This is a genomic window from Micromonospora zamorensis (assembly GCF_900090275.1).
Lineage (GTDB): Bacteria > Actinomycetota > Actinomycetes > Mycobacteriales > Micromonosporaceae > Micromonospora > Micromonospora zamorensis.
This window is the reverse complement of sequence record NZ_LT607755.1, coordinates 6934362-7045385: the sequence shown is the minus strand read 5'-3', so window position 1 is coordinate 7045385 and position 111024 is coordinate 6934362. Positions and strand designations below refer to the sequence as shown.

Below are 111024 nucleotides of genomic sequence, written 5' to 3'. Positions count from 1 at the left end.
GCCGCTGGTCCTCACCGACCGGCACCGCGTTGGCCTGGTAGAGCAGGATGTCGGCGGCCTGCAGGATCGGGTAGGTGAACAGCCCGACGCTGGACCTGTCGTTGCCGTGCTTCTGCGACTTGTCCTTGAACTGGGTCATCCGACTGGCCTCACCGAAGCCGGTGATGCAGCCGAGCACCCAGGCCAGCTGCGGGTGCTCGGGCACCTGCGACTGCACGAACAGGGTGCTGCGATCCGGGTCGAGCCCGACCGCGAAGAGCTGGGCGGCGGCCACCCGGGTCCGTTGGCGCAGCAGCGCCGGGTCGTGCCCCGCGGTGATGGCGTGCAGGTCCACCACGCAGTAGAACGCGTCGTGGGTCTCCTGGAGAGCCACCCAGTGCCGTACCGCGCCCAGGTAGTTGCCGAGGTGGAACGAGTCGGCCGTCGGCTGGATACCGGAGAAGACGCGGGGGCGGGCGGGAACGTCGGACATGGCGATAATTCTGTCAGCAACCAACCGGGTCCGTCATGACGGGCCGGCGGGTCGGCCGCGGCCCGCCGATGTCGGGCTGCTGACCTCGCGTGGTTCGCCCGCGCCGACCCGGCGCGTCGGCCCGACCGCGACCCGGCGCTGCTGTCCGCCCACGGCCTCCCGCGCCGGCCCGGAGCCGCCGCCCCGAGCCGCCACGCTGTCCGGCTCGTGGCGCTGCCCGGCGCCCGTCTGGTGGCGTTGCCCGCTGTCGGGCTCTTGGCGTTGCTCGGCTGGGTGGACGGCGGAGACCGCGAGCCGGGCCACCCTGCGGCCGTCCAACGCGAGCACCCGCAGCAGGCAGCCGCCCGTCGTGCCAACCGGGTCGGGCGCGTCGCCCTCGTCGGGTTCACCGGGCACCGGGACCTCGTCGCCGTCCACCGGAAGCCGGCCCAACGCGGCCATCACGAACCCACCAACCGTCTCGTACGGGCCGGCGGGCAGTGCCACCCCGGTCCGTTCGGCGAAGTCGGCGAGGTTGAGACGGCCGTCCACCACGGCGGGCAGGCCGGCGCGCACCGGGTCCGGCGTGGCGTCGTACTCGTCGTGGATCTCGCCGATCAGCTCCTCGATGAGGTCCTCCAGGGTGACGATCCCGGCGGTGCCGCCGTACTCGTCGACCACCACGGCCAGGTGCTGGCCCTCTCGACGCATCTCGGTCAGTGCGGGCAGTACCCGCTTGCTGCCGGGGAGCCGCTTCACCTCCCGGGCCAGCTGACCGACGGTGACGCACGGGTCGGCGTCCGGGCGCAGCAGCACGTCACGGAGGTGCACGAAGCCGACCACGTCGTCGTGGGTGCCGTCGGTGACCGGGTAACGGGTGTGCGTCTCGGCGCGGACCAACCGGGCGGCCTCGGCGATGGTCAGCCGCGCCGGGAGGAAGACCACCTCGGTGCGCGGCATCATCACCTCGCGGATCAGGCTGGCACCGGCGACCAGGACCTCGTCGATGATGTGCCGCTCGTCCGGGTCGAGCACCGTGTTCGCAGCGACCAGGTCCCGCAGTTCGGCTTCGGAGATGCGCTCCCGGCCGGCTGCCGGGCCCGCCCCGAGCAGATCGGTGACGAGTCGGGTGGCACCATCGGCGGCGCGGACCAGCACCCGGGCGACGGCCCGGGCGAGCGGCCCGGGGTCGCGGCGGGGCGGCACCCGCACGCGTCGCCGGAGCCCGGTACGGGCCGCTTCCCGCATGACAGAGATGGTAGACACCGTTGGCCCGTCGCACCGGGGGATCACGCGGCGCGGACCACAGATGTTCGGCTCTGTTTAATCGTGAGAGATTATGATGGGATGGGGATGAGGACGGCGTCGGCGACGGTGCCGGCCGTCGTCTTAGGGTGATCACGAAGGGCCACGTCCCGGGCGGGCCAGGCAGGAGGCAACGACGTGAAACTGCTCGTCACCGGGGGCGCCGGCTTCATCGGCAGCGTGGTGACCCGGATGCTGCTCGACGCGGGCCACCAGGTCGTCGTCCTGGACGACCTGCGCACCGGTTACCGCGAGGCGCTCGCGCCGGACGCTACCCACGTGCAGGCGTCCATCCACGACGCCGCCCGCATCGTCACCCCGGACGCCGGCTTCGACGGGGTGCTGCACTTCGCCGCCCTGATCGCGGCCGGGGAGTCGATGGTCAAGCCGGAGCTGTACTGGCAGAACAACACCGTCGGCACGCTCGCCCTGATCGACGCGGTCCGGGCCGCCGGGGTGCCCCGGATGGTCTTCTCCTCCACCGCCGCCGTCTACGGCAACCCCACCGAGCTGCCCATCGGCGAAACCGCGGTCAAGGCGCCCACCAACACGTACGGCGCCACCAAGCTCGCCGCCGACATGGCGCTCACCTCGGAGGCCGTCGCACACGGGCTGGCCGCCGTCTCGCTGCGCTACTTCAACGTGGCCGGCGCCCACCTCGACGGTGACGTCTCGCTCGGCGAGCGGCACGACCCGGAGACACACCTCATTCCGATCGCGTTGGAGGTTGCCGCCGGCCGGCGGGAGAAGCTCCAGCTCTTCGGCGACGACTACCCCACCGTCGACGGCACCTGCGTCCGCGACTACATCCACGTCGCCGACCTCGCCCGGGCACACCTGTTGGCGTTGGGCGCCGCCACAGCGAGCCAGCACCGCATCTACAACCTCGGCAACGGCAACGGCTTCAGCAACCGCCAGGTGGTCGACGTGGTCCGCGAGGTCACCGGGCAACCCGTACCGGTCGAGGTCGCGCCGCGCCGCGAGGGCGACCCCGCCGAGCTGGTCGCCTCCTCCGCGCTGGCCCGCGACGAGCTGGGCTGGGTGCCCGAGAAGCCGACCCTGCACGACATGGTCGGCGACGCCTGGGCGTTCTACCGCGCGCACGTCCTGGAGCAGTCATGACCAACCCCACCGGCGACGTCGCCGAGCGGGCCTCCGAGGGTTTCACCAAGCAGTACGGCGGCAAGGCCACCGGCCGCTGGGCGGCTCCCGGTCGGGTCAACCTGATCGGCGAGCACACCGACTACAACGAAGGGTTCGTGCTGCCCTTCGCGCTGCCGCTGCGGACGGTGGTCGCCGCCGACCGACAGGACGGCGACCAGTGGACGGTCTGGTCCGAGCTGTCCGGCGAGACGATCACCTTTGGCGCGGACGACATCGCCGAGCCGGGTCGGGTGACCGGCTGGGGCGCGTACGTCGCCGGGGTGGTCTGGGCGCTCCGCGAGGCCGGCCACCCGGTGCCGGGTGCCCGGCTGGCGATCGCCTCGGACGTGCCGCTGGGCTCCGGTCTCTCCTCCTCGGCCGCGCTGGAGTCGGCCGTGCTGGCCGCGCTGCTCGACCTCGGCGGGCTGGAGCTCTCCCCCGAGCTGCAACCCCGGCTGGCGCAGCGGGCGGAGAACGTCTACGTGGGCGCGCCGACCGGCATCATGGACCAGTCTGCGGTGATCCGCTGCCGCGCCGGGCACGCCCTCTTCCTGGACTGCCGAGACGAGTCGGTCGAGCAGATTCCCTTCGACCTGGACGCGGCCGGGCTGGCGGTGCTGGTCATCGACAGTCGCGCGCCGCACCGGCACGCCGACGGTGAGTACGCTGCCCGCCGCCGCTCCTGCGAGGCGGGGGCCAGCGCACTCGGGGTCACCGCGCTGCGGGACGTGGGCGTCGACCAGCTCGACACCGCGCTGGCCCAACTCGACGACGAGGAGACCCGGCGACGGGTCCGACACGTGGTCACCGAGGACCAGCGCGTACTGGACACGGTGGCGCTGCTCCGCGCCGCCCGGGTCCGCGACATCGGCCCGCTGCTCACGGCGTCGCACGTCTCGATGCGCGACGACTTCGAGATCACCGTGCCGGAGATCGACACCGCGGTCGAGGCGGCGTTGGCGGCCGGCGCGTTGGGTGCCCGGATGACCGGCGGCGGCTTCGGCGGCTGCGTTCTCGCCCTGGTCGAGGCCGACCGAGCCGACGAGGTCGCCGCAGCCGTCACGGCCGCGTACGCCGAGCGCGGTTTCACCGCCCCCGGCACCCTGACGGTCGTCCCCGCCCCCGGAGCAACCCGCCTCCCCTAACCACCCCACCCCCACCCCACCCCACCCCCACCCCACCCCACTCCCACCCACCCCGCCGGGGTTGATCAAGAGGTTTGCGTCAGTCCGAGCCCGGATTCTGACGCAAACCTCTTGATCACCGGACGGGGTGGACAGGGGGTGGGGTGGAGTGGGGTCGGGTCGGGTCGGGTCGGGGTTCGGTTAGCTGGCTTCGACGATCATGGCGGCGCCCACCGTGCGGTTGGTCGTCTCGTCGATGATGACGAAGCCCCCGGTGGTGCGGTTACGCCGGTATTCGTCGGCCAGCAGCGGCACCGTCGTCCGCAGCCGCACCCGACCGATCTCGTTGAGCCGCAGCTCGTCGGCCGACTCGTCACGGTGCAGCGAGTTGATGTCCAACCGGTAGTGCAGCCCGCGCACGATCGCCCGCGCCGACCGGGTGGTGTGCTTGATCGCGTACCGGGCGCCGACCCGCAGCGGTGCCGTCTCGTCCATCCAGCAGACCATCGCCTCGATGTCCTGGGCCACCGCCGGCGCGTTGTTCGGGCGGCAGATCAGGTCACCCCGCGAGATGTCGATCTCGTCGGCCAGTCGTACCGTCACCGACATCGGCGGGAATGCCTCCGCGACCGGCCCGTCGGCGGTCTCCACCGCGGCGATCCGGCTGGTGAAGCCGGACGGCAGCACCATCACCTCGTCACCCGGCTTGAGCACGCCGGAGGCGACCTGACCGGCGTAACCGCGGTAGTCGGTGACAGTTGTCGACTGCGGGCGGATCACGTACTGCACGGGGAACCGGACGTCGACCAGGTTGCGGTCGCTCGCGATGTGCACCCGCTCAAGGTGGTGCAGCAGCGACGGGCCTTCGTACCAGGGCATGTTCTCCGAGCGGGCGACGATGTTGTCGCCGCGCAACGCGGAGATCGGCACCACTGTCAGGTCCGGCGCGTCGAGCTTCGCGGCGAACGCGGTGAACTCGTCGGCGATCCGCTCGTAGACCTCCTGCGACCAGTCCACCAGGTCCATCTTGTTGACACAGAGGACCAGGTGCGGCACCCGCAGCAGCGAGCACAGGAACGCGTGCCGGCGGGACTGCTCGACCAGGCCCTTGCGCGCGTCCACCAGGATCAACGCCAGGTCGGCGGTGGACGCCCCGGTGACCATGTTGCGGGTGTACTGGATGTGCCCCGGGGTGTCGGCGATGATGAACTTGCGGCGCGGGGTGGCGAAGTACCGGTATGCCACGTCGATCGTGATGCCCTGCTCCCGCTCGGCGCGCAGACCGTCGGTGAGCAGGGCCAGGTTGGTGTATTCGTCGCCACGGGCCGCGCTGACCGCCTCGACCGCCGCCAGCTGGTCGGTGAAGAGCGACTTGGTGTCGTAGAGGAGCCGGCCGATCAGGGTCGACTTCCCGTCGTCCACGCTGCCGGCGGTGGCGAACCGCAGCAGGTCCATAGCCCGGGCCTCCGGCACGGGCCCGGTAACAGCCCGGGTCTCCGCATTCGCGGACGCCACGATCTCGGTGCTCATCAGAAGTAGCCCTCCCGCTTGCGGTCCTCCATGGCGGCCTCGCTCACCCGGTCGTCACCACGGGTCGCGCCGCGCTCGGTGATCCGGGTGGCCGCCACCTCCTCGATGACCTTCTCCACGGTGTCCGCGTCGGATCGGACCGCGGCGGTGCAGGAGGCGTCGCCCACGGTGCGATAGCGCACCTGCGCCTTGAACCGCTCCTCGCCCGCCCGGGGCCGGAAGAACTCGTTGACCGCGTAGAACATGCCGTCCCGCTCGATCACCTCACGCTCGTGCGCGTAGTAGATCGAGGGCAGTGGGATGCGTTCCCGGGCGATGTAGTGCCAGACGTCCAGCTCGGTCCAGTTGGACAGCGGGAAGATCCGAATCGACTCGCCGGGGTGGTGGCGGCCGTTGTACAGCGACCACAACTCCGGTCGCTGGTTCTTCGGGTCCCACTGGCCGAACTCGTCGCGGAAGCTGAAGACCCGCTCCTTCGCCCGGGCCTTCTCCTCGTCGCGGCGGGCGCCACCGAACAGGGCGTCGAAGCGGTGCTTCTCCACCGCGTCGAGCAGCACCGGTGTCTGGATCCGGTTGCGCATGCCGTCGCCGGACTCGCGGACCATGCCGCTCGCCAGGGCCTCCGGCACGCTCGCAATTACGAGCTGCAACCCCAGCTCGGCGACCCGCTGGTCGCGGTATTCGAGGACCTCGGGGAAGTTGTGCCCGGTGTCGACGTGCATGACGGGGAAGGGGATGTTGGCCGGGGCGAACGCCTTCTGCGCCAAGCGCAGCATGACGATCGAGTCCTTGCCGCCGGAGAAGAGCAGCACCGGGCGTTCCATCTCGGCCACGACCTCGCGCATCACGAAGATGCTCTCCGCCTCCAGGGCGTCCAGGTGGGAGACCCGGTACGCCGCGGGGGTGGTCATGACTCCGGCTCGATTCGCTCGCTCATCCGATTTCCAGACCTTTCCGGTCGGGCATGTCAAGAAAGTGCGCTCAGGCTACCCGGAATGTTTCTGCAGCGCTGCAAGCAACCGGGTGGCGAGATCCTTGCGGCAGACCAGGAGGTCCGGCAGGCGCGGATCCGCCTCGTTGTATCTCAGCGCAGATCCGTCGATCCGGGAAGCGTGCAGTCCGGTGGCCGTCGCCACAGCCACCGGGGCAGCCGAGTCCCACTCGTACTGCCCACCGGCGTGGATGTACGCGTCCACCTCGCCGGTGACGACGGCGGCGATCTTCGCTCCGGCCGAACCCATCGGCACCAGGTGCGCCCCGACGTCCTCGGCCAGGTCGGTGAGGAAGACCGGCGGCCGGCTCCGGCTCGCCGCGAGGCGGATCTTCCGCTCGCCGGCCGTCGCGGCCTCCACCGTCATCGGCGGGTACGCCGGCGGGTAGTCAGTGCCCAGCACCCGGTGCTGCGCCGGCAGCCCCACGGCCCCGGCGACCAGCCCGTGCGGGCTCGGCGCGCGACGCGCCCAGAGCGCCACGTGCACCGCCCAGTCCGAGCGGCCCTCCTCGGAGAACTCCCGGGTGCCGTCCAACGGGTCGATGATCCACACCCGGTCCGCGGTCAACCGCGACACCGCTCCGGTGTTCACCTCCGCCGCCCAGGCCAACCGCGAGCCCTCGTCCTCCTCGGAGAGCACCGCGTCACCCGGCCGCCACTTCGCCAACTCCGTGCGGATCAGGTCGTGCGACACCTTGTCCCCGGCCGACTTCAGCGCACCGGCGTCGGCGAAACCCATCTCCGTCCGCAGGTCGAGCAACGCCTGCCCGGCCCGGGACGCCAACCATCGGGCGAACGCGCCATCGATCATCGGAGGACTCGTCATCTGTCCGCTCCCGTCGCCTCGCCGCGACCCGTGCCCGCACGGACCGATTCGCCGCGACCCGCGTCGCCGGTCGCGGCACGCCGAAAGGCGCAGACTACCGGCCCGCCGTTTCCGATCCGGTACGCCCCGCCCGGCCAGAGACCGTCGGGAAGTCTCTAACTGCCGTGGTAGAGGTTCTGCGTCGGCTCCACGCCCTTGACGATCACCGACTCCACCACGTCGGCGGCCCGGTCCACCAGGAAATCCACTTCCTTGCGCTCTGCCGCGCCAAAATCCGACAGTACGTAATCCGCCGGATCCTGCCGCCCCGGCGGTCGACCGACGCCGAACCGCACCCGGACGTAGTCCTTCGTGCCCAACGACTTCGACATCGAACGCAGGCCGTTGTGCCCGCCCTCACCGCCGCCGAACTTGATCCGCACCTGACCGAACTCGATGTCCAGCTCGTCGTGCACCGCGATCACCTGCGTCGTCGGCACCTTGTAGAACTGGGCCAGAGCCGCCACCGGCCCACCCGACAGGTTCATGTATGTCAGTGGCTTGACCAGCACCAGCTTCGGTCCACCGAACCCCAGCCGCGCCTCGGCCACCTCGGCCACCGCCCGCTTGTGCCGCCCGAACCGCGCGCCGACCCGCCCGGCCAGCAGGTCAGCCACCATGAACCCGACGTTGTGCCGGTTCCCGGCGTACTCCCGACCGGGGTTGCCCAGGCCGACCACCAACCACGGCCACGCCTCGTCCGTCACGACCCTGTCCCTCCCGACGTCCATCCCACCGACTCCCGATACGCCGACAGGCGCCCCCGAACATCCGGGGACGCCTGCCGCACAGTACGAACCGATCAGGCCTCGGTGCGCGCCTCGGTGGTCTCGGAGCCCTCGGCAGCGGTGTCCGCGCCCTCGGAGCCCTCGGTGGTCTCGCCGACCTCGGCCTCGGCCTCGTCGGTGGCAACCTCGACCTCGGGCAGCGTCGCCTCGAGCTGCTCGGCGGTGGGGGCGGCGGTGATCGACGCGACGGTCAGGTCCGAGTCGACGGCCAGCTCGACGCCGGTCGGCAGCTTGACGTCACCGGCGGTCACCAGGGTGCCCGCCTCCAGGCCGTCGATCGACGCCTCGAGGTGATCCGGAACCTTGGTGGCGTCGGCGGTCACCGAGAGGGTGTCGTGGTCGTGCACGATCAGGGTGTCCCGTGCGGCCTCGCCGGTCAGCTGGACCGGAACGTCGACGGTGACCTGCTCGCCCCGGCGAACCAGGATCAGGTCGACGTGCTCGAAGGTGTCACGGATCGGGTCCCGCTGGATCGCCTTCGGCAGCGCGAGCACCTGGGTGCCGTCGGTGATGTCGATCGCGAAGAGCTGGTTGGCACCGCCCTTGCGGATCGCGGCGGCGAACTCCCGGGACGGCAGCGCGATGTGCTTGGGCTTCTCGCCGTGGCCGTACAGCACGGCGGGCACCTTGCCGGCCCGGCGGGTACGGCGGGCACCACCCTTGCCGAACTCGGTGCGGGGCTCGGCGCTGATCTTTACCTCGGACACGGGGAAACTCCTGATGCTTTTCGCTGCGGCGGCTTGTCGTCTTGCGGTGCTGGGGCGAGGGGCTCGCTGGGGCTCATGCGTCATGAACGACTGCCCGGAGCACCGCGTCGATGACGGTGCCTCCGTGCGGCGCTTTTCAGCGGCCCGCCGGGCACCCTCGCCGTGGCAACCGCACCAGTCTACCCGAGCTGTTTCCAGGGTTTCCGGCAGTCCCCGTTCACGGCTCCAGACCGGCGCGCCGGTGGTGCTCCCACCAGCGCGCCGGCCCCGTTTCCACCAGTTTGACAGCCCCGCCCCCACCGGCGCGGCGAGTGGCGGAAACGGGGCTCACCGACGCGCGATGCTCAGCTCAGGCCGCCGAAGAGGGTCGTCACCGAGCCGTCGTCGAAGACCTCCCGGATCGCCCGCGCCAGCAGGGGCGCGATCGACAGCACGGTCAGCTTGTCCAACTGCTTCTCCGGAGGAAGCGGCAGGGTGTTGGTCACCACGATCTCGCTGATCGAGCTGTTCTTCAGCCGCTCCGTGGCCGGGTCGGACAGCAGCGCGTGGGTGGACGCGACCACGATCTCCGCCGCCCCCGACTCCTTCAGGATGTCGGCGGCCTTGGCGATCGTGCCACCGGTGTCGATCATGTCGTCGACGATCAGGCAGACTCGGCCCTCGACCTCGCCGACCACCCGGTTCGCCACGACCTGGTTCGGCTTCATCGGGTCACGGGTCTTGTGGATGAACGCCAGCGGGCAACCGCCCAACCGGTCGGTCCAGCGCTCGGCCACCCGCACCCGGCCCGAGTCCGGGGCCACCACGGTCATCGGCCGGCCGGCGTACTTGTGCTCCACGTACTCGGCCAGGATGTCCATGGCGAAGAGGTGGTCCACCGGGCCGTCGAAGAAGCCCTGGATCTGCGCGGTGTGCAGGTCGACGGTGAGGATGCGGTTCGCGCCCGCGGTCTTCAGCAGGTCCGCCACCAGCCGGGCCGAGATCGGCTCCCGACCCCGGTGCTTCTTGTCCTGCCGCGCGTACGGGTAGAACGGCAGCACCACGGTGATCCGCTTGGCCGACCCCCGCTTCAGCGCGTCCACCATGATCAGGGTTTCCATGACCCAGGTGTTCACCCCGTGCGTGACGGACTGCACCACGAAGGCGTCCGAACCACGCACCGAGTCCTTGAACCGTACGAAGATCTCGCCGTTGGCGAACTCGTACGCGTCGGCCGGGGTCGGCGCGACGCCGAGCACCTCGCCGATCTCCTTGGCCAACTCCGGAAAGCCACGTCCGGAAAAGAGCATCAGGCTTTTGCGGTTTTCGGCGACGATGCTGCCCATGGGCCCGTCTGCTCCCGTTTTGTCGGCGGTACCCGACCCGGTGGTGGTGGGTCGGGGACTATTCGGTTGCAGTATCTCCCGTGCCGGATGCGCCGCCCACCGTCTCGGTCACCCCGTGGATTGCCTCACTGTCGCTTGCGGTGCCGGGTGTCACGACGCACCCTTCCCGTCGCCGTTCGGCTGCGGACCCTTCGCGTCCTGGGCGCGCTGCGCCGCCTCGGCCGCAGCCGTGCCGGCGCGGCGCTTCACGACCCAGCCCTCGATGTTGCGCTGACGTGCGCGCGCCACACCCATCGCGCCCGCCGGGACGTCGTCGACGATCACCGAGCCGGCGGCGGTGTACGCCCCGTCACCGACCTCGACCGGCGCCACGAACATGTTGTCCGCACCGGTGCGCGCGTGGCTGCCGATCACGGTCCGGTACTTGTTGACGCCGTCGTAGTTCACGAAGACCGACGCGGCGCCGATGTTGGTCTGCTCGCCGATCGTCGCGTCGCCCACGTAGGTCAGGTGCGGCACCTTCGAGCCGGCGCCGATCTGCGAGTTCTTCACCTCGACGAACGTGCCGACCTTCGCCTTCTCGGCCAGCCGGGCCGCCGGCCGCAGGTACGCGTACGGCCCGACGCTCGCGCCCGCGCCGATCTCGGCGCCGACGGCGTGGCTGCGGACCACCGACGCGTCGGGGCCCACGATCGTGTCGACCAGCGTGACGTCCGGCCCGATCAATGCGCCCTCGCCGACCACGGTGCCGCCGCGCAGCTGGGTGTTCTGGTCGACCACCGCGTCGCGGTCCAGAGCCACCGTCACGTCGATCCAGGTGGTCGCCGGGTCGAGCAGGCTCACCCCGGTACGCATCCACGCCTCGTTGACCCGGTCGCGCAGCAGCCGGCGCAGCGTCGCCAGCTCCACCCGGTCGTTGCAGCCCAACGTCTCGACGTGGTCGTCGGCCACGTGCACCGCGACGGGCTCACCGACCGAGCGGAGCAGGCCGAAGACGTCGGTTAGGTATTCCTCGCCCTGGTCATTGTCGGTGGAGAGTTTGCTCAGCGCGTCGCGCAGCCGTACTGCGTCGAACGCGTAGATGCCGGCGTTGATCTCCCGGATCGCACGCTGCGTCGCGTCGGCGTCGCGCTCCTCGACGATCTGCTCCAGGCGGCCGTCGGCGTCCCGGACGATCCGACCGAGCCCGGTCGGGTCGGGCACCTCGGCGGCCAGCACTGTGGCTGCCGCGGCGGCCTGCTCGTGCGCGGTCACCAGCGCGCCCACCGTCTCGGGTCGCAGCAGTGGCACGTCCCCGTTGATCACCACGACGGTGCCGGCGCCGTCCGGGACGGCGTCCAGGGCGATCCGCACGGCGTGCCCGGTGCCGAGTTGCTCGGCCTGGAGCACCGGCGTGGCGTCCGGGGCGACCTCGCCCAGGTGGGCCCGGACCTGGTCGGCGCCGTGCCCCACCACGACGACGGTGCGGTCCGCGGCCAGCGGCGCGGCGGCGCTCAGCACGTGACCGAGCAGCGTCCGACCGAGCAGCGGGTGCAGCACCTTGGGCAGTGTCGACTTCATCCGCTTGCCCTCACCGGCGGCGAGAACGACGACGGTACGAAGGTGGGGCTGGGGCACGACGTGGCTCCCGTCGGGACGGCGGACACTCTCGCGGTCATGCTAACCGCGAGGCCCGGCCTGTCTTCCTCTTACCCCCACCGGCCCTTGAACAGGACGTAGATGGGCAGCTCGGCCGCCAGGGTTCGAACCTGAAATACGGGTACCAAAGACCCGGGTGTTGCCAATTACACCACGGCCGATCAGCGACGCGAGCAGGTCGCATCAGGGGGATGAACATCCCGCCGCTACACCTTAGCGTCCCTGCCGTCGGACGCCATCGCTCATCCCGCCGCAGAGCGGGAGCGACGCGGGAGCGCGGGGCGAGAGCCTGCGACGGGGGCCCGCTGATCAACCCGGTTCCCAGGATGTCGGGGATTCGCGGGTGCCGGGACAGCGCACGTCGAGTCGCGTCAGTGGACGACGCTGCCCCCACTTGCGCCGACGGCACCTGACCTGCGGCTTTCGACGGCCATGTGAGGAGCTTTCGAACTTCCTCGTGCGATCTACGGTGCCGTAAGTTACGGTGACGTAGGCGTAGCTTTGTGATCGTAACCATCCCCCTGCGAGGTCCCATGTCCACTGCTCTGCTCGATCCCAACACCGCCGGATCCGGCCCCAAGCCACTCACCGACGGCAGCCAGTCCACCGGCATCCTGGCCGCCCTCTGGGCTTTCGTGGTGATCCCCTTCGTCGCCCTGCTGGTCGCCGTGCCGGTGGCCTGGGGCGGTTGGCTGGGCTGGACCGACGTGGTCATCGGCCTGGTCTGGTATGTCGTCTCCGGGCTCGGCATCACCGTCGGCTTCCACCGCTACTTCACCCACGGCTCGTTCAAGGCCAAGCGGTGGCTGCGGGTGTCGCTGGCGGTCGCCGGTTCCCTGGCGGTGCAGGGCGAGATCATCCAGTGGGTCGCCGACCACCGCCGACACCACGCGTTCTCCGACATGGAGGGCGACCCGCACTCGCCGTGGCGCTTCGGCACCAGCTTCTGGGCGCTGACCCGAGGCCTGTTCCACGCACACGTGGGCTGGCTGTTCCGCCGGGAGCTGTCCAACCGTGCACGCTTCGCTCCGGACCTCATCGCCGACCGCGACATCAGCCGGGTCGACAAGCTCTTCCCTGCGCTGGTGGCCGTCTCGCTGCTCGGCCCCGCGCTGATCGGCGGCCTGGTGACCTGGTCGTGGCAGGGCGCGCTGACCGCGTTCTTCTGGGCCGGGCTGGTCCGGATCGGTCTGCTGCACCACGTCACGTGGGCGATCAACTCGGTCTGCCACGTCTACGGCGAGCGCCCGTTCGCGATGCGCCAGGGCGACCGCGCATCCAACTTCTGGCCGCTGGCGATCCTGTCGTTCGGCGAGAGCTGGCACAACCTGCACCACGCCGACCCGACCAGCGCCCGGCACGGTGTCCTGCGGGGCCAGGTGGACATCTCCGCCCGGGTGATCTGGCTGTTCGAGAAGGTCGGCGCCGCGACGCAGGTGCGCTGGCCAAAGCCGGAGCGCCTCGCCGCGAAGCTGGTGAAGCCGGTCGCACCCCACTAAAACCGGGCGGTGCTCCGACATGCCGCCTGGCAGGATGGCCGGGTGACCGAGCCACGCGGGGGGACCGGACGGCTCGGCAGACGGGGAGCCGGGCCCGATCCGGGTACGGTCGGACGGCGCGGCAGGGCGGTCGCACCGCCCGACAGTGAGGCGACGACGTGAACGGGCACAGCGGAGGCACCATTCCACGGCAGGGCGTCACCGAGCGCCAGCGAGGCGGCGACATGCCCGAGGTCAGTGACGGCGATGCCGGTGCCGGCGGCCGACGGGTGACGCCGCCGGCCCCGGCCGCGGCACCCAAGGCCAAACCCGCCTCCCGGGTCCGCATGTCGGCGGCCCAGCGGCGGGAGCAGTTGATCGCGACCGGCCGGCAGCTCTTCGCCGAGCGCGGGTTCGACGCCACCTCGATCGAGGAGGTGGCGGCCCGCGCCAAGGTCTCCAAGCCGGTGGTATACGAGCACTTCGGCGGCAAGGAAGGCCTCTACGCGGTCGTGGTGGACCGCGAGGTCCGCGCCCTGCTGGACCGGATCACCACGGCGTTGACCGCCGGGCACCCCCGAGAGCTCCTGGAGCAGGCGGCGTTGGCCCTGCTGGGCTACATCGAGGAGGACGCCAGCGGCTTCCGGGTGCTGGTCCGCGAGTCGCCGCTGATGGCCGGCACTGCCAACTTCAGCAGCGTGATGAACGACGTGGCCCACCAGGTCGAGCACATCCTGGGCGCCGAGTTCAAGAGCCGGGGGTACGACCCGAAGCTCGCCGAGCTGTACTCGCAGGCGCTGGTCGGCATGGTGGCACTGACCGGGCGCTGGTGGCTGGAGGTCCGCAAGCCGCGCAAGGAGACAGTGGCGGCGCACCTGGTCAACCTGGCCTGGAACGGGTTGTCGCACCTGGAGGCGAAGCCGACGCTGATCACCAGCCGGCGCCCCTCAGCCCGATGAACGGCCGGCGCCGTTGAGCCCGATGAACGGCCGGCGCCGTTGAGCCCGATCAGCGGCGGTGCGCGTCGGCCACCGGGTGTTTGCGGCGCTCCAGCTCCGCCTCCGCGTGCTCCGGTGGGCCGATCTTGTCGTACAGGCCGGTGCCGAGCAGGATCAGGCCGAACAGCATCGACACCACCACTGTCGACATCGAGAAGTTGAGGAAGTTCGCCTCGGTCTGGAGCACGGACATCATCAGGATGCTGGTCACCAGGAACACGACACCGGCGATGAGGTTCATGTAGTGGCCGAGGTTGCTGCGCCGCGACGCCCCGATGATCAGGACGACACCGAAGATCACCGAGGCGAGCGAGAAGGCCAGGTTGGTCCGGAGTCCGAGGGCCCAGGTGCTGGTCCGGGCGAAGAGCGGGTCACCGATCGTCTCCGCGACGCCCCAGACGCCGAAGACCAGGATGTAGACGCCGATCAGACCGGACAGGACCCGGTAGAGCGGCCGTGCCGGATGGTTCACCGGAAAGTGCGGCATACCGAGACCCCCTGAATCAACCGTTTCAGGAGGATTGTCGCCCAGGCAGAGCCGACTGTCCGGAAAACCACAATGGCGGAGGTCCGCCGACAGGCAGGACCAGGTCAGGTTTTCGCCGGAGCCCGAGCTGCGCAGGGATCAAGCCTGACCGCCCGGAGCAGCTCGGGCTCCGGCGAAAACCACCACCGCAACCAACCAAACAGCTCAGAGAACGAGACGAGCCTTCTGGAACGCCTCCGCCTCATCCTCGGACCCGACCTTGCCGTACATGCCGACCATCAGCAGCACCAGGGACGCCGCCAGCACCACGACCACGGTGGTGATGCTGAAGTTGAAGATGTTGGCGTCGGTCCGGATGAACGCGAGACCAGCCAGGCCGATCACCATCAGGGCGTACGCCAGCCACTGGTTGATCGCCACGTCGATGTTGCGGCCGAGGGCCGTGCCGACCAGCACGATGATCCCGAGCAGCACGCTGAGCAGCGAGAAGCCGAGGTTGGTGCCCTGACCGAGGACCCGGGTGTCGTCCTGGGCGAGGATCTCGTCGCCCATGCTCGCGATGATGCCGAGCACACCGAAGACCACCAGGTACAGACCGGTCAGCCCGCCGATCGCCCGGTAGATCGGCCGCGCGGGGTGGTTGACGGGGGTGTGTGCCATGTCTGTGTCTCCAACGCCGTGGGGTAGGTGTCACCGACGATTGTCTCGCATGTGGCGGTGTGACGCCGCACACGGTCCTCGCCCGGCGTGCCCGGCCCGGTCAGCTCTCCGGCAGGTCCTCGGCGAGGGTCATCCAGCTCTCCTCGATCCGCTCCCGCTCGGCGCGCAGATCCTTGAGCTGTGTGTCCAACTCGGCCACCCGGGCATAGTCGGTGGCGTCCGCCGCGAGCTGACCGAGCAGCGTCGTCTCGCGCTGGTCGAGTTTGCCGAGCTGCCGTTCCAGCCGGCTCAGCTCCTTGCGGGCCTGGCGGACCTCGGCAGCGGACATGCCACCCGCGCTCGGGCCGGTGGGCGCGGCGGTCGGGTTCACGCCGACCCGGGGGGCGGAGCCGGCCCGCTCGGCCGTCCGGGCAAGGTACTCGTCCACCCCGCCCGGCAGGTGCACCAGGCGACCGTCGCCGAACATCCCGTACGCCGTGTCGGTGACCCGCTCGATCAGGTAGCGGTCGTGGCTCGCCACGATGATCGTGCCAGGCCACGAGTCGAGCAGGTCCTCCAGCGAGGCGAGGGTGTCGGTGTCGAGGTCGTTGGTGGGCTCGTCGAAGAGCAGCACGTTGGGCTCGCCGGCGAGCAGCCGCAGCATCTGCAACCGGCGGCGTTCCCCACCGGAGAGGTCACTGACCGGGGTCCAGAGTCGGCGGTCGTCGAAGCCGAACACCTCGGCGAGCTGCGCGGCGGAGACCTCCCGGTCACCGAGCTGGACCCGGCGGGCGACCTCCTCGACGGCTTCCAGCACCCGCAGGTGCCCGGGCAGCTCGGTGAGCTCCTGGGAGAGGAACGCGGGCCGCACGGTGGAGCCGGTCCCGAGGCGGCCACCGTCGGGACGGGTGATGCCGGCGAGCATCCGCAACAGCGTGGTCTTGCCGGCGCCGTTGGCACCGAGGATGGCGATCCGGTCACCGGGGCCGACCAGCCAGGTGACGTCGCGCAGGATCTCCTTGGGGCCAGCGTGCAGCTCGACGTTCTCCAGGTCGTACACCTGCTTGCCGAGCCGCGAGGTGGCCATGCGCTGCAGGGACATGGTGTCCCGCGCCGGCGGCACGTCGGCGATCAACGCGTTCGCGGCGTCGATGCGGAACTGGGGCTTGGACGTCCGGGCCGGCGGGCCACGGCGCAGCCAGGCGATCTCCTTGCGGAGCAGGTTCTGCCGGCGGGCCTCGGTGGCGGCGGCGACGCGCTCGCGCTCGGCGCGGGCGAGGGTCCAGGCGGCGAATCCGCCCTCGTAGGCGCGAACGGTCTGGTCGGCGACCTCCCAGGTGGTGGTGCAGACCGCGTCCAGGAACCACCGGTCGTGGGTGACCACGACCAGGGCGCCCTTGCGGCCGACCAGGTGCCGGGCCAGCCAGTCGACACCGCCGACGTCGAGGTGGTTGGTGGGCTCGTCGAGGATGAGCAGGTCGGAGTCGCGGACGAGCAGCGCGGCGAGCGCCACCCGGCGGCGTTCGCCACCGGACATCGGGCCGACCGGCTGGTCGAGGCCGAGGTGCGGCATGCCGAGGCCGTCGAGGATGCCGCGGACGCCGGCGTCGCCGGCCCACTCGTGCTCGGCGCCCATGCCCTCGTTGAGCCAGGCGGTGCCGAGCACGACGTCCCGGACGGTGGCGTCGGGGGCGAGCGTGAGCTGCTGCGGCAGCCAGAGCGCGCGCAGGTCGCGGCGGTGGGTCACCCGGCCGTCGTCGGGGTCCTCCTGCTTGGTGAGCAGCCGCAGCAGGGTGGACTTGCCGGCGCCGTTGAGGCCGACCACGCCGATCCGGTCGGCGTCGTCCAGACCGAGCGAGACGTCCGTGAGCAGCCGCCCGGCGGCGCCGTACCCCTTGGACACCCGGTCCAGATTGACGATGTTCGCCACGTTCCACCCTTCATGATCAAGGCGTCCCGGTGCCGGCGGGCACCTGGACGCCTGTCTCAAGGGTACGCGGACGCCCCGGACACCCGCGCCGCGCGCCCGCAGGCCGGGTGGGACGACCCGTCAGCCGACGCGGGCGCCGACGACCGGGCCGTGCGCGACCCGCGCCTCCCGGCACACACCAGCGGCGTTCAGCTCGGCGGCGATCCGCTCCGCGTCGGCCGCGTCGGCGGTGAGGAACACACAGGTCGGGCCGGAGCCGGAGACGATCCCGGTGAGCGCGCCGGCCGCCTCGCCGGCCTTGAGGGTGTCGGCCAGCGCCGGGCGCATGGCCAGCGCGGCGTCCTGAAGATCGTTGCCGAGCGTCCGGGCGAGCACCCGGGGGTCGCGCTGACGCAGCGCGCCCAGCAACGCGTCGGTGGAGCCCAGTGGGGTGCCGGCGGCGCCGGAGTCGCGCAGCCGGTCCAACTCGCGGTACGCGGCCGGAGTGGAGAGGCCCCCGTCGGCGATCGCCACCACCCAGTGCCAGGAGGTCGGGCGGGCCAGCACGGGGCTGATCGCCTCGCCCCGGCCGGTGCCCAACGCGGTGCCACCGTAGATCAGGAATGGCACGTCGGAGCCGAGGTCGGCGGCGATCCCGGCCAGCTCGTCGCGGGACAGCCCGGTGCCCCAGAGCGCGTCGCAGGCCACCAGAGCGGCGGCGGCGTCGGCGCTGCCGCCGGCCAGCCCACCGGCGAGCGGGATCTGCTTGCGCAGGTGCAGCCGGGCGTGTGGCAGCACGCCCGCGTACCCGGCGAGGGCGTGCGCCGCGCGGATCACCAGGTTGGTGTCGTCCAGGGCCAGCTCGCCGGTGCCCTCACCCTCCATGGTCAGGGCGAGGGTGTCACCCCGACGGGCCGTCAGCTCGTCGTAGATCGAGATGGCGTGGTAGATCGTGTTGAGCTCGTGGTAGCCGTCGCGGCGCAACGGGCCCACCCCGAGGTGCAGATTGACCTTCGCGGGCACCCGGACCTTCACCGGCCCGACGGACCCGCGTCGCTCGTCCTCGCCGTCCGGTCGCCAGGCCTCGGTCACGGGGTGAGGTCCCGTACGCGCAGGCGGATGTCGAAGGGGTTGGCCACAATCTGCTCCTCGGCGTCCTCGGCGGGCACGGGCGTCAGCCTACTTCGCGGCCGGCGTACCGACCGGAGCCGACGCGGCGATGGCGGCGAACTGCTCGACGGTCAGTGACTCCCCCCGGGCGCCGGGGTCGACGCCGGCCGCGGTGAGCGCGGCGGCGGCCCGGTCCGCGCTACCGGCCCAACCCGCGAGCGCGGCGCGCAGCGTCTTGCGCCGCTGCGCGAACGCCGCGTCGACCACGGCGAAAACCCGTTCCCGGGGTACGTCGGTTCGGGGCGGTTCGTGGCAGGTGAAGGCGACCAGACCGGAGTCGACGTTGGGCACCGGCCAGAACACGTTCGGAGGCACCTTGCCGGCGCCCCGGGCGTGGGCGTACCAGGCGAGCTTGACCGACGGAATGCCGTACACCTTGGAGCCGGGACCGGCGACCAGCCGGTCGGCGACCTCCTTCTGCACCATGACCAGGCCGTGCCGCAGGGTGGGCAGCACGGCGAGCAGGTGCAGCACCACGGGCACTGCCACGTTGTAGGGCAGGTTCGCGACCAGCGCGGTCGGCGGTGGATCGGCCAGCTCGGCGGAGTGGATGCGCAGGGCGTCCGCGCGGTGCACGGTGAGCCGGTCGGCGTCCGCCCCGGCGTGCCGCGCGGCGGTCTCCGGCAGCGCCCCGGCGAGCACCGGGTCGATCTCCACGGCGTGCACGTGCCCGGCGACCGGCAGCAGCCCCAGGGTCAGCGAGCCGAGGCCGGGGCCCACCTCCAGGGCCACGTCGTCGGGGGTCAGCCCGGCGGCGGTGACGATCCGGCGCACGGTGTTCGGGTCGTGCACGAAGTTCTGGCCCAGCTTCTTGGTGGGCGCGACGCCCAGCCGGGCGGCGAGTTCCCGGATCTCCGCCGGGCCGAGGAGACCGGTCATGCCTGGCAGCGTAGCGGCGACGTCGGGGCCGACCGCCGGCCCGGGCTCACCACGGCCCGAAGGCACGGTCGCCGGTGGCGGAGATGGCCGCGCACAGCTCGTCCAGGTCACTGCCGGTGGTCGCGGCGAGCGCGCGGACGGTCAGCGGGATCAGGTACGAGGCGTTCGGCCGGCCGCGGTGCGGCGTCGGGGTGAGGTACGGGGCGTCGGTCTCCACCAGGATCTGGTCGACCGGGGTGAGTGCTGCGGCTTCGCGCAGCGCGGTGGCGCTGCCGAAGGTGACGGTGCCGGCGAAGCTGAGCAGGTAGCCCCGGCGGACGCACTCGCGGGCGAAGTCGGCGTCACCGGAGAAGCAGTGCAGCACCACCCGGTCGGGAGCGCCCTCGTCGTCGAGGATCCGCAGCACGTCCGCGTGCGCGTCCCGGTCGTGGATGACCAGCGCCTTGCCGTACCGCTTGGCGATGGCGATGTGCGCCCGGAAGCTGTGCTCCTGCGCAGCACGCCCGTCGTCGCCGGTCCGGAAGAAGTCCATCCCGGTCTCGCCGATCCCCCGGACCCGGTCGCGGGCGGCCAGCGACTCGATCTGCCGCAGCGCCTCGTCGAGGTCGGTGAGGCGGGGCGCCTCGTTGGGGTGCAGCGCGACGGTGGCCAGCACCGCGGGGTACCGGTCGGCGGCGTCCGCGCCCCACCGTGAGGAGGCGACGTCCACGCCCACCTGGACCAGCCGGTCCACGCCGACCTTGGTGGCCAGCGCGATCGCCGTGCCCACCGGGTCGTCGGATGGCCCGCCGCCGGGCACGCCGGCCTCGCTGACGGTGATGTCCAGGTGGGTGTGGCTGTCCAGCACCGGCCGGGGCAGCGGCTCGGGGGCGGGCGGAAACTCTCCGGCCCGCCGGGCGGCACGCTCTCGGCGGGATTCAGTGGGCTCGCTCATCAGCGACAGCATCACACACCGGGCCTGGCCATCTGCCCGCCACCCGACGTTCACCTCGACTACGCCGCGCGACTCTACCGTCGCCGGGTGAGCGAGCGCAGCGAGCGAACCCTGAGGCACAGCAGCGAGGCGTCTCACGCCGCTGCCGAGCGCAGCGAGGCGGCGACGTGAGCGAGCGCAGCGAGCGAACCCTGAGGCACAGCAGCGTGGCGTCTCATGCCGCTGCCGAGCGGAGCGAGGCCGTGGCGTGAGCGTCACACCTCACGCGAGCGGCGCGGCCGGCGAACGTACCGGGCTGCGCGTGGCGTTCGGCGGCGGCGTGTACCCGGCCGAGGAGATCGCCCGGGGCGCCGCGTACGAGCTGTTCAGCGCCGAGGAGGTGGCCGGCTTCGAGCGGGCGCCCCGACCGGGCAGCGCCCTGCCGTGGCGCCGGTTCGTGCACGTCACCGAGGCGAGCGCGGTGCACGGGGCGGTCGAGCCGGCCGAGGAGCCGGAGACGCCGCTGATGATGCCGGCGCACCGGGAACGCGGTTGGACGCACGTACACCAGCTCAGCCAGCAGCCGTCCGCGGCGGGCGACCCCGTCCTGACCGCGGTGCGTGCCTCGGCGGTGGTGCGGAGGGGCACCCGGATGGTGAAGGTGCTCTCCGCCCGGCAGCTCGCCGGGTACGTGCGGGGCTGGCTGCCGCACGGCTTCTGCTTCCGCGAGCACGACGTGGCGCACCTGCGTACGCCGACCGCGACCACGGTGCTGCGCACCGACGGTGACGCCGGGCGGGAAGGCTCGGACGTCGCGTACGCGCTGCGTTGGCGGGCCGCGGACCCGGGCGACTACGACGTGCCGGTCGGCGAGACGCACCGCGGTCTGACCGCGCTGGCCGCCCGGGACCGGCTGGGCCCACCGGTGCTGGGCACCGGCTTCGTGCCGAGCAACGGTCAGCTCATCCCCGAGTTCATCACCCGGGACTTCGCCGACCTGCCGATGCCGGCGAACGCCACCCTGCTCGCCTACCCCGCCGAGGGGGTGGAGGTCGTGCTCTACACGTACCAGGCGGAGCAGCGCGGTTGGCTGCGGATGGTGGGTCCGCAGTGGCGGCACCTGCTCGCCGCGGTGCCGGGCCTCTCCCCCGACCAGGAGTACGTGCCGACCGGCGACGCTCTGCGCTCCACACAGTTGGTGGGCCTCTACGGCGACACCGAGTACGAGGCGGTGGCCGACCTGCCCGGCGGGTTCCGGGTGTTGGCGATGACCCGGGCGGCCCGCTACCCGGTGGACGCGGTGGCCCGACGGCTCCGGTTCGCCCAGTGGCGGGGCGTGCCGTGCCTGGTGCTGCGCGAGGAAGCCGGCTGGCTGCGGCTGCGGCTGCGCTTCCCGGACCCGGACACCGTGGTCGCCACCGGCGCGCAGTGTCACGACCGCGGCATCTACGAGACCTGGGCACCGGGCGCCGAGGTGAGCGACGACCAGGTGATGGACACCCGGTACGTGATGTGACGTCCCCCGGCGGCCGGATGCCCTGCCGCCGGGGGGCGTCGTGCGCTCAGTCGGCCAGTCGGGCCAGCTCCTCGTCGACGATCGACGGGTCGAGCTTGCGGAACACCGGCTTCGGCGCTGCCAGCGGCCGGCCCGCCTCGATCGACACCGACTCCCAGCGCGCGCCGACGGTGTAGTCCCCGGTGAGCACCGGGTACGACGGCCCGCCGTCCAGGTCGTCGACCTGCTCGATGACGGGCATCGGGGCGTGCACACCGGTGCCGCCGAGCAGCTCGTGCACCTGCTGAGCCGAGTGCGGCAGGAACGGGGTGAGCAGCGTGTTCGCGTCGCTGATCACCTGGAGGGCGACGTGCAGGATGGTGCCCATCCGGGGCTTCTCCGCCTCGCCCTTGAGCTTCCACGGGGCCTGCTCGGAGAGGTATCTGTTGGCCTCGGCGACCACCCTCATGGCCTCACCGATGGCCTGCTTCTGCCGGTGCCGGCCGATCAGGTCGCCCACTGTGGCGAAGCCGGCCCGAGAGGTCGCGAGCAGCGCCTCGTCGGCCTCGGTGAGCCCGGCCGGGTCGACCGGCGGGATCTCGCCGAAGTTCTTCGCCGCCATCGAGACGCACCGGTTGACCAGGTTGCCCCAGCCGGCGACCAGCTCGTCGTTGTTGCGGCGGAGGAACTCGGCCCAGGTGAAGTCGGTGTCGTTGCTCTCCGGGCCGGCGGCGGCGATGAAGTATCGCAGCGCGTCGGCGTCGTAGCGCTCCAGGAAGTCACGAACGTAGATGACCACCTTGCGCGACGAGGAGAACTTGCGCCCCTCCATGGTCAGGTATTCGCTCGACACCACCTCGGTGGGCAGGTTGAGCCGACCCAGCTCGCCCGGCGCACCGTCGCGGGAGCCCTCGCCGGAGTATCCGGAGAGCAGCGCCGGCCAGATGACCGAGTGGAAGACGATGTTGTCCTTGCCCATGAAGTAGTAGGACTGGGAGTCCTTACCGGCACCGTCGGCGGACCAGTACTGCCGCCACGCCTCCGGGTCGCCGGAGCGGCGGGCCCACTCGATCGAGGCGGACAGGTAGCCGATCACCGCGTCGAACCAGACGTAGATCCGCTTGTCCGGCCGGTCCCGCCAGCCGTCCAGCGGGATCGGAACGCCCCACTCCAGGTCACGGGTGATCGCCCGGGGCTGGAGGTCGTCGAGCAGGTTGCGGGAGAACCGCAGCACGTTGGGCCGCCACCCCTCCCGGGTGTCCAGCCACTGCCGCAGCACCTCGGCCAGCGCGGGCAGGTCCAGGAAGAAGTGTTCGGTCTCGACGAACTTCGGGGTCTCCCCGTTGATCCGTGACTTCGGGTCGATCAGGTCAATCGGGTCGAGCTGGTTGCCGCAGTTGTCGCACTGGTCGCCCCGGGCGCTGTCGTACCCGCAGATCGGGCAGGTGCCCTCGATGTAACGGTCGGGCAGGGTGCGGCCGGTGGACGGGGAGATCGCGCCCATGGTGGTCTTCGGCACGATGTAGCCGTTGCGGTACATCCCCTCGAACAACTCCTGCACCACCGCGTAGTGGTTACGGGTGGTGGTGCGGGTGAACAGGTCGTAGGAGAGACCCAGGCCGTGCAGGTCCTCGACGATCACCCTGTTGTACCGGTCGGCCAGCTCGCGCGGGGTCACCCCGTCGGCGTCGGCCTGCACCTGGATCGGGGTGCCGTGCTCGTCGGTGCCGGAGACCATGAGCACGTCGTGGCCGGCCATCCGCATGTACCGGGCGAAGACGTCGGAGGGAACGCCGAAACCGGAGACGTGGCCGATGTGGCGGGGGCCGTTGGCGTACGGCCAGGCCACTGCCGCGAGAACGTGACTCATGAGCAGCAAGCCTAGTGACCCGCCAGGGGCGACCGCGAACCAATGGGGGGTGCCGGGCCGGCGGACCGGCCGGACCACCTCCACCATTGGTCCGATTTGTCGCCGACACGCGGTCGAGCTGCCCGTTCCGCCTCCCGGACCGGTGTGCAATGAACGTCGTGACTGGCAGACGAGCGGCACGGGACCACGAGGACCCTCGCACCGGCCCGACGGTCGGCGACGACCCTGGCCCCGACCCCGCCTCGCCCCGGAGTGCCGGGGTAGCACCCCAGCCCCGGTTGGTGCCCGGAGCCGACGCGGGTTCCGCGTCGCGCCCCAGTCCCAGCCCGCGACCGAGCCCCGCCCCGCGGCCCGGCGCCGACCGGCCCGAGGAGCAGCAGGCCAGGCCGTCGGGGCAGGCGGTCACATCGGGGCGGGAGGAGGCTGCGGAGCGCACCGCCACCCCGGCCCGGCCCACGCCGGGCGCGCCGGTACCCACGCCGGCCCGGCCGACCCCGGCGGCACCCGCACCGAGCCCGGCCCGACCCGGCTCATCAGGCCCCCCGGTCGGCTCGGCACCCGCCGCCACGGAGGCCGTCGAGATGGAACCCACCACCGGCGCGCCGGTGGACGCGGTGCCACGTCGAGTGCCCGTCCGCCAGCAGAGCCGCCTGCAACGGGAGGGCCGGTCCGACGGTGACACGCCGGACGACGTCGCTGCCTTCTGGGCGCCGATCGAGGAGGTGCACTGGGACGGCACCCCGGTGCGGGAGGACCCGGCGCCGTCGGGGGACCGCGGCTTCCGCCCGGTGGGCCGCCGCGCACCGAGCCGTACGGCCCCACCGCCCGATCCTCTGCCCGGGCTGGCCGCGCTGGTGACGCTGAGCCTGGTGGCGGCCTTCTTCGCCTGGGTCAGCGCCGGCCCGTTCTGGCTCGCCGTCGGGCACGCCCGGGTGGGCACTGTGGTGCTCGACGGCTGCACCGGTGACGGGCTCACCCAACGGTGTCGGGGGACGTTCACGGCCGACGACGGGCGGTTCATCGCGCACGGCGTACGGGTCAGCGGCGTACCCGCCGGGGAGAACGCGAGCGGTACACCGGTGCCGGCACGGATGACGGGCCCGGACGCCGGCACCGCGTACGCGGACACCGGCGTGGGCCGGCACCTGCTCTGGCTGCCCGGTCTGCTGGTGGTGCTGGCCTGCACGGCCGGCATCGTCCGGTGGACCGGGTCGGCCCGGCTGCCCGGCCGTCGGCACCGTCGCTGGGCCGTGACAGCGGCCGTCGCCGGCCCCGTGCTGATCACCGTCGGCTTCCTGGCCTTCGCCTGGTGAGCGCGTCACCCGGTGAACCCCGGCACGGCCGGGCGCCCGGGTCAGCTGTGCACGATGGTGTAGACGTCGCGCCGGCGCAGCGCGTACTCGGTGGCGACGTCGGTGATGGCGTCCCGGCGGGACCGGCCGGCGGCCTCCCGCTCGGCGACGGCCGCGCGCAGGGTGTCGTCGTCGGGGCGTTCCGGGGCGATCACCGGCGCACCAGCCACCACCAGAGTGATCTCGCCGCGCGGGTCTCCCTCGGCGGCCCACCGGGCCAGCTCGCCGAGGGGACGGCGGAGCACCTCCTCGTAGGTCTTGGTGAGCTCCCGGCAGAGTGCGGCTGGCCGGTCCGCGCCGAACGTGTCGGCGAGGTCGGTGAGAGCCGCACCGATCCGGTGCGGGGCCTCGAAGAAGACCAGCGTCCGTTCCTCGGCGGCGAGCGCGCGCAGGCGGGTTCGCCGGGCGCCGGGGGTGCGGGGCAGGAAGCCCTCGAAGCAGAACCGGTCACAGGGCAACCCGGAGACCGCCAGCGCGGTGGTGACCGCGCTGGGCCCGGGGGCGACGGTGACCGGCGCCCCGACGTCCAGTGCGGCCCGGACCAGCCGGTAGCCGGGGTCGGAGACGCTCGGCATCCCCCCGTCGGTGACCAGTGCCACCACGTATCCGCTCAGGATGACCTCGACCAGCTCGGGGGTTCGCCGCTCCTCGTTGCCCTCGAAGTAGGAGACGATCCGGCCGCCGACTGTGATGTCGAGGTCGCGGGCCAGCCGGGTCAGCCGGCGAGTGTCCTCGGCCGCGACCACGTCGGCGGTGCTCAGCACCTCCCGGAGCCGGGCCGAGGCGTCGGCGGGGTTGCCGAGCGGGGCACCGAGCAGGATCAGGCGCCCAGCTTCGGACTTTTCACCCACGAATTCGTCTCCTTCATCGACAGCGAATACCGGTATCAGGGACGACGGGCGCCACAGGACACCTTGGCAGCCTACGATCGCCGGGTGACGAGTGCGTCGACAGCGCAGAGCCCGAGCGCCGAGCCTGCCAAGATGGTCGAGGTGACGGGCGAGCCCAGCCCCAACCAGGAGCCGGCGGCACCGAGTGCCGGTGGCGGTGGCGCGTCCGCCGCGCTCCGGCGAAGGTTCGCCACCGTCGACAGCCAGGTGGACCGGTTCTCCTGGCTGGCCACGGCGGTGGTGGTGACCATCGCGGCGATCCTGCGCTTCGTCGGGCTGTCCAGCCCGAAGGGCAAGATCTTCGACGAGACCTACTACGCCAAGGACGGCTACGGGCTGATCTCCCGCGGCGTCGAGTGGAACTACAAGGACAACGTCCCGTCGTACGTCGTGCACCCGCCGCTGGGCAAGTGGCTGATCGGCCTCGGCGAGTGGGCCTTCGGCTACCAGGACGCGGATTCGAAGGTCTCCGTCCCCGGGCACCTGATGACCACCGCGCCGGAGTTCGGCTGGCGGTTCTCGGCGGCCGTGATCGGCACCCTGTCGGTGTTGCTGCTGGTCCGCATCGGTCGGCGGATGTTCCGCTCGACGGTGCTCGGCTGCGCAGCCGGCCTGCTGCTCGCCCTGGACGGCTTCCACCTGGTGCTGTCCCGCGCTGCGCTGCTCGACATCTTCCTGCTCTTCTTCGTGCTGGCCGCGTTCGGCGCGTTGGTGCTCGATCGGGATGCCCGCCGCAGGCGCTGGGCGCGGGCCCTGGACGACGGGCTCGACCCGAGCCAACCGGGCCGTGCCGGCCGGCCGCCGACCGGTTGGCGCACCTGGCCGTGGTGGCGGCTGGCAGCCGGGGTGTTGATCGGCTGCGCCTGCGCGGTCAAGTGGAGCGCTCTGTATTTCGTACCGGTCTTCGCGCTGCTGGTGATCCTCTGGGAGGTCGGCGTCCGCCGCTCGGCGGGGGTCCGCCGGCCCTGGCGGGACACAGTGCTCGACGAGCTGCCCTGGCTGGTCCTCGCCGGTGTGCTCATGCTGGCCACCTATGTCGCCACCTGGTCGGGCTGGCTGCTCACCGACGACGGCTACTACCGGCTCGCGTCGGCCTACCCGAGCGCCCCGCTCAGCGACCGCCCGGTGATCGGGCCCCTGATCAACCTCTTCGAATACCACCGGGCGGCGTACGGCTTCCACGCCCAGCTCGACGACGCGCACAAATACCAGTCGTGGCCGTGGCAGTGGCTGCTGCTCGGCCGGCCGGTGGCGTTCCACTGGTCCGGTGACGGCGCCTGCGGCGCACCGACCTGCGCCTCCGAGATCCTGCTGCTCGGCACCCCACTGCTCTGGTGGTCGTTCCTGCCCGCCCTGGCGGCGCTGGCCTGGCTGGGTCTGGCCCGCCGCGACTGGCGGGCCGGCGCGATCCTGCTGACCGTGGCGGCCGGGCTGCTGCCCTGGTTCTGGTTCGCTCTCGACGGCCGCACGATGTTCTCGTTCTACGCCGCGCCAGCGCTGCCGTTCCTGGTGCTTGCCGTGGTGTACGTGCTCGGCGCGCTGATCGCGCCCGCCGGGGGTGACGTGGGTGAGGTGGCACCGCTGGTGCCCGGCGACCCGAGCTACGAACGTCGACTGGTGGGCAGCATCGCGGCCGGGGCGTACGTGCTGCTGGTGGGGCTCTGCTTCGCGTACTTCTATCCGATCTTCGTCGGCAAGGTGATTCCGTACTCGGACTGGCTGTCCCGGATGTGGCTCGACGGTCGGTGGATATAAGCACCGACAGGCGACGCGCCGCACAGCGCGACGGAGAAGGGCCCGCACGCCGAAGCGTGCGGGCCCTTCTGTGACCCTGCGGGCACTGCGACCCCTGCGGGCACTGTGACCTTGCGGGGCCTTTCGACAAAGACGCGCGCCCCGATCGCCTGCCACGGGGGAAGCGGGCGATTGGGGCGCGCATGAAGAGCTTAACCACCGCGCACCACCGGCACAACGGGTCAACTTGGGTCAGATTTCCGACGGATGGTGGCCGGGCCGACTCGTACCCGCCTGCAGTTGACCGAGGGTGACCTGGCGTGGACCCAGAGCGCGGAAAAGCAAGGTCGGAGGTGGTCATCGACCTGGCCGGAGGCACCGGGGTCCGATCCACGCCCACCCAGACGATCATCCAAAGTGGATCTCACTACACTGCGGGCCGTGATCAACTTCAGACGATCGACGGCGGTCCTTCTCGGGCTGCTGGCGACCACCGCACTGGCCGGGCCCGCCCCGGCGCAGGCCGACGAGGAGCCGGTGCCCGAGCCACCCCGGGTCGAGCTGGTGCTCGACGTCAGTGGCTCGATGCGCGCCGCCGACATCGACGGGCGCAGCCGGATCTCCGTTGCCCAGCAGGCCTTCAACGAGGTCGTCGACGCGCTGCCGGCGGAGACCCAGCTCGGCATCCGGGTGCTCGGCGCGACCTACCGCGGCAAGGACAAGAAGGTCGGCTGCCAGGACACTCAGCAGATCGTGCCGGTCGGCCCGGTGGACCGGTCCGCGGCCAAAGCTGCCGTGGCGACGCTGCGGCCGACCGGATTCACACCGGTCGGCCTCGCACTGCGCTCCGCCGCGGAGGACCTGGGCCGAGGGGCCACCACCCGACGGATCGTGCTGATCACCGACGGCGAGGACACCTGCGCCCCGCCGGACCCGTGCGAGGTGGCCCGGGAGCTGGCCGCCCAGGGCACCAGCCTGGTCGTCGACACCCTCGGTCTGGCCCCCGACGAGAAGGTCCGAAAGCAGCTGCTCTGCATCGCCAGCGCGACCGGCGGCACCTACACCGCCGCACAGAGCGCCGAGGAGCTGACCGGACGGATCAAACAGCTCGTCGAGCGGGCCGGCGACACGAACACCCGCGCCCCGACGGTGGTCGGCGGCACGAACGTCTGCGACTCGGCGCCGCTGCTCGCCCCCGGCGTCTACGCCGACCGGGAGGCCTTCTCCGAGCACCGCTACTACCGGGTGCCGGTACGCCCCGGGCAGGAGCTGCGCGCGTCGGTGAGCATGGCGCTGGACCGAGGAGTGAACCGGGACTACGGGGTCCTGCTGAGGGCCACCGCAGCGGACGGCCGGGAACTGGTTCGCGGCGCTGACGCCGGCAGCGGACGGGCCGATGTGCTCTCCGCCGGGCTGCGCTGGTCGGCCAGCGCCGACGACGAGAATGCCGCGAAGGCCGAGGAGAGTTCCGCGCCGGTCGTCGAACCCACCACCGTCTGCCTGGTGGTGAGCAACTCGTTCGCCCCGCGCCCCGGCACCGCGGCCACCCCGGGCATGCCCGTGGAGTTGACCATCGACGTGGTCGCCGCCGCACCGGCACCGGACGGCCCGGACCTCGGTCGAGGCTGGGTGCTGCTCGCCCTGCTCACCGTCGCCGGGCTGCTCACCGGCCTGATCGCCGGGCTGCTCACCCGCTGGTGGGTCGCCACCTGGAGGGAGAACTGATGCGTACCGCCCTGAACCGATCGCTGGCGGCGCTGCTCGCCGCCGGCGGGGCCGCGCTGCTCCCCGCCTCGGCCGTCGCCGCCCCGAGCCCCTCCCCGGGCGCCACGCCGGTGAACCGGGCCGGCACGTCGTTCCTCAGCGCCACCCCGATCGCCGCGGGGCAACCGGTACGGGTGGACGCGTCGATCGGCGACCACCTCTACTGGGCGTTCCCGGCGAAAGCCGGCCAGGTGCACGAGATCACCGCCACCGTCACCTTCCCGAAGGGGCGCAGCGGCGCCTCCACCTGGACGGTCGACGTGTTCGACGGGCTGCGCCGGCGGCAGGCGTGCACCGCCGGGGCACAGACCCCGACCGTGGACGCGAAGGCGTCGAGCGTGGCGCTGGGCTGCACGTTGCGCGAGGTACGACCGTGGGCGGAGCCCTGGTCAGCCGATCCACTGCCCGGCACGTACGTCATCAGGCTCTCCGTGATCGATCTGCCCGAGCCGGATCTGGGCGCACCGATCGACGTGGACCTGCTGGTCGGCACGGTCGCCGACCGGGGCGCCTCGGCCGACGACGGTGAGTTGGCAGCGCCGCTGGTGCCGAACACCAAGGCGGGCACGGTGCTCAACGCCGTACCCGTGGCGGACCCGGAAGCTGGCGACGACGGTGACTCGCCGGCGGACTGGTTGCCGAATCTCGGCTCGCGGTGGGTCTGGACCGCCATCGGCGGCGTGCTCGCCGCGGTGGCCGGCGTCGTCGGCTTCGCGGTGACCAGGCGGCCCCGGCGTCGCTGAACCGCCCCGCTGGTGGCCCTGCCCGAAGGTGGGGCCACCAGCGGCTCAACCTCGGCGGGAGCCGCGTGGCAACCAGCCGATGAACCGACTCTGGAGCGACATCACCGGCGCGGCGCGCAGATCCTCCGTGGCGGCGGCGAGACAGGAACCCAGATAGACGCTGAGCATCGCGCGGTCACTCCCGTACTCCGCCAGCAGCCGGCTGCGCTTCGTCGCGCACGGCCACTCGTCGCCGCAGGAGCCGCAGCTCCAGCAGGGGGTCTTCGGGGCGTGATCGTCCACCCGCACCCCCGACCGTTCCGCACCATCGGTCATCGCACGTCCTTCCAGATGTCCACGGGACTGGCGGCTGCCCTGCCCGACCAGTTCTTGATGGTGGTCCCCCCGGAGCCATCAGGGAGGGCGCGCTGCACGTCCCTCCGGTGTTACATCTTTGCGGTACCTTCTCCCGTCGTGGGAGTCGGAAATCTGACGGTTGACAGGAGCCGCTGCTCCCACCGACCAGTAGGCTGCCGCGATGCGTGACCTGCTGCCGTCGACAGTCGCCGTGGCCGTGGCCGGGCCGGACGACTGGGTCGGCGAACTGCTCCCCGCCGAGCAGGCGTGCCTGAGCGAGCGGGCCGTGCAGACCCGTCGGCGGGACTTCGCCGCTGGGAGGGCCTGCGCCCGTCGGGCCATGACCGGTCTCGGCCTGCCACCGACAGCCGTGCCGGCCGCCCCCGACCGCGCGCCCGTCTGGCCGGCCGGGGTGGTCGGCACCATCACCCACACCACCGGCTACTGCGCCGCCGCGACGGCGCTCACCACCGATGTCCGATCCGTCGGAATGGACGCCGAGCAGCACCACGAGGTCGATCCGGGAGTACGCAGAATGGTGCTGCTGCCCGAGGAGGAGGCCCTCTGCGCACGGCTGCCCGGCGGCATCTCCTGGCCGGTCGTCCTGTTCAGCGCCAAGGAGACCGTCTACAAGGTGTGGTACCCGGTGGTCGGGACGTGGCTCGGCTTCCGTGACGCCCAGCTCGACGTCGACCCGGACGCCGGCACGTTCACGGCCCGCATCGCACCGGCCCGGGTGGACGCTGCGGCGGTCGAGGCTCCGCCGACAACCATCGCCGGCCGGTTCGTGGTCGCCGGCGGGCTGGTCCGCACCGCCGCAGTGCTCCCGCTGGGCTGATTCCCGGGCACCGTCCAGGCTGACCGGATCGAAGCGAGGGTCGCCGCCGACGGTGGGACGGAATCCGGCGCGGCGACCGGGCGATCGGCCACGCACGGTAGCGTCGGCGGGTTCCCGAACCGCACGTACCGAGGCGTCAAGGAGTACGGTGACCCACCCCCAGCCCCCCGCCGGGCCGCAGGACCCCCAGCACCCGAACCCGGAGCCACCGACGCAGCCGTCCCCCGCGGCACAGCCGCAGTCCACTGTCGAGTCGACGGTTTCGCAGACACCATTGCCGCCCAGCCCGTGGTCCGCGGCGGGGAGCGCGTCGCAGCCGCCGTTCTCGGGCACCGCGTACCCGACGGCCGGCGGTGGGTACGTCGGCGCTGGCGGAGGTCACCCGGCAATCGGCGGGCCGGGTCATCCACTCCTCGCACCGCCGGCGGCACCGACGCAGGGCTCCAAGAGGACAGTCGTGGCCGTCGCCATCACCGCGGCCGTCCTCACCCTCCTCAGCTGCGCCGGCGCCATCGTGGCGGTCGTCTTCGGCGCCAACCGGGCCGCGGACAAGGTGACCGAGGCACGTCCCACCCCCGCGGCGACCCGGGGCACGGCGCAGCCGTCGGCCAAAGCTCCCTCGTCGACGGCCAGCGGCGACACTCGCAACATGGCACCCGGAGACACCCTGGTCATCGATGGTGACGGCGGCACCATCGAGATCACCGTGACGAAGTTCAGCACCGCCACCAAGCCGTGCGCTCCCTACGGCCTCAAGCCCGACGAGGGCATGTACGTGATCGCCGACGTGACACTGACCGTCACCAAGGGCACCGCTTCGGCGAACCCGCTCTTCTTCGAGTGGGTGGCCGCCGACGGCACCGAGGCCAACGCGATCGCCGGGGCCTTCTCCGGATGCGGCAAACCGATGCCCCCCGCCGACGACCTGACCGCCGGCACCAGGCGCACCGGCAGCGTGGTGTTCGACGTACCCGACACGTCCGGGGTGCTGGAGTACCAGCACAGGTTCGAGACCGCCGGCTCCTGGAAGCCGTGACGCGCTGACACGACGTGAGGCCGACCCCGACGGGTCGGCCTCACGCTGTCGCGAGTCGGTGGGTCAGCAGCCGGTCCAGCGCACCGGGGTCACCCGGTCGGCGAGGACGTTGCGGACGCCGAGAGAGGTGGCCAGCAGACCGGTGGCGGTGGCTGCGAGCATCCTGCGTCGAGTGCTTCGATTCATCCTTGCTCCCCGTGATGGGCCCGGGCGCTTCCGGGCGGTGATTGATACCGGTTGCACAGTTGGATGGGCTTCACGGTTGCGGTGTGTCGGGGACGAGACAGACGCGCGTCTACCCCGCCCACGCCTCGGCGTCGGTGACGACCGGCCGGCCGGTGCGTACGGATTCTTCGATGGCGAGACTGATCAGGTGGTCCTGGCAGGCTTCGGCGAGGGGATACGGGGCCGGGCCCTCCTCCCGCGCCCACGCACCGGTGCGGGCCACGATGTCGGCCACCGCGATGTCGTCGTCGGACATCCCACTGCCGACGAACGGGTTGCGATAGACCACGTCGCCGTCAAAGCTGATGTGCTTCAGGTCGAGCCCTTCGAGGTTGAGGTCGAGACCGGTCTGGCGTCGGCTCAGCGACGACTCCACCGGCGTGGTGGGGTCGACCAGGCGAACGACCCGGTCGTCCACCAGCTCGCCGAGCGAACCCCGCACCACCAACCGGCGGGTCCGCAGCGGGTTCCACCACTGGTTGTCGGTGAAGTCGTACAAACCCATCCGCCCGCCGAAGTCGATTGTCGCGAGGGTCGTGGAGAGCTGCTGCGGGGTGTCGTCACCGCTCCAGCCAGCCGGCGACAGCGGGTTGGCCAGCGGCGCGACGAAGGCGCGCGCGCTGACCTCGGCGCTCTCGTGACCAACCCCGAGCAGGCCACGGATCAGCGACACCGCGTGGTACAGGTGGGTGGAGGAGATCTGCACCGACGTCGGCTCGCCGAGCACCCCGGCACGGACCACCGCCAGGCGGGCCGCGTGCCCCGGCATCAGCAGGTACTGCTCGGCGACCTGCACCAGACCGCTGCGGCCGACGTCCGCCCAGAGCGAGCGCAGCCCGGCCACGTCGGGGGCGGGCGGCGTCTCGGCGAGCACCGGTACGCCGGCCGCGACCAACTCGCGGGTCACGTCGGGAGTCACCGGCCAGGGCACCGACACGATGACGAAGTCCGGTCGCTCGTGGGCCAGCAGTTCGGCCGCCGTGCGGAAGGTCGGCACGCCCCACTCGGCCGCCACCTCGGCACCACGCGATTCGGTACGCGTCACCACCCCGGTCACCCGCATCCGATCGGGCAGCAGTCGAGCCAGCCGCAGGAAGAACTCACCCCGCCAGCCACTGCCGACGATGCCGAACCGGGTCTGGGCCACCGAAGTCATCTGGGCTCCTCACGTAGAGGTCCGGATGCTAACCGTTTCGCAGCCACCTTCTTCGCTACGGTTGTGCTGATGACCATCGACCCGTTGCGCGCGGCCCGACAGTAGGGGTGGTCGACCACCTGCCGATCCGAGGGGACCCGGGAGCAGCGGATGCTCACGTACGATCCGTTTCCGCGTGTCGCGGCAGGGGGGACGGAAGCTGTGCAGACCGACGAACGGCCCGCCAAGAGCAATGGCAGCGAGCATCACGTCGACCATCACCGGAGGGTCGTTGGCACGGCGGTGGGCGTCACCGTCGCCCTCGCGCTCGTTGGCGGCATCCTCCTCAGCCGCCGCGTGCCCGACCAGGCCACGACCCAACCCCCGGCCGCGAACACGGCGCCGGCCGCAGCGCCGCCAGTGACGTCGGCCATCGGCTGGAATGCGGCGCTGGTCGCCCGCAACGACACCACCATCACCGTGTACGCCAGCCCCGGCGACATGCGCTGCAAGGATGTCGTGCAACCACAGGCCACGGTCACCGAGCAGACGGACACCCAGGTCGTCGTCGCGGTCAACGGTCGCATCATCGACGCCAACGACTGCTCGACCAGCGGCATCCGGATGCCCCTCGTCGTGTCGCTTCAGAAGCCCCTCGGCGATCGGGTCCTCCGCGACGCCGCCAGTGCGCTGCCACCACCGACCTTCTCCGAACGCGAGCTGCCGGACCTGGCCTCCGACAAGAGATGGAGTCCACATTCGAGTCAATGCGACGAGGGCTTGTGTCAGGGCTACAACGGCCCGAACGGCTCGACACTGTTCACGGGTGCGGGCCGCACGGTCGGAGGGGAATCCTCGGCAGCCGTCGGCACCGTCTCCATCGGCTCACGCGAGGGCACCATCACCGGCAGGCCGGAACGCTCCTGGCAGGTGCAGTGGGAGGTCGGGGACGTGACGTACTCGCTGAGGCTGACGCCCGCCGAGGGCGGGACTTTCAGCCTGAAGGAGTTCCGGGCAGAACTCGCCAGGCTGAGGTGGACCTGACCTGGCGAGCTGGATGGCGGGCGGTAATCCGGCCGGCTCGCCCACACCTGGCTCCACGCCCGCTCCTGCGTCGAGTCGAGAGGTCCGTGCCGGGCGGCGTCAGCGTGTTCGCCCAGCAAACGGTGCAGCCCTGACGCCGCCTCGACGTCCCCTGCGCTGATCTCGTGCAGGCCCTCACGGTCCGCGACAGGGGCGCGCATCGCGGCATGAGGGCGCCTGCGTGGCATCATCACGTCATCGGGTAAGTCCGTGCGGCAGACCGCTGAAAGATTCGCTCGAAATCCGCCGTGATGGGCTTCCTGATGAAGCGGAGCGGTCGGTGACCACCACCGCCAACCGGTCGAAATGGGGTTCACAGGGGAGGCACTGATGACGGAGTGGCCGGATCCGACGGTGTATCTGCCGTACATCGTGGAGATCGAGCAGGAAGATGGCGAGGTTCGGTCGTACCCGGCCCATTTCGTGACAATGACACCGGACTTCGTCTTCGTCCGTGATCCGGCTGGCGGGTCGGCGAGTCTTCCGACGCGCTCGGTGCGTTCGATCAGGGTCGCGGTGCAGGATCTGCCGGCAGACCATGACTCGTTGCGGGCCGAATATCCCAACGCCTATCAGCCCTGGCACCCGTTGGACGAATTGAGCCTCGAAGACATGCACAAGTCGAGGGGGACGTTCGCGTACGCGCAGCTGCGCCGCCGCCCTCCGGCGCATCTCGTCATCAAGGCGCGCGAGCGCGGCTACGACCCCACCGCCATGCTGAACGCCATCGAGAACGAGTCAGAACCCGAGCCGCACTCGTTGGAGGCGCTATATGCGAGGCGCTCCGCTGGGAACGACTACCTCGTCATCGTCAAGCCGGGAACCGATCCCTATCAAATACTCAGTCGGCACCAGCTTTCGCCCAACAGCTTGTACCGCATCGGCGCCTCTTGGGGATTCGGCGCCAGGCTCACCGGCCTGCAGTTGGAACAGTCGCCGAGGGCCGGGGTTCCGGCACTTTCCGAAGACTCCGACATCGATCGCGTCGAGCCCGACCCCGAACGGCTTGCACCGCATTTCCGTGCTCCACAGGAACGGCGCGTCGATGGTGAGTACATAGTCCTCGTTCGTTGCAGCGGTGATCCGCTCACCGTCGCCGCGCGAGCCGGGGTCTCCCCGAGCAGAGTGTTCGACTTCATCAACAGCTTCTCCGCCGACATGACTGACGCTCAGGTTCGAACTCTGCGCCGGGACCCCGACGTAGTGCAGATCGAGGACAATGCGACTGTCGAACTGGACGACTGATCGTGCGGCTGGGCTTGATGTCTGACTCCGCCACGATGATGGGCGGAATGCGCTTGCAGCCGACGATGCGCTGTTCTCGGGCATGTGAGTGCGCCTAGGCGCTCAGTGTCACCCTCGCGGCGGACCTGACGCGACGCGGCCGGTTGGCCCGATGAGGGCACCTTCCACTCTCTGCGGCACTACTTCGCCACCCGCCTGATCACCTCGGGTGCCGATCCCACCGACGTGCAGAACGCGCTGCGGCACTCCAGCCTGCGGATCACGCTGGAAACCTACGTCCACTGGTGGCCGAAGAAGGACCCCCGCCGCAACATCATCAGCAGGGCCCTGCGCGACGCGAGCGCCAAACGAAAACGAGGCCCGAAGGCCTCGAATTCTCGCTGATTTGTGCCGGATCTGTGCCCGCCGATCTTGGTCGGCGGGTTTCCCCAGGTAGTACGTCGTGCTGGTGGAGCTGAGGGGATTTGAACCCCTGACCCCCTCGATGCGAACGAGAGGCTGGCTGCCTGTCCGAGCACGCCCGAGCGGCGCTTACCACCAACGCGCGAAGGGTCGGCGGCGTGCCGCCGATCGAGTGGATCGCGTCGGTGTCGCTCACCGGTCAACGCCGAGCGGCCGACTGCGGCCGGTACGGGAGAACGGTCGACTGGATTCGCGATGCGGCGGTCGCGAATGACAGGTCGCGGCTATGCGTGGGGCGAGGCGGTTGTCTTCGCGGCCGGTGTCTGGTCGAAATCGTCGCGGTTACGGACGATGTCGCCCTGGTGGCTACGAACCCAGTGCACGAGTCCGTCCACGGCCTCGCTCAGTGAGCGGCCGAGCGGTGTCAGGGCATATTCAACCCTCGGAGGTACTTCCGGGTACGCGGTCCTGGTCACCAACCCGTCGCGGGTGAGGGCGCGCAGTGTCTGGCTGAGCATCCGCTGGGAGATGCCGGCGACCTGCTCGTGCAGCGCGGTGAAGCGCAGCGGGCCGGACGCCAGGACCGTAATGGTCAGCAGCGTCCACTTGTCGCCCACCCGCGCCAGCACGTCGCGGACGAGCTCGATCGTCTGGACGCAGTCCGGCGCGACCCCGCGCTGCGCGAGTTCGGCACCACGCAAGTGCGTCATGGCTTTGTTCCTCATGCGTCAGTAGCTGACTTTTAAGTGCGTATCGGAGAGCCGGACTAAAACCCTTGGGCGCACGTTTCTTACTGATCGTAACTGACGTGCGGCCACCCCTTCGTGGTCGTGACAGCGGGAGGACAGCATGGTCCGGCACGACACCTTCACGATCTCGCGGCACCTCGACGTACCACCGGGCGAGGTCTTCACCGCGTTTGCCGACACCGCGATCAGGCGGCGGTGGTTTCGGCTCCCCGGCAGCGAGGCCTCCTACGAACACGACTTCCGGGTGGGCGGAGGCGAGACGGCGCGCAGCACCTACACCGGGCTGGACACCGCGCCCGAACGGCTGGAGTACCGGTCGCGATACATCGACATCGCGGGCATCCACCGGATCGTCTACGGCTACGAGGCCGTCGTCGACGGCGAACTGCGATGGACCTCGCTGGTCACTGTTCGGCTCGACGCCGAAACGGACGGAACCCGCCTGGAATGGACCGAACAGGTGACGTTTCTCAGATACGAGGGCGACGGCAGTGTGGACCTGGCGCACCTACGCGGCGCAAGTGTGCTGCGGCTGAACGGCCTCGACGCCGCGCTGCGATCCGGACGCCGGCGTCAGCAACGGCAGTGAAGCGCTCGTCGGATGGAGGTACTGATTCGCGCAACACAAGTTCTCGACCGTCAGTAATCCTCGGATCAGCAGGAACGGACGACGCATGACGAACATCGGGATCATCCTCGGCAGTACCCGGCCCGGCCGGGTCGGTCACCAAGTGGCCGAGTGGGTAGCTGAGCAGGGCGGCCAGCACGACGGCATCGATGTCGAGTTGGTGGACATCGAGGACTACGGTCTGCCGATCTTCGACGAGCCCCAGTCACCGCTACTCGGCTCCTACTCCCACGCACACACAAGGAAGTGGAGCACCAAGATCGCCGAGTTCGACGGATACGTCTTCGTCACCCCGGAGTACAACCGATCGATCCCCGCGGCGTTGAAGAACGCCATCGACTACCTCTACGGCGAGTGGAACAACAAGGCGGTGGGCTTCGTCTCCTACGGCAGCAACGTCGGCGGCGCCCGCGCGGCCGAACACCTGCGCCTCATCACGGCAGGTCTTCAACTCGCCGGCGTACGCACCCAGGTCAGCCTGTCACTCGCCACCGACTTCGTCGGCTTCACCACGTTCACCCCCGACGGCCGCCACAACACCACGCTCCACCAACTCTTCACCGAGGTGACCGCCTGGGCCGACGCGCTCGCACCACTGCGCCGACCCTGACCACTCAGACCGCTCACGATGACGGTCAGGCCGCCGCCCAGGCGATGGCCTGACCGTCCCGACAGCCTCCGCAAACGGATCCAGATGCTTGACCAACCAGGGCGATGAATGACGGAGAGTGCGTGACCGCGAATGTCGTGGCCGGGCTGACCCCAGCCGTGGCCCTGTTCCGGTCGTTCGCGGATGAGACTCGGCTGCGGATCGTGCGGCGGCTCGCCGCCGGGGAGGCGCGGGAGGTGGACCTGACCCTCGAGTTGAGCCTGGCCCAGTCGCGGCGTCGTTCGACATTGCCCCATGCCACGGTCTGGGGCTCCGTCCGGCGGTCAAACGACGGTCAAACGATCAACGGTGGGTTCCCGTTGAACGAGAACCCACCGTTTGACCTGCTGTTTCGTGGTGGAGCTGAGGGGATTTGAACCCCTGACCCCCTCGATGCGAACGAGGTGCGCTACCAGTCTGCGCCACAGCCCCCCGCCGGCGAACCGGCTTCGGTCCCACCCGGCTTACACCGGGCGGGCCGGCAGCAAGGCTAACAGGTCGTCGGTCCCCACCGCGAATCCGCCCCCGGCGCGGCGCTCCGACCCTCCGGCTTGATCCACTCGCCTTCCCGAAAATCGGGGCATCCGGGACGCCACGACACCCCGACTTCCAGAAACCCGAGTCGATCAAGCCGGGAGCACGACCGAACCAGGCCGAGTCGGGCCAGGCCACGCCCGACCACGCCACGCCCGACCAGGCCAGGCCCGCGCCAGGCCGCGCCCGACCACGCCAGGCCAGGCCCGACGAGGCCAGGCCACGCGCGGCCAGGCCACGCCCGGCCGTCGCCGGCTCAGGCGCCGCGGCCGGCCTCGTAGGGGCGTCCGCGTAGGCCGCCCGAGCGCCGGTACGAGACCGACCCACCGTTGACTGCCGCCGGCAGGTCTCCCGGGCGGTCCAGGCCCATCGCGGCTCGGCGTACCCCCTCGCGCTGGGCGGCCAGGCGGCGTTGCGCCTCCCGGCGGGCCGCCGCCCGGCGGGCCTGTTCCCGGCGCACCTCGGCCTGCCGGGCGGCCAACCAGGCCGCCTCGCGGGCCCGGGCGCGGCGGCGACGACGCCCAGCGAGGGCCTGACCGCGCAGGTGGACGACGTACGTGGCCAGGAGCAGGAAGGTGACCGAGAAGCCGATCCAGAAGCCGGGGCTGACGAACAGCACGCCGACCAGCTCGACGACGTTGAGGAGCAGCAGCGCGGCGAGCACCCGCCGGCGCCGGTACACGGCGGGGGTGTGCTGTCGGCGCGGCGGCGGGCGGCGGCGGGACCCCTTGGGTGCGGGTGGCACGGCGCGCAGCCGACCGGAGCGGCGGGCGGCTGGGGGCGCGGAGACCGGCGCACCCAACACCCCCGTAGTCGCGTTCTCACTGAGGGTGACGACCAGCGAGCGCGGTGGGTGGACGGGTTGCCGTCCGGGCACAGTGCGGCGCCGTCGGCGGCGCTGGAGCACCCGCGCCGTCGACTGCGCCCGCTCCGCCACCAGCCGCTCGGTGGCGTCGTACCGGCGGACCAGCGCCGGGGCCAGGGCGAGCAGGCCGGCGGCGGCGAGGACGGCGAGGAGCACCGAGGTCGGCACCCTCACCCCTCCCGTCACCGAATTCGTCGCAACCGCCACCGAACCGCAGGATCTTCCACCGATCGCGCCTTGGTGCGTGGATCGTCCGGCCGGGGAGCGCTTGCCGCAGCTTGCAGTTACTTGAGGTTACGGCGCGCCGACCGGGATGCCACCGCGCCGCGCCGATCCCGCCCGTGGGACGACTCAGCGGGCGTTGGCGCGTACCCGGTGCCAGCGGGCCAACAGGCCGCCCTCGGCGGCGATCTCCTCGCTCGTCATCGCGTATCCGATGTGGTCACGCCAAGCGCCGTCGATGTGCATGTAGCGCACGTGGTACGACTCCTCGCGGAAGCCCAGTTTCTCCACCACCCGCCGGGACGGCCGGTTCTCCGGACGGATGTTGACCTCCACCCGGTGCAGCCCGCCCGGGCCGAACGCGTGGTCCACGGCGAGCGCGAGCGCCGTCGGGATCACACCTCGGCCGGCGACCCGGGCGTCCACCCAGTAGCCGACGTAGCCGGAGCAGAGCGCCCGCCGCACGATGCTGCCCACGTTGATGTGCCCGACCAGCCGGTCCCGGTCGGCCTCGCGCAGACAGACCGCGAACGGCATTCCCTCACCCTCACGGGCGGAACGACGCTGGTCACGGTGCACCCAGCGGAACGCGGCCGGCGAGTTGAGGTCGTCCCAGGCGCCGGGCAGCGATGATTCCCAGGGTGCCAGCCAGGCCCGGTTGGCCCGCCGTATCTCCGACCATGCCGCCGCGTCGGAGCGCCGGTAGGGCCGCAGCAACACCGGGCCGTCCGCCAACTCCACCGGCCAGCCCGGTGCCCGCGGGGGTCCGAAGAGACTCACCCGCACAGTCTCCCGCGCGGGACCGTGTCGCGCGCAAGTGGACCCACCGCGTGGACCCGATGACCGCGCGGCGCCCGAGTGGCCAGCCGGCGGATCGACCGGGTCACCGTCACCGGCGGCGGTCCAACAGCAGGACGTCCACCGTGGAACCGGCGGCGGCCGTGGTTACCCGCTCGCCGAGCACCAGCAGGCCGTTCGCCTCGGCCAGCCCGGAGAGCGTGAACGGCCCACCGCTGAGAGGCTGGACCGTGTATCCACCGCCGCGTCGCTCGGCGACGTGCGCCGGCCGGAACTCGCGCAGCCCCGTCGGCGACGACACGGTCTCCAGCAGGTGCGCCCGCACGCTGGGTCGGAATACCGGCTCGGCGCCGGCGAGCAGTTGGATGGCGGGGCGGGCCAGCACCTCGAAACCGATCAGCGCAGCGCCCGGGTCGCCGGGCAGGCAGACCACCGGCACCTCCTCGGCGCCGACGGTGCCGAACCCGAGCGCGGTGCCGGGATAGAGCGCCACGTCGGTGAACGTGACCGGCCCGGCCCGGCCGCCCTCGCGGCGGGACAGGATCCGGCGCACCATGTCTCCGGGGCCGGTGCCGGTGCCCCCGGTGGTGATGATCAGGTCGGCGCGCAGGGTCTGGTCCTCCAGCAGCCCGCGCAGCCCCTCCGGGTCGTCGTCGCAGATCCCCACCCGGTACGCCAGTGCGCCCACCTCGGCCGCGGCGGCGGTCAACGCGTGCGAGTTCGCGTCCACCACCTGCCCGGGCTGACTGCCCCGACCCACGTCGACCAGTTCGTCGCCGGTGGCCACGATGACCACCCGTGGGCTGGGCCGGACCACCACATGCCCGATGCCGGTGGCGGCGAAGACCGCGACCAGGGCCGGCGAGACGTACGTGCCGGCGCGGGCGAGCAGAGTGCCGACGGGCAGTTCCTCACCGGCTCGGCGTACCCCGTACCCCCGTTTGGGGGTGCGGAAGATCTCCACAGCGGCCATGCCCTGGTCGGTCCACTCCACCGGAACCACCACGTCCGCGGCGACCGGCAGCGGCGCTCCGGCGGCCACCGAGAAGCACGAACCCGGGGTGAGCCGGACCGGCCGCCAGCTCGCGGCACCCAGATCGCCCACCACGTTGAGCCGGATGGTCCGGCCGCCGGGCGTGCCGGAGGGGGCCGGGACGTAGCTCGGGCCCCGACCCCCTCCGGAAATGTCCTCCCAGCGGGCCGCGTAGCCGTCCACGGCAGCCTGGTCGAAGGCCGGGAAGGCGTGCGGCGCGACGACGTCCTCGGCGAGGACGTTGCCGTGCGCCTGGGTGAGGTCGAGGTCGAGTGGCGGCAGCGCGCGTAACCTGCGCAGCACGCTGCCCAGGTAGTCGGCGAGCGGCGTCAACTCGTTCGCGGCCGCCTCGGCGTCGGCCGTCGCGGTCATGTACCAGATCCGCCCGCCGCGTCGGCCTTGACGAAGTCGGCCAGCCACGAGCGGAACTCGCTGCCCAGGTCCTCGCGTTCGGCGGCGATCTGCACCACCGTCTGCAGGTAGCCCAGCGGCATGCCGGTGTCGTAGCGGGTGCCCCGGTAGACGATCGCGTGCACGGGGGTGCCCTCGGTGCGCAGCAACTCCATCGCGTCGGTCAGCTGGATCTCGCCGCCGCTGCCCGGCTTGGTCCGCCGGATCGCGTCGAAGATCTTGCCCGGCAACACGTAGCGGCCGAGCACCGCGAGGTTGCTCGGCGCGTCCTCCGGCTGCGGCTTCTCCACCATCCCGGTCACCTTGACGACCTCACCGATGTCGGTCAGCTCCGACTCGGCCGGCTCGACGGAGGCGATGCCGTACCGCTTGGTCTCGGCCGGGTCGACCTCGAAGAAGGCGAGCACCACACCGCCGGTGCGGGCCTGGAGCTCCAGCATCGCCGGCAGCAGCGGCTCCGACGGCTTGACGAACTCGTCGCCGAGCAGCACCGCGAAGGGCTGGTCGCCGACGTGCGACTCGGCGTACCCGACGGCGTGGCCGAGCCCGAGCTGCTCGGGCTGCCGGACGGTGTAGATCTCGGCCAGCTCACTGGGGCGACGCACCGCGGCCAGCCGCTCGGTGTCACCCTTCTCCTCCAGCCTGGTCTCCAGGTCTGGGCGACGGTCGAAGTGGTCCACCATCGACGTCTTACCCCGACCGGTGATCAGCAACACGTCACCGATGCCGGCCTGGGTGGCCTCCTCGACGATGTACTGCAGAACCGGCCGATCCACCACCGGCAGCAGCTCCTTGGGCACCGCCTTGGTGGCTGGCAGGAACCGGGTGGCCAGTCCGGCGGCCGGGATGACGGCCTTGACCGCCAGGGGACGGCCAGTTGCGGCGACCGTCGATGAGGGGTTCGCTGAGTGCTCCGACATGCCGCGAGACTATCGGCCACGGCTCTGTCGCGGCGGGTGTGGCCCAGAAGACGCGCCGCCACCCGGCCCCGGCCGCGCGGCGTCCGGGCCGGCCCGCGCCCCGCCGGTCGCGCTGTCCGGGCCGTCGTCGGCCGGTTCCGGCCGCGCGTGCGTCGCAGATGATTCCGGTACGCCCACAGCCGGCTCCGACCGGGCGGGCCCGCCCGGCTCCCGGATGACCTGCGCGGGTTGACCGGCGCGCGGCAGCCCGTCGGGTGGACTGACCGCGCAGGCGAGCACCGGTATCTCCCGCGTCGGCACGTCCGGGCGCACCTCGGCGACCCGGTACGTGTCGCGGCCGGCCGCCTTGGCTGCGTAGAGCGCGTCGTCGGCGGCCTCCAGCACCTCCCGCCCGGTGCTGCCGTTGTCCGGGTAGACGGCGATGCCCACCGACACGGTCACCAGGACCGGCCCGGCGTACGCCTCGACGGCGATCGGCGTCTCGCGAACCGCCGCGCCGAGTCGCTCGGCCACGATCGCCGCGCCCCGCGCGTCGGTCTCCGGCAGCAGCAGCACGAACTCCTCACCGCCCTGACGGAAGGCCAGGTCGACCTCGCGGATCTCGCCGCGCACCCTCCGGGCGAACTCGGCCAGCACGGTGTCCCCCGCAGCGTGCCCGTACGTGTCGTTGACGTCCTTGAAGCGGTCGAGGTCCATCGCGAGGATGCTGAGCATCCGCCCGAACCGGCTGGCCCGTTCCACCTCCCGCCGGATCGACTCGCGCAGGTAGCGGTAGTTCCACAGGCCGGTGAGCGGGTCGGTGAGCGAGAGCCGCTGCGCTTCCTCGTGCACCCGCACGTTGTCCACCGCCACGGCCGCGTGACCGGCGAAGGTGCGCAGGGTGACCAGGTCGTCGTCGTCGAACTCGTCGGCGCCCAGCCGGTCGTACAGGGCCAGCACGCCGAGTGCCGCCGCCGCTCCGGCCTCGTCGCCGGACCCGCTGAGGGTGGGCGCGGCGCCTCCGCCCGGGGCCGCGAACGGGACCGCGACGTACGTGCGACAGCGCGGCTCACCCGACGGAACCTCGCTCGGCTCCACCCTGCCCCGCTGTGGTTCCCCGGTGGCGGCGACCGCACCGACCACACCGACCCCCACCGGCACCCGAAGCGTCGACGACCCGTCCGTGTCGCCCTCCGGCCACCGCCCGTCCAGCCCTTCGGTGCACTGGGCGACAAGCACCCCGCCCGCCTCCACCAGCAGCACCGCGCCGGCGCGCGCGCCGGTCGCGCCGATGGCGCTGTGCAGGATCACCCGCAGGATGCGTTGCAGGTCGTGCGTGCTGGCCAGGGTGTCGCCGAGCACGGCGAGGTGCCCACGGAGCTGGTCGCGGTTGCTGGTCAACGCCGCGACGTAGGAGCCGGTCTCCCGGGTCATCCGGTTGAACGCGGCGGCCAGCCGACCCAGCTCGTCGCGGCTGCGGACCGGCACGCGGGCGGTCAGGTCACCCTGGGCCACCCGGTCCACCGCACCGGCCAGTTCCACCAGCGGCCGGGTGGTCACCCGGGCCAGCCGCCAGGCGGTCAGCACGGCGAGCAGCCCGGCCAGCACGACCACCCCCACCAGCGTGGCGTGCAGCCCCGGCGGCCGTTCACTGGGCACGGAGAGCACCAGTGGCAGCGGCTGCTCGTCGGACGGCCCGATCCTCCGCACGTACCGGCCCTCGGTGGTTTCGGTGACCCGCTCGCCTTCGACGGTGCTGGCGGCGGCCAGCACCGCGTCGCGTACCTCCCGGGACTCTGTGGTGTGGGTGACCCGCGCGGCGCTCGCTCCGCTGTCGAGCAGGGTGACCGCCACCCCGGTCACCGCCGCCAGCCGGGCCACGAAGGCCGGGTCGACCAGTTGCGCGGCGGTCACAGTGCCCCGCAGCGTGCCGGCGCGGTCGCGCAGGTCGACGTGGGCGGCCAGCGCCCGGACGGGGCTGGCCGAACCGGTGGTCGAGCCGGAGCAGTCCCGCCACGGGGTCGGCGGCGCGTCCGGCGAGACGTAGCTGACCTCGCCGGTCAGGTCGGTGATCAGCACCGCGGCGGCCAGACCTCGATCGACCAGTTGGGCGGCGCCGACGGCCGGCTCGGCGGTGAGCGCCACCGCGTCGGCGGTGGCCCGCAGCTGCTGGCAGAGGGCGTCGACCGAGGTACGCACTGTGGACGCCGCCACCGCCAAGCGCTCGGTGGAGCGGCTGCGGTCGACGGCCGCGAGCGTGGAGGCGACGAACAGCGCGCCGAGCAGGACCGGCCCGAGCACCACCACGAGGAAGGCTGCTGTCAACCGCCCGCGTAGCGTCACTCGGTCCCCCCGGAAGTTCCGCCTCCGTTGCTTGCGATGCTGACACAGTGCAACCGTGGGAGAGGCGTTGCGTCAGGAGTGTTGCGTGCCGGAATTTTCTTATGAAGCGGAAGTGACCCGTACCGCGAAGCGGGAAGCCCGCGCCGACCTGCTCGCCCGCCGCCGCTCGCTGCCCGGCCCCGCCCGGGCCGCCGCCGCCGGGCGCGTGCAGGCCGAGCTGGTCGCCCTGGTACGCAGACTGCGCCCGCGCAGGATGACGGCGTACGTGCCGGTCGGCTCCGAACCGGGCGGCGCAGACCTGCCGGACGCACTGCGGGCGGCGTTGCCCACCGACGCCCAACTGCTGCTGCCCGTGCTCCTCGACGACCTCGATCTGGACTGGGCGGCATATACCGGGCCCGAGGACCTGATCGCCGCCGGTCGGGGTATGCGGGAGCCGACCGGCGCCCGCCTCGGGGTGACCGCCGTGGCGGACGCGGAGCTGGTGGTCGTACCGGCTCTCGCCGTGGACCACCACGGCCGGCGACTCGGACGCGGCGGCGGCTCGTACGACCGCGCGCTCGCCCGGGTGCCCGAGTCGACGCTGACCGTGGTGCCTCTGCACGACGGGGAACTGGTCGAGGCGCTGCCGGCGGAGGCACACGACCGGCTTGTCCGCGCGGTCGTCACACCCGCCGACGGAGTGCGTACGCTTGACGGCGGCCCGGGTGCGGCGCATGGTGTCGCGCCCCACACGTCCGCTGGACGAACCCGGGCCGGATGACGCACCATTGGCACTCGAATAGGTCGAGTGCCAACTGGCTGAGCCCAGATCCGGAGGAGAACGTGCCCACGTACCAGTACGCCTGCACCACGTGCGGTGAGCAGCTCGAGGCGGTGCAGTCCTTCTCTGACGAGCCGCTGACCGAGTGCCCGGCGTGTCAGGGGCGGCTGCGCAAGGTCTTCAACTCGGTCGGCATCGTCTTCAAGGGCTCGGGCTTCTACCGCACCGACTCGCGGGCGTCCGGCTCCGAGACGACGGCCGGCGGCACGGCCACCAAGCCCGGCAAGTCCGAGTCGTCCTCAGGCGAGGGCTCGGGGTCGTCCGGTTCCTCCTCGTCGGGGTCGTCTTCCGGTTCGGGATCGTCCTCGGGTTCCGGGTCGTCTTCGGGTTCGGGTTCGTCGTCCGGTGGGTCCTCTGGTGGGTCCTCTGGCGGCTCGTCGTCGGGTGGGTCGAGCGGCGGCAAGTCCACGGCGGCCAGCTCCGCGTCCTGACCCCGTCGGCCTGAGTCCGGCGGCTTGACCCCGCCGGCCTGAGCCGCCGGCCTGAGCCGGCGGCCTGACCCGTGATCCACTCGGGTTTACGGAAACCGGCCTGTCCCGGCTGCCCTGACACCCCGACTTCCTTGAAGTCGAGTCGATCAAGGCCGTGCCATAGCAAATCGGGCCGGCCGGTGGGCGTTGTCCACAGGCCGGCCGGTTATCCACAGGCGCCGGCCGAGGGCCGACCAACTGCTGTTGGAACGGCCTAACCTGCCGCCGAGGGTGTCGCTGCGACGTCCTCGGACGGGAGGCGGCAGCAACGATGGGCGATCCAGATTCCGCGCGGGCATTGCGTCCGCTGCGCCGGCTCACCCTGCCCGGCGGGCGCACCCTGCTCCGGGCCGGTCTGGTCGCCGTACTGCTCGGCCTGGCCGCTGCCATTCTGCACACCCCGACCAGTTGCCCGCCGACGGCCGAGCCATCCCGTGCGCCGACGGGGGCCGACGGCACGGCCGGGCGGTTCGACGAGGGCGGGCCGACCGACCCCGGTGGGGCAGGGTCCACCGGTGACAGCGACACGGCCGGGCCACCGCCAACCGGAGCAGCCGCCGGAGACAGCTCGACCACCGGAAGCGGCACCGCCGGAGACGGCAGCACTGGCCGGGACGGCACGACCACCGGGAGCGGGAGGACCAGCCCGCTGCCGCTGCCCAGTGGCGCTGTCGGGGTGCCGGTCCGGTTGGCCGAGCCGGCCGCGCTGGCGGTGGCCCGCCCTGGGACCCGGGTCGACCTGCTCGCCGCGACACCGGGTGGGGCGGGCACCGAGGCGACGTTGCTCGCGCCCGCGGTGCTGGTGCTGGACGTGCTGGGCGCCGACGCGACCGACGGGTCCTCGGCGCTCTACCTGGCGCTCCGCCCCGACCAGGCGAAACGCGCCGTCGGGCTCCCCGAGGGCACTCGATTCGCCATCGTCGTACGCGGTTGAGCGCTCACCGCACCAGCGGGGTCACTCCCAGTGCGGAGGGCGTTCGGCGAGCAGCCAGTCATCGTTGCCACCCGACCGCTCGCCCCAGCCACGGTCGGTGTCGTCGGAGGTCTGCTCGGGCAGCACCACGAAGTCTTCGCTCAGGTCGACGGTGCGGTCGTCGTCGTCGCGTACGCCCTGCTTGCCGGGGTCCTCGGTGCTCACGAGCGGCAAGACTAGCGCAACCGGGTGCCTCCCCCACGTCGTTGACCCTCTGCTCCTGGGCACTGTCGCCGACGGTGGCACGCCGGTGAGAAACGACCCGCCCGCTCCCCACGTTGGTAGCGTCGGACGGCGTGACGACCCCCAGCGGTGGCAGCACCCCGGACGACTACTGGCGACGGCCCGGCACCGGTGCCGACGCGGTGCCGAACCATCCCCCCACCACACCGCCGAGCCGCCCCACCAACCCACCCCCGAGCGGCCCCACCGATCCAGCCCCGAGCGTGCCCACCGGCCCACCCCCGAGCGGGTACGCCGGGCCACCCCAGAGCGGGTACGCCGGGCCGCCGCCGAGCGTGCCGCCGCCGAGTGGTTGGCGTCCACCCGTACACCTTCAGCCGGCACCGCCGCGGCGGCTGCCCCCGCAGGACATGGCCGACCTGGACGCGGCCGAGCAGCGCTCGCAGCGGGTCACCTACGGTTTCGGCGCGGCGGCCGCTGTGGTGCTGGTGGTCCTGTTCTGCCTGCTCTGCTCGCGGGTCATCTTCTAGAGCGGCGGGCAGAGCAGGTCAGAGGGTGGTGCCCCAGACGGCCTCGGCGCCGCTGTGCCCGGTCAGGTAGACGTAGACCAGGGCGGCGATGGACAGCGCCACGACCGCCACCGCCAGCACCGGAGTGACCAGTGCCGGCAGCTGCGGCACCCGGGGGTGCCCGCTGGTGACGACCAGCAGCAGGATGGCCCCGATTCCCAGCGGCACGACGATGCGGAACAGGATGTCGCCGTAGCGGGAGTGCTCGAAGATCTGGTCGAGGATCTGCCCCTGGAAACCCCGGGCGACCAGCGCGTCGGTGAACACCTCTCCCGACTTGACGGCCACGAAGGCGGTCACCGGTGCGACCACGGCAAGGAGACCCAGGGCCCAGTCCAGCCGGTGCCGCCACCGTGGCAGACCGACGTACGCGATGGCCAGCACCGCCAGCAGCGGCACGAACACGACGACCGCGTGGACCACCAGGACGTGTGCCGGTAGACCCAGGATCTCCTCGAACATCGAATCCTCCAGGTGGATCACGGTCAGGGGTTGGTCAGCGTACGGTCCGCCGATCGTCCCGAGGCTCTCGACCGGAGACACGTGCGACGCGACCATCGGGTTCACCGTCCCGGGTCGTGAGCACGATCTTGCCGTGCTGTGTCGGTGGCCACCCGGGCCCGGCGACGGTTGTCGATGCTGGTCGCGCGTGCTGTCATTGGCCAATGTCCGGTGCCGAGGAGCTGCTGCGATCGAAGGGCCTGCGTGTCACGCGGCCACGCCTCGCGGTGCTCGACGTGCTCGACGGCGGCGGTCACCTGGAGGTCGACGAGATCACCCGGCGGGTCCGTGAACGCCTCGACTCGGTGTCCACCCAGGCGGTCTACGACGTGCTGGGTGCCCTGTCCCGGGCCGGGTTGTCCCGCCGGATCGAGCCGGCCGGCAGTCCCGCGCGTTACGAGGCGCGCGTCGGCGACAACCACCACCACGTGGTCTGCCGGGGCTGCGGCGAGATCGCCGACATCGACTGCGCGGTGGGCAGCGCGCCGTGTCTGGAGCCGAGCGTGTCGCACGGGTTCGAGGTGGACGAGGCGGAGGTGACCTTCTGGGGTCTCTGCCCGGGCTGCCGGGCGCGTCGCTCCGCCGAGGTCTGACCACCCGACGTCTGACCACCCGACGTCTGACCCGCCGACGTCCGACCCGCCGACGTCCGACCCGCCGACGTCTGACCCGCCGGCACCGACGGGACGTGCCCGACGAGGTCGGGGTGACCGTGGCACTCTTGGACGGTGGACTCCGATGACCTCGGCCTCTTCGGTCCGGGTTCGGTCACGTGGAAGGTGCACGAGGAGCCGATCCTGATCGTCGCGGGCCTGCGCTCGCTCTACCTCCAGGCGTTGCATCCCCGGGCGATGGCCGGGGTGGCGCAGAACAGCAACTACCGCGCGGACGCCTGGGGTCGTCTGGCCCGCACCGCCACCTACGTCGAGACCACCGTCTACGGGACCACCGCCGAGGCGGAGACGGCCGGGGCCCGGCTGCGCCGGCTGCACGACCGGCTGCGGGCCACCGATCCGCTCACCGGCGAGGAGTTCCGGATCGACGAGCCGGACCTGCTGCGCTGGGTGCACGTCACCGAGGTCGAGTCGTTCCTCAGCACGGCCCGGCGGGCCGGGCTGCCGCTCACCGACGAGGAGGTGGACGGCTATTACACCGAGCAGCGCCGGTCCGCCGCTCTGGTCGGCCTGGACCCGGCCACCGTCCCGGGCACCGCGGCCGAGGTCGCGGAGTACTACAGCGCCGTACGGCCGGAGCTGCGGATGACCCGGGAGGCCGCCGAGACGGCGATCTTCCTGACCGCCCCGCCGTTTCCGTGGAAGCTCAGCCTGCCAGCCCGGTTGGGGCTCAACCTCGGCCCGCCGCGGTGGGCGTACCTGGGGATCGCCGGCACCGCGTTCGGACTGCTGCCGGGGTGGGCTCGTCGGATGTACGGCGGGCTGGGCCTGCCCACCACCGCCCTGTCGGCGGACCTGTCCGTGCGCGCCCTGCGGCTCGCGTTCGCTGCCGTGCCCCGTCGCTATCTGGAGGGGCCGTTGATTCTGGCCGCCAAAGAGCGGGCCGCGCGTCACGCTGCCACCACGTTGGCCGGCTGACCCGGCGTCCGCCGCCGGGATTCAGCTGTCGGTGTGCCGGTCCACGGCCGCCCATGGTTCCTTGCCGGGCACCTGCGCGCCGGTCGGGCAGTGCCGCCGGAAGTCACACCAGCCGCAGCGCGGGCCGGGTGCCACCGGGAACGCCTCGTCCGCGTCGGCGCCGTCCGCGACCGCCCGTTCGGCGGTCATGATGTCGCGGGCCGTCTCCTCCGCGCGGGTCAACTGCCGGGCCAGCGACTCGACGGTGTGGTCGTGGCCGGCGACCGTGCCGGTCGGCAGGTGGTGCAGCTCCACCCGACGGCACGGCCGCCGGAACACCCGCTCGGCCGCGTACGCGTAGAGCGCCAACGCCTGCGAACCGCGCGCGTCGTCGGTGTCCAGCCCGCTGCGACCGGTCTTGTAGTCGACGATGACCAGCTCCGACCCCTCTGGCCCGGGCCGGGAGTCGATCCGGTCGGCGCGACCGTTGAACGCCAGCACGGCGGTCTTGACCGCCACCACCCGCTCCACGCCGAGCGGGTCGGAGTCGGCCTCCAGCGTCTCGACGTACGCCTCCAACCAGCCCAACGCCCGCCGGTAGGCGGCCCGCTCCTGCTCGTCGTCGCGGTAGCCCTCGCGGACCCAGGTGCCCTTGAGCAGGGTGGCCAACGCCTCGGGGCGACGCCGGTCGGCGGGCAACGCATACCAGTTCTTCAGGGCGGTGTGCACGCTGGCGCCGAGCGAGTTGTGCGCCCACGGCGCGCCCTTGGGTGGCGTCGGCCGATCGACGTAGGAGTAGCGGTAGCGGCGTGGGCAGTCCGCGAAAGCGCCGAGTTTGCTCGGTGTGCAGACGAACAGGCGCTCCGGCATGCCCTCGAAGCCGAGCTGCTCGGCACCGCCGGCGCGTTGTTGGGGAGCCCGGCCACCGGCCGCCGGCCGTCCCGCTGAGGAGGATCGTCGCACGCCTGCGATCCTGCCACCCACCCCCGACACCGCTGGTGTGCCGGTCAGGTCATGTTGACGTACTGCGTGACGAAGGCGAACACCGCGTCGGCGATGAGCTGCACGGCGATCGCGGCCAGCAGCAGACCGGCGATCCTGGTCAGCACCTCGATCCCGCCGGGACGCAGGATCTTCACGATGCCGCCGGAGAAGCGGAGGACGATCCAGACCGCGAGCATCACGGCGAGGATCGCCACGGCGATCGCGGTGAAGTCGGCCAATCCGTCGGCCTGCTGGACGAAGAGCATGGTGGCCACGATGGCACCGGGGCCGGCCAGCAGCGGGGTGCCCAGCGGCACCAGGGCGATGTTGGAGGTGGCTTCCGAGCTCGGGCCGTCGGTCTTGCCGGTCAGCAACTCCAGGGCGACGAGTACGAGCAGCAGCCCACCGGCCGCCTGCAACGCCGGCAGGTCCACGTGCAGGTAGTCCAGCAGGGTCTGCCCCGCCACCGCGAAGACCACGATCACGCCCAACGCCAGCGTGACGGCCTGCCAGGCCGCCCGGTTACGGTCGCGGGCGGGCAGCGGGCCGGTCAACGCCAGGAAGATCGGCATCATGCCCGGCGGGTCGGTGATCACCAGCAGGGTCACGAAAACCTCGCCAAACAGCTTCAGATCCACGTGATCAACCTAGCCGCGCTGAGATTCCCCAAAATGGGGATCAGCCGGAAGCGACCTCGGTCACGCCTTCGGCGACGATCCGCTCGTACGCCTCGACGCTGGTGCTGAACTCGCCGAGCTGGACGGTCTTGTGCGTGCCGTGGAAATCCGAGGAGCCGGTGACGAAGAGGCCCAGGTCGGCGGCGAGCGCCCGCACGTGCGCACGCTCGGCCGGGCTGTGGTCCTCGTGGTCGGCCTCGAGCCCGGCCAGCCCGGCGGCGGCCAGCTCGGCGATCAACTCGTCGGGCACCACCCGGCCGCGTCGGGTGGCCCGGGGATGGGCGAAGACCGGCACACCGCCGGCCGACCGCACCAGCCGGATCGCCCGGAACACGTCGATGTCGTCCTTGGGCAACCGGTAACGCTCGCCCAGCCAGTCCGGGCCGAACGCCTCCCGGGTGCTGCCGACCAGGCCGACCCGGATCAGTGCCTGGGCGATGTGCGGCCGGCCCACAGTGCCGCCGCCCGCTCCGGCCAGGATGTCCGGCCAGCTCACGTCGATGCCGTCGGCGCGCAACAGCGCGACGATCCGTTCTCCGCGATCTTCCCGGGCGGCCCGCACCCGGGCCAGCTCGGCGACCAGTTCCGGGTGGTCCGGGTCGAACAGGTACGCCAGCAGGTGCAGCGGCACCGCCGGCTCGGTGCCGGACCAGCGGCAGGACAACTCCGCCCCCCGGACCAGGCGTAGTCCCGGCGGCAGCGCGCCGACGGCCGGCGCCCAGCCGGCGGTGGTGTCGTGGTCGGTGATCGCCAGCACGTCCAGCCCGGCCTGGGCGGCCGCGCGGACCAGCTCCGCCGGGGTCAGCGTGCCGTCGCTGGCCGTCGAGTGGGTGTGCAGGTCGATCCGCGGGGCGGCGCCGGTACGCGAGGTCACCGCACGACGCTACCCAGGGATAGCCGAGCCCGCCTCGCGAAGGTCGTCCCGACGGCGTCAGAAGCTGCTCACCAGGACCGGCCGCTCCCCGGCGGGCAGGCCGGGCACCGGCTCGGGGTTGGCGGGCTCTCCTGCCCGTACCCGCGCGGGGTCGACCCGGACCAGTGCACCGGCCTCGTCGAGGTAGGAGGCGTGGGAGTCGTTGTTCCAGACGATCGTGCCGGTCATTGGCGGTCCGGCCGGAACGGCGGTCGTGACCGGCCCGAGTTGCCGCAGGTCGACCAGGAGGGCACGGTCGACCTTGCCCACCCGTCCGTTCACCAGCAGCCACTGTCCGTCGGCGGAGATTCCGCCGACGCCGTCCTCGCTGAGGTCCGGCCCGCAGCCGGAGTCCACCGGGGTCAGGTGGCGCGTCGGGTCGAGCACGGCCAGGCAGGTCCCGCCCGGGTCGGTTGCGGCGATCTGGCCGACCAGCCGCCCGTCGGGCAGCGCTCCGTAGACGTGGAGGGTCTGTCGGTCGACGGCCGCGGGCAGCGGCCCGGCGCCGGGTCGCCAGAGGGTGTGGCCGGCGCTGGCGGGGTCGAGTCGGACCAGCACGTTGTCACCGACGAACCGGACGGGCTGGGCGTCCGCGGGCGCGGGCGTGCGAACCGCGCCGATGAGCTGGGTGCCGACCACCCCCGCCACCAGCAGGTCGCTGCCGTCACGCCAGGCGACCTGGCGGCTGTCCGGTGCCAGGACGATGGGGCCCGCCCCGGCCAGCAGGACCTGCACCAGGCCGTCGTTCTGCACCACCCAGAGGGATCGGCCGGCGGTGCTCGCCGTGCCGACCACCAACCAACCGGTACCGCCGGGCAGGAGCTGGGCGTGTTCGGCCGGCCCGACGTCGGGTAGCACCAGCCGCTTCCCGTCGGCGCTGACCAGCGTCTCGCTCACCAGCAGGGACGCGGACGTTCCCGGCGAGGGGCCGGGGCCCGGGGCGCTGACCGTCGGGATCGGCCGGCTGGACGGGTCCGGGTCACCGATCACCACGATGGGCGCGCCGTCCCGCCTGGTCTCGGCACCGAGCTGGGCCATCCCGGCGCTCAGCAGCACGGTGACGGCCGCCGCGAGGGCGAGGCCGGTTGCGGTGCGCCGACGACGGATCCGGTTCGCGCGGCGGATCGCCTGACCCGCCGGGTCGGCTGCGAGGGGGCGGGCAAGGGCGACCTGGTGCGAGAGGGTCTCCCGCACCGCACCTTCCAGCTCGTCAGGCCGCACGTGGTTAGAACGCCGCGGGCCGTCCGTCAGGTTGTCGGACCGGCCCGGGAATCCGCTCACTGCTGCTCCCCGGAGCCCGTGCCGACGGGCACGGCCGCCGGGGCGGTGGGCAGCACGACCGGCGGGCCGATCGGACGCGGAGCGACCGGTCGGGGCGCGGCAGGGCGGGGAACGGCTCGACCTTCCGCCTGCCGGGGTCGGCGCGGCGCGGCGGCACCGGTGGTCGGGTGCTGCCCGGCCGGGGCGCCACGTCGGGGGGCGCCGGCAGCGGCCGGACGACCGTCGGCAGCCGGTGGTGCTGGCCGGCCGGCGATGCCGGCAGCGGCGGCGAGCTCCGCTGCGTCGGCTCCCAACCGTCGGCGCAGCGTGGCCAGGGCTCGCGACGCCTGGCTCTTCACCGTGCCCGGTGAGATGTCCAGCATCGCGGCGGTCTGCGCCTCCGACATGTCCTCGTAGTAGCGCAGCACCAGCACCGCCCGCTGCCGGTTGGGCAACTCCCTGAGGTGCCGCCACAGCAGGTCACGGTCGAGCTGCTGCTCGATCTCGTCGACACCGGCGCGTTCGGGCAGCACCTCGGTCGGGCGTTCGCCGTGCCAGCGGCGCCGCCACCAGCTCGTCGACGTGTTGACCATCACACGGCGGGCGTACGGCTCGACCGCCTCGATCCCACCGAGACGCTTCCACGCGAGGTAGGTCTTGGTCAGTGCCGTCTGGAGCAGGTCCTCGGCAGTGGCCCAGTCTCCGGTGAGCAGATAAGCGGTGCGTAGGAGCGCGGCGGAGCGGGCCGCGACGAACTCGCGGAACTGCTCCTCCAACGAGTCCTTGCTCGCCACCGCCCACCTCCACACCCCAGTCGTCCTGGCAGAGTGCCACGTCAGAGGCGTTCCGGTCCATGACGAAAGGTGCGCACTTACTCCGATGTTCGGTCGAAAACCTTCACGCCCCGTCGTCGGCCTTGGCCTCGTCGGCTTCCTTGCCGAGCCGCGCCTCGACTGCCTGCGGCTCGTACATCTCTTCGACGACGCGCAGGTAGAGCTCGTTCGGGTTGGGCAGGTTCTTGATCTCGCGGAGCGCCTGCTCCTGGCCGGCGGACTCCAGCACGAAGGTGCCGTAGTTGAGCGCTCGGCCGGTGGGGGTCTGCTCGTACTTCATGTCGGTGACCCGGACCAGCGGCATCATGGCCACCTTGCGGGTGACGATGCCGTTGACCACCATGACCCGCTTGTTGGTCAGGATGAAACGGTCATACCACCAGTCGGCGACCTTCCACGCCACCCAGCCCATCACCGCGAACCAGAGCAGCACGGCGATGGTGGTCAGCGCACCGACGTCCTGCCCGGCGAGGAAGCCGGAGAGGTAGCCGAGCACGAAGGTCGCCGCGACGCCGATCAACAGCGGGTTGGTGAGGTGGATCCAGTGCCGCTTCCACTCACCCCGGTAGCGCTCGGTGGGGAAGAGGTAGCGGGCCACCAGCGAACTGGGCTCGTCTTCCAGTGGCAGCACCCGCCGGGGAGTCGAACCGGTCGCGTCGGCGCGCAACCCGGCCAGCTCGTCCTCGGAGATCTGCGGCGGCTGGTAGCTCGCCTCCGGATCACGGATCCACCCTCGACCGGAGCGACCCTGGCCGGCATAGCCGGGACCGTCGCCATAGCCGACGTCGTCCGAAAGGGACGGACCGTCGGACAGGCCGGGACCGGCCCCGTAGCCCGGGCCGTCATCGGGCCCGATCCTCGGGATCGGCTCGGTGTCACGCTCGCGGCGTTCCCGGTCGGGGTCGTCCGGGTCGAAGGGTGGACCGGAGGGGCTGCCCATCGGCTGCTAGGCGACGAGACTGGTGAAGAAGTCGCCGAACCCTTGGGCGATGTCCATGACGCCGCCGCCGAGTGACTTGAACACATCCGCCGCAGAGTTTGGCCGGTAGGCGACGAAGAAGATCAAGAATGCGATTCCGGCCCAGGTGAGGACCTTCTTGACCATGGCGGGCCATCCTCTCGCGCGGCGCCGGGTCCCATTACCGCAGCGGCACCCAGAGTATCAGTGTGGCGTCGTACAGTGAATATCTGCGTCCGTTCTCCGTCAAACCGGGAGACTTGTCAGGCTCTCCCAGGTAAGTGCGGGGACGGTGCGCCGTACACGAGCTCGGGGGGAGTCCACTCGGTCAGGTCGTGTAGGACGACGTCTTCCGCGAGCAGGTGACCCGCACTCGCCGGCCAGGCTATCGCATGGAGCCACATTCCCCGAGCTTCGCCGGCGTACGCGCTTCGATCCGTTGGAGAATTCACCAACCACAGTGGAGTCGGATGCCCGGCGACCCTGATCCTGGCCTGCCCAACGTGGTCGGGGTGACCCGGCCCCGGGTCGGTCAACGCGTCCACCAGCTCCGGTCCCGGGTCCGGCCCGGCCAGTCCGGCGAGTCGCGTGCCCAGGCCGACACCCGGCTCCTCGGCCACGAAGACCAGGTCGGCCGGACCACCACCGAGCGGCGCCGGGCCCGCGCAGGCCACCGCTGTCGCCCGCACTCCCGTCCGGTCGTCCCCGGCGTACGCCACCCCGGTGAGGGTCCAGCCGGGCGGCAGCGGCCACGGGCACCACAGGGGCGTTCCCGGCGGAGCCGCGGTCGCGGTGATGCGTTCCACCACGCTCGCCACGATCTCCGCTCCGATGTGCTCGGGCACGTGCAGGGGCGGCACCGGGCCGCAGCGCAGACACCTCGAGTCGGTGTGCATCAGATCCGGCGCCCTTACCGGGCCCCCGCATCTCGGACAACTCACCGCGACACTCACATCCCCACCGTTCTCCGGTACCGCCGGCCCGTCAAGCGGGAACGCCCGATTCGGCACCCGGGCGCGGGTCAGTCCGGCGGCGGGCCGGCGTGGGCACGAATCCAGGCGTGCATCGCGATACCGCTGGCCACGCCCGCGTTGATCGACCTGGTCGAGCCGTACTGGGCGATGGAGTAGAGCTGGTCGCACGCGGCGCGGGCCGGCGCGGAGAGCCCCGGGCCCTCCTGGCCGAACAGCAGCACACAGTCCCGGGGCAGGGTGCCGGTCTCCAACGGGCGCGACCCCGGCAGGTTGTCGATGCCGAACACCGGCAGCCGGCGCTCGCCCGCCCAGGCCACGAACTCCTCGATCGTCTCGTGATGGCGCACGTGCTGGTAGCGATCGGTCACCATCGCACCGCGCCGGTTCCACCGTCGCCGTCCGACGATGTGCACCTCGGCGGCGTTGAACGCGTTGGCGTTGCGGACCACCGTGCCGATGTTGAAGTCGTGCTGCCAGTTCTCGATCGCGACGTGGAAGCCGTGCCGGTGCCCGTCCAGGTCGGCGACGATCGCCTCGTGGCGCCAGTAGCGGTAGCGGTCGACGACGTTGCGCCGGTCCCCCTCCGTCAGCAACTGCGGGTCGTAACGGGGGTCGTCCGGTGGGGTTCCCGGCCAGGGGCCCACACCCACCTCAAGCTGGTCGTCGGTCACGGTCATCAGAGGGTACGGACCACGTCTGCGCTCGGCGCGACGACCTGCCGGTCAGCCCAGTCCGAGCGCGGCGCCGAGCCGGTCCAGGAAGCGCCGGTCCGCCGGGCTGATCGGGTGCTCCGCCCGGCGTTCGCCGGGGCTGGGCACCGCGCCGCAGACGCGGGCCGCGACCGACTGCACCCACTGGCGGTACGCGGCCGAGTCGGCGGGGTCGGCGCGCCGCCCCAGCACCCGGCTCGCCGCCCGGCAGGCCGCGAGCAGGTCCACCAGATCGGTGAGCCGCTCGACGGGCTGCGGGGCGCCGTCGTGACGGGCGTAGATCGCGGCGACCACCGCGCGGACCAGATCGCTGTCGGAGGCCCGGCCCGCGGCAACGGCATCCAGGCCGGCCAGTCCCGCCAGGACACCGCGTTCTGTGCGGCCCGGCCCCGGGGCCACCGCGGCCACGAGAACCCGGCCGGGCAGACCGGTGAGCAGGTCCCACTCGGCGGCGGAATAGACAGCTGTGGTCAAGGGTGCGGCTCGGCGGCCGGCAGAGGGCGGCTCTCCGGCGACGGAGTGGCTCATCGAAACCTCCATCGCCAGCATATGCCCCGTAATGGGAACAGGGCTCCTTCCCCGGCAGAACCCGCTGCGGGGGAAGGAGCCCGGAGGCTGGCTGCGGCCGACTCGCGGCGACGCTCAGCGCGGCTCGGGGAAGCTGGGCCGCTCCGGATCCACTCCCTCGGGCACGGCGCTGGCCGCGTACTCCCGTTTGGGGACCATGACCTTGCGCCGGAAGACGCAGACCATCGTGCCGTCCTGGTTGTAGCCGCGGGTCTCCACCGACACCACGCCCCGGTCGGGCTTGGAACCCGACTCACGCTTGTCCAGCACCGTGGTCTCGCCGTAGATCGTGTCGCCGTGGAAGGTCGGCGCGACGTGCCGCAGCGACTCGACCTCCAGGTTGGCGATCGCCTTCCCACTGACGTCGGGCACCGACATGCCGAGCAGCAGGGAGTAGATGTAGTTGCCGACCACCACGTTGCGCTTGAACTGGCTGGCCGTCTCGGCGTAGTGCGCGTCCATGTGCAGCGGATGGTGGTTCATGGTGAGCAGGCAGAAGAGGTGATCGTCGTACTCGGTGACGGTCTTGCCCGGCCAGTGCCGGTAGACCGCGCCGACCTCGAACTCCTCGTAGTAGCGGCCGAACTGCATGCTGGTCCCCTTCGACGGGTGGCGATGGAGTTCGGCACAGCATGCCTTACCGAAGGTTAAGGCGACCGGCGGGGCGCGACGGCGGCGGAAAAGTCACACCGGTCACTCAAAACGGGGGGAGACGCAATGAGCGGCGGGGCCCTCCCCGGCACCCGCCGCCCACGCTCTGATGCCGAGAAGTGTGCCCTACGACAGCGTAGGTTCGACAGAGATCGGCGTCACATTTATCTTTTTGTAACACTACTCTCAGTGACGATTCGGAGGTTGATCAGCGATCTCCGCAGGCCGGATACCTGCTTGTCAAGGCTCAAGTTACCGATTCGTACTGCTCAATCGGGTGGATCTCCCTGGAAACGCTCCCATCACCGCTGGTCACGCAAGTGCGTCATGCATTTGCGTTCCGCAGGCCGGGACAGACAGACGTGGGTCGATGACCCTCGGGCCCCCCGCCAGCACGGAGGACGTTTCGTGCCCGACCGCCCGGGAATTCGATACGGTCAGCCCTGGTTCTACGGGACGTAGACAAACCGCGGTGATCGGAGAGTGCAATGGCAACCGTTGAGCTGACCTCGGCGAACTTCGACGAGGTGACCGGCAACGACGGCATCGTCCTGGTCGACTTCTGGGCCGACTGGTGTGGTCCGTGCAAGCGGTTCGCCCCGGTCTACGAGCGCTCCTCGGAAAAGCACCAGAACATCGTGTTCGGCAAGGTCGACACGGAGGCCCAGCAGGAGCTGGGCGCCAAGTTCGACATCCGGTCGATCCCGACGATCATGGCGATCCGCGACGGCGTCATCGTCTTCGCCCAGCCGGGCGCCCTTCCCGAGTCCGCACTCGAGAACCTGATCGAGCAGGTCGAGGCTCTGGACATGGACGACGTCCGTAAGCAGCTGGCCGAGCACAACCACTGAGTCGCCGACGGCGACACGCGAGGCCGGGCCCGGTTCGGGCCCGGCCTTCGTCGTTATCCGGAGGCGCGCACATGATCACCTTCCTGGGCAGGCCGGAGTGACCGTCGGTGGGACCCGGGGCAGCCGGTACATCCCGTATCGTCACGACCCGATGGAGACCCTGACCACCCGCGGGCGCGTGACCCGGCTCGGCGCGACCGCACTCGGCCTCGCCCTGCTGATCGTCGGCACCTTCTGGGGCAGCGACGACGACTTCCCGTTCGGCCCGTTCCGGATGTACTCCACCTCGAATCCGCCGAACGCACCCGCACCGGACACCCGCGTCGAGGGGGTGAACAGCTCCGGAGCCGTTATCGACCTCAACCAGGACGCGACCGGCATCCGTCGCGCCGAGATCGAGGGTCAGCAGGCCCGCTACGCCGCCGACCCGACGCTGCTCACCGAGGTCGCCGACGCGTACGCCGAACGCCACCCCGACGCCCCAGCGCTGGTCGAGGTCCGCATCGTCATCCGCTGGCACGGCATCCGCGCCGGTCGACCGACCGGGCAGCACACCGACCAGACCGTCGTCCGCTGGCAGGCAAGCCGATGACCCGCTGGTTGACCGAGGCCGTGCCCCGGGGCCGGGTGGCCGCCTTCCGGACCGTGATCTACCTCTTCGTCGCCGCCGACCTGGTGATCTTCACCCCCTGGGTGCGCACCCGCGTCAGCGTGCCCGGCGACCTCTACCGGCCGCTCCTGATCGGCCGCCTGCTCCCCCTGCCGACGCCAACCGAGACGTTGGTGACGGTGATCTTCTGGTCGTTGCTGGCGCTCGCACTCCTCGCCGCGACCGGCCGGGCACCCCGCCTGCTCGGCTGGGCGGTCTGCGCGCTGTACCTGGAGTGGATGATCATCGCGATGAGCTACGGGAAGGTCGACCACGACCGGTTCGGGCTGCTCATCGCGCTGGCCGTGCTGCCCACCGCCGGCCGGGCCCGACACGGCGACACCACCCGCACCGAGGCTGGCGGCTGGGCCCTCCGCGTCACCCAGATCGCGGTGATCTGCACGTACTTCCTGGCCGCCTTTGCCAAGCTGCGCTTCGGCGGGCTGGACTGGCTGACCGGCTCGGTCCTCGCCCGCGCGATCATCCGGCGCGGCACGGACCTGGCGGACCTGATCGCCCAGGTGCCGTACCTGCTGATCGTCGCCCAGTTCGGCATCGTGGCGTTCGAGCTGCTCAGCCCGGTGGTCTTCTTCCTGCCACCCCGCTGGCGACACGCCATGGTCGGCTTCTTCTACTCGTTCCACGTGGTCACCATCGCGACCATCACGATCTCGTTCGCGCCACACCTGGCCGCGATGACCAGCTTCCTGCCGCTGGAGCGGGTCCGCCCGCTGGTCTGGGCCCGCCGACTCATCGGCCGTGGCAGCCCCGCACCGACCTCGACGGACCTCGACACACTGCCGGACCAGGATCCCGTCGGCGCCAGCGCGGGCCCAGCACCGCTCGGCGATCAGGCCCCGGTCGTCGGGCGCCCCGCCGGGCCGTAGAGCCGTTCACGGGCCTCCTGCGGCAGTGCGCAGGCCGCCGTGCCGCCCGGCAGGCGGTGCCGGTTGCGCGCCACCCAGCGGTACACCGGCCAGGCCCCGGCGCGCACCGGCGGGAACCGCAGGCCCGCCCCGGCGACCCGCCAGACCGGGCCACTGTCGGCGAGCAGCTTCGCGATGGCATCCGGACCGGCGGCACGTGCGCCGTCCGCCCCGACCCACTGCACCGCCTCCTCGCACTCGGCCACGGTCAGACCGAGCGCGTCCAGGTCGGTGAACTGCCAGGGCACCACCCGCGCACCAGTGGGGATCCGGCGCGCAATGAACTCGGCGCACTGCGTGCAGAACGCGCAGTCCCCGTCGTAGACGAAGGTCGACGTCTCCATGCTGTCCATCCTCCCCTCTCCGACCACCCGAACGACCACCGGTGTACGGCGGGTCACTTGCACTCCACTCGTACGCGTGTTCGAATAGTGGCCATGCGCTGGGACAACCTCACCGCTCCCCCGGTCGAGGGAGACCCCGAGCGGGCAGCGCCAGCGACGCCACCCCTGCCGCTGGCGCTGCCCGGCGCCATTGCCCGCACCTTCGACACCCCCGAGTTCGCCGGGATGACCTTCTACGAGGTGCAGGCCAAGTCCATCCTCAACCGCGTGCCCGGGCAGTCCCGCGTCCCGTTCGAGTGGACCATCAACCCGTACCGTGGCTGTTCTCATGCTTGTGTTTACTGCTTCGCGAGAAATACTCACACTTATCTCGATCTCGATGCCGGTGCGGACTTCGACCGGAAGGTGATCGTCAAGGTCAACGCCGGTGAGCTGGTCCGGCGCGAGTTGGCCGCGCCGAAGTGGCGGGGCGCGCACGTGGCGATGGGCACCAACGTCGACTGCTACCAGCGGGCCGAGGGCCGCTACCGGCTGATGCCGCAGATCATCGCGGCCCTGCGGGACTTCGCCAACCCGTTCTCGATCCTCACCAAGGGCACGCTGATCCTTCGCGACCTGCCCCTGCTGCGTCAGGCCGCAGAGGTCACCACGGTGGGCATCTCCTTCTCAGTGGGGTTCGTCGACGAGCAGCTCTGGCGTTCCGTCGAGCCGGGCACGCCGCATCCTCACCGCCGGCTGGACGCGGTCCGGGCGCTCGCCGACGCCGGCTTCTCCGTCGGGGTGCTGATGGCCCCGATCCTGCCTGGCCTCAGCGACAGCGACGAGTCGATCGACGCCACCGTGTCGGCGATCGCCGCAGCCGGCGCTACCAGCGTGACCGCCCTGCCCCTGCACCTGCGTTCCGGCGCTCGGGAGTGGTACGCGCACTGGCTCGCCCGGGAGCACCCGCACCTCGTGCCCCGCTATCGCGAGCTCTACCGGGCCGGTGCGTACGCCCCGCAGGCGTACCAGCGGGAGTTGACCGCCCGGGTGCGGATCGCGGCACGCCGGCATGGGCTGCACCGCGGCGAGCGGGGCGACAACCGCAGCCTGCCCGAGCCGCCGCCACCGCCGGCTGCGGAGCAGTTGACTCTGCTCTAGTCGGCTCAGAGCTACAGTCGGCGGGTGCGTACCGCTTCGCAGATCCTCGCCGACTCCGCCGTGATCGCCGTCGTGGGTGCGTCCCGCGACCCGTTGAAGGCCGCGCACGGCGTGCCGTTGCAGATGCAGCAGCACGGCTGGCGCATCATCCCGGTCAACCCGACCGTCGACGAACTGTTCGGGGAACGGGCGTACAAGTCGCTGGCTGACATCCCGCACCCGGTCGACCTGGTGGACGTGTTCCGGCCGGCGGCCGACGCCGTGCAGGTGGTCCGGGACGCGGCGGCCATTGGTGCCCCTGCGGTCTGGCTGCAACTGGGCATCGTCTCGGCCGAGGCGCGGCGGATCGCCGAGGAGGCTGGCATGGACTACGTGGAAGACCGCTGCCTCATCGTCGAACGCGCCGCCGCCGGCCTCACCCGCCTCGGCTGACCCACCCCGCTCCCGCGATCATGGAGTTGTGGTGCCAGCTTCGTGGGTTGGTCCTGGCGGTCCGCAGGGCCTGACCAGAGAGCTGGCGAGCAGCAGAGCGAGGCGTCCGTCGGCGCGGACGGCCTCGGCGGAGAGCGTGATGCCTCTGAGTCATATTGATGCCTCACAGTCATCACGCTCTTGACCGAAGGCACGGACAGACCGACCGAGCGACGGGCAACCGATCAGCAGGCGCGGGTCAGAGCTTGTACTCCTTGAGCAGGCCGCGGGAGATGATGGTCTTCTGGATCTCCGAGGTGCCCTCGCCGATGAGCAGGAACGGGGCCTCCCGCATCAGCCGCTCGATCTCGTACTCCTTGGAGTAGCCGTAGCCGCCGTGGATGCGGAACGCCTCCTGGACGACCTCGGCGCAGTATTCGGAGGCGAGCAGCTTGGCCATTCCGGCCTCGACGTCGTTGCGCTGGCCGGCGTCCTTGAGGCGTGCGGCGTTGACCATGAGGGCGTGCGAGGCCTCGATCTTCGTACCCATCTCGGCGAGCTTGAAGGCGATCGCCTGGTGCTTGGCGAGCGGCTGGCCGAACGTCTTGCGCTGCTGGGCGTAGCTGACCGCCAGCTCGAAGGCGCGGATGGAGATGCCGCAGGCGCGGGCGGCCACGTTGACCCGGCCCACCTCGATGCCGTCCATCATCTGGTAGAAGCCTCGGCCCACCTTGTCGGCGCCACCGAGGATCGCGGAGTCGGGCACTGTCACCCCGTCGAGGACCATCTCGGTGGTCTCGACGCCCTTGTAGCCCATCTTTTCGATCTTGCCGGGGATGGTGAGGCCGGGGGCGGTCTCGCCGAAGCCCGGCTCCTTCTCCAGCAGGAAGGTGCTCATGTTGCCGTAGACCGACTCGGCGCCGGTGTCGGTCTTGACCAGGGTGGCCACCACCGAGGAGTACGCCCCGTTGGTCAGCCACATCTTCTGGCCGTTGAGCACGTAGTTGTCGCCGTCGCGGACAGCCCGGGACTTGATCGCCGAGACGTCGGAGCCGGTCTCCGGCTCGGACATGGAGAACGCTCCGCGCACCTCGCCAGTGGCCATCTTCGGCAGGAGGCGGGCCTTCTGCTCGGCCGAGCCGTGCTGGGAGATCAGGTACGCCACGATGAAGTGGGTGTTGACGATGCCGGAGATCGACATCCATCCCCGGGACAGTTGCTCCACCACCAGCGCGTAGGTCAGCAGCGACTCGCCCAGGCCGCCGAACTCCTCGTCGATGGTGAGGCCGAACAGGCCCATCTCACGCATGCCGTCGAGGATGTCGGTGGGGTACTCGTCGGCGTGCTCCAGCCGCTGGGCGTGCGGAATGATCTCCTTGTCGGCGAAGTCCCGAACGGTCTCCAGGATCGACTGTTGCACATCGGTCAGGCCGGGCGTCTGGGCGAGTCGAGCCATCACAGCCTCCGGGGATCCGCGCACTACTCGTGGGTAACTGAACGCTGGGTCAGTATCGGTCTCCGGAGCCGAAGAGGCCAAGGTGACCAGTCCACACAACCGCTGTGAAAAGGTTCACCGCTGCGGGTAGCGTCCGGCAAGAGGGACTTTTCCGGCACCGGCAGGAGGAGGACAGCTGTGAGCTACCCACCGCCGTCGGGACCACCGTCAGACGAGCAGCCACCGTCACCCTACGAGCCGCCCCGGGACCAGTCGCCGTACGCGCCACAACCGGACCAGCCGGCGTTCGAGCTGCCGGCGGAACGCTCACCGTACGGGCCCCCTGCGGACGATCCGTCGCCGTACGGGCAGCAGGGGCCGCACCAGTCGGGGCACTGGAGTCAGCAGCCGCCGTACCCCCCGCAGGGCCCCTACGGTCAGTACGGCCCGCCGCCGTCCGGGCCGGGTCGGGGCACCAACGTGCTGGCGATCCTGTCGCTGGTGTTCGCCTTCGCCTTTCCGCCGGCCGGTGCCGTCCTCGGCCACGTGGCCAAGCGGCAGATCCGCACCAGCGGCGAGGAGGGTGGCCAGCTCGCCACCTGGGGGCTGATCCTCGGCTACGTCTTCACCGGGCTCACCCTGCTGGCGTGCTGCGGCTGGCTGGCCCTCGTGGCCCTGGGCAACACCGGCGACAGCGGCGGCTACTGACCGCCGGCCACACTCAGGCCGCCGGTCAGCGGAACCGGGCCTCGCGGACGCTGTTGCCGCCGTCCACCACCAGCATCTGGCCGGTGATGTACGAGGCGGCCGGCGAGCAGAGGAAGCTGATCGCCGCCGCGACCTCGTCCGGAGTGCCCGGTCGACCGACCGGGGTGCCGAGCCCCTGCTTGATCTCGGCCATCGTGGACGCGGCGGTGTAGATGGTGCCCGGTGCGACCGCGTTAACGGTCACGCCGTCGGCGATCATCTCCATCGCCAACGCCCGGGTCAGCCCGACGACGCCGGCCTTCGCCGCGGCGTACGCGGCCTCGGTGGGCAGCGCGTTGACGGGGCCGGCGGTGGCCGACAGGTTGACGATCCGACCCCAGCCCCGCTCGGCCATCCCCCCGATGAACGCCCGACTGCACAGGAACGCCGTGGACAGGTTGCGGTCGATCTCGCCGCGCCACTCGTCGTAGGTCAGCTGCGCGACCGGCCGCAGCACTCCCTGGCTGGCCCGGCTGGCCAGGCCGGCATTGTTGACCAGCACCTCGACGTCGCCCAACTGCTCGGCGACCGCGTCGGCCAGCGCGCCGACCTCCGACTCGTCGGTCAGGTCCGCGACGAAGCCGGTCACCCCCAGCTCGCCAGCGCGTTCGTGGATGCGCCGGGTGGTGGAGACGATGGCCACCCGGGCACCCAGGTCGGCGAGTCGGCGCGCGGTCGCGTACCCGATGCCGTCCGGGCTGCCCGCGCCGGTCACCAGGGCGACCCGCCCATCGAGCCGCATGGTCACCGGGTCGGCCAGCGCGACCGGCTCGTCGGGGCCGGGGCCGCCTGCCGGCGCGGCCGCGCGGGCACGTCGGGCCCCGCCCGGGCGGCTGACGTCCCGTCTGGGTCGGCTGCCGGAGCGGTCCGCGGCGCGCGCGTCGAATGCCATGTCGAGATCCTGCCCGTTACGACCGGCTCGAAGCAACGCGGCACCCGGGAGCGGGGTCAACGGTTTTGGTCACCCCTGGCTACCCTGACGGCGCACCCGACCTGACGGAGAGATCGCATGACCAACCCCCCGCCCTCTGGCGGCTGGCACGACCCGGCGTGGTCGGGACAGCAGTCCGGTGACCCCACCCTCCCGGTGAGCAGTCAACCGGCACCCACCCAGCCGATCGAAGTCAACCCATACGCGCCGACCGACCCGTACGCGCCGACCAGTCCGTACGCGGGCGGCGCGCCGCAGATACCGACCCAGCCCGGCCCGTACGCGGCCACGCCCGGTTACCCGCCGCCTGGCTACCCGGGTTACGGGTACCCGCCCGCACCGAAGCAGAACGGCCTGGCCATCGCCGCGATGGTCGTCTCGATCATCGGCGCCCTCGGCCTCTGCGCGTACGGCCTCGGTGGCTACATCGGCGCGATCGGCGCGATCCTCGGCCACGTGTCCCGTAAGCAGATCAAGGAGCGTGGTGAGGGCGGCGAGGGCTTCGCCACCGCCGGCATCATCGTCGGCTGGGTCGCCACCGCGCTGGCGGTGCTGGCCACCATCGTCATCGTGATTTTCATCGTCTGGGCCGCGAACCAGGACACGTCCAGCTACGAGAGCGGCAACTACTGAGTTCGGCGAGCCGCCCCCGGGTGCGACCCGGGGGCGGCTCGGCGGTTCATTCGGCCGGTGGGGTGAACGACGAGGTACGGCTCATTCCGGCGGCCCGGCCCTTCGCGGCGACCACGAGCGCCATCTTGCGGGACGCCTCATCGATCATCTCGTCGCCGAGCATCACGGCGCCCAGCTTGCCGCCGGCCTCCGAGGTGTAGTGCTCGTACGCGTCGAGGATCAGCTCGGCGTGGTCGTAGTCGGCCTGCGCCGGCTGGTAGACCTCGTTGGCGGCGTCGATCTGACCCGGGTGCAGCACCCACTTGCCGTCGAAGCCCAGCGCCGCCGAGCGCTTGGCCACCTCGCGGAACCCGTCGACGTCCCGGATTTGCAGGAAGGGGCCGTCGATGGCCTGCTTGTCGTGCATCCGGGCGGCCATCAGGATCCGCATGAGGATGTAGTGGTACGGGTCGCCCGGGTAGTCCGGGATCAGCGCGCCGACCACCAGGGACTTCATGTTGATCGACGCCATGAAGTCGGCCGGGCCGAAGATGATGGTCTCCACGCGCGGCGAGGCGGCGGCGATCGCGTCCACGTTGACCAGCCCGGCGGCGTTCTCGATCTGCGCCTCGATGCCGATCCGGCCGACCTCCAGGCCGAGCGTCTTCTCGATCTGGGTGAGCGTCAGGTCCAGCCACTGCACCTGGGCGGCCGTCTGCACCTTCGGCAGCATGATGCAGTCCAGGTTCGCGCCGGCACCCTCGACGACGTCGATGACGTCCCGGTAGGTCCACGGGGTGGTCAGGTCGTTGACGCGGACCACGCGGGTCTTCCCGGCCCAGTCCCCCTCGTTGAGCGCGGCCACGATGTTCTTGCGCGCGTCCGGCTTGGCCAGCGGGGCGACGGCGTCCTCCAGGTCGAGGAAGACCTGGTCGGCCGGAAGGCCCTGGGCCTTGCCGAGCATCTTGACGCTGGAACCCGGCACGGCGAGGCAGGACCTGCGGGGGCGACCGACTGCGGCCATGGATGCGCTCCTTCCAGCGTCCGGCGGGCATGCCGACGCCACCTGACGACAGAGTTGAGAACTTAACGATCCCAAAGGGCGTTGTGACGCCACGGTAACCTCGCGCCATGACCGGGGTGAATGGACCTGTGGAAGATCTCACTGGGCGTCGGCTGGTGGTGGTGACCGGGGCAAGCTCCGGCATCGGGTTGGCCGCCGCCGTGCAGCTGGCCTGCCGCGGTGACCAGGTTGTGCTGGTCGGGCGGGACCCGGCGCGCCTCCAGGCCGCAGCGGAGCGGGTACGGGAGAACTCGGGCGAGCGTCCGGAGTTGTTCCGAGCCGACTTCGCGGTCCTGGACGACGTGCGACGGCTCGCCGAGCAGCTACGGGCCGCCTACGACCGGATCGACGTGCTCGCCAACAACGCCGGTGCCATCGCGCTGCAACCACTCACCACCGTCGACGGCTTCGAGATGTCGATCCAGGCCAACCACCTGGCCCCGTTCCTGCTGACCAACCTGCTCGCCGACCGGGTGGGCCGAATCGTGGTGACCGCCTCCGGTGCGCACCGCTTCGGCGCGCTCGACCCGGACGACCTGAACGCGCCGCTGCGCGGCTACCGGCCGATCGGCGCGTACGGAACCAGCAAGCAGGCGAACATCCTGTTCACCGCCGAGGCGGCCCGACGCTGGCCGGAGATGTCCGCGTACTGCTTCCACCCCGGGGTGGTGCGCACCCGGTTCGGCAACGACAGCAGGCTGGTCGCGTTCGGCATGCGGTTCATGCCGTTCCGCAGCCCGGAGAAGGGCGCCGAGACCCTGGTGTGGCTGGCCAACCAGGACCGGTCCCGGCTGACCAACGGCGGCTTCTACGCCGACCGTCGCCCGCGTCGGCCGTACCGCAAGGCCAGCGACCCGCGGCTCGCCGCCCGACTCTGGGAGGCGAGCGCGAAGGCCGTCGGCATCGCTGGGTAGCGTGGCCGCCATGCTCACTCTCGTCGCGCTGGTCGAGTACGCATCCGGGGCCGAGGCCGCCGGGCAACGCTACGAGGACGCCGTGCTGGCCTTTCTCGGGCGGCACGGCGGCCAGCTGGAACGGCGGCTGCGTGGCACCGACGGGCAGACCGAGGTGCACGTGATCCGGTTCGACGCCCGCGCCGGCTACGAGTCGTTCCTCGTCGATCCGGAACGGGCCGCGCTGCGCGCCGCGCTCGGCGAAGCCGCACCGACGACCCGGGTCATCGAGGTCCACGAGGTCTGACCGGAGGGACCTGCGTCTTCCCTCACTTCATCACAGGGTGGCGGGCGAGAACAAGACTTGATCTTGGAGTGGTCGGCAACCAACATCGAGGCATGGAATTCGATGCGACCGCCACCGCGCGCCGGGCCCTCTGGATCGGCGGCGGGCAATGGGCCGGCAAGTCGACAGTCGCCGTCAACCTGGCCATGCGGTTCGGTCTGACGGCATACCTCTACGACCGGCACGACGCCCGAGGGCACGACGACCGGCGCATCGCAGACCGGGTCCGGCACGGCGAACCGCCGGCCGGTCCCGATCCGGAGACGACCTGGGTACGCACCGAGCCAGCCCGAATGGCTGCCGAGACACTGGCAGGTTTTCCCCGCCGCTTCGCGTGGGTGCTCGACGACCTCAGCGCGCTGGTGCCCGGCCGCCGGGTGGTGGCCGAAGGCTGGGGGCTGCGACCGGAGTTGGTGGCACCGGTCGTCGGATCGGTACGGCAACTGGTGGTGCTGGTGCCCACTGCCGAGTTCCGCGCCCAGCAGATCGCCCGGCTGCCGCGTGCCAGCATCGCCGCAGCGGGGGTCAGTGACCCCGAGCGGGCCCTCCGCAACAGGTGGGCAAGGGACGAACTGGTGGCGGCGGACGCAGTGGCGCAGGCCGCGCGGCTGGGCGTCCGGGTGGTCCAGGTGGACGGCAGCCTCGACGGTGATCAGCTGACCGATCTGGTCGCGAACCACTTCGCCGCGTACCTGTGAAGGCCGTCAGTCGTTCAGCGGGGTCGGGTCGGCCGGCAGCGCGGTGGGTGCCGGCCGGCGAGCGGCCCGGGCGCCGCCGAGCACCACCACCGCCACCCCGGCCAGCAGCAGCGCCATCCCGAGCAACGCGTACGGGCGGGGAACCTGACCCAGCCAGGCCCAACCGAGCAGGGCCGCGCCGGGCGCCTCCAGCAGGATCAGCACGCTCACCGTGGTCGCCGGGATCTTCTTCAGCGCGTAGTTGAACATCGAGTGCCCGAGCAGTTGGGCACCGACCACGAGGGCAAGGATGGCCAGCCAGGTCCGCCCGTCGAACCCGGTCAGCCGTACGCCGCCGATCAGGCACATGACCAGCAGGAGCAGTGCACAGATCCCGTAACAGATGGTGGTGTAGGTGGTGGTGCTGATGCTGGTCCGCGCCCGCTCACCGAAGGCGGTGTAGACGGCGGCGAACATGCCGCCGGTCAACGCCAGCACGTCGCCGAGGACGGCCCTGCCGGAGACCCCCACGTCCACCCCGGTGGCGATCGCGGCGCCGCCGACCGCCACCGCGATGCCGATCCACACGATCCGGGGCAGCCCACGCCCCTGGGCGCGCGCGATCAGCCCCTGCCAGACCGGCTGGGTGGCGACCAGGGCGGTGGACGTGGCGACCGAGGTGAGCTGGGCGCTCGGCACCCACGTCGCGAAGTGACCGGCCAGCGCGACCCCGGACAGGATGCAGAACAGTCCCTCCCGCCGGCCCACGCCGGTGGTCAGCCTGCGGAACTCGGCGCGACGGCGGGCCAGCGCGAAAGGGCTCAGCACTGCCACCGCGAGCAGGTTGCGCCAGAACGCGATGGCCAGCGCGGGTGCGGCGGCGTACGCGATCAGTGGCGCGGACGACGACACGGCGACCACGGCCAGACCGACCGCGCCGGTGGTCAGCGGATCCAGGGACGGCCGGGGTGAAGGTGGGGACACGGGACGTAATCCTCACACGTATGACGGACAACACGCAGGGTCATCACTCCGTTACGATCACGCGGGTCCGCGCCGCCAACCCCCGACCGCCCGGAGGCGCTCCCCCATGCCCACCTACCAGGCGGTGCTGTTCGATTTCTTCGGCACCCTCACCCGTTCGGTGCAGCGCGGTGTCGCGCACACCGACACCGCCGAGCTGCTCGGATGCGACACCGACACGTTGACCGAGGTGCTGGACCGCACGTACTACGAGCGGGCCACCGGTCGACTCGGCAACGCGGAGGCGACCCTTCGGTGGGTGTGCGCCCAGGCCGGCGTACACCCGAACGACACCGCGGTGCGGGCGGCCGTGGCGTCCCGGCACCGGGCGGTCCGCGCGGACACCTGGCTGCGGGCCGACGCCGTGCCGGTGCTGGCGGCCCTACGCCAGCGCGGCCTGCGTACCGGGGTGATCAGCGACTGTACGCACGAACTGCCGGCCTTCCTGCCACAGCTCGCGGTCGCCCGGCTGCTCGACGTGCGGGTCTTCTCGGTACAGGTTGGACGGTGCAAGCCGGACCCGGCGCTCTACCTGACCGCCTGCCAGCGGCTCGGGCTCGCCCCGGGCAACTGCCTGTACGTCGGTGACGGCGGCAGCCAGGAGTTGACCGGCGCCGAGCGGGCCGGGATGACCGCGGTCCGGCTCGCCGCGGCGGACCTGGCCACACACATGGTGTTCAACGCCGACCTGGACTGGCGCGGCCCCACAATCGGCACCCTGCGCGAGGTGCTCGCCCTGGTCGACGTCGACGCCGAGGTGGTGGGCGCCGGCGGCCGGACGGGTTGACGCGCCGATCAGCGGCGACGAACCCGGTGCAGGCGGAACGGCTTGCGGGTGGCCCGGACGGCCGGTGTGGGCCGAGGCGGCTCGGCCTGCGCGTCGGCCGGCAGGTCCGCGCCGGCCAGCGGCGTTCCGGCCGGGGTGAGCCGGTTGACCGCGCATCCGTCGGCGGCCCAGCGGGCCACCAGATCAGCGGTCGGACCGGGCGCGTTGAGACGCTTCGCCGCCACCAGCGGCGCGGTGGTGTCCCACGCCTCGGTGCCCGGCTGCACCCGGCTCACCTGTGCCGACCAGGTGACGATCCGACCACCGTGGTCGCCGCGCAGGGAGACCTGCGCCTCGGTGGCGTCGGCCAGACCCGGCGCTGCCTGCTCGCCCGGCCCGCTGACCACCAGGAGAGCGCCCTCCAGTGGGGCGCACCAGAGCGCGAGCGCCGGCCCACCGGAAACGCTGACCCAGGCCACGGCGGCCTTCTTCATCGCCTCGTCGACCAGCGGCGTCGACCCGCGCGCGTCGTCAGTCACCCTCGCATCCTGCCGCACCTTGGCCGCTGACGCGTAGGCCGGCGGCGCTTTGGTGCGATCAGCCCACGAACGGCGGCACCGCGATCTCACCGCGCGCCACCGGCATCACCTGACCGGCGACGGTCGCGCCGACCGCCACACCGTTCGCCGCGGTGACCGTGCAGGCCAGCGAGGACGGGCGGTTGATCTCCACACCCTGACGGACCGCGTAACGGGACAGCCCTTCGGCCGGCAGCTGACCGCTCGCCACCAGCCAGACACCGAGGCCGAGGGCCGCCGAGCCGGTCGCCGGGTCCTCCGGGACACCCATCCCCGGCACGAAGACCCGGGCGTGCGCGGTTTGCGTGGCGGCGTCCCAGGAGAAGACGCTGACGTGCGACACCCCATAACGCTGCGCCGCCGTCGCGTTCACCCGCGCGCGGGCCACCGACTCCGGACGCACCGGGAGGTACGGGAACTCCAAACCGCAGCCGGCGACGCGGGGAGCGGGCCCGATGTGGTCGTCCGCGAGCAGCCCGGCGATCTCCAGCAACGGCTCCGGGTCCAACTCCGGCCCGAGAGTCGGCGTGCCCCCGGTCAGCGTCGCCCCCGACGCGGTCACCTCGATCGGCAGCACCCCGGCCTCGCACTCCTGGGTGACCTGTCCCACACCGAACATGCCCCGGCGGCTGGCGGTGACCGCCGCGCCGACGCTCGGGTGCCCGGCGAACGGCAACTCCTCCACCGGGGTGAAGATCCGGGCCCGGTAGGTGGCGCCGACCTGGGTCGGTGGCAGCACGAACACCGTCTCGGACAGGTTGAACTCCAACGCGAGCGCCTGCATCTGCTCGGTGGCCAGCGCTTCCGCGCCGAACACCACGGCCAGCGGGTTGCCGGCGAAAGGGCGGTCGGTGAAGACGTCCACGATCTCGTAGGCCAAGGTCGACATGTTGATAAACACTAGGCGCTTAGGCTGGTGCCCGTGAGCACGCCGACCCGGGTCTACATCGCCCGTCTCGCCGGAGTCGCCGTCTTCGACCCGAACGGTGACCAGGTGGGGCGGGTTCGTGACGCCGTGGCACGGCTGCGGGCGACCAAAAGGCCCCCGGAGGTGGTGGGCCTCGTCGCCGAGATGCCGATGCGCCGCCGGATCTTCCTGTCCATCAACCGGATCACGTCCATCGACGTGGACGCCGTCGTGCTGGGCTCCGGCACCCTCAACCTGCGCCGGTTCGAGAAGCGCCCGAACGAGCTGCTGGTGCTCCAGGAACTGCTGGACCGACGGGTACAGCTCGACCCGGGCGGCCAGCCCGGCGCCGTCGTGGACGTCGCGATGGACTGCAGCCGGGGCGGCGAGTGGTCGCTGACCCGCGTCGCCGTACGGGAGCAGACCGGTCGGCTCAGCCGCCGCGGCCACCTGCACCAGGTCGAGTGGGACCGGGTGCGCGGGCTCAGCGGCATCGCCGACAACCGGGGTACGGCCAACCTGCTCGCCGTCCTGGAGGACATGCGCCCGGCCGACCTGGCCAACGCGCTGCAGGACCTGCCCGACGCCCGGCGCAACGAGGTCGCTGCCGCGCTGGACGACGAGCGGCTGGCCGACGTGCTCAGCGAGCTGCCCGAGCACGACCAGGTGGAGATCCTCGCCGCCCTCGACCGGGAGCGGGCCGCCGACGTACTGGAGGAGATGGACCCGGACGACGCCGCGGACCTGCTCAACGAGCTGCCCCCACCGGAGCAGGACGTGCTGCTGGACCTCATGGAGCCGGACGAGGCCGACCCGGTGCGTCAGCTCCTGAAATACACGCCCGGCACGGCGGGCAGTGTGATGACCTCGGAGCCGGTCATCCTGCCGCCGGACGCCACCGTCGCCGAGGCGCTGGCCCGGATCCGGGAGCCACAGCTCTCTCCCGCCGTCGCCGCACAGGTCTTCGTGACCCGGGCGCCGCAGATCACCCCGACTGGCCGCTACCTGGGCATGGTGCACTTCCAGGCGCTGCTGCGTGAGCCGCCGGCCGACCTGCTGGGCAAGGTGGTGGTCAACGACATCGACCCGCTGCGCCCCACCACCCCGTTACCGGAGATCACCCGTCGGATGGCCACCTACGACCTGGTCGCCATGCCGGTGATCGACCGGAGCAACCGGCTGGTCGGCGCCGTGACAGTGGACGACGTGCTGGACCACTCGCTGCCCCGGGACTGGCGGGACCGCGACGCCCTGACCGGCCCGGGCACCACCGACGTGGGGCTGGACGGCGCGGATGGCTGAGCAGCGGCGGAACGAGCGGCTCGACCAGCCACGCGAGCCCCGGGGCATCAAGCTGCCCCGGTTCGACGCGGAGGCCTTCGGCCGGTGGTCCGAGGGCATCGCCCGGGGCATGGGCACCGCGAACTTCATCGTCGTCATGACGGTGGTGATCGCGATCTGGTTCGTCTGGAACACGTTGGCCCCGACGGACCTGCGCTTCGACCCGTACACCTTCACGTTCCTGACCCTGGTGCTGTCGTTGCAGGCCAGCTACGCGGCGCCGCTGATCCTGCTGGCCCAGAACCGGCAGGCCGACCGGGACCGCGTGGCCCTGGAGGAGGACCGGCGGCGAGCCACCGCGCAGAAGGCGGACACCGAGTACCTGGCGAGGGAGATCGCCGCACTGCGGATCGCGATGGGTGAGGTGGCCACCCGCGACTTCCTCCGCTCCGAGCTGGCCCGGCTGGCCGAGGAACTGGACGAGGCGGGGCAGCGCCGGCAACGGCTGGAACGCCGCCAGCAGGACAAGGACATCCGGCAGGAGAAGCGCGGCAGGCGACCGACCGACGGTGTCGGCCTGGACGAGCCACGCGACGACCTGGACGGCGACTTCGCCCGGGAAGCCCGGCCGGACGGCACCGGGCCGCGCCCAGCGGACGGCTGATCAACGGGTCATCGATTGGCTCACACCGCCCCGGCCAGCGGCGGCAGCGGATGCCCCGCGACGTAGCATTGCGGGCATGTCAGCACCCGTGAGCACCGTCGAGGACGCGATCCAGGCCGCCCTGGCCACCGTCAACGACCCGGAGATCCGCCGGCCCATCACCGAGCTGGGCATGGTCCGCTCCGCCACGATCGGTGCCAGCGGTGTCGTACGCGTCGAGCTGCTGCTCACCGTCGCCGGCTGCCCCCTGAAGGACAAGCTGCGTAACGACATCACCGCCGCCGTCGCAGCGGTGCCCGGCGTCACCGGCGTGGAGATCGACTTCGGTGTGATGACCCCCGAGCAGCGGCAGGGGTTGCAGTCGCAGCTGCGCGGCGGAGGCGCCACCGAGGAGCCCGTCATCCCGTTCGCCCAGCCCGGCTCGCGCACCCGTGTGTACGCGGTTGCCAGCGGCAAGGGTGGCGTCGGCAAGTCCAGCGTGACTGTCAACCTGGCAGCGGCCCTCGCCGCCCGCGGGCTCTCCGTCGGCGTGGTCGACGCGGACATCTACGGCCACTCGGTGCCCCGGATGCTCGGCACGGAGGCCCGGCCCACCCGCGTCGAAGACATGATCATGCCGCCGCAGTCGCACGGCGTGAAGGTGATCTCCATCGGCATGTTCACCTCCGGCAACGCCGCAGTGGTGTGGCGCGGCCCGATGCTGCACCGGGCGTTGCAGCAGTTCCTGGCCGACGTCTACTGGGGCGACCTGGACGTGCTCCTGCTCGACCTGCCCCCGGGCACTGGCGACGTGGCCATCTCGCTGGCCCAACTGCTCCCCAACTCGGAGATCCTGATCGTCACCACCCCACAGACCGCCGCCGCCGAGGTGGCCGAGCGGGCCGGTGCGATCGCCCTGCAGACCCACCAGCGGGTCGTCGGCGTCATCGAGAACATGTCCTGGCTGGAGCTCCCGGACGGCTCACGGATGGAGATCTTTGGTGCCGGGGGTGGCACGGCCGTCGCCGAGTCGCTGAGCCGGACCATCGGCGCCCAGGTGCCACTGCTCGGGCAGATCCCGCTGGACACCCGGGTCCGCGAAGCCGGCGACGCGGGCAACCCGATCGTGCTGGCCGATCCGGAGTCCCCGGCCGCGCAGGCACTCAACTCCGTCGCCGACCGGCTCGCGATGCGCCGTGAGTCGCTGCTCGGCAAGCCGCTCGGCCTCAAGCCCGCCGGTCGCTGACCACCACGACACCGCCAGCCCGTCGGCCACTGTTGGCCGGCGGGCTGAGTCGTGTCTGCGGGTGGGCAGTCCAGCCCCGGCGTGGCCGGCACGGCCGCCACGGTCCGCGTGGTCGGCACGGCCCGCGTGGCCGCGTGGTCGGCACGGCCGCGCGGCGCATGGTCAACTCGGGTTTCTGAAAGTCGGGGCGTTCCGCGCCGATTTAAGGCCGACTTCCTGAAACCCGAGCTGATCAAGGCGAGCGCAGGCCGCGCGAGCACGACGGCAGGCCGCAGAGGCAGAGCCGAGCGCGGGCCGAGCACGCGGGGTCGGTCAGGTGGCGTCGTCGTAGCTGACGCGGGGGGCCGGCGCCGAGGGGCTGGTGGTGGCCGTGCCGGGCCGGGCGCCGTCCGACCTCAGGTCGGCGGAGCTGGCCACGTCCTTGAGGTCGTCGTGCACGCTGCTGACGTCGGCGCGCAGGTTGTCATAGACGCCCTGCAACGGCTTACGGATCGCCGCCTCGTCCTCCTCGCTGAGGAGGTGCTTGCGGATGAACGCCTTCGGGTGCAGGTCCTCCAGCTGGATGTCGGTGCCCAGCTCGCGACTCAGGTCACCGGTGGCGTTGCGGGCCATGTTGCGCAGGTTGCGCACCAGCCGCAGGCCGTCGGTGATGACTGCGGGCAGCCGGTCACCGAAGATCAGCAGCGCCAGGAGCAGCAGCGCTCCGATTTCCCACCAGTTCAGGTTGTCGAGCATCCCGCTGGCCTCCTCTCGGCGTCAGCAGCAAGACTACGCACGCCGGGAGGCGTTCGGGCAAGGGGTGAGCCGCTGTTCACTTCGCGTCCGCGGCGAGAGTTACCGAGGTGTTCTGCCGGTCGGAGCCCCGCCGGAACTCGACGGTCACCACCGATCCAGGCGCGTACTTGCGTACCAGCGCGGTCAGGTCCGTCGGCTCGGTCATCGGCCGGCCGTTGATCTTGAGGATCACGTCGCCGACCTTCAACCCGGCGCCGGCCGCCGGGCCGGACGGCTCCACCTCCGCCAGTCGCAGGCCACCCCCGAGAGCTCCGGTCGGGCCGTCCACGCGGGCGCCGATCACCGTACGCCGGGCCTTGCCGGTGCCGATGATGTCCTGGGTCACCCGTTTGGCCTGGTTGATCGGGATGGCGAAGGCGAGGCCGATGTTGCCGGCCTCCTGCCCCTCGGCGACCAGTGACTTGATGGTGGAGTTGACCCCGACCACCCGCCCGGCGCCGTCGACCAACGGCCCGCCGGAGTTGCCGTGGTTGACCGCGGCGTCGGTCTGGATCGCCGCGTAGTAGCGCACCGGCCCGCCCGGCTCACCGGCCTGCATCGTCCGGTCCAGGGCACTCACGATGCCGGCGGTGACCGTGTTGGCCAGCGAGAGCGGTGAGCCCATGGCGAGCACCGGGTCGCCGACGGCCAGCGCGTCGGAGTCCCCGAACTCCACCGCCCGCAGGCCGGGCCGACTCACCTTGATCACGGCGATGTCCGATTCCGGGTCCTGACCGACGATGGTCGCCGGCGCGGTGCTGCCGTCGTTGAAGACCACCGAGGCCTTGCCGGTGCCGCCGGCCACCACATGGTCGTTGGTGATCACATGACCGTCGGCGGTGGCGATGAAGCCGGAGCCCTCACTGGTGCCGCCGAGACTGCTCACCCGCACGGTGACCACGCTGGGCAGGACCCGCTCGGCGACACCGGCCAGTGACTCCGGTTTGCGCTGGGCCAGCGCCGGGGCCTCCGCCGGCGCACCGCCGAGCACCACCTCACCGGCCCCGCCGCGGACCGCGAACGCGTAGCCGAGCGCGCCGCCGAGGGTGCCGGCCAGCAGTGCGGTGAGTACGGGGATGAGCAGCAGGTGACGCAGCGTCGGTCGGCCCGGCGCGTCCGGGTCGGTGACCACCTCGGGCTCGGCGCCGGTCGCCACCACTCCGGGCACCACCACCGCGGTCGGCGCAGCCGGGTCCCGCCATGGATCAGCAAGCGCGTCCGACCACCAGGGCGACGCCCCAACCGTGCCGGACGTGCCGGGTGCCGGCCAGCTCGACGAGGGCCCAGCCGGGCCGTAGGTGCCAGGTGCCGGCCAGGGCGACGCCCCGGCTGAGTCGTACGTGCCAGCTGCGGGCCAGGGCGACGCCCCAGCCGGGCCGTACGTGCCGGGTGCGGGCCAGCTCGACGAGGGCCCGACAGGCGGCACAGCGGCCCCGGGCGTCGTCGGCGGGTGCCCTGGTGCCGGGCCGCCGGCTGACGGCACGATGGGCACGTTGCCAGCCCCTGGCGTGGTCGGCGATCCCGCCGGAGGGGTCCCTGCCCCGGGCGGTCCCGCCGGGGTCTCACCGCCCCGGCGCCAGTCCCAGCCGTCGGTCACGTCGGTGCCTCCCAGTCCGTCCCCGGATCCCGCGCCGCGTCGCCCGGCCACGGGCCGGTTCGGTCGCGGCTGACGGGATACCGCCTCCAGGATTGCACGGATGCCCGCGATGGAGTCACCGCTTGCCCCGGTGATCGCAACAGGCGGAGGCGCGGCTGCGCCTCATGACGGTCGCCTCTACGCTCACAGTGCCAACCCGCCCCCGCACCACGCACCGCCCCCGGAGGTGCCCCATCGCCACGGTCGCCGGTTCCGGCAGTTCGACGGCACAGGCTCAACAGTTCGCCGAGTCGTACGTCACCGAGGACCTCGTTCTGCGCACCGCCCGCAGCCTGGCCCGGGAGGTGGGCCTCGACGCGGTCACCCCCGGCGCGGGAGCGGCGCTGCGGCTGCTGGCCGCTGCCGGCAACGCCCGCGCCGTGGTGGAGATCGGCACCGGCACCGGGGTGAGCGGCGTCTGGCTGCTCCGCGGCATGCGCGCCGACGGCGTGCTCACCACCATCGACGTGGAGGTGGAGCACCAGCGGATCGCGCGACGGATCTTCGCCGAGGCGGGCTTCGCCGCCGGCCGTACGCGGATCATCACCGGTCGCGCGTTGGACGTGCTGCCCCGGCTCGCCGACGGCGCGTACGACCTTGTCTTCGTGGACGCGGAGGCGACCGGCTTCCACGCCTGCGTGGAGGCGGCGCTGCGGTTGTTGCGCCCGGGGGGCGTGCTCGCGCTCAACGGTGTGCTTGCCGGCGGCCGGATCGGTGACCCTGCCGCTCGGGACGCGGAGACGGTGACCGTCCGCGAGACGATCAAGGCGGTCCGGGAGTCGGAGCACTGGATCCCCGCTCTGCTTCCGGTCGGCCACGGGGTGCTCGCCGCGGTGAAGTGCTGACCTGGTCAGTCGACGCTGGCCAGCCAGCGCAGCAACCAACGGACGCCCCAGCCGGTGGCGCCTCGGCTGACCTCGGCGTGGTCGCCGTCCGCCCAGGACGGGGCCGACATGTCCAGGTGCAGCCAGCGGTCGCGTAGGTCGCCCGTGAACTCACGCAGGTAGAGGGCGGCCAGCACCGAGCCGGCACCCTGCGCCGGCGCGCTGTAGAGGTCGGCGATCTCGCTGCCCAGGTATTCGACGTAGTCGCCGTGCAGCGGCATCCGCCACACCGACTCGCCGGCGGCCTCGGCCGCGGCCCGCACGTCGGCGGCCAGCTGGTCGTTCTCGCTGTACAGGGCGGCGGTGCGCTTGCCCAGGGCTACGGCGTTGGCGCCGGTGAGGGTGGCCAGGTCGAGCAGCAGGTCCGGCTTGAGCTGCTGCACCGCGTACGCGAGCGCGTCGGCGAGGACCAGCCGGCCCTCGGCGTCGGAGTTGGTCGTCTCGCTGGTCGTGCCCCCGTAGTGCCGGACGACGTCGCCGGGGCGGAACGCGGAGCCGCTGACCATGTTCTCGGCGAGCGGGGCCAGCGTGGTGACCCGGACCGGCAGCCGCAGCATGGCGGCGCCCAGGGTGGCGGCCACGACGGCGGCGGCGCCGGCCATGTCCTTGCGCATCAGTTTCATCGCCGGCACCGGCTTGATCGAGATGCCGCCGGTGTCGAAGGTGATGCCCTTGCCGATCAGCACAACGTGCGTACGCGCGTCGGCGGGGTGCCAGTCCAGTTCGACGAGTCGGGGGCCGCTGGCCGAGCCGCCGCCCACGGCGAGGATGCCGCCGAAGCCCTCGGCGGCCAGCTCGTCCGGGCCACGGACCCGCAGCCGCAGGTGCGGCAGGTCGGCTGCGGCGGAGGCCACCTGCTCGGCGAACCACTGCGGGTTCTTCAGCGAGCTGGGGGTGTTGGTCAGGTCACGGGCGAGGTGGGTCATCGCCGCGGTGGTCTGGGCCGTGGCGACGATGGCCTCGAACGCGCCCGGGTCGGCCAGCAGCAGATCGACGCTGCTGAGCGCCGCTGTGGTGCCGGCCTCGGTCATCCGGAACCGGTATGGGGCGAGCAGCAGCCCCTCGGTGAACCCGCGGACGGCGGCCGGAGTCACGCCCTCCGGTAACGCGATGGTGATATGGATCTCATCCGCAGCGGAGCGGGCCAGGGCCGCGCCAGCCGTCCGCCAGGCCGCCTCGTCGCCGTCACCGATGCCGAGCAGCAGCAGCCGGCCGGGAGTGCGCCCGGGGCGGAGCTGGGTGTGGATCTCACCGGCCCGTCCGCTCAGTCGGGCCGCCGGCACCAGCGCGGCGGCCTCGTCGGCCGTGCCGTCCGGGGGTGCCACGGCGGTCGAGACGGGCTCGGCCGAGGTGTCACCTCCCGCTGCCGCATCGGCGGTGCGAACAGGCAGGACGAGCACGTCGAGCCGGTCGGGCTCGGCGATCAGACGGATGGCGAGCACGCGGGACCGTACCTCCAGGAAAGTGTCGCGGAGCGGAACCGAGCCCGCCTGCCCGCGCTGATGAAGACCCTGAGCCACCGGCGTTACCGGTGGCTCAGGGTCGCAAGAACGCTCCGGGCGGCGTGAGCCGCCCGGACCACTCCTTACTCAGCCGGCCGCTGCCTTCAACGCGTCACCGAGCGCGTTGGCCTCGTCGGGAGTCATCTCGACGACGAGCCGGCCACCGCCCTCCAGCGGGACCCGCATGACGATGCCCCGCCCCTCCTTGGTGACTTCCAGCGGACCGTCGCCCGTCCGCGGCTTCATCGCCGCCATGTTGTCTCCCCTCAGACCTACACCAGGGTCGGTGGGTTGCCCCACAGCCACTTCGTCTCGACCACCCGCAACGGTCACGGGGGTGTCGACCAACGATTTTCCCTGATGAACACCGCCGGACCCAAACCGGAGCAGCATTGATGTAACAGCATCTAGCTTATCTTGAGAAGGCCTGTCACAATGTGCGGTCATGCAGGCACGGTCGGCACTCTTCGACCTGTACGGCGACCACCTCCGTCCGAGGGGTGGCCGTGCACCGGTTGCTGCCCTGGTCAAGCTGCTGGCGCCGCTGGGAATCGCACCGCCAGCCGTTCGCACCGCAGTGTCTCGGATGGTGCGCCAGGGCTGGCTGGAGCCACTCCGATTGGTCTCCGGACCGGGATATTCGATCACACCGAAAGCAGCCCGACGACTCGACGAGGCAGCGGCCCGGATCTACCGGACCGGCCGGGTCACCTGGGACGGCCGGTTCGATCTGCTGGTGCTGGAGGCCCCCGGCTCCCGACGGGACCGGCAGCGGCTCGCCTCCAACCTGAGCTTCCTCGGCTACGGCACCCTCGACGAGCAGACCTGGGTCGCCACCCGCCCCGCCGAGGACGTGGACCTGCTCCTCGCCGAGGCCGGCATCCGGTTCGAGCGGTTCACCGCCTCGCACTTCGCCGGCACCCCCGGCGCGATGGGTGTGGTCCGGCGGGCGTGGAACCTCACCGAGATCGGCCACGCCTACGAGCGGTTCGTCGCGGACCAGCGCCCGCTGCTCGCGGCGGTCACCGTGCGCAGCAGCGACGAGGAGGCGTACGCGACCCGGTTCCGGCTCGTGCACGCGTGGCGTACGTTCCTGTTCCAGGACCCGCAGCTGCCCCCGGCGCTGCTGCCCGAGCGCTGGCCCGGCACCGCCGCGGCCAGTTTCTTCGACCGGCACGCGGCACGTCTGCGTCCGGCCGCCGACCGGTACGTCGAACAGTGCCTCGACGCCGGCAACCGCCTCGTCCGACAGAAGGGTCGTTAGACACGTGACCGAGCCGCTGCTGGTCGACCGGACCGACGCCGTCGTCACCCTCACGCTGAACCGGCCGAACGCGATGAACGCGCTCGACGTGGCGCTCAAGGAGGCGCTGCGGGACGCCCTGGCGGAGCTGGAGACCGACCGGTCCTGCCGCGCGGTCGTGCTGGCCGGGGCGGGCGGATCGTTCAGCGCCGGTCAGGACCTGCGCGAGCACGTGTCGACCCTGGAGAACTCCGCCAGTGACCCGCTGGGCACCGTGCGGGCGCACTACAACCCGATCGCCGCCCGGCTGGCCAACCTGCCCAAGCCGGTGGTCGCCGCGGTCCGTGGGATGGCCGCCGGGGCAGGCGCGTCGTTGGCGTTCCTCGCCGACATCCGCATCGGCGGGCCGACGACCAGTTTCCTGATGGCCTTCGCCAAGGTCGGCCTCGCCGCCGACACCGGCGCCTCCTGGACGCTGCCCCGACTGGTCGGCCACGCCAAGGCGGTGGAGCTGCTGATGCTGGCCGAGCCGGTCCGCGCCGAGGAGGCCTGCCGGCTGGGGCTGCTCAACCGGCTGACCGACGACGACGAGCAGGTGCTGCCGGCAGCACAGGAGTTGGCCGCCCGCCTCGCCGCCGGCCCCACCGTCGCGTACGGGGCGATCAAGCGGCAACTCTCCATCGCCGACGCCGGCACCCTCGCCGACGCCCTCGCGGCCGAGGCGCAGGCCCAGTCGATCTGCGGTGCCACCGCCGACCACCGGGCGGCCACGCTCGCCTTCGTCGCCAAGCAGAAACCGGTCTTCGAGGGACGCTGAACGCGATTCGGACGCCGCCCTTACCGTCCTCGAACACGGGCCACCTAGCGTCGGCAGGTATGAGCGATCGTGAAGCGGTGGCGCACCTGCTGCGCCGGGCCACCTTCGGGCCGACCGCCGACGAGGTGGACGCGGCCGAGCGGGCCGGCCCGGCGGCGACGCTGGACCGGCTGCTCGCCCCCGGTCGGGCCGACCGTGGTGCGGCGGCCACCCCACCGCCGGCGCTGGCCGCGGACCCGTACGCCCGGCTGACCGGCGAATCCACCCGGGAGCAGCGGCAGCAGGCCAACGCGGAGCGCCGTGAGCAGCTCCAGCAGGTCACCGGGTGGTGGCTGGACCGGATGGTGGCCGCCGAGGACGGGCTGACCGAGAAGCTGCTCTTCTTCTGGCACGGGCACTGGGCGACCAGCGCTCAGAAGGTCAAGTCCGCGCGGACGATGCTGGGTCAGTTGGAGACGCTGCGCCGCCACGGACGGGGGCCGCTCGGCCCGCTGGTCGCGGCGATGGTGCGCGACCCCGCCCTGATCCTTTGGCTGGACGGGCAGAAGAACACCCGCAAGGCACCGAACGAGAACCTGGCCCGCGAGCTGATGGAGCTGTTCACCCTCGGCATCGGCAACTACACCGAGGCGGACGTGAAGGCCGGTGCGCGCGCCCTGACGGGCTGGGTGGTCGACCGGCGTACCGGTGTCGCCCGGTTCGAGGCCAGGCGGCACGACCCCGGCGAGAAGACCATCCTCGGGCAGAGCAGCCGGTTCGACGCCGAGGCGTACGCCGGGCTGCTGGCCGCCCAACCCGCGGCGGCGACCTTCGTGGCCGGGCGGCTCTGGTTCCGCTACGCGGGCACCGAGGTGCCGGCACCGGACGGCCTGGCCGGCGCGGACACCGCCGCGACCCTGCGCGCGCTCTTCTCCACGCCGGCCTTCGCCCAGTCCCGGGGCACGCTGGTCAAGCAGCCGGTGGAGTGGCTGGTAGGTGCGCTACGCCAGCTCGGCATCCGACCCTCCGCCCTGCCCGAGCAGCAACGCAAACAACTGCTGGCCGGTCTGAACGCCCTGGACCAGGTGCCGCTGCGACCGCCCAGCGTGGGTGGCTGGCCCGCCGGGGCGGCCTGGCTGACCACCTCGTCGTTGCAGGCCCGGCTGCGCACCGCCGGGATGCTCGCCGCCGCCACGGCACCAGCGGTGCTGGCCCGGCTGACCGCCGCGCCCACCGCCGGCCGACCGGACGCGCTGGCCCGACTGCTGGTGGTCGACGACTGGAGCGCGCGCACCCGTGCCGCCCTCACGCCGCTGGCCGACGAGCCCCGCAAGTTGCTGGCCGCCGGCCTGGTCAGCCCCGAATACACAGTCAGCTGAGCGGAGGAGTCGACATGGACACCCTGACCCGACGCAGGTTCCTGCTGACCAGCGGGGTGGTCGGCGCGGGCGCGCTGGCCGCCGGAGCCGGCGCGTACAGCCTGCGGGACCTGTTGGACACCAGCGGGGACCGCGATCCGCAGGCCCGCACGCTGGTGCTGGTGACCCTCTACGGCGGCAACGACGGGCTCAACACGGTCATCCCGTACGGCGACCCGGCCTACCGGGCGGCCCGCCCCGAGCTGGCGTACCCGGACGGGGAGGTGCTGCGGTTGGACGACGACTTCGGTCTCAACCCGGCGCTGGCCGGCCTGCACCGGCGCTGGTCCGGCGGCGGGCTGGCGATCGTGCGCGGGGTCGGCTACCCGAAGCCGGATCGCAGCCACTTCCGGTCGATGGACATCTGGCACACCGCGCAGCCGGACCGGCCGGGCAACACCGGGTGGCTGGGCCGTTGGCTGGACTCCGCCGGCGGCGACCCCCGGCTGGCGGTCTCCTTCGAGCCGGCGCTGCCGCCGCTGCTGGCCGGGGCGCAGAGTGCCGGCGCCGCTGTGCCGGTGACCGAACGGAAGGCCGCCAAGGGCCTGTCCGCGGAGACGCTGGCCGCGCTCGCCGCCGCCCAGGCCGATGAGTCGGCGGCCCGGAGCCGGGCCGCCGCCTGCTTCGCCGACCTGCGGTCGGTGGACGAGATGATCCGCCAGGTACGCGACGCCGCCGACCCGGACACGGCGGACCCGGACGGCGAGCAGGCGCCGGCCACGGCGACGGGCGGGGCACGCACCCCGCTGGACGCGCAGCTGGACCTGGTCGCGCAGTGCGTCGAGGCGGGAGTGTCCACGCGGGCGTTCTCGGTGTCGCTCGGTGGCTTCGACACGCACGCGGACGAGAAGCAGTTGCAGGCCGTCCTGCTGGGCCAACTGGACCGGGCGTTGACCGGGTTCGCCGACCGGATGAGCCGCACCGAGGCGGGTCGGAAGGTGGTGGTGGCGGTCTACTCCGAGTTCGGCCGGCGCGTACGGGCGAACGCCTCGGACGGCACCGACCACGGCACCGCCTCGGACGTGCTGCTGCTCGGCGCGGGCGTACGCGGCGGTTGGCACGGAGCGGCGCCGAGCCTCACCGACCTCGACGACGGCGACCTGAAGTTCACCACCGACTTCCGGGACGTCTACGCCACCCTGCTGGAACGGGTGCTGGACACCGACCCGGGCCCGATCCTCGCCGACTGGCGGGGCCGAGTGGACAAGCTGTTTTAGGGCGTGTTTCGGAAGTGCTGGCCGGCCGACACTCCCGAAACACGCCCTAGTCGTCCTCTTCCGGGTCCTGATTGGCCTCTGCGCCCAGCACGAACGCCTGCATGGCCAGCTCGTCGCCGGCCGGCGAGACGAAGGCGGGCAGCTCGCGGGGGCCCAGCTCCTGCACGTAGGACCAGAACAGCCGGACCGCCTCGGCCGGCGTGGCGGCCTCGATGGGCAGGTCGAGGCTGACCAGCCAGGTGCGCCGCGCCGGGGGCGGGCCGAGCTGGTCGGCCAGCGCCCGGAAGGCCGCCGGCTCCAGCGCGGTGACCGGCCCGTCGAGCATCAGCAGGTCGGCCGGCGCCGGCTCGTCGAAGATCCTGCGGGTGTACGCCACGACGAGCGTCCCCGGCTCGACGTCGGACTGCGGGTCGTCCGGGTCTTCCCGGTGGCGTTGACCCGTCGCGGCGACCCGACCGAGCGCCACCAGCCGCGGCGGCGCGTCGACCAGCACCGCCACCTGGTCTCCCGGGCCCGGTCGGACGACGTCGGTCAGACCGGTCAGCTCCAGCGTGTCGTGGTGCACGAGCCGCTCGGCTTCGTACCGTTCGGCTGGCAGCAGCACGGCCCAGGTGCCCACCCCGTCGGCACGGCCGGGGCCACCGGCCCGGTGAGCGGTCTCGGTCGTCATGTCAGCCATCTCATCATGTCGCCGATGGGAGCGTGACGTGACAGCCGACGATGTGATCGTCGACCATGCCGGTGGCCTGCATCAGCGCGTACGCGGTGGTCGGGCCCACGAACCGGAAGCCGCGCTTCTTGAGCGCCTTGGCCATCGCCGTCGACTCTCCGGTGATCGGCGCCAGCTCGGCGAACGAGGCGGGACGGGCCGGCCGGCGCTCCGGAGCGAAGGACCAGAGCAGCGCGGACAGCCCCTCCGGCAGCTCCAGTGCGGCGCGGGCGTTGGCGATCGCCGCCTCGATCTTGGCCCGGTTACGGACGATGCCCGCGTCGGCCAGCAGCCGGGTCACGTCGGCGTCGCCGTATACGGCGACGGTCGGGAGGTGGAACTCGTCGAAGGCCAGCCGGAACGCCGGGCGCTTGCGCAGGATGGTCAACCAGGACAGGCCTGACTGGAACGCCTCCAGCGTCATCCGCTCGTAGAGCGCGTCGTCGCCGCGCAGCGGCCGCCCCCACTCGGTGTCGTGGTAGACGGCGTAGTCGGGGGTGCTCGACCCCCACGCGCAGCGCGCCAGGCCGTCGGCGCCGATCACCAGGTCTGTCACCTCGTACACGCTAGGGCATCGCACCGACACCCCATTGCCACCGGGCGTTCGGCTGCCTAAGGTGCTGGTTACCGACCGGTAGCTCGGGGTCACCCAGCGGTGCGCCCCGACCGGCGACGGCGAGCGGAGGCCGCGCGATGAAAGAATTCCCGGACGTCATCGCCTGGTCGATCCCGGCCTTCGTGTTGCTCATCGTGCTGGAGCGGGTCTCCTACCTGCTGCACCGAGACGACGACGAGGTCGGCTACGGCGGCGCCGACACCGCGACCAGCATGGCGATGGGCCTGGGCAGCATCTTCACCGACCTGCTCTGGAAGGTGCCGATCGCCGCCGCGTACGCGCTGCTCTACGCGCTCACCCCGCTGCGGGTGGCCGAGGTCTGGTGGACCTGGCCGCTGATCCTGCTCGCGCAGGACTTCTTCTACTACTGGTCCCATCGCGGCCACCACGTGATCCGGATCCTCTGGGCCTCGCACGTGGTGCACCACTCGTCGCAGCGGTTCAACCTCTCCACGGCGCTGCGCCAACCGTGGACCGGGCTGACCAGTTGGGTCTTCTACATCCCGCTGATCCTCATCGGCGTACACCCGGCGGTGGTCGCGTTCTGCGGCTCGGTCAACCTGCTCTACCAGTTCTGGATCCACACCGAACGCATCGACCGCATGCCGCGCTGGTACGAGGCGGTGTTCAACACCCCGTCGCACCACCGGGTGCACCACGCCTCCCAGGGCGGCTACCTGGACCGCAACTTCGGCGGCATCCTGATCGTCTGGGACCGGCTCTTCGGCTCGTTCGCCGCCGAGCGGGAGCGCTGCGTGTACGGCCTCACCAAGAACGTCGGCAGCTACAACCCCGTCCGGGTGGCCTTCCACGAGTACGCCTCGATCGCCCGGGACCTCCGCACCGCGGCGACCTGGCGGCATCGGGTCGGGCACCTCTTCCGAGCGCCGGGCTGGCAGCCGGCACCGGGCGCGGTCAGGGCAGTTGGCCCTGCTCGACCAGACGGGCGAACCTCTTCAGCGCCTGGGTGAGGCCGAGCTTGGAGCCGGGCCAGAGCAGCGGCCAGGCCAGTCGACCGGCCCGGCCGCCCGGCAGATGGAACCACTCGTGCCAGACGACCTGGGTGCGGGCCCGGCCCAGCTGGGTGCAGCGCAGCACGCCCGGGCCACGCAGCAACTGACCGTGGTGCACGACGCCGATCTCGTACGGTTCGTCGACCCGGACCACCCGCATCTCGTCGCGCAGCGTGGCCCGGCCTACCGCGGTCACCGCCTCGATCCGGCTGCCCTCGCGCCCGTCACCCTCGACCACCCGGACACGGGTGAACGGGATCCAGTCGGACTGGCGCTCCCAGGCGAGCAGCGCGGCGAAGACCTGCTCCGCCGGTGCGTCGACGATCACCGTGGCGGTCACCTCGCCGGCGCCGGGTTGGGCTGCCTCCCGAAGATCGTCAGCGCCTACCGGGTCGGTCACGCCGACTCCGACCGGACCACCACGTCGCGCTGCCCGGTGCCGTCGGCGGACGTGCCGTCGGTCTGCTCACGATCGCCGTCGGTCGGCTCACGATCGCCGTCGGTCGGCTCACGATCGGTCGGCTCACGATCGGTCGGCTCGCCGTCGAGCGGGGCCACGCCGTCGGAATCCGCCGGAGACGACGTGGCGGCGGGCAGCGGGCCGGCGTCGGAACCCACGACATCGGTCGATGACGCGTTGTCGTCCGGGTCGGTCACGTCCGCGTTCGTCGCCTTGCTGGCGGACTGCTCACGGGCCTGGCGCAGCGCCTCCGCGTCGTCGGTGCGGCCTTCACGCAACGCGGTGACCTCCGCCTCCAGTACGCCGATCAGCTCGGACTTGTAGCCGATGTCGTAGGCGGCGCGGCGCATCGCCTGATCGACCTGGGCCATCCGGTACCCGCGCAACCCGGTGTCGAAACGGACCGCCCCCACGTCGGATTCGCGCAGCGGACGGGTGCCCGGCAACGCCACGGCCTGGGAGTCCGGTTCGGTGGGCACCAGGCCGGGATCGCGGCCGCTGACCAGCACCGTCACGCCGAATATCACCGCCGCGACGGTCAATGCCACGACCAGAAGGAGCAGAAGCTGACCCATGTACTGATCGTGGCATGGCAGCCGGCCAGGAGCGACCCCGCCACCCGTTCCGATCATGATCGGTGCGGACTCCCGCCCACGGTTCTCCTCCGTCGACCGACTAGCGTCGGGACCGGCCGACGCGGCGGCGACGGCGCGGACTCTCAGGAGGCGGCATGGCGGGGGCGCTTCGGCTGGGTGGGCGCACGTTCGCCCCCGGCGAGCTGGTGGTGATGGCGATCATCAACCGCACGCCGGACTCGTTCTTCGACCGGGGGGCCACCTTCGCCGCCGACAGCGCCCTGCGCGCGGTGGAGCGGGCGGTGGCCGAGGGCGCGGCCATCATCGACATCGGCGGGGTCAAGGCCGGCCCCGGCGCGGACGTGGGCGCCGCCGAGGAGATCCGGCGCACGGTGGACACCATCGCCGCCGTCCGGGCCGCGTTCCCGGAGGTGGTCATCTCCATCGACACCTGGCGCGCCGAGGTGGCCACGGAGGCCGTGGCGGCCGGCGCCGACCTGCTCAACGACACCTGGTCGGGTGCCGACCCGGCGCTGGCCCGGGTGGCCGCGCAGACCGGCGCGGGCCTGGTCTGTTCGCACGCCGGTGGCCTGGTCCCCCGGACCAGGCCACACCGGGCCGCCTTCGACGACGTGGTCGCCGACGTGGTGACGACGGTGACCGGGCTCGCCGAGCGCGCGGTGGCGGCAGGGGTACGCCCCGACGGCATCCTCATCGACCCGGCACACGACTTCGGCAAGAACACCCGGCATTCCCTGGAGATCACCCACCGACTGGACGAGCTGACCTCGACCGGCTGGCCGGTGCTGGTGGCGCTCTCCAACAAGGACTTCGTCGGCGAGACGCTGGACCTGCCGGTGGCCGAACGGCTGGAGGGGACGCTGGCCGCGACGGCGGTGTCGGCCTGGCTGGGCGCCCGGGTCTTCCGGGCCCACCAGGTCGGCCCCACCCGCCGGGTGCTGGACATGGTGGCCTCGATCCGGGGTGACCGCCCGCCGGCAGCGACCCGCCGAGGGCTGGCCTGACCGGTCGTCGCCGTAACCGACCGCTAACGGCCGGGCGGGCCGACACGATCGCCGGAGGTCGTGACGCTCAGGTCCAGCGGAGGATGTTCCTGCGCCAGGCATAGAGGATGCCGAGCGCGAGCACCGCCACGAACACCGCCATCTCCACCACCGTCACCAGGCCGAAGCCCGGCCGGTCGAAGACCACCGCCCAGGGGAAGAGGAACACCGCCTCGACCGCAAACAGCACGTACAGGTACGCGTACACGTAGTAGCGGATCTGCATCTGCGCCCAGTCCGCGCCGACCGGGTCGAGACCGCACTCGTAGCTGGTCCGTTTGCCGGGCGGGTCGGCCGGACGCGCGGGACGTAACACCCGGTTGGCCGAGAACGCCGTAACGAAGAACAGGACGCTGGCGAGCAGTAAGAGCCCGAGCGTCGCGTACGAGCCCAGGTATCCGGTCACAGTTCGGGAGCCTACCGTCCGCCCGGAGGCGTCGTCCCAAACACGTTACGGATTTGTTTCCGGACGGGACTAGTGCACCAGGGCAACTGTTACCGAATACTGGACCCCCACCCACGGCACGGAGGACAGATGGCCCGCGTGAAGGCATTGCCCGGTCTCCGGGCGGAGGTGCGGCGTACCGCGCCCTCGCTGGCGGCCGCGCTCGCGCTCGGCCTGCTCACGGCGCTCGCCGTGGGACCGACCGGAGCCAACGCGGCGACGCCGGAACCCGAGCCGGTCGTGATGGTCACCGACCCGGTCAGCGAACCGGAGACCACCGCGTCGCAGGATCCGACCCCGACCGAGGAGCCGACGGATCCGGTGCCCACCGACCCGGCGCCGGAGACCACCGCACCCGCGCCGGAGACGACGCCACCGCCACCGGTGACCACCGCCCCGGAGGTGCCTCCGGCACCGACCACCACCGCGCCCGCGCCCGGCGGACCACCGACAGCCGTGCCCCCGATCGCGCCGCCACCCCCGGTCCCGCCGGTCCGCCCGCCTCCCCCAGGCTCGGCGGCGCCGCCGCCGAGCCCGTTGGGCGTCCAGGTCACCACCCAGGACGTCACCCTCACCGAGGCCTACTGGAACGCCGCCAGCACGGCCACCACGTTGCAGGTCACCGTCAACAACACGGGCACGACCGCGCAGCGGATCCGGCTCTCGTACACGCTGCCGGCCGGGCTGACCGACGTCGGCACGAAGGGCTGCACCGCCGCCGGTAACGGCACGTACCGCTGTGGGGCCTGGACAGCCGAGGCGGGCGTACGGTTCAGCGCCCTGCTCCGCCTGCGGGTCGACGGCAGCGCGTGGAAGCAGATGCCGCTCGCCGGCTCCGTCCAGGTCGTCGCGGACGCGCCGGGAGTGCCCGGGGAAGCAAAGGACGACCAGGGCTTCGCGGTGCTCTTCCCGCCCGGCCCGCCGGCGGCCGGGATCGCTCTCGCCGCCGACGAGGTGGCCTTCGACATCAGCGGTGCCGCCAGCACCCTCGCGCTCCGACTGGGCAACACCGGCGCGGTGGACGCCACCGGCCGGGTCGAGGTCGTGCTGCCACCCGGGGTGACCGTTCCGACTCCGCCGCCCGGCTGCGTGGCGGTCGACCCGACCCGGACCCGCTGCGACGCGGGTCTGGTGGCGGCGGGTAAGACCGCCGAGTTGCGGCTGCCGGTGGAGGCGACGCCGGAGGCCCAGCGGGCGGCACCGCTGTCCGGTGCCCTGATCGGTCAACTCGACCCACGCAGCGGCGCGACCCGGCAACTCCAGATGAGCTTCCGGATCACCGCTGCGGCCGCGCTGGCCACGCCGGTGGTCTCACCGCCCGCACCGACCGGTTCCCAGGGCGTACTCCCCGGGGGTGCTGCCAACGGCGACGGCGGGATGACCTCGGTGCAGCGCACCGCGATCATCCTGATCGTGGTCTCCACGCTGCTGGTGGTGCTCGCCCTCACCCTGGCCACTGTCTCGCTGCGCCGCCGCCTCAACGGCCCGGCGCCCGGGCCCGCGCCCAACCCGGTCGAGTGATCGCCCGGCGACCCCGCCGCACCCGGTCGGGGTCGCCGTGGTGATCCGGTGGTGATCTGAATTACGGCGGGCGGGGCGTAACACCGCAAACCGGGGCAATCCGCAGCGGTTAGGGGTCCCAGTCGGCGGACCTCCGGGGATGGTTAGGGCTCCCTTAGACGTAGGCTCTCAGGTGAGGTACGACAGCGGCCGGACCAGCCTGGGGCGGTGCGGTGACACGTTGCGTCAAGGAGGTTCCGTGGCCGGGCATGGCGAGTTTCTGCGAGCCCCGCAGTCGCGAACGAAGGTGGCACAGTGACCAAGCAGATCCGTCAGCTCGACCGGGTGGTCATCCGATTCGCCGGTGACTCCGGCGACGGCATGCAGCTGACCGGCGACCGGTTCACCTCGGAGACGGCGCAGCTCGGCAACGACATCTCCACGCTGCCAAACTTCCCCGCCGAGATCCGGGCTCCCGCCGGCACCCTGCCCGGTGTGTCGAGCTTCCAGGTGCACTTCGCCGACTACGACATCCTCACACCGGGCGACGCGCCGAACGTGCTGGTGGCGATGAACCCGGCGGCCCTCAAGGCCAACCTGGCCGATCTGCCGCGCGGCGCGGACATCATCGTCAACACCGACGAGTTCACCAAGCGCAACCTCGCCAAGGTCGGCTACCAGGCCAGCCCTCTGGACGACGACTCGCTGGCCGGCTACGTCGTGCACCCGGTGGCGCTGACCTCGATGACGGTCGGTGCGCTCGCCGCGTACCAGGTGTCCAAGAAGGACGCCGAGCGGTCGAAGAACATGTTCGCCCTCGGCCTGCTCTCCTGGATGTACTCCCGGCCCTTCGAGTCGACGCTGCGCTTCCTGGAGCGCAAGTTCGCGGCCCGTCCGGAGCTGGTCGCGGCGAACGTCGCCGCCTTCAAGGCCGGCTGGAACTTCGGCGAGACGACCGAGGACTTCGCGGTCCGCTACGAGGTCAAGCCGGCGAAGATGAAGCCGGGCACCTACCGCAACATCACCGGCAACGCGGCGCTCTCGCTGGGGCTGGTCGCCGCCGGGGTCCGGTCCGGGCTGCCGGTCTTCCTCGGCGCATACCCGATCACGCCCGCCTCCGACATCCTGCACGAGCTGAGCAAGCACAAGCGCTTCGGCGTTCTCACAGTGCAGGCCGAGGACGAGATCGCCGCGGTCGGCGCCGCGCTGGGCGCGTCGTACGGCGGCTCGCTCGGCGTGACCACCACCAGCGGCCCCGGTGTGGCGCTCAAGAGCGAGACGATCTCGCTCGCGGTGGCGCTGGAGCTGCCGCTGGTGATCGTGGACGTGCAGCGCGCCGGCCCGTCGACCGGCATGCCGACCAAGACCGAGCAGGCCGACCTCAACATGGCGCTCTACGGCCGGCACGGCGAGGCGCCCGTCGCGGTCATCGCGCCCCGGTCACCGTCGGACTGCTTCTTCGCGGCGCTGGAGGCGGCCCGGATCGCGCTGACCTACCGCACTCCGGTGATCCTGCTGTCCGACAACTACGTCGCCAACGGTTCGGAGCCGTGGCTGCTGCCCGACGTGGAGTCGCTGCCCGACCTGCGGGTCGAGTTCGCCACCAAGCCCAACGGCGACGACGGCACCACCTTCCTGCCCTACCTGCGCGACCCGGAGACCCTGGCCCGCCCGTGGGCGATCCCCGGCACCGCCGGGCTGGAGCACCGGATCGGCGGCCTGGAGAAGGCCGACAAGACCGGCGACATCTCGTACGACCCGGCCAACCACGACTTCATGGTGCGCACCCGGGCGGCCCGGATCGAGACGATTCCGGTGCCGGACATCGAGGTGGAGGACCCGGACGGCGACGCCCGGGTGCTGGTCCTCGGCTGGGGCTCGACGTACGGGCCGATCGGCGCGGCCTGCCGCGGGGTGCGCCAGCGTGGGCTGTCCATCGCCCAGGCACACCTGCGGCACCTCGCCCCGATGCCGGCCAACCTTGGTGAGGTGCTGCGCTCGTACGACAAGGTGGTCATCCCGGAGATGAACCTGGGTCAGCTCGCCCACGTCATCCGGGCGCGCTACCTGGTCGACGCGATCAGCTACAACCAGGTCCGCGGCCTGCCGTTCACGGCCGCCGAGCTGGAGACGACGCTGGAAGAGGTCCTGAAGAATGTCTGAGCCCGTCGCCCTCAAGCTCACCGCGAAGGACTTCAAGTCCGACCAGGAGGTGCGCTGGTGCCCCGGCTGCGGTGACTACGCGATCCTGGCGGCCATCCAGCAGTTCATGCCGGAGCTGAACATCCCCCGGGAGCGCACGGTCTTCGTCTCCGGGATCGGCTGCTCGTCGCGCTTCCCGTACTACATGAACACGTACGGGATGCACTCGATCCACGGCCGCGCCCCGGCGATCGCGACCGGCCTGTCGGTGTCCCGGCCGGACCTGTCGGTCTGGGTGGTCACCGGCGACGGCGACGCGCTCTCCATCGGCGGCAACCACCTGATCCACGCGTTGCGGCGCAACGTCAACCTCAAGATCCTGCTGTTCAACAACCGGATCTACGGTCTGACCAAGGGTCAGTATTCGCCCACCTCCGAGGTCGGCAAGGTCACCAAGTCGACCCCGGCCGGCTCGGCGGACGCCCCGTTCAACCCGCTCTCGCTCGCGCTCGGCGCGGAGGCCAGCTTCGTCGGCCGGACCATCGACTCGGACCGCAAGCACCTCCAGTCGGTGCTGCGGGCCGCCGCCGAGCACGAGGGTTCGGCGTTCGTGGAGATCTACCAGAACTGCAACATCTTCAACGATGGGGCGTTCGAGCAGCTCAAGGACCCGTCCACGCGGGACGACTACCTGATCCGCCTGGAGCACGGCCAGCCGATCACCTTCGGCGCCGACGGGCAGTTCTGCGTGGTTCACCCGCCGGGTGGCTTCGGCCTGGAGGTCCGGGAGACCAGTTCGGTCCGCCCGGAAGAGATCGTCGTGCACGACGCGACGGTGGCCGACCCGGCGTACGCGTTCGCGCTGTCCCGGCTGCCCGGTCTCGACCTGCGCAACACCCCGATCGGTGTGTTCCGCTCGGTGGACCGGCCGTCCTACGACAGCGTGGTGCAGAGTCAGCTCGCGGCCGCCAAGGCGACTGTCACCGAAACTCCCGAGCAGCAGCTCGCCGGCCTGCTGGGCAGTGGCGACACATGGACCATCCTCTGACCCGTACGGCATGACGAACGGCCGTCCCCGTTTCGGGGGCGGCCGTTCGTCATGCTCGGCGCAGGTTGTTCAGCGCTGGGCGGAGGCCGGCACCCAGAGGTTGTCGATCTCCTTCTCGGCCGCCGCGAGGCTCGCCTCGTGCAGCGGGATCAGCTCGGCCATCGCCGGCACCGAGGGCGCCAGGGTCAGCTCGGCATGAATGAAGCGCGGCTCCAGGCCGGTCATCGACAGGCCGTGCGGGAGCCACTGCTCCGCGTGGTCCCAGCCGTGGCGTGGGGTGCCCTCGCCGTAGCCGCCACCCCGGCTGGCCAGCACCACGAACTCGCGTCCACCGAGCAGGCCCTCCTGCGTCGTCGGGTCGTAGGTGAGGCCGGCGACGATCAGGTGGTCGACCCAGGACTTGACGCTGCTGGGCGCGCCGTAGTTGTAGAGCGGCAGGCCGAGCAGCACCACGTCGGCCCGCTTCACCTCGTCGACCAGCCGCTCGCTGAGCTCCCAGGACTCGCGCTGGGCCGGGGTGTGCTGGTCCGGCGGCGTCATCCGAGCCAGCCCGCCGTCCGCGTCGAGGTGCGGCAGCGGCTTGGCGCCGAGGTCCCGGTAGTCCACCGTGCCGTCCAGGTGGGCCGCACGCCATGCGGCGACCGCGCGGGCGGTGAGCCGCCGGCTGATCGACCACTCACCGCGGATGCTCGAGTCAATATGCAGAAGATGCATGGTTCCCCCTCCAGGGATCGTCTGTGTAGCGCCAACTATTTATAGCAGGCAGATGTTCCAATCGCTCGGTAGACTGGGTCACATGTCCGCCCTGGCCCCAGATCCCTCGGAGCACCGCTCGGGCGCGCTCCTGGACCACCTGGCCCGGCGGATGCGACTGCGGTCGGAGTCGGTGCTGGCGCCACTGGGCCTGCGACCACGGCACCTGGTCGCGCTCACCGTGTTGCGGGACGGCGGCGGCAGCAGTCAGCAGGCGCTCGCCAGCACCCTGGAAATGGACAGCACGAACATCGTCGGGCTGCTCAACGACCTGGAAGCGAAGCACCTGGTCGAGCGGCGACGCTCACCCGAGGACCGCCGACGACACGTCGTCGAGTTGACCGAAGATGGCGCGAAACACCTCAAAGAGGCCGAATGCGCCCTGGCTGGCGCCGAGGACGAGGTGCTGACCGCACTGGGACCCGCCGAACGGGAGACGCTCTACGAGCTGCTCCGGCGGGCCGTCTCCGCGACACCGGCCATCTGCACCGAAGCGCTCCGCGCCGACGTCGACAACTGCTGACGGCGGCGGCCGGAGGGTCAGGCGGTCGTCGCCGACTGCGGGCGGTCGTCGCGTACGTGCACCAGCATGTCGCCGGTCTCGATCACGGCACCAGCCCGGTCTGCCAGGCTGACCACCTTGCCCCGCCGCACCAGGGCGATCACCAGTGACTCCAACTCGCGCGGCGAGCGACCCACCTCGCTCCGCTCGGCCGACCGCATCGCCAACGCCATGCCCTGACCGGGAGTGAGCAGATCCTCCACCACGTCGATCAACGGCGGGGCAGAGGTGGACAGACCGAGCAGCCGGCCCGCAGTGGCCGAGGAGACGATCACGTGGTGCGCACCGCTCTGCTTGAGCAGCGGGGCGTTCTCCGCCTCCCGCGCCGCCGCGATGATCCGGACCTGCCCGGCGGTGAGCTGCCGCACCGTCAGCGCGACCAGCACCGAGGCGTCGTCGCTGTCGGTCGCGATGATCACGGCTTTCGCGTTCTTGACGTGCGCCTCGTTCAGCACCGACGACCGGGTCGCCGAGCCCTCGATCGCCACCAGCCCGGCGGAGGTGGCCTGCCGCAGGGCGGCGGCGCTGCGCTCCACCACCACGATCCGCGACCGGTCCAGACCGTTCTCCATCAGGGCGGAGACCGCGCTACGCCCCTTGGTGCCGTAGCCGCAGATGATGACGTGGTCCTTCACGCTTCTCCTCCACCGCGACAGGCGACGGCCGGTGCGGTACTGCTCGGTCAGAACTTCCAGGGTGGTGCCGACCAGGATGATAAGGAAGATCACCCGGGCGGGGGTGATGAAGAGGACGTTGACCAGCCGGGCCGACGGCGCGGCCGGTGTGATGTCGCCGTAGCCGGTGGTCGAGAGCGACACGACCGCGTAGTAGAAGCAGTCGAGCAGGGTGAGGCCGTCCTCGTTGACGTCGCGGTAGCCGTCCCGGCCGATATAGACGGCGGCGACCACGGCGAAGACCAGGCCCAGTGCGGCGGCGAGCCGTAGGCTCAGCGCGCTCAGAGGGCCCCGGCGTTGCGCGGGGAAATGGATCACCGTCGAACCTGCCCCGCCACCGTCGCCTGCACGCCCACAACATAGCGGTTACGTCCCGCTTCGCACGTCCGGGTCGCTCGCGGACAACCTGGACGGCCCGGGACGGGCATGATGAGGGTGTTCCCGACGACGACCGCGAAAGTGAGGCCGGCATGTCGTTGCTGCGACGAGTCATCGGCGGAGTGCTACGCCGCCACCGGCAGCGTCAGGGCCGCACGCTGCGCGAGGTGGCCGCATCGGCCGACGTCTCGGTGCCCTACCTCTCGGAGGTCGAGCGGGGCCGGAAGGAGGCCTCGTCGGAGGTGCTGGCGGCGATCTGCCGAGCGCTCGGCATCAGCCTCGCCGACCTGCTCGGCGAGGCCCGCGACGATATGCGCCGGGTCGAGCCCCGCCTCCCGGCCGCGCCGCGCGCCGCGCTCACCCACCTGGAGCGGGTCGATGCGACCCGACGCGAGATCGGCAACGCCACCCTGCTGGTGGGTCCACGCATCGGCGGGTTCGTCCTGCACAACGGGCCGGTGGCGAGCGAGCCGGCCCTCAGCGTCGCCGGAAAAGCCTCCGCTGGTGGCTCGCGCCCCGGTCCGCGTACCGCCGCCCCGGCTGACAGCGCACAGACCCGGCTCGGCCTGCGGCGGCTGACCGCCGCGTAGGCCGCGTGGGTTCTGCCGACGGCGGATCTGCCGGCGGCAGAATCACTGGGCTGGCCACCGCAGCCGCGCGCACGCTCAAGGCGCCGGTCCCCCGGGCGGTCCCATCGCCCGCCGGCACCGTGAGGCGGCGGCACATGATCGAGTACGGCGTACGGATGCTGGACGGCCCGCAGGCGTCCTTCGGTGACCAGGTGTTCGAGCGGCTGCTGCGCGAACGCATCGTCTTCCTCGGCACCGAGGTGACGGAGGAGTCGGCCAACCAGATCTGCGCGCAGATCCTGCTGCTCGCCGCCGAGGACGCCAAATCGGACATCTACCTCTACATCAACTCGCCGGGCGGGTCGGTCAGCGCGGGAATGGCGGTCTACGACACGATGCGCTACGTCCGCAACGATGTGGCCACCCTGGCGCTCGGCTTCGCCGGCTCGATGGGGCAGTTCCTGCTGTGCGCGGGGGCGGCCGGCAAGCGGTACGCGCTGCCGCACTCGCGGATCATGATGCACCAGCCCTCCGGTGGAATGGGCGGGACCGCCTCGGACATCACCATCCAGGCGGAGAACATGCTGCACGTGAAGCGGACGATGCAGGAGCTGACCGCCCAGCACAGCGGACGGACGCTGGACGAGATCCAGCGCGACTGGGACCGGGACCGCTGGTTCACCGCCGAGCAGGCCCGGGAGTACGGCCTCATCGACCAGGTGATCACCCGAGCCGAGCAGCTACCGGCGGTCTGAGCCACCCGCTGGCCTGGTCTCGGCGGCGGCACTCGGGCAATATCGGTAGCGCTCGCCCGTTAGGGTCACGTCTATGCGTCGACTGATCCCAGCCCTCTCGATTGCCCTCGCCGTGACCCTCGTCAGCGGCTGCGGCACCAATTCCGGCGACCCGGCGGCGTCATCGTCCTCCGCCGCGCCCGCAGCGTCCAAGGTCGAGCCGACCGCCGCCGTCAAGCAGGGCATGGACCGCAGCCTCGCCGGCCCGCTCACCATGGATGCCTCGGTCAAGGCCGGCAACCAGTCGATCACCATGAGCGGAAAGATGGACCCTGCCGCCCGCACGCTGCACTTGACCGGCAAGGCGCCGGAACCGATCGAGGCGCGGCTGATCGGGGATGCCGCCTACCTCAAGTCGGACTCGCTCGACGGCGAGAAGCCGTGGATGAAGATCGACCTCACCAAGCTCAGGCCGAACAGCTCGTTGCGCCAGTCCTTCGACCTGAAGTCGCAGACCGGCCTCATCGGCGGCGTCGTGTCCGCCCAGGAGGTGGGCGGCGGTCGGTACACCGGCGTCGCCGACCTGGAGAAGGCCGCCGCGGCGGCCAACAGCGAAGCCGGGATGCGGGAGGGCCTCGAGTCGACCGCCAAGCTGGCGAAGGACCCGAAGGCGGTCCCGTTCGAGGCGACTCTCGACGCCGACGGGCGCCTCACCGCGCTCTCCTACACGATCGCCACGAAGAAGCTGGGCGACCTCGTCACCGAGATGCGCATGAGCGACTTCGGCAAGCCCGTCACGGTGGACGCGCCGCCCGCCAGCGAGACCGAGGCGGCGTCCGAGGAGATGTACAAGTTCCTCTGACCGGTCGGCGGGTGGTCTGCGGATTCCCGCAGACCACCCGCCATTGTCTGTGCGTCAGCTCACAGCGCCACCGGTAACAATCCGTTCGACCAGCCCGTCCTTGAGGCAGCACCAACCACAAGGGAGGGCACATGTACGCCGCTTATGTCACGGTCACCATCCTCGCCTCGGTCTTCACCGGAGTCGCCGCCGTCACCTACCTGATCGGCCACGACTACCCGAAGGCCCAGATGGACATGAAGCGCCTGCCACGGGCCTGGATGCCGAGGTTGGGCACGGCGTTGGCAGCCGGTGCGTTGGGGCTCCTGGCCGGGTTCGCCGTGCCACTACTGGGGACACTTGCCGCCGCCGGCCTGGTGTTGTACTTCGTCGGCGCGCTCATCGCGCACCTGCGGGTAGGTTCCCGCCAGCTCGTGGGATGGGCGGTGTTCTTCTCCACCTCGGTGGCGGCGCTGGTCCTGAATCTGCTTCATCACTGGTGATCCGCCACGAGCCTGATGACGCTCGGCGCGGTGACGTCTCCGCCGCCAAATGGTCTTCGGCGGATCTTCGAGGTGCCCCCGGCAGGATTCGAACCTGCGACACACGGTTTAGGAAACCGATGCTCTATCCCCTGAGCTACGGGGGCGCGAGCGCACAGTCTAGCGACCTGGGCGCTCACCTGGGGTGGCAGGGAGTGACCCACGTTCACCCAGGTCACCAGCACCCCTGTTCTCCCAGCCCAGGACCACACCCCGAGCACACGGACCCCCGTTTGCGACCGGCGGTCGGCCACGGTGACCCGCGCTGGCACCGGTTGACCCGGGTTGGCGTCCGCTGGAGAGCACACATCACGCACATCAGCCAAGACCATGACGTCTCTTTCATTCAAGGGGTGGTGTAGTTCTTGCGGCTCAGCAGGCTGTGCCTGCCGGGTCTTCCGCGCGGTGTCGGAGGACGCGGGGTGAACGCTCGGACCCCTTGTGCGCTCTGATGTGCGTCTATAACGTTCACCTGTCTCGTCTCTGCTTCCACGGGGGTTGCCTTGACCGCAGGCTCGGTTCGCCTTGCTCAATTCCAGGCCAGAGGTCTGAGCCCGCCCTGGCTTCGCCGGCTCGGTGCCGGCCTCACACCTGTTGTCAGCGCAAGGCTGCGGCATCCCGGCTGAGCATTCGCCGAGCCGCTCGGCGATTGACCGTGCCGCTGGCACACCTCATTGCTCACCAAAAGCGGATCAGCCCGTCCCTTCTCGGACGGGCACGCCGCGGGATGCATTCTGCCCAACGCTCTCAATTCCGAGCCTGCCATTCATCCGGAAAGGACCGCCGGTGTCATCCACACACCATCGACTAACCCGAAGCGCCGTTCTGCTCGTCACCGCCATCGCCGCGAGCCTGCTCAACGCGGGCTCCTCCCAAGCCGTCGGGGCGGGCACGGCCGTCACGGACGGCTCGTTCGCGTTCGCAGCCAAGATTGACGTGGGGCCGGGCCTGAGGGGTTGCAGTGGTGCCTTGGTCAACCCGTACTGGGTGCTGACCGCCAAGAGTTGCTTCAGCGTTGATGGCCAACCGGTCGCGGCCGGGGCACCAGCGAAGCCGACCACGGTAACGGTGGGACGCCCCGATCTGACCACGTCGACCGGAGCGGTCGTGTCGGCCCTCCGGTTGGTCCCGCATGCCGATCGTGACGTGGTTCTGGTCCGGCTCTCCCGCCGAGTGGCGGTGACCCCGATCGCCCTGGCATCGAGCGCGCCCGCCGTCGGCGAACAGTTGACCGTCGCCGGCTTCGGGCGCACCGCCACGGAGTGGGTTCCGGATCAGTTGCATGCCGGTCCCTTCACCGTGCAGGACGTGAGCGCGAACAGCGTGGGTATGGTCGGCGCGGGGCAGTCCGTCATCTGCCGCGGCGACCTGGGTGGTCCCACTGTTCGGCTGGTCGGTGGGCAGCCTCAGCTGGTGGCCCTGCACCGTACGTCCTGGCAGGGCGGTTGCCTCGGCGAGACGGAGGCCCGCCGCGACGCGGTGGAGACCCGGGTCGACGACCTGGCTTCCTGGATCACCGCCAATTCGCCCGCGGGGGCGACCGACCGGAACACCGACTTCAATGGTGATGGCCGCGATGACGCGCTGATGGTGTACCGACACAAGGACACCTCAATCCAGTTCTTCACGTCGCTGAGCGATGCCACCGGCGGATTCGGCCCGTTCCTGGGTAGCTACACCGTGCCGGCGAACTCCTGGGGCTGGGACTCGTTCCGCACGATCACCGGCGACTACAACGGTGACGGACGCTCGGACGCGGCAGTGATGTACGCCCACGGCGACGGCCGGTTCAGCATGAGCACCTCACTGGCCAACGCTGACGGCGGGTTCGGCCCATTCACCACCAGCCTGACCGTGCCGGCCACCGCCAAGTGGGTCTCGGACTCCATCCGGCTCACCAGCGGTGACTTCAACGGTGATGGCCGCGATGACGCGCTGATGGTGTACCGACACAAGGACACCTCAATCCAGTTCTTCACGTCGCTGAGCGATGCCACCGGCGGATTCGGCCCGTTCCTGGGTAGCTACACCGTGCCGGCGAACTCCTGGGGCTGGGACTCGTTCCGCACGATCACCGGCGACTACAACGGTGACGGACGCTCGGACGCGGCAGTGATGTACGCCCACGGCGACGGCCGGTTCAGCATGAGCACCTCACTGGCCAACGCTGACGGCGGGTTCGGCCCATTCACCACCAGCCTGACCGTGCCGGCCACCGCCAAGTGGGTCTCGGACTCCATCCGGCTCACCAGCGGTGACTTCAACGGTGATGGCCGCGATGACGCGCTGATGGTGTACCGACACAAGGACACCTCAATCCAGTTCTTCACGTCGCTGAGCGATGCCACCGGCGGATTCGGCCCGTTCCTGGGTAGCTACACCGTGCCGGCGAACTCCTGGGGCTGGGACTCGTTCCGCACGATCACCGGCGACTACAACGGTGACGGACGCTCGGACGCGGCAGTGATGTACGCCCACGGCGACGGCCGGTTCAGCATGAGCACCTCACTGGCCAACGCTGACGGCGGGTTCGGCCCATTCACCACCAGCCTGACCGTGCCGGCCACCGCCAAGTGGGTCTCGGACTCCATCCGGCTCTTCTGATCTGTCAATTTCCGCGCGGGGTCGGTTCAGCAACGTCGAACCGACCCCGTCAGGATCTGCACGGACGGCCGGTCGGAATGCACGGCCCGACCGAGGTGCCGTCGCCGTCATCGGCGGAATGCAGGACGACGGCGGTGAGCGGGCTGGCAGACCAGCGAGACCGATGTGATGCCCGATGGGGCTTCAGGGGCCGCGGTCAGGATTCTTGCCCGGGGTGCAGCAGAACCTTGGTCCAGCCGTGATCGCGTCGGTCGAAGTGCTCGTACGCCTCGGGTGCCTGTGTCAGGGGCAGTTCATGGGAGACGAGGAACGACGGTCGGGCCTTGCCACTGATGATGAGGTCGCGCAATCAAAAGATAGATAATCTTGCATGTCTTCTCACTATCCGGTATGAAGGCTGCAAGCACGTCTGGGTGCTGGTTCTTCGGGAGGAGCGACGATGAAACATGCCCTGCGCCGCCTACGAACGGTGGCCGTCGCGCTCGGCGCCGGCACACTCGGGCTGAGCTTGCTGTCGGTACCGGCCGCCGAGGCGTACTCGGTTCAACCACTCGCGCCGCAATCCCAGCGGGCACCCGAAGCAGACCAGTTCTCCGCCGAGGGCGTCACCACGGTCGGCGAACTCCGGACCATCGACGGCTCGCTGTCACACGCACAGGAGGGCGGGAAGCAGATCATCCGGCACCCCGGCGCGTCGTACGTCAAGGTGCACTTCAGCTCACTGCGCCTGGCCGACGGCGAGTACGTGACCGTGTCGAGCCCCGACGGTCGGGAGAGCTACCGGTACGACCGCCACCTGAACCGGGCGACCGGCGCGGACTACACCACCGACGGACAACCGGGCTTCTGGGCGATGTCGGTGGACGGCGACACCGCTGTGGTGACGGTGCACAGCAGCCGCTCCTCCCGCACCAGCGCCGCGACCATCGACCGGTTCTGGCGCGGCTACGACGCCACCGAGATCAAGCAGCACAACTTCACCACGCAGTCCGTCTGCAGCACCGACGCCCGGCGCGACGTGGTCTGCTACCAGAGCAGCCACCCCAACGAGTACGCCAAGGGCAGGGCGGTGGCGCGGCTGCTGATCAGCGGTGGCGGGATGTGCACCACCTGGCGGGTCGGCAACACCAACCGCATGCTGACGAACAAGCACTGCTTCTCGACGCAGTCCGCCGTCAGCGGCAGCGAGATGCAGTTCAACTACCAGTGCGCCACCTGTGGCGGCTCGAACCCGGGCGCCGGCACCAAGGTCAGCGGCGCCACCCTCTACAAAGTGAGCAGCGGCGGCTCCAGCCAGCTGGACTACACCCTGTACTCGGTGAACAACTTCGCCAACATCCAGTCGTTCGGCACCCTGTACCTGGCGACGACCGCCACCACCACCGGCACCCGGATGTACGTCCCGGGCCATGGCGACGGCAACCCGAAGCGACTGTCCATCTACGAGGACACCCAGAACGGCGCGACGTGCACGGTGAAGAACGCGAACTACAACACCTACAACATCAGCTACAGCTGTGACACCTCCGGCGGCAACTCGGGTTCGCCGGTGCTGAACGCCAGCCACCGGGTGATCGCCCTGCACCACCTCGGCGGTTGCCCGTCGAACCAGGGCGCGAAGGCGCACCTGATCTACAACGAGATCGCCAGTCTGATCGACAACGGCTGACGACCGACGTCACGAGGGCCCGGAGCCAGCTGGCTCCGGGCCCTCTTTCTGCCGTGCTCAGGGACTGGTGCAGGTGACGTTGCTCGGTGGGGTGGCGCCGTCGCCGGTGGCGGTGAACCCGAACGTGGTCGAGGCGTTCGCGCCCAACGTGCCGTTGTAGGCGGCGTTCCGCACGGTGACGCTACCGGTGGTGCCCGTGTTGGTGCCGCTCCACAGGCTGCTGATGGCCTGGCCGCCGGCCAGGGTCAGGCCCACGGTCCAGCCGTTGAGTGTCGTGGCCGTGGGGTTGGCCACCGTCACCTCGCCCTGGAAGCCACCGGGCCAACTGTTGACCGCCCGGTAGGTGGCGGCGCAGGTGCCCGGTTCGCCGGTCGGTGGCGGAGTGGTGGGTGGCGGAGTGGTCGGGGGCGGGGTCGTCGGCGGCGGAGTGGTGGGTGGCGGAGTGGTGGGTGGCGTGGTCGACTCGAACTGACTGAAGAACCGCCAGATCTCACCCGAGGTCCACGTCCGGGAGTCGTTCGGGCTGCCGGACCCGTCGACGGGGCTGGGGGTGTGGTCACCGTCGAACGCCGCCCACTGCACCGGGTAGCCGGCTCGACATCCGGCGTACGCGGTGGTGATGTGGGTGAGGCTGCCTCGGCTCGGCTCGCGCGGGCTCTGCGCGGTGCAGCCGTTGTTGCGGACGAACGTGTCGCGCAGTTGCCGACCCTGCGAGATGTTCAGCACGCTGTCGAAGGTGCCGTGGATGCCGAAGTAGGCGACGGGTTGGGTGCCGCCGTTGCATCCGCTGAGGTTGGCGCCGGACAGGACGGTGACCGCGCGGATGACGGTGGGCCGGGCGCAGGCCACCGCGTAGCTCATGGCCCCGCCGTAGCTCCAGCCCAGCGCGAAGCGCTGGGTCGTGTCGACGCAGAGGTCGTTCTCGATCTGTCGGGAGATGTCGTCGAAGAGGGTCAGGTCCCGACCGTTGGTGTTGGCCCAGCCGGCGTTGAGGCCCTGCGGCGCGACGAAGATCGTGCTGTTGTTCGACAGCGGCTGAAGCCCGTAGTAACCGGCCGAGGTGACGTTGTTGGCCGAGCCGTTCAACCAGTGGAACCCGAAGATCAGTCGGTAGGGGTGGTTCCGGTCGTACCCGTCCGGGATCCGCAGGTTGTAGGTGCGGCTCTGTCCGCTGCTCTGGATCGTGCGCGTTCCGTTGGTCAGGGTGGGGGCCTTGCCGCAGCCGGCGGTGGCCGCGAGGGTGCCGTTGGTGGCGGCGACAGCTGTCGCACCGAAGCCGCCGCTCAGTGCGCCACCGGCGGTGGCCGCGAGGAGAAGTGCCGCGGCCATGATGGATGGGAGGAGATACCTACGTTTCAGCATTGCGTGGGCTCCTTGCCGTAGGGCCGTGTCGGCCGGCGACGGAATGCGGTCGCCTGGCATCGACTGGGGTGCCCGGACGGGTCACCGACCTGGGGCCGGCGGGAGGGGACGTGCGGCGGCACGTCTTCGCGGCTGGCTGCGGTGACCGGGAGCGTGCCCTTCACTCCCGGGTGAAAGATAGCAGGTTATCGATAACATCCTGAAGCGTTCGCGCCTCTCCGGGTCACGACCCAGGCAGTCGGGCCGCCCGCTCCGCAGCGCCACGACTACCTGCTCACCGGGAAGGCCCAGCCGTCCGCGCCGAAACACCGGGACGGTAGGTGCCTATGCTCAACCCGTGGAGGACAACGAGGAGGGCGTGCTGACCGGGATGTTGCAGGCGGCCGAGGAAGCCGCGCCGGTCGAGGCCGTCGAAGCGGTTACCGGCACCATCGCCAAGTCGTTGAACGCGCTCAGCGTCTCGCTGCTCATCGCCGATCTCAGCGGCCGGGCGCTGGTCCGGCTGACCCACCAGACAGCCACCGGCCACCCCGGCCGTCATCAGGGCGAGGAGGCCGCCGAGGTCCTCCCCTTCGACGGCGGGCCCTACGAGCAGGCGCTGCGCCAGCAGACCGTCCAGCTGCTCCACGGCGACGGAAGGTGCAGGGTGCTCGCACCCGTCACCGAACGCGGCGAGACCATCGGCCTGCTGGAGATCGACCTGCTGGACGAGCCGGACGTGGCCGTGCTCGCGCGGATCGCCCGCACTGCGCACGCGCTGGGATTCGTGGTCATCGCCAACCGCCGGCACACCGACCTGTTCGAATGGGGGCAGCGCAGCACCCCGTTCACCCTCTCCGCCGAGATCCAACGCCGCCTGCTGCCGGCCTCGTTCACCTGCGAGGCCGGAGCGTTCGCCCTCTCGGGCTGGCTGGAACCCGCTGCGAGCGTCGGCGGGGACACCTTCGACTACAGCGTGGCCCGCGACGTGCTGCACGTCGGCGTCACCGACGCGATGGGCCACGGCGTGGCCAGCGCGCTGACCGCCACGCTCGGTGTGGGCAGCCTGCGCAACACTCGCCGGCGCGGCGACAACCTCGTCGCCCAGGCCGAGGAAGCCAACCGGGCCCTCGCGGAGCACGCCAACGTACGCGGCGCCTACGTGACCGCCGTGCTCGGCCGCATCGACCTGGCGACCGGGCGCTGTGAGCTGCTCAACGCCGGGCACGTCCCACCGACACTGGTCCGCGAGGGCCGGGCTGAGACGCTCGAACTGCCCGCCAACTTCCCGCTGGGCATGTTCGCCGACGAGGGCTACCGCAGCGAGACGATCACCCTGCTGCCCGGTGACCGGCTGGTCGTCGTCACCGACGGAGTGCGCGAACGCAACGCCGCCACGTTGGATCTGCCCGCCGCTCTGCTCGGCATCGCCCATCTGCATCCGCGCGAGGCGGTCCGGGCGCTGTCCGACGCGGTGCTGGCGGCCGCCGGGCCGGTTCTGGCCGACGACGCCACACTGCTCATCATCGACTGGTACGGCGGCCACGGGCTGCGATCAAGCACCGCTGGCGCTGACACCGCCCGTGCCAGCCCTCACCCGCAGTGAGGCGGTCATGACGCCGCCGGTGACGCCTCCTCGGCATCCTGCACGGTGTCGAAGATTCCGATGACCCGATCCACCGAGGTGATCGACAACACCGTACGCACCGAGCGGCCGACCCCCGCCAGGGCGAGCCAGCCGTTCCGCGCACGCAGGTCCTTGTGGGCGACCACCAGCACCCCCAGGCCACTGGAGTCCATGAACCCGACGTCGGTCAGGTCCACCACCACCCGGGCGTCGTCCTCCACCGCCTGACTCAACCGGTCACGCAACTCCGGTGCGGTGCTCATGTCCACGTCACCGGCGACCTCGACCACCGTGCCGATCCGCCCCTGCCGCGTCGACAGCGTGAAGTCCACGTAACGCCCTCTCGATATGGTGCAGCTGGTGGCTCGGCGACACTGCGCCGCGCTGGACCCACCGTGCCAGAAAACCCTGCCGATCGCTCGTTCGCCTGGGCCTGGATCACGTCCTGGATGGTCGGGCCGCCCATTCGGCGGCCACCTCCTGCGGGTCACCGTTCATGAACAGCGGGGGCTCGTGCAGCAGGAAGTCGCGGTGGCTGATGTTCCAGGCGTACGCCCCGGCCATGGCGAAGGCCAGCACGTCACCAACGCCGATCGGCCCGGCGGTGGCCGACCGGGACAGCACGTCCTTGGGGGTGCAGAGCTGGCCGACCACGGTGACCGGTCCCCCGTCGGTACGCACGCCCTCGACGCCGCGCCGCCGGTGTACGCGGAAGGGCTGCGCGTGCCCCTTCGCCGCCGGTGTACGCAGGTGGTGGGTGCCCCCGGCCACCACCACGAACCACTCGCCGTAGGAGCGCTTCACGTCGATGACCTCGGTGAGGTACGCCCCGCAGTAGGCGGTGACCGACCGGCCCGGCTCGATGCGCAGCCGCACCCCCGGGTACGCGTCGAGGACGTCCGCCAGTGCCCGGCCGTAGCCGACCCAGTCGAATCGCGCCGCCGGGTCGGTGTAGTCGACGGCCATGCCTCCGCCGACGTCGACCTCGGCGGCACCGACCTCGGTGACCGCCCACTCGACCACGGCGGCGGCGACCGCACCGGCGAGAGGGGCGTCCAGCCCGCTGGCCAGGTGGGCGTGGATTCCGCGTACGTCGATGCCGGTGGGTGGTCTGCGGGCGCACTCGACCGCGTCCGCCGGGTCCATGCCGAACGGGCTGGGCCCGCCGCCCATGACCAGGCTCGCGCCGGGCGCCTCGACCGGCAGGTTCACCCGCAGCAGCACCTGGGCCGAGGTGCCCGAGGCGGTGGCCAGCGCGCCGAGTCGCCGAAGCTCGGCGGGCGATTCGACGTGGATGCGGTGCACCCCGGCGGCGAGGGCCGCGGCGAGGTCCGCGTCGGTCTTGCCCGGCCCGGCGTACGCGGCGGGGGGCCGCCCCGGCAGAACCTCGGCCAGTCTGCGCAGCTCACCACGGCTCGCGGCCTCGAACCCGTCGACGGCCGGGGCAAGGGTGCGCAGCACACCGGGGTCCGGGTTGGCCTTGACCGCGTAGAGCAGCTCCACCGGCTGGGGCAGCGCCGCCCGGATGGCCCGGGCCTGCGTGGCCAGCGCGTCGAGGTCGTGGACGTAGACGGGCCGCGTCACAGTGACCCGCCCAACGGGTTGGGCACCGGCACGAACGGCGCGGCCCGGTCCGCGTCGCGCCGCCACCGGACCAGCAGGTTCGCCTTGGCCAGCAGCGGCTCACCGTTCAGCAGCGCGCGCAGCTCGGGCGGGTCGTCCAGGTCGGCGGCGACCGCCTCCACGACGGCCCGCAGCTCCTGCCACAGCCGCCGTTCGATTCCCGGTCGCGCGTCGGCGAGCGCCCCGCAGATACCACCGAGGTGATTGACGAACAGGCAGTAGACGATCCGGCGCCGGGCGTCCAGGGGGCCGTAGCGGACCTGCGCGGGGACCCCCTCCGGCCAGGTCGCCCAACGCTCGGCGTCGAGTTTCACCCCCTCCAGGTCGCGCAGCAGCATGCGTACCGGGCGACGGTCGCGGTCGAGCACGACGACAACGTTCTGCAGGTGTGCCTCGTGCACGACGCCGTGGCTGAGCCAGCAGCGCAGCACCGCCGGCACCAGCAGCCCGACGTACGCCCGCCACCAGGCCACCGGGTCGGGTATCACCAGTGGTGTGGCGGCCAGCGCCGCCGCGAGCATCGGGGTGTCGCCCGGGCGCAGGTGCGGGCGCAGGCCGCTGCGCAGGATCGTCCCGTACGCCTCGTCCGGGCCGGGAACGTCGACAGTGCGGTAGGCGGGTTCGGTGAGCAGCCCGACCCCTTCCGGCATCGGCACCCGCGCCAGCAGGTCGGTCAGGGCCACCGCGCCGGTGAGCTCGTAGCGGGCGTTCTTGCGCAGGCAGTTGGTGATCCGTACGTGCAGGCTGGTCTTGACGAACAGGTCGGCCGCCGGGGCATAGAGGGTGCGGACGCTCGCCGTGGGCCGCACCGGCACGCCGGCCTCCCCCAGGTCCCGCAAGCGGGGGTGCGTCGGCGGGATCAGTGACAGCTGCCAGGGATGCACCGGCAGGACGCGGTGCCCTCGCGGGGGCCGGGGCGGGTCGAGGGCGGCCACGAGCGCGTCGAACGGACCGGCGCCGGCGACCAGGTCATCGGGTACGGCGAGCCAGTGCATCCGGAACGACGTGCGCAGCTCCGGGGCGTACGCCCGCCAGCTCTCCGGGTCACCGCTGCGCCACTTCGGGGTGGGGTGGTGCGGGTGGCCGAAGACGAGTGACTGTTCGGAGTCGACGTACGCGTCGATGGCCGGTTCGCCGGTGGGCTCCGGGTTCTCGGTCGGCCGGTCGGCCAGCAGCCGGGCCACGGTGTCCCGGCTGGCCTGGACCTGCTCGACGAACTCGTCGTTGGCCAGGCCGGTGCGGGTGGTGAGTTCGGCCGCGACCAGGCTGGCGAGCCCGTCCGCGTCCAGGTCGACCCACCGTCCGTTGTCGGTACGCCGCTGCACCGGACCGGTGTAGCGGTGCGCCCCGAGCGGCGAGT

General features: G+C 71.4%; 113 protein-coding genes, 3 tRNA genes and 5 pseudogenes (2 of these 121 running past the window's edge). 56 read left to right on the top strand and 65 right to left on the bottom strand.

From position 1 onward, the window contains the following. Positions 1–472 carry the beginning of a tryptophan--tRNA ligase gene (gene trpS, locus GA0070619_RS31875; RefSeq protein WP_088951433.1) on the bottom strand. It extends 554 nt beyond the left edge of the window, so only the first 472 of its 1026 coding nucleotides appear in the window; its start codon is at positions 470–472; the stop codon falls past the left edge of the window. 216 nt (positions 473–688) lie between these two features. Next, positions 689–1699, bottom strand: a pseudogene (locus tag GA0070619_RS31870) (hemolysin family protein); the annotation flags it as partial. 249 nt (positions 1700–1948) lie between these two features. On the opposite strand from GA0070619_RS31870, the gene galE reads away from it, so the two are divergent. Both galE and galK read left to right on the top strand, forming a co-directional pair. After that, complete coding sequence (gene galE / locus GA0070619_RS31865) at positions 1949–2878, top strand: UDP-glucose 4-epimerase GalE (RefSeq protein ID WP_231927529.1); 930 nt, start codon at positions 1949–1951, stop codon at positions 2876–2878. Continuing rightward, a complete protein-coding gene (galK, locus tag GA0070619_RS31860; protein ID WP_088951431.1) occupies positions 2875–4044 on the top strand; it encodes a galactokinase in 1170 nt (389 codons plus the stop codon). Before galE ends, galK begins: the two co-directional genes overlap by 4 nt. Positions 4045–4224: 180 nt before the next feature. Here the strand turns inward: galK and GA0070619_RS31855 are convergent, their stop codons facing one another. The 8 genes and pseudogenes from GA0070619_RS31855 to GA0070619_RS31820 form a co-directional block, all read right to left on the bottom strand. Further along, positions 4225–5553: a sulfate adenylyltransferase subunit 1 gene (locus GA0070619_RS31855; protein WP_088951430.1), complete on the bottom strand. Its 1329-nt coding sequence runs from the start codon at positions 5551–5553 to the stop codon at positions 4225–4227. Continuing rightward, complete coding sequence (gene cysD / locus GA0070619_RS31850; RefSeq protein ID WP_088951429.1) at positions 5553–6464, bottom strand: sulfate adenylyltransferase subunit CysD; 912 nt, start codon at positions 6462–6464, stop codon at positions 5553–5555. The genes GA0070619_RS31855 and cysD overlap by 1 nt, the downstream gene beginning before the upstream one ends. Before the next feature lie 75 nt (positions 6465–6539). Beyond that, the gene (locus GA0070619_RS31845; RefSeq protein WP_088951428.1) at positions 6540–7370 is read right to left on the bottom strand and encodes an inositol monophosphatase family protein; all 831 of its coding nucleotides are present in this window, start codon (positions 7368–7370) and stop codon (positions 6540–6542) included. Positions 7371–7525: 155 nt separating this feature from the next. Further along, positions 7526–8140 carry an aminoacyl-tRNA hydrolase gene (gene pth / locus GA0070619_RS31840; protein WP_371408316.1) on the bottom strand — a complete coding sequence of 205 codons (615 nt, stop codon included), beginning with the start codon at positions 8138–8140 and terminating at the stop codon, positions 7526–7528. A gap of 71 nt (positions 8141–8211) precedes the next feature. Beyond that, the gene (locus tag GA0070619_RS31835; protein WP_088951426.1) at positions 8212–8904 is read right to left on the bottom strand and encodes a 50S ribosomal protein L25/general stress protein Ctc; all 693 of its coding nucleotides are present in this window, start codon (positions 8902–8904) and stop codon (positions 8212–8214) included. Positions 8905–9248: 344 nt separating this feature from the next. Beyond that, complete coding sequence (locus GA0070619_RS31830; RefSeq protein WP_030329105.1) at positions 9249–10229, bottom strand: ribose-phosphate diphosphokinase; 981 nt, start codon at positions 10227–10229, stop codon at positions 9249–9251. Between the two features lie 58 nt (positions 10230–10287). Next, positions 10288–11789: pseudogene (gene glmU / locus GA0070619_RS31825) on the bottom strand (bifunctional UDP-N-acetylglucosamine diphosphorylase/glucosamine-1-phosphate N-acetyltransferase GlmU). 167 nt (positions 11790–11956) lie between these two features. Continuing rightward, a tRNA-Gln gene (locus GA0070619_RS31820) sits at positions 11957–12028 on the bottom strand. 372 nt (positions 12029–12400) lie between these two features. Between GA0070619_RS31820 and GA0070619_RS31815 the strand changes: the two genes are divergently transcribed. Together GA0070619_RS31815 and GA0070619_RS31810 are read left to right on the top strand one after the other, a co-directional pair. Next, the gene (locus GA0070619_RS31815) at positions 12401–13366 is read left to right on the top strand and encodes an acyl-CoA desaturase (RefSeq protein WP_088951424.1); all 966 of its coding nucleotides are present in this window, start codon (positions 12401–12403) and stop codon (positions 13364–13366) included. A gap of 224 nt (positions 13367–13590) precedes the next feature. Then, complete coding sequence (locus GA0070619_RS31810; protein ID WP_088952186.1) at positions 13591–14304, top strand: TetR/AcrR family transcriptional regulator; 714 nt, start codon at positions 13591–13593, stop codon at positions 14302–14304. A 49-nt stretch (positions 14305–14353) separates the two neighbouring features. Here the strand turns inward: GA0070619_RS31810 and GA0070619_RS31805 are convergent, their stop codons facing one another. The 6 genes from GA0070619_RS31805 to GA0070619_RS31780 all read right to left on the bottom strand — a co-directional run bounded on the left by GA0070619_RS31805 (position 14354) and on the right by GA0070619_RS31780 (position 20373). After that, complete coding sequence (locus tag GA0070619_RS31805; RefSeq protein ID WP_088951423.1) at positions 14354–14830, bottom strand: DUF4383 domain-containing protein; 477 nt, start codon at positions 14828–14830, stop codon at positions 14354–14356. A 204-nt stretch (positions 14831–15034) separates the two neighbouring features. Then, positions 15035–15490 (bottom strand): DUF4383 domain-containing protein, encoded by a 456-nt coding sequence (locus GA0070619_RS31800; RefSeq protein ID WP_088951422.1) that lies wholly within the window; start codon positions 15488–15490, stop codon positions 15035–15037. A gap of 100 nt (positions 15491–15590) precedes the next feature. After that, the gene (locus GA0070619_RS31795; RefSeq protein ID WP_088951421.1) at positions 15591–17399 is read right to left on the bottom strand and encodes an ABC-F family ATP-binding cassette domain-containing protein; all 1809 of its coding nucleotides are present in this window, start codon (positions 17397–17399) and stop codon (positions 15591–15593) included. Positions 17400–17519: 120 nt separating this feature from the next. Continuing rightward, the gene (locus GA0070619_RS31790; protein WP_088951420.1) at positions 17520–18470 is read right to left on the bottom strand and encodes a 4-(cytidine 5'-diphospho)-2-C-methyl-D-erythritol kinase; all 951 of its coding nucleotides are present in this window, start codon (positions 18468–18470) and stop codon (positions 17520–17522) included. An 87-nt stretch (positions 18471–18557) separates the two neighbouring features. Then, positions 18558–19427, bottom strand: a complete 870-nt coding sequence (gene rsmA, locus GA0070619_RS31785; RefSeq protein ID WP_088951419.1) for a 16S rRNA (adenine(1518)-N(6)/adenine(1519)-N(6))-dimethyltransferase RsmA — start codon at positions 19425–19427, stop codon at positions 18558–18560. A gap of 46 nt (positions 19428–19473) precedes the next feature. Beyond that, positions 19474–20373 carry a TatD family hydrolase gene (locus GA0070619_RS31780; protein ID WP_088951418.1) on the bottom strand — a complete coding sequence of 300 codons (900 nt, stop codon included), beginning with the start codon at positions 20371–20373 and terminating at the stop codon, positions 19474–19476. 235 nt (positions 20374–20608) lie between these two features. On the opposite strand from GA0070619_RS31780, the gene GA0070619_RS31775 reads away from it, so the two are divergent. Then, complete coding sequence (locus GA0070619_RS31775; RefSeq protein WP_088951417.1) at positions 20609–21856, top strand: hypothetical protein; 1248 nt, start codon at positions 20609–20611, stop codon at positions 21854–21856. A gap of 46 nt (positions 21857–21902) precedes the next feature. Here the strand turns inward: GA0070619_RS31775 and metG are convergent, their stop codons facing one another. Continuing rightward, entirely contained in the window at positions 21903–23705 is a 1803-nt protein-coding gene (metG, locus tag GA0070619_RS31770) for a methionine--tRNA ligase (RefSeq protein ID WP_088952185.1), read from the bottom strand. Positions 23706–24286: 581 nt separating this feature from the next. On the opposite strand from metG, the gene GA0070619_RS31765 reads away from it, so the two are divergent. Then, positions 24287–25018, top strand: a complete 732-nt coding sequence (locus tag GA0070619_RS31765; RefSeq protein ID WP_088951416.1) for a hypothetical protein — start codon at positions 24287–24289, stop codon at positions 25016–25018. A gap of 41 nt (positions 25019–25059) precedes the next feature. Here GA0070619_RS31765 and rsmI read toward each other — a convergent pair whose 3' ends face one another. Continuing rightward, complete coding sequence (gene rsmI, locus GA0070619_RS31760; protein WP_088951415.1) at positions 25060–25908, bottom strand: 16S rRNA (cytidine(1402)-2'-O)-methyltransferase; 849 nt, start codon at positions 25906–25908, stop codon at positions 25060–25062. 132 nt (positions 25909–26040) lie between these two features. Here rsmI and GA0070619_RS31755 point away from each other — a divergent pair, with 132 nt between their 5' ends. From GA0070619_RS31755 to GA0070619_RS31745, 3 genes are all read left to right on the top strand, one after another. Then, positions 26041–27702: a dolichyl-phosphate-mannose--protein mannosyltransferase gene (locus tag GA0070619_RS31755; RefSeq protein WP_406085405.1), complete on the top strand. Its 1662-nt coding sequence runs from the start codon at positions 26041–26043 to the stop codon at positions 27700–27702. A gap of 420 nt (positions 27703–28122) precedes the next feature. Then, on the top strand, positions 28123–29406 hold the full coding sequence (locus GA0070619_RS31750; RefSeq protein ID WP_088951413.1) for a VWA domain-containing protein: 1284 nt from the start codon (positions 28123–28125) through the stop codon (positions 29404–29406). Beyond that, positions 29406–30188 (top strand): peptidase, encoded by a 783-nt coding sequence (locus tag GA0070619_RS31745; RefSeq protein ID WP_088951412.1) that lies wholly within the window; start codon positions 29406–29408, stop codon positions 30186–30188. Before GA0070619_RS31750 ends, GA0070619_RS31745 begins: the two co-directional genes overlap by 1 nt. Positions 30189–30233: 45 nt before the next feature. Here GA0070619_RS31745 and GA0070619_RS31740 read toward each other — a convergent pair whose 3' ends face one another. Further along, positions 30234–30503 carry a hypothetical protein gene (locus tag GA0070619_RS31740; RefSeq protein WP_088951411.1) on the bottom strand — a complete coding sequence of 90 codons (270 nt, stop codon included), beginning with the start codon at positions 30501–30503 and terminating at the stop codon, positions 30234–30236. A 202-nt stretch (positions 30504–30705) separates the two neighbouring features. Here GA0070619_RS31740 and GA0070619_RS31735 point away from each other — a divergent pair, with 202 nt between their 5' ends. Together GA0070619_RS31735 and GA0070619_RS31730 are read left to right on the top strand one after the other, a co-directional pair. After that, positions 30706–31362 (top strand): 4'-phosphopantetheinyl transferase family protein, encoded by a 657-nt coding sequence (locus tag GA0070619_RS31735; RefSeq protein WP_088951410.1) that lies wholly within the window; start codon positions 30706–30708, stop codon positions 31360–31362. A 148-nt stretch (positions 31363–31510) separates the two neighbouring features. Then, positions 31511–32398 carry a DUF4352 domain-containing protein gene (locus GA0070619_RS31730; RefSeq protein ID WP_157744123.1) on the top strand — a complete coding sequence of 296 codons (888 nt, stop codon included), beginning with the start codon at positions 31511–31513 and terminating at the stop codon, positions 32396–32398. Between the two features lie 63 nt (positions 32399–32461). On the opposite strand, the gene GA0070619_RS33895 is transcribed toward GA0070619_RS31730, so the two are convergent. Beyond that, complete coding sequence (locus tag GA0070619_RS33895; RefSeq protein ID WP_269458543.1) at positions 32462–32584, bottom strand: hypothetical protein; 123 nt, start codon at positions 32582–32584, stop codon at positions 32462–32464. Positions 32585–32693: 109 nt separating this feature from the next. Then, complete coding sequence (locus GA0070619_RS31725) at positions 32694–33779, bottom strand: Gfo/Idh/MocA family protein (RefSeq protein WP_088951408.1); 1086 nt, start codon at positions 33777–33779, stop codon at positions 32694–32696. Between the two features lie 201 nt (positions 33780–33980). Here GA0070619_RS31725 and GA0070619_RS31720 point away from each other — a divergent pair, with 201 nt between their 5' ends. The 4 genes and pseudogenes from GA0070619_RS31720 (at position 33981) to GA0070619_RS33705 (ending at position 36470) form a co-directional block, all read left to right on the top strand. After that, positions 33981–34802 carry a hypothetical protein gene (locus GA0070619_RS31720; RefSeq protein ID WP_088951407.1) on the top strand — a complete coding sequence of 274 codons (822 nt, stop codon included), beginning with the start codon at positions 33981–33983 and terminating at the stop codon, positions 34800–34802. A gap of 369 nt (positions 34803–35171) precedes the next feature. Further along, entirely contained in the window at positions 35172–36086 is a 915-nt protein-coding gene (locus GA0070619_RS31715) for a protease inhibitor I9 family protein (RefSeq protein ID WP_157744122.1), read from the top strand. Positions 36087–36257: 171 nt separating this feature from the next. After that, positions 36258–36308 (top strand): annotated as a pseudogene (locus GA0070619_RS34200) (hypothetical protein); the annotation flags it as partial. A gap of 3 nt (positions 36309–36311) precedes the next feature. Beyond that, on the top strand, positions 36312–36470 hold the full coding sequence (locus GA0070619_RS33705; RefSeq protein ID WP_231927208.1) for a hypothetical protein: 159 nt from the start codon (positions 36312–36314) through the stop codon (positions 36468–36470). Positions 36471–36772: 302 nt separating this feature from the next. On the opposite strand, the gene GA0070619_RS31705 is transcribed toward GA0070619_RS33705, so the two are convergent. Then, positions 36773–37198, bottom strand: coding sequence for a winged helix-turn-helix transcriptional regulator (locus GA0070619_RS31705; RefSeq protein WP_088951404.1), 426 nt, complete (start codon positions 37196–37198; stop codon positions 36773–36775). Positions 37199–37337: 139 nt separating this feature from the next. On the opposite strand from GA0070619_RS31705, the gene GA0070619_RS31700 reads away from it, so the two are divergent. The 3 genes from GA0070619_RS31700 (at position 37338) to GA0070619_RS33700 (ending at position 38891) form a co-directional block, all read left to right on the top strand. Continuing rightward, on the top strand, positions 37338–37826 hold the full coding sequence (locus GA0070619_RS31700; RefSeq protein ID WP_088951403.1) for an SRPBCC domain-containing protein: 489 nt from the start codon (positions 37338–37340) through the stop codon (positions 37824–37826). 85 nt (positions 37827–37911) lie between these two features. Then, positions 37912–38475, top strand: coding sequence for an NADPH-dependent FMN reductase (locus GA0070619_RS31695; RefSeq protein WP_088951402.1), 564 nt, complete (start codon positions 37912–37914; stop codon positions 38473–38475). 122 nt (positions 38476–38597) lie between these two features. Beyond that, entirely contained in the window at positions 38598–38891 is a 294-nt protein-coding gene (locus GA0070619_RS33700) for a hypothetical protein (protein WP_231927207.1), read from the top strand. Here GA0070619_RS33700 and GA0070619_RS31685 read toward each other — a convergent pair. The 6 genes from GA0070619_RS31685 to GA0070619_RS31660 form a co-directional block, all read right to left on the bottom strand. Continuing rightward, positions 38870–38946, bottom strand: a tRNA-Ala gene (locus GA0070619_RS31685). The genes GA0070619_RS33700 and GA0070619_RS31685 overlap by 22 nt on opposite strands. Before the next feature lie 358 nt (positions 38947–39304). Beyond that, positions 39305–40087, bottom strand: a complete 783-nt coding sequence (gene sepX, locus GA0070619_RS31680) for a divisome protein SepX/GlpR (protein ID WP_172862154.1) — start codon at positions 40085–40087, stop codon at positions 39305–39307. Between the two features lie 177 nt (positions 40088–40264). Then, the gene (locus tag GA0070619_RS31675) at positions 40265–40915 is read right to left on the bottom strand and encodes a GNAT family N-acetyltransferase (RefSeq protein ID WP_088951400.1); all 651 of its coding nucleotides are present in this window, start codon (positions 40913–40915) and stop codon (positions 40265–40267) included. A 109-nt stretch (positions 40916–41024) separates the two neighbouring features. Continuing rightward, complete coding sequence (locus GA0070619_RS31670) at positions 41025–42338, bottom strand: molybdopterin molybdotransferase MoeA (RefSeq protein WP_088951399.1); 1314 nt, start codon at positions 42336–42338, stop codon at positions 41025–41027. Next, positions 42335–43297: a UTP--glucose-1-phosphate uridylyltransferase gene (locus tag GA0070619_RS31665; protein ID WP_088951398.1), complete on the bottom strand. Its 963-nt coding sequence runs from the start codon at positions 43295–43297 to the stop codon at positions 42335–42337. Before GA0070619_RS31665 ends, GA0070619_RS31670 begins: the two co-directional genes overlap by 4 nt. A gap of 9 nt (positions 43298–43306) precedes the next feature. Further along, entirely contained in the window at positions 43307–45619 is a 2313-nt protein-coding gene (locus tag GA0070619_RS31660) for a GGDEF domain-containing protein (RefSeq protein WP_088951397.1), read from the bottom strand. 112 nt (positions 45620–45731) lie between these two features. On the opposite strand from GA0070619_RS31660, the gene GA0070619_RS31655 reads away from it, so the two are divergent. Further along, complete coding sequence (locus GA0070619_RS31655) at positions 45732–46382, top strand: 5-formyltetrahydrofolate cyclo-ligase (RefSeq protein ID WP_414855619.1); 651 nt, start codon at positions 45732–45734, stop codon at positions 46380–46382. Beyond that, a pseudogene (locus GA0070619_RS33695) lies at positions 46379–46537 on the top strand (FmdB family zinc ribbon protein); the annotation flags it as partial. The gene GA0070619_RS31655 and the pseudogene GA0070619_RS33695, both read left to right, overlap by 4 nt. A gap of 62 nt (positions 46538–46599) precedes the next feature. Here the strand turns inward: GA0070619_RS33695 and GA0070619_RS33690 are convergent. Next, positions 46600–46851, bottom strand: coding sequence for a hypothetical protein (locus GA0070619_RS33690; RefSeq protein WP_231927534.1), 252 nt, complete (start codon positions 46849–46851; stop codon positions 46600–46602). 332 nt (positions 46852–47183) lie between these two features. On the opposite strand from GA0070619_RS33690, the gene GA0070619_RS33685 reads away from it, so the two are divergent. Continuing rightward, positions 47184–47846, top strand: a complete 663-nt coding sequence (locus GA0070619_RS33685) for a flagellar biosynthesis protein FlgA (RefSeq protein ID WP_231927206.1) — start codon at positions 47184–47186, stop codon at positions 47844–47846. A 21-nt stretch (positions 47847–47867) separates the two neighbouring features. Here the strand turns inward: GA0070619_RS33685 and GA0070619_RS31635 are convergent, their stop codons facing one another. Beyond that, positions 47868–48050, bottom strand: coding sequence for a hypothetical protein (locus GA0070619_RS31635; protein ID WP_088952184.1), 183 nt, complete (start codon positions 48048–48050; stop codon positions 47868–47870). 131 nt (positions 48051–48181) lie between these two features. Here GA0070619_RS31635 and GA0070619_RS31630 point away from each other — a divergent pair, with 131 nt between their 5' ends. Then, entirely contained in the window at positions 48182–48598 is a 417-nt protein-coding gene (locus tag GA0070619_RS31630) for a hypothetical protein (protein ID WP_088951394.1), read from the top strand. A gap of 18 nt (positions 48599–48616) precedes the next feature. Here the strand turns inward: GA0070619_RS31630 and GA0070619_RS31625 are convergent, their stop codons facing one another. Further along, entirely contained in the window at positions 48617–49099 is a 483-nt protein-coding gene (locus tag GA0070619_RS31625) for a DUF2231 domain-containing protein (protein ID WP_088952183.1), read from the bottom strand. A 203-nt stretch (positions 49100–49302) separates the two neighbouring features. Between GA0070619_RS31625 and GA0070619_RS31620 the strand changes: the two genes are divergently transcribed. Both GA0070619_RS31620 and GA0070619_RS31615 read left to right on the top strand, forming a co-directional pair. Beyond that, positions 49303–49731, top strand: a complete 429-nt coding sequence (locus GA0070619_RS31620) for a Fur family transcriptional regulator (protein ID WP_088951393.1) — start codon at positions 49303–49305, stop codon at positions 49729–49731. A 135-nt stretch (positions 49732–49866) separates the two neighbouring features. Next, positions 49867–50730, top strand: a complete 864-nt coding sequence (locus tag GA0070619_RS31615) for an oxygenase MpaB family protein (RefSeq protein WP_088951392.1) — start codon at positions 49867–49869, stop codon at positions 50728–50730. A gap of 21 nt (positions 50731–50751) precedes the next feature. On the opposite strand, the gene GA0070619_RS31610 is transcribed toward GA0070619_RS31615, so the two are convergent. The 11 genes from GA0070619_RS31610 to GA0070619_RS31565 form a co-directional block, all read right to left on the bottom strand. Further along, positions 50752–51672, bottom strand: coding sequence for a RecB family exonuclease (locus tag GA0070619_RS31610; protein ID WP_088951391.1), 921 nt, complete (start codon positions 51670–51672; stop codon positions 50752–50754). Positions 51673–51716: 44 nt separating this feature from the next. Beyond that, positions 51717–52331 (bottom strand): MarC family protein, encoded by a 615-nt coding sequence (locus GA0070619_RS31605; RefSeq protein WP_088951390.1) that lies wholly within the window; start codon positions 52329–52331, stop codon positions 51717–51719. Between the two features lie 40 nt (positions 52332–52371). Next, positions 52372–53244, bottom strand: coding sequence for a PHP domain-containing protein (locus GA0070619_RS31600; RefSeq protein WP_088951389.1), 873 nt, complete (start codon positions 53242–53244; stop codon positions 52372–52374). Positions 53245–53301: 57 nt separating this feature from the next. Continuing rightward, positions 53302–54504 (bottom strand): hypothetical protein, encoded by a 1203-nt coding sequence (locus GA0070619_RS31595; RefSeq protein WP_088951388.1) that lies wholly within the window; start codon positions 54502–54504, stop codon positions 53302–53304. A gap of 56 nt (positions 54505–54560) precedes the next feature. Beyond that, positions 54561–55337 carry a SigE family RNA polymerase sigma factor gene (locus tag GA0070619_RS31590; protein ID WP_088951387.1) on the bottom strand — a complete coding sequence of 259 codons (777 nt, stop codon included), beginning with the start codon at positions 55335–55337 and terminating at the stop codon, positions 54561–54563. A 103-nt stretch (positions 55338–55440) separates the two neighbouring features. Further along, positions 55441–56316, bottom strand: coding sequence for a PH domain-containing protein (locus GA0070619_RS31585; RefSeq protein ID WP_088951386.1), 876 nt, complete (start codon positions 56314–56316; stop codon positions 55441–55443). A gap of 6 nt (positions 56317–56322) precedes the next feature. Next, the gene (locus GA0070619_RS32925; RefSeq protein WP_172862153.1) at positions 56323–56481 is read right to left on the bottom strand and encodes a hypothetical protein; all 159 of its coding nucleotides are present in this window, start codon (positions 56479–56481) and stop codon (positions 56323–56325) included. Positions 56482–56597: 116 nt separating this feature from the next. Further along, positions 56598–57275, bottom strand: coding sequence for a DUF6758 family protein (locus GA0070619_RS33680; protein ID WP_327650505.1), 678 nt, complete (start codon positions 57273–57275; stop codon positions 56598–56600). Between the two features lie 80 nt (positions 57276–57355). Continuing rightward, a complete protein-coding gene (locus GA0070619_RS31575) occupies positions 57356–57979 on the bottom strand; it encodes a TrmH family RNA methyltransferase (protein ID WP_088952182.1) in 624 nt (207 codons plus the stop codon). A gap of 51 nt (positions 57980–58030) precedes the next feature. After that, positions 58031–58567 carry a hypothetical protein gene (locus GA0070619_RS31570; protein WP_172862152.1) on the bottom strand — a complete coding sequence of 179 codons (537 nt, stop codon included), beginning with the start codon at positions 58565–58567 and terminating at the stop codon, positions 58031–58033. A gap of 93 nt (positions 58568–58660) precedes the next feature. Beyond that, entirely contained in the window at positions 58661–59176 is a 516-nt protein-coding gene (locus GA0070619_RS31565) for a MaoC family dehydratase (RefSeq protein WP_088951384.1), read from the bottom strand. A 548-nt stretch (positions 59177–59724) separates the two neighbouring features. Here GA0070619_RS31565 and trxA point away from each other — a divergent pair. The 3 genes from trxA to GA0070619_RS31550 all read left to right on the top strand — a co-directional run bounded on the left by trxA (position 59725) and on the right by GA0070619_RS31550 (position 61623). Continuing rightward, positions 59725–60087: a thioredoxin gene (trxA, locus tag GA0070619_RS31560; protein ID WP_030329190.1), complete on the top strand. Its 363-nt coding sequence runs from the start codon at positions 59725–59727 to the stop codon at positions 60085–60087. Between the two features lie 151 nt (positions 60088–60238). Next, positions 60239–60679, top strand: a complete 441-nt coding sequence (locus GA0070619_RS31555) for a hypothetical protein (RefSeq protein WP_088952180.1) — start codon at positions 60239–60241, stop codon at positions 60677–60679. Next, entirely contained in the window at positions 60676–61623 is a 948-nt protein-coding gene (locus GA0070619_RS31550; RefSeq protein WP_088951383.1) for an HTTM domain-containing protein, read from the top strand. The genes GA0070619_RS31555 and GA0070619_RS31550 overlap by 4 nt, the downstream gene beginning before the upstream one ends. Here the strand turns inward: GA0070619_RS31550 and GA0070619_RS31545 are convergent. After that, a complete protein-coding gene (locus tag GA0070619_RS31545; RefSeq protein ID WP_088951382.1) occupies positions 61587–62006 on the bottom strand; it encodes a thiol-disulfide oxidoreductase DCC family protein in 420 nt (139 codons plus the stop codon). The two genes, GA0070619_RS31550 and GA0070619_RS31545, sit on opposite strands and share 37 nt — an antisense overlap. A 93-nt stretch (positions 62007–62099) precedes the next feature. Here GA0070619_RS31545 and GA0070619_RS31540 point away from each other — a divergent pair, with 93 nt between their 5' ends. Beyond that, a complete protein-coding gene (locus GA0070619_RS31540; protein WP_088951381.1) occupies positions 62100–63146 on the top strand; it encodes an Rv2578c family radical SAM protein in 1047 nt (348 codons plus the stop codon). A 24-nt stretch (positions 63147–63170) separates the two neighbouring features. Then, a complete protein-coding gene (locus tag GA0070619_RS31535; protein WP_088951380.1) occupies positions 63171–63578 on the top strand; it encodes a CoA-binding protein in 408 nt (135 codons plus the stop codon). 238 nt (positions 63579–63816) lie between these two features. On the opposite strand, the gene GA0070619_RS31530 is transcribed toward GA0070619_RS31535, so the two are convergent. Then, positions 63817–65013 carry an acyl-CoA dehydrogenase family protein gene (locus tag GA0070619_RS31530; RefSeq protein ID WP_088951379.1) on the bottom strand — a complete coding sequence of 399 codons (1197 nt, stop codon included), beginning with the start codon at positions 65011–65013 and terminating at the stop codon, positions 63817–63819. Between the two features lie 177 nt (positions 65014–65190). On the opposite strand from GA0070619_RS31530, the gene GA0070619_RS31525 reads away from it, so the two are divergent. Beyond that, positions 65191–65700 (top strand): DUF4190 domain-containing protein, encoded by a 510-nt coding sequence (locus GA0070619_RS31525; protein ID WP_172862151.1) that lies wholly within the window; start codon positions 65191–65193, stop codon positions 65698–65700. Between the two features lie 25 nt (positions 65701–65725). On the opposite strand, the gene GA0070619_RS31520 is transcribed toward GA0070619_RS31525, so the two are convergent. Beyond that, a complete protein-coding gene (locus tag GA0070619_RS31520) occupies positions 65726–66631 on the bottom strand; it encodes an SDR family NAD(P)-dependent oxidoreductase (RefSeq protein ID WP_088951378.1) in 906 nt (301 codons plus the stop codon). Between the two features lie 117 nt (positions 66632–66748). On the opposite strand from GA0070619_RS31520, the gene GA0070619_RS31515 reads away from it, so the two are divergent. Then, entirely contained in the window at positions 66749–67303 is a 555-nt protein-coding gene (locus tag GA0070619_RS31515) for a DUF4190 domain-containing protein (protein ID WP_088951377.1), read from the top strand. A 46-nt stretch (positions 67304–67349) separates the two neighbouring features. On the opposite strand, the gene GA0070619_RS31510 is transcribed toward GA0070619_RS31515, so the two are convergent. Then, complete coding sequence (locus GA0070619_RS31510; RefSeq protein WP_088951376.1) at positions 67350–68306, bottom strand: HpcH/HpaI aldolase/citrate lyase family protein; 957 nt, start codon at positions 68304–68306, stop codon at positions 67350–67352. A gap of 128 nt (positions 68307–68434) precedes the next feature. On the opposite strand from GA0070619_RS31510, the gene GA0070619_RS31505 reads away from it, so the two are divergent. The 3 genes from GA0070619_RS31505 (at position 68435) to GA0070619_RS33675 (ending at position 70282) form a co-directional block, all read left to right on the top strand. Next, on the top strand, positions 68435–69259 hold the full coding sequence (locus GA0070619_RS31505; RefSeq protein WP_088951375.1) for an SDR family NAD(P)-dependent oxidoreductase: 825 nt from the start codon (positions 68435–68437) through the stop codon (positions 69257–69259). A 10-nt stretch (positions 69260–69269) separates the two neighbouring features. After that, complete coding sequence (locus GA0070619_RS31500; protein WP_231927205.1) at positions 69270–69545, top strand: hypothetical protein; 276 nt, start codon at positions 69270–69272, stop codon at positions 69543–69545. Positions 69546–69637: 92 nt separating this feature from the next. Then, on the top strand, positions 69638–70282 hold the full coding sequence (locus GA0070619_RS33675) for a hypothetical protein (RefSeq protein ID WP_088951373.1): 645 nt from the start codon (positions 69638–69640) through the stop codon (positions 70280–70282). A 6-nt stretch (positions 70283–70288) separates the two neighbouring features. Here GA0070619_RS33675 and GA0070619_RS31490 read toward each other — a convergent pair whose 3' ends face one another. Beyond that, complete coding sequence (locus GA0070619_RS31490; RefSeq protein WP_088951372.1) at positions 70289–71245, bottom strand: DMT family transporter; 957 nt, start codon at positions 71243–71245, stop codon at positions 70289–70291. A 106-nt stretch (positions 71246–71351) separates the two neighbouring features. On the opposite strand from GA0070619_RS31490, the gene GA0070619_RS31485 reads away from it, so the two are divergent. Then, positions 71352–72071 (top strand): HAD family hydrolase, encoded by a 720-nt coding sequence (locus GA0070619_RS31485; RefSeq protein WP_088951371.1) that lies wholly within the window; start codon positions 71352–71354, stop codon positions 72069–72071. Positions 72072–72079: 8 nt separating this feature from the next. Here the strand turns inward: GA0070619_RS31485 and GA0070619_RS31480 are convergent, their stop codons facing one another. Together GA0070619_RS31480 and GA0070619_RS31475 are read right to left on the bottom strand one after the other, a co-directional pair. Further along, positions 72080–72589, bottom strand: a complete 510-nt coding sequence (locus GA0070619_RS31480) for a hypothetical protein (protein WP_088951370.1) — start codon at positions 72587–72589, stop codon at positions 72080–72082. 58 nt (positions 72590–72647) lie between these two features. Beyond that, the gene (locus tag GA0070619_RS31475; RefSeq protein ID WP_088951369.1) at positions 72648–73517 is read right to left on the bottom strand and encodes a PhzF family phenazine biosynthesis protein; all 870 of its coding nucleotides are present in this window, start codon (positions 73515–73517) and stop codon (positions 72648–72650) included. A 33-nt stretch (positions 73518–73550) separates the two neighbouring features. Here GA0070619_RS31475 and GA0070619_RS31470 point away from each other — a divergent pair, with 33 nt between their 5' ends. From GA0070619_RS31470 to GA0070619_RS31460, 3 genes are all read left to right on the top strand, one after another. Next, entirely contained in the window at positions 73551–74837 is a 1287-nt protein-coding gene (locus GA0070619_RS31470; protein WP_088951368.1) for a magnesium transporter MgtE N-terminal domain-containing protein, read from the top strand. After that, the gene (locus GA0070619_RS31465; RefSeq protein ID WP_088951367.1) at positions 74830–75480 is read left to right on the top strand and encodes a DUF1003 domain-containing protein; all 651 of its coding nucleotides are present in this window, start codon (positions 74830–74832) and stop codon (positions 75478–75480) included. Before GA0070619_RS31470 ends, GA0070619_RS31465 begins: the two co-directional genes overlap by 8 nt. A gap of 76 nt (positions 75481–75556) precedes the next feature. Next, complete coding sequence (locus GA0070619_RS31460) at positions 75557–76705, top strand: Mrp/NBP35 family ATP-binding protein (protein ID WP_088951366.1); 1149 nt, start codon at positions 75557–75559, stop codon at positions 76703–76705. Positions 76706–77017: 312 nt separating this feature from the next. Here GA0070619_RS31460 and GA0070619_RS31455 read toward each other — a convergent pair whose 3' ends face one another. Both GA0070619_RS31455 and GA0070619_RS31450 read right to left on the bottom strand, forming a co-directional pair. After that, complete coding sequence (locus GA0070619_RS31455; protein ID WP_088951365.1) at positions 77018–77440, bottom strand: Sec-independent protein translocase family protein; 423 nt, start codon at positions 77438–77440, stop codon at positions 77018–77020. Between the two features lie 76 nt (positions 77441–77516). Continuing rightward, positions 77517–78794 (bottom strand): annotated as a pseudogene (locus GA0070619_RS31450) (S1C family serine protease); the annotation flags it as partial. 596 nt (positions 78795–79390) lie between these two features. Here GA0070619_RS31450 and GA0070619_RS31445 point away from each other — a divergent pair. Beyond that, positions 79391–79960 carry an O-methyltransferase gene (locus GA0070619_RS31445; protein WP_088952177.1) on the top strand — a complete coding sequence of 190 codons (570 nt, stop codon included), beginning with the start codon at positions 79391–79393 and terminating at the stop codon, positions 79958–79960. Between the two features lie 5 nt (positions 79961–79965). Here the strand turns inward: GA0070619_RS31445 and GA0070619_RS31440 are convergent, their stop codons facing one another. After that, entirely contained in the window at positions 79966–81441 is a 1476-nt protein-coding gene (locus GA0070619_RS31440; RefSeq protein WP_088951364.1) for a leucyl aminopeptidase family protein, read from the bottom strand. 147 nt (positions 81442–81588) lie between these two features. Then, positions 81589–81756 carry a DUF3117 domain-containing protein gene (locus tag GA0070619_RS31435; RefSeq protein ID WP_007455245.1) on the bottom strand — a complete coding sequence of 56 codons (168 nt, stop codon included), beginning with the start codon at positions 81754–81756 and terminating at the stop codon, positions 81589–81591. 190 nt (positions 81757–81946) lie between these two features. On the opposite strand from GA0070619_RS31435, the gene GA0070619_RS31430 reads away from it, so the two are divergent. The 4 genes from GA0070619_RS31430 to GA0070619_RS31415 are packed head-to-tail and all read left to right on the top strand — an operon-like array spanning position 81947 to position 86175. Then, positions 81947–82765, top strand: coding sequence for a PaaX family transcriptional regulator (locus tag GA0070619_RS31430; protein ID WP_088951363.1), 819 nt, complete (start codon positions 81947–81949; stop codon positions 82763–82765). Positions 82766–82769: 4 nt separating this feature from the next. Continuing rightward, positions 82770–83561 carry an enoyl-CoA hydratase-related protein gene (locus GA0070619_RS31425; RefSeq protein ID WP_088951362.1) on the top strand — a complete coding sequence of 264 codons (792 nt, stop codon included), beginning with the start codon at positions 82770–82772 and terminating at the stop codon, positions 83559–83561. Positions 83562–83620: 59 nt separating this feature from the next. Then, entirely contained in the window at positions 83621–84919 is a 1299-nt protein-coding gene (locus tag GA0070619_RS31420; RefSeq protein ID WP_088951361.1) for a DUF1800 domain-containing protein, read from the top strand. 14 nt (positions 84920–84933) lie between these two features. Next, the gene (locus GA0070619_RS31415; protein ID WP_088951360.1) at positions 84934–86175 is read left to right on the top strand and encodes a DUF1501 domain-containing protein; all 1242 of its coding nucleotides are present in this window, start codon (positions 84934–84936) and stop codon (positions 86173–86175) included. 46 nt (positions 86176–86221) lie between these two features. On the opposite strand, the gene GA0070619_RS31410 is transcribed toward GA0070619_RS31415, so the two are convergent. Both GA0070619_RS31410 and GA0070619_RS31405 read right to left on the bottom strand, forming a co-directional pair. Then, on the bottom strand, positions 86222–86845 hold the full coding sequence (locus tag GA0070619_RS31410; protein ID WP_088952176.1) for a hypothetical protein: 624 nt from the start codon (positions 86843–86845) through the stop codon (positions 86222–86224). 13 nt (positions 86846–86858) lie between these two features. Then, positions 86859–87440, bottom strand: coding sequence for a DNA-3-methyladenine glycosylase I (locus tag GA0070619_RS31405; protein ID WP_088952175.1), 582 nt, complete (start codon positions 87438–87440; stop codon positions 86859–86861). 137 nt (positions 87441–87577) lie between these two features. Between GA0070619_RS31405 and GA0070619_RS31400 the strand changes: the two genes are divergently transcribed. Beyond that, positions 87578–88471 carry a sterol desaturase family protein gene (locus GA0070619_RS31400; RefSeq protein ID WP_088951359.1) on the top strand — a complete coding sequence of 298 codons (894 nt, stop codon included), beginning with the start codon at positions 87578–87580 and terminating at the stop codon, positions 88469–88471. On the opposite strand, the gene GA0070619_RS31395 is transcribed toward GA0070619_RS31400, so the two are convergent. Together GA0070619_RS31395 and GA0070619_RS33670 are read right to left on the bottom strand one after the other, a co-directional pair. Then, a complete protein-coding gene (locus GA0070619_RS31395) occupies positions 88416–88913 on the bottom strand; it encodes an SRPBCC family protein (protein ID WP_088951358.1) in 498 nt (165 codons plus the stop codon). The two genes, GA0070619_RS31400 and GA0070619_RS31395, sit on opposite strands and share 56 nt — an antisense overlap. Continuing rightward, positions 88910–89548: a DivIVA domain-containing protein gene (locus tag GA0070619_RS33670; RefSeq protein WP_231927204.1), complete on the bottom strand. Its 639-nt coding sequence runs from the start codon at positions 89546–89548 to the stop codon at positions 88910–88912. The genes GA0070619_RS31395 and GA0070619_RS33670 overlap by 4 nt, the downstream gene beginning before the upstream one ends. Before the next feature lie 155 nt (positions 89549–89703). Between GA0070619_RS33670 and folP the strand changes: the two genes are divergently transcribed. Then, positions 89704–90573, top strand: a complete 870-nt coding sequence (folP, locus tag GA0070619_RS31385; protein WP_088951357.1) for a dihydropteroate synthase — start codon at positions 89704–89706, stop codon at positions 90571–90573. Positions 90574–90640: 67 nt separating this feature from the next. On the opposite strand, the gene ndhC is transcribed toward folP, so the two are convergent. Next, positions 90641–91018: an NADH-quinone oxidoreductase subunit A gene (gene ndhC, locus GA0070619_RS31380; RefSeq protein WP_088951356.1), complete on the bottom strand. Its 378-nt coding sequence runs from the start codon at positions 91016–91018 to the stop codon at positions 90641–90643. Positions 91019–91147: 129 nt separating this feature from the next. On the opposite strand from ndhC, the gene GA0070619_RS31375 reads away from it, so the two are divergent. From GA0070619_RS31375 to GA0070619_RS31365, 3 genes are all read left to right on the top strand, one after another. Next, positions 91148–92578: a hypothetical protein gene (locus GA0070619_RS31375; RefSeq protein ID WP_088951355.1), complete on the top strand. Its 1431-nt coding sequence runs from the start codon at positions 91148–91150 to the stop codon at positions 92576–92578. 294 nt (positions 92579–92872) lie between these two features. Further along, on the top strand, positions 92873–94720 hold the full coding sequence (locus GA0070619_RS31370; RefSeq protein WP_088951354.1) for a 2-oxoacid:acceptor oxidoreductase subunit alpha: 1848 nt from the start codon (positions 92873–92875) through the stop codon (positions 94718–94720). Next, positions 94713–95747, top strand: a complete 1035-nt coding sequence (locus tag GA0070619_RS31365; RefSeq protein ID WP_088951353.1) for a 2-oxoacid:ferredoxin oxidoreductase subunit beta — start codon at positions 94713–94715, stop codon at positions 95745–95747. The genes GA0070619_RS31370 and GA0070619_RS31365 overlap by 8 nt, the downstream gene beginning before the upstream one ends. Before the next feature lie 69 nt (positions 95748–95816). On the opposite strand, the gene GA0070619_RS31360 is transcribed toward GA0070619_RS31365, so the two are convergent. Continuing rightward, the gene (locus GA0070619_RS31360; protein ID WP_088951352.1) at positions 95817–96461 is read right to left on the bottom strand and encodes an FMN-dependent NADH-azoreductase; all 645 of its coding nucleotides are present in this window, start codon (positions 96459–96461) and stop codon (positions 95817–95819) included. Positions 96462–96543: 82 nt separating this feature from the next. Here GA0070619_RS31360 and GA0070619_RS31355 point away from each other — a divergent pair, with 82 nt between their 5' ends. Continuing rightward, positions 96544–97023, top strand: a complete 480-nt coding sequence (locus GA0070619_RS31355; protein ID WP_172862150.1) for a MarR family winged helix-turn-helix transcriptional regulator — start codon at positions 96544–96546, stop codon at positions 97021–97023. Between the two features lie 17 nt (positions 97024–97040). On the opposite strand, the gene GA0070619_RS31350 is transcribed toward GA0070619_RS31355, so the two are convergent. Continuing rightward, the gene (locus tag GA0070619_RS31350) at positions 97041–98054 is read right to left on the bottom strand and encodes a potassium channel family protein (protein WP_088951350.1); all 1014 of its coding nucleotides are present in this window, start codon (positions 98052–98054) and stop codon (positions 97041–97043) included. A 152-nt stretch (positions 98055–98206) separates the two neighbouring features. Between GA0070619_RS31350 and GA0070619_RS33995 the strand changes: the two genes are divergently transcribed. The 4 genes from GA0070619_RS33995 (at position 98207) to GA0070619_RS31330 (ending at position 100761) form a co-directional block, all read left to right on the top strand. After that, positions 98207–98704 carry a helix-turn-helix domain-containing protein gene (locus tag GA0070619_RS33995; RefSeq protein ID WP_088951349.1) on the top strand — a complete coding sequence of 166 codons (498 nt, stop codon included), beginning with the start codon at positions 98207–98209 and terminating at the stop codon, positions 98702–98704. A gap of 134 nt (positions 98705–98838) precedes the next feature. Next, positions 98839–99438 (top strand): ClpP family protease, encoded by a 600-nt coding sequence (locus GA0070619_RS31340; protein ID WP_088951348.1) that lies wholly within the window; start codon positions 98839–98841, stop codon positions 99436–99438. Between the two features lie 73 nt (positions 99439–99511). Beyond that, positions 99512–100279: a hypothetical protein gene (locus GA0070619_RS31335; protein WP_157744121.1), complete on the top strand. Its 768-nt coding sequence runs from the start codon at positions 99512–99514 to the stop codon at positions 100277–100279. Positions 100280–100410: 131 nt separating this feature from the next. After that, positions 100411–100761, top strand: coding sequence for a DoxX family protein (locus GA0070619_RS31330; protein ID WP_088951346.1), 351 nt, complete (start codon positions 100411–100413; stop codon positions 100759–100761). A 73-nt stretch (positions 100762–100834) separates the two neighbouring features. Here GA0070619_RS31330 and GA0070619_RS31325 read toward each other — a convergent pair. Beyond that, positions 100835–100907: transfer RNA gene (locus tag GA0070619_RS31325), tRNA-Arg, on the bottom strand. Positions 100908–101394: 487 nt separating this feature from the next. Between GA0070619_RS31325 and GA0070619_RS31320 the strand changes: the two genes are divergently transcribed. Both GA0070619_RS31320 and GA0070619_RS31315 read left to right on the top strand, forming a co-directional pair. Beyond that, positions 101395–103404, top strand: a complete 2010-nt coding sequence (locus GA0070619_RS31320; RefSeq protein ID WP_172862149.1) for an FG-GAP-like repeat-containing protein — start codon at positions 101395–101397, stop codon at positions 103402–103404. 439 nt (positions 103405–103843) lie between these two features. Further along, positions 103844–105073: a trypsin-like serine peptidase gene (locus GA0070619_RS31315; RefSeq protein ID WP_088951344.1), complete on the top strand. Its 1230-nt coding sequence runs from the start codon at positions 103844–103846 to the stop codon at positions 105071–105073. A gap of 57 nt (positions 105074–105130) precedes the next feature. Here GA0070619_RS31315 and GA0070619_RS31310 read toward each other — a convergent pair whose 3' ends face one another. Further along, positions 105131–106435: a cellulose binding domain-containing protein gene (locus tag GA0070619_RS31310; RefSeq protein WP_088951343.1), complete on the bottom strand. Its 1305-nt coding sequence runs from the start codon at positions 106433–106435 to the stop codon at positions 105131–105133. Between the two features lie 337 nt (positions 106436–106772). Between GA0070619_RS31310 and GA0070619_RS31305 the strand changes: the two genes are divergently transcribed. After that, positions 106773–108020, top strand: coding sequence for a PP2C family protein-serine/threonine phosphatase (locus tag GA0070619_RS31305; protein WP_088951342.1), 1248 nt, complete (start codon positions 106773–106775; stop codon positions 108018–108020). 5 nt (positions 108021–108025) lie between these two features. On the opposite strand, the gene GA0070619_RS31300 is transcribed toward GA0070619_RS31305, so the two are convergent. The 3 genes from GA0070619_RS31300 to GA0070619_RS31290 form a co-directional block, all read right to left on the bottom strand. Continuing rightward, positions 108026–108373 carry an STAS domain-containing protein gene (locus tag GA0070619_RS31300; protein ID WP_088951341.1) on the bottom strand — a complete coding sequence of 116 codons (348 nt, stop codon included), beginning with the start codon at positions 108371–108373 and terminating at the stop codon, positions 108026–108028. A 106-nt stretch (positions 108374–108479) separates the two neighbouring features. Then, complete coding sequence (locus GA0070619_RS31295; RefSeq protein WP_088951340.1) at positions 108480–109625, bottom strand: alanine racemase; 1146 nt, start codon at positions 109623–109625, stop codon at positions 108480–108482. Continuing rightward, positions 109622–111024 carry the 3' portion of an IucA/IucC family protein gene (locus GA0070619_RS31290; RefSeq protein WP_088951339.1) on the bottom strand. Its footprint extends 196 nt past the window's final position, so only the last 1403 of its 1599 coding nucleotides appear in the window; its start codon lies off the right edge, out of view; the stop codon is at positions 109622–109624. The genes GA0070619_RS31295 and GA0070619_RS31290 overlap by 4 nt, the downstream gene beginning before the upstream one ends.

Coding starts and splice junctions, on each gene's coding strand:
- galE (WP_231927529.1), top strand. CDS start 1,949: ATGCTGCTCGACGCGGGCCACCAGGTCGTCGTCCTGGACGACCTGCGC.
- galK (WP_088951431.1), top strand. CDS start 2,875: ATGACCAACCCCACCGGCGACGTCGCCGAGCGGGCCTCCGAGGGTTTC.
- GA0070619_RS31855 (WP_088951430.1), bottom strand. CDS start 5,553: ATGAGCACCGAGATCGTGGCGTCCGCGAATGCGGAGACCCGGGCTGTT.
- cysD (WP_088951429.1), bottom strand. CDS start 6,464: ATGACCACCCCCGCGGCGTACCGGGTCTCCCACCTGGACGCCCTGGAG.
- GA0070619_RS31845 (WP_088951428.1), bottom strand. CDS start 7,370: ATGACGAGTCCTCCGATGATCGATGGCGCGTTCGCCCGATGGTTGGCG.
- pth (WP_371408316.1), bottom strand. CDS start 8,140: ATGGACGTCGGGAGGGACAGGGTCGTGACGGACGAGGCGTGGCCGTGG.
- GA0070619_RS31830 (WP_030329105.1), bottom strand. CDS start 10,229: ATGGGCAGCATCGTCGCCGAAAACCGCAAAAGCCTGATGCTCTTTTCC.
- GA0070619_RS31815 (WP_088951424.1), top strand. CDS start 12,401: ATGTCCACTGCTCTGCTCGATCCCAACACCGCCGGATCCGGCCCCAAG.
- GA0070619_RS31810 (WP_088952186.1), top strand. CDS start 13,591: ATGCCCGAGGTCAGTGACGGCGATGCCGGTGCCGGCGGCCGACGGGTG.
- GA0070619_RS31805 (WP_088951423.1), bottom strand. CDS start 14,830: ATGCCGCACTTTCCGGTGAACCATCCGGCACGGCCGCTCTACCGGGTC.
- GA0070619_RS31800 (WP_088951422.1), bottom strand. CDS start 15,490: ATGGCACACACCCCCGTCAACCACCCCGCGCGGCCGATCTACCGGGCG.
- rsmA (WP_088951419.1), bottom strand. CDS start 19,427: ATGACCGGTCTCCTCGGCCCGGCGGAGATCCGGGAACTCGCCGCCCGG.
- GA0070619_RS31780 (WP_088951418.1), bottom strand. CDS start 20,373: ATGCTGTCGCTGATGAGCGAGCCCACTGAATCCCGCCGAGAGCGTGCC.
- metG (WP_088952185.1), bottom strand. CDS start 23,705: ATGAGTCACGTTCTCGCGGCAGTGGCCTGGCCGTACGCCAACGGCCCC.
- GA0070619_RS31765 (WP_088951416.1), top strand. CDS start 24,287: ATGGAACCCACCACCGGCGCGCCGGTGGACGCGGTGCCACGTCGAGTG.
- GA0070619_RS31755 (WP_406085405.1), top strand. CDS start 26,041: ATGGTCGAGGTGACGGGCGAGCCCAGCCCCAACCAGGAGCCGGCGGCA.
- GA0070619_RS31745 (WP_088951412.1), top strand. CDS start 29,406: ATGCGTACCGCCCTGAACCGATCGCTGGCGGCGCTGCTCGCCGCCGGC.
- GA0070619_RS31740 (WP_088951411.1), bottom strand. CDS start 30,503: ATGACCGATGGTGCGGAACGGTCGGGGGTGCGGGTGGACGATCACGCC.
- GA0070619_RS31735 (WP_088951410.1), top strand. CDS start 30,706: ATGCGTGACCTGCTGCCGTCGACAGTCGCCGTGGCCGTGGCCGGGCCG.
- GA0070619_RS33895 (WP_269458543.1), bottom strand. CDS start 32,584: ATGAATCGAAGCACTCGACGCAGGATGCTCGCAGCCACCGCCACCGGT.
- GA0070619_RS31725 (WP_088951408.1), bottom strand. CDS start 33,779: ATGACTTCGGTGGCCCAGACCCGGTTCGGCATCGTCGGCAGTGGCTGG.
- GA0070619_RS31715 (WP_157744122.1), top strand. CDS start 35,172: ATGACGGAGTGGCCGGATCCGACGGTGTATCTGCCGTACATCGTGGAG.
- GA0070619_RS31705 (WP_088951404.1), bottom strand. CDS start 37,198: ATGACGCACTTGCGTGGTGCCGAACTCGCGCAGCGCGGGGTCGCGCCG.
- GA0070619_RS31700 (WP_088951403.1), top strand. CDS start 37,338: ATGGTCCGGCACGACACCTTCACGATCTCGCGGCACCTCGACGTACCA.
- GA0070619_RS31695 (WP_088951402.1), top strand. CDS start 37,912: ATGACGAACATCGGGATCATCCTCGGCAGTACCCGGCCCGGCCGGGTC.
- GA0070619_RS31670 (WP_088951399.1), bottom strand. CDS start 42,338: ATGACCGCGACGGCCGACGCCGAGGCGGCCGCGAACGAGTTGACGCCG.
- GA0070619_RS31665 (WP_088951398.1), bottom strand. CDS start 43,297: ATGTCGGAGCACTCAGCGAACCCCTCATCGACGGTCGCCGCAACTGGC.
- GA0070619_RS33685 (WP_231927206.1), top strand. CDS start 47,184: ATGGGCGATCCAGATTCCGCGCGGGCATTGCGTCCGCTGCGCCGGCTC.
- GA0070619_RS31625 (WP_088952183.1), bottom strand. CDS start 49,099: ATGTTCGAGGAGATCCTGGGTCTACCGGCACACGTCCTGGTGGTCCAC.
- GA0070619_RS31620 (WP_088951393.1), top strand. CDS start 49,303: ATGTCCGGTGCCGAGGAGCTGCTGCGATCGAAGGGCCTGCGTGTCACG.
- GA0070619_RS31585 (WP_088951386.1), bottom strand. CDS start 56,316: ATGGGCAGCCCCTCCGGTCCACCCTTCGACCCGGACGACCCCGACCGG.
- GA0070619_RS32925 (WP_172862153.1), bottom strand. CDS start 56,481: ATGGTCAAGAAGGTCCTCACCTGGGCCGGAATCGCATTCTTGATCTTC.
- GA0070619_RS31570 (WP_172862152.1), bottom strand. CDS start 58,567: ATGCTGGCGATGGAGGTTTCGATGAGCCACTCCGTCGCCGGAGAGCCG.
- GA0070619_RS31565 (WP_088951384.1), bottom strand. CDS start 59,176: ATGCAGTTCGGCCGCTACTACGAGGAGTTCGAGGTCGGCGCGGTCTAC.
- trxA (WP_030329190.1), top strand. CDS start 59,725: ATGGCAACCGTTGAGCTGACCTCGGCGAACTTCGACGAGGTGACCGGC.
- GA0070619_RS31555 (WP_088952180.1), top strand. CDS start 60,239: ATGGAGACCCTGACCACCCGCGGGCGCGTGACCCGGCTCGGCGCGACC.
- GA0070619_RS31550 (WP_088951383.1), top strand. CDS start 60,676: ATGACCCGCTGGTTGACCGAGGCCGTGCCCCGGGGCCGGGTGGCCGCC.
- GA0070619_RS31545 (WP_088951382.1), bottom strand. CDS start 62,006: ATGGAGACGTCGACCTTCGTCTACGACGGGGACTGCGCGTTCTGCACG.
- GA0070619_RS31540 (WP_088951381.1), top strand. CDS start 62,100: ATGCGCTGGGACAACCTCACCGCTCCCCCGGTCGAGGGAGACCCCGAG.
- GA0070619_RS31530 (WP_088951379.1), bottom strand. CDS start 65,013: ATGGCTCGACTCGCCCAGACGCCCGGCCTGACCGATGTGCAACAGTCG.
- GA0070619_RS31520 (WP_088951378.1), bottom strand. CDS start 66,631: ATGGCATTCGACGCGCGCGCCGCGGACCGCTCCGGCAGCCGACCCAGA.
- GA0070619_RS31515 (WP_088951377.1), top strand. CDS start 66,749: ATGACCAACCCCCCGCCCTCTGGCGGCTGGCACGACCCGGCGTGGTCG.
- GA0070619_RS31510 (WP_088951376.1), bottom strand. CDS start 68,306: ATGGCCGCAGTCGGTCGCCCCCGCAGGTCCTGCCTCGCCGTGCCGGGT.
- GA0070619_RS31500 (WP_231927205.1), top strand. CDS start 69,270: ATGCTCACTCTCGTCGCGCTGGTCGAGTACGCATCCGGGGCCGAGGCC.
- GA0070619_RS33675 (WP_088951373.1), top strand. CDS start 69,638: ATGGAATTCGATGCGACCGCCACCGCGCGCCGGGCCCTCTGGATCGGC.
- GA0070619_RS31485 (WP_088951371.1), top strand. CDS start 71,352: ATGCCCACCTACCAGGCGGTGCTGTTCGATTTCTTCGGCACCCTCACC.
- GA0070619_RS31475 (WP_088951369.1), bottom strand. CDS start 73,517: ATGTCGACCTTGGCCTACGAGATCGTGGACGTCTTCACCGACCGCCCT.
- GA0070619_RS31465 (WP_088951367.1), top strand. CDS start 74,830: ATGGCTGAGCAGCGGCGGAACGAGCGGCTCGACCAGCCACGCGAGCCC.
- GA0070619_RS31460 (WP_088951366.1), top strand. CDS start 75,557: ATGTCAGCACCCGTGAGCACCGTCGAGGACGCGATCCAGGCCGCCCTG.
- GA0070619_RS31455 (WP_088951365.1), bottom strand. CDS start 77,440: ATGCTCGACAACCTGAACTGGTGGGAAATCGGAGCGCTGCTGCTCCTG.
- GA0070619_RS31435 (WP_007455245.1), bottom strand. CDS start 81,756: ATGGCGGCGATGAAGCCGCGGACGGGCGACGGTCCGCTGGAAGTCACC.
- GA0070619_RS31430 (WP_088951363.1), top strand. CDS start 81,947: ATGCAGGCACGGTCGGCACTCTTCGACCTGTACGGCGACCACCTCCGT.
- GA0070619_RS31420 (WP_088951361.1), top strand. CDS start 83,621: ATGAGCGATCGTGAAGCGGTGGCGCACCTGCTGCGCCGGGCCACCTTC.
- GA0070619_RS31415 (WP_088951360.1), top strand. CDS start 84,934: ATGGACACCCTGACCCGACGCAGGTTCCTGCTGACCAGCGGGGTGGTC.
- GA0070619_RS31410 (WP_088952176.1), bottom strand. CDS start 86,845: ATGACGACCGAGACCGCTCACCGGGCCGGTGGCCCCGGCCGTGCCGAC.
- GA0070619_RS31400 (WP_088951359.1), top strand. CDS start 87,578: ATGAAAGAATTCCCGGACGTCATCGCCTGGTCGATCCCGGCCTTCGTG.
- GA0070619_RS33670 (WP_231927204.1), bottom strand. CDS start 89,548: ATGGGTCAGCTTCTGCTCCTTCTGGTCGTGGCATTGACCGTCGCGGCG.
- folP (WP_088951357.1), top strand. CDS start 89,704: ATGGCGGGGGCGCTTCGGCTGGGTGGGCGCACGTTCGCCCCCGGCGAG.
- GA0070619_RS31375 (WP_088951355.1), top strand. CDS start 91,148: ATGGCCCGCGTGAAGGCATTGCCCGGTCTCCGGGCGGAGGTGCGGCGT.
- GA0070619_RS31365 (WP_088951353.1), top strand. CDS start 94,713: ATGTCTGAGCCCGTCGCCCTCAAGCTCACCGCGAAGGACTTCAAGTCC.
- GA0070619_RS31360 (WP_088951352.1), bottom strand. CDS start 96,461: ATGCATCTTCTGCATATTGACTCGAGCATCCGCGGTGAGTGGTCGATC.
- GA0070619_RS31355 (WP_172862150.1), top strand. CDS start 96,544: ATGTCCGCCCTGGCCCCAGATCCCTCGGAGCACCGCTCGGGCGCGCTC.
- GA0070619_RS33995 (WP_088951349.1), top strand. CDS start 98,207: ATGTCGTTGCTGCGACGAGTCATCGGCGGAGTGCTACGCCGCCACCGG.
- GA0070619_RS31340 (WP_088951348.1), top strand. CDS start 98,839: ATGATCGAGTACGGCGTACGGATGCTGGACGGCCCGCAGGCGTCCTTC.
- GA0070619_RS31335 (WP_157744121.1), top strand. CDS start 99,512: ATGCGTCGACTGATCCCAGCCCTCTCGATTGCCCTCGCCGTGACCCTC.
- GA0070619_RS31330 (WP_088951346.1), top strand. CDS start 100,411: ATGTACGCCGCTTATGTCACGGTCACCATCCTCGCCTCGGTCTTCACC.
- GA0070619_RS31315 (WP_088951344.1), top strand. CDS start 103,844: ATGAAACATGCCCTGCGCCGCCTACGAACGGTGGCCGTCGCGCTCGGC.
- GA0070619_RS31310 (WP_088951343.1), bottom strand. CDS start 106,435: ATGCTGAAACGTAGGTATCTCCTCCCATCCATCATGGCCGCGGCACTT.